Source organism: Chryseobacterium sp. BGA-UO-ETr-SB22 (assembly GCF_059567885.1).
The window spans coordinates 1-115343 of sequence record NZ_JCAQOV010000004.1 but is presented as its reverse complement, the minus strand read 5'-3'; the positions used below and the strand labels follow the sequence as shown (position 1 = coordinate 115343).

Sequence of the window (115343 nt, the reverse complement as noted above, 5' to 3'; positions counted from 1 at the left end):
TTTGCAGTCTAATATTTCCAAGACACAGAAAAATATGCAGCTGTATTCAGCAGGTGGGAGCACCATTCAGATCAAAGCGCCTGCGGACGGATATGTTATCTCCAAAAATATTTCCAAAGGAATGCCGGTAACAGCGGGAGGAGATCAGCTTTTTACCATTTCCAATCTGGATAAAGTGTGGGTAATGGCCAACGTATATGCTACCAATATGAGACACGTTTATGTAGATCAGCCGGTAATGGTGAAGACTCTTGCTTATCCGGATGACAGCTTCTCCGGAAAGATTGATAATATTTCCCAGGTTTTCAATGAAAATGAAAGAGTACTTAAAGCGAAAATCATTATGGATAATAATGGAATGAAGCTAAGACCGGGAATGTCTGCTGATGTAGTGTTAACAATTAATTCACAAAATAAAAGTGCGCTGGCTATTCCTGCCAAAGCGTTAATCTTCGATAATAATCAAAGTTATGTTGTGGTCTACAAAAAAGACTGTGAGCTTGAGATAAGACCGGTGACGGAAATAGCTTCCAACAGCCAGTATATCTATGTAGAAGGTAATTTAAAATCAGGTGAAAATATCATCGCTTCCAACGGGCTGCTGATCTATGAAAACCTGAAAAACCAATTAAATAATTCCACGAAGTAATGCGAAAATTTGTACAGAATATAGTTTCCTTCTCTTTAAAAAACTCATTGATTGTTCTTTTGGGAACTTTTCTATTGCTTGCCGGAGGAATCTATTCCTACATACATACTCCTATTGAAGCATTTCCGGATGTTACCAACACAAGAGTAAGGGTAATCACTCAATGGCCGGGAAGAAGTGCAGAAGAGATCGAAAAATTTGTCACATTACCCATTTCGAAGGAAATGAATGCCATTCCGAATAAAACATCGGTGCGTTCTATTTCCCTGTTTGGATTATCTGTGGTCACCGTGATTTTTGATGATCATGTCAATGATTTCTATGCTCAGCAATATGCATCCAATAAGTTGGGAAATGTAAATCTTCCATCAGGAGCAGAATACAGTATTGAACCTCCTTCCGGGGCTACGGGTGAAATTTACAGATATATTATTAAAAGTAAACTTCCGATCAAAGAAGTTACATCCATTCAGGATTGGGTAGTGGAAAGAGAATTACTGGCCGTTCCCGGTGTGGCGGATGTAGTAAGTTTTGGTGGAGAAGAAAAAACATATGAAATAAAAATTAATCCTACGGAATTACACAATTACGACCTTTCCCCCCTGGATGTGTATGAAGCAGTTTCGAAGAGTAATATCAATGTAGGAGGAGATGTAGTGGCAAAAGGAGATCAGGCTTATGTAGTGCGGGGGATTGGTCTTTTGGAGAAAAAAGAAGATATTGAGAATATTCAGATCGAGGTAAAAGGATCTACGCCTATTCTGGTAAAACACGTTGCTGAAGTGAAAGTTTCTGCAAAACCAAGATTAGGACAGGTAGGATACAACAAAGAAAATGATGTTGTAGAAGGAATTGTGATCATGCTTCGTGGCGAAAACCCTAGTGAAGTAATAGCAAGACTGAAAGACAGGATAGAAGAACTGAACGGAGGAGAACTGCCGGGAGATGTTCAGATTGTTCCGATCATTGACCGTACAGAACTGGTGAATACCACTGTTCATACCGTTTCCAAAAACCTTATTGAAGGAGTCATTCTTGTTTCCATTATTGTATTTATATTCCTGTACAACTGGAGAACAACCTTTATTGTAGCCTCAGTCATTCCTTTAGCATTTCTTTTTGCTATAATTATGCTGAAAATTCAGGGATTACCCGCTAATCTTATTTCTATGGGAGCGCTGGATTTCGGGCTGCTTCTGGAAGGAACACTGGTCATTGTAGAACATGTCTTTGTCGCCCTCGAACTTAAAGCCAGGAAAATAGGATTGCAGAGATTCAATAAAATCTCAAAACTGGGGATCATCAAGAAAAGTGCGGGAAGCGTAGCCAGTTATATTTTCTTTGCCCTATTGATTCTTATTGTTGCCTTGATGCCTATTTTCTCTTTCCAGAAAGTAGAAGGTAAAATGTTCTCTCCTTTGGCATTTACGCTGGGGTATGCATTATTAGGATCACTGATCTTAAGTTTGACTTATGTTCCGGCAATGTGTAAGCTTTTATTGACTAAAAATATTGAAGAGAAAGAAAACTTTATTTCAAGATTTTTCAGAGTAAATATCTATAGAATCTATGAATTTAGTAACCGTTATAAAAAAGGATTCATCATTGGATTTATTGCTTTGCTTGCTCTTTGCGGATGGAGATTCTCCAATTACGGCTCCGAATTTTTACCCAAGCTGAATGAAGGTGCCATCTATGTAAGAGCAACCCTTCCGAATAGTGTTAATCTGGATGAATCTGTAAGGCTGACCAAAGAAATGAAGGAGATTCTCATGAAATATGATGAAGTGAAATTTGTCATGACCCAGACAGGCCGCCCGAATGATGGTACCGACCCAACAGGTTTCTTTAATATCGAATTTAATATTCAGCTGAAACCGGAAAATGAATGGAAGAAAAAAATATCCAAAGATGAACTTCTCGAAGAAATGAGAGTTTCTCTTGAAAAATATCCGGGAATCAACTTCGGATTCAGTCAGCCGATACAGGATAATGTGGAAGAATATGTAGCAGGGGTAAAAGCGCCATTGGTTATTAAAATTTTTGGAAATGATCTCTTTGAGCTTGAAAATTATGCCAATAAAGTAGCCAATTCTATCAGAACAGTTCCCGGGATTTCAGACGTCAATGTTTTCAAAAATATCGGACTTCCGGAATTGAGAATACAGCTTCACGATTCTAAAATGGCAAAGTATGGCGTTTCCACAGCAGATGCACAAGCTGTGATCGAAATGACAATTGGCGGACAGGCTGCTACCAAATTTTACGAAGAAGAAAGAATGTTTGACGTAATGCTTAGGTTTGAAAAACAGTATCGTGACACGCCGGAAAAAATGGGGAATATTCTTATCCCGACTCAGGATAATAAAAAAGTGCCATTGAAAGAAATAGCCACCATAGATTATCACACCGGACCGTCATTTATTTACCGCGAAGGAAACAGCAGGTACATTGGAGTTGGATTTAATATTGAAGGGCGTGACCTTGGAAGTACCATTAAAGAAGCCAAAGCCAAGGTAGATAGAGAAGTAAAACTTCCAAAAAATCATAAAATGACATGGGCAGGAGAATTTGAGAGCAAAGAAAGAGCCGCAAAACAGCTGGCAATGGTAGTTCCGATCTCTTTAGTTCTAATTCTGATGCTGTTGTATTTCAACTTTGGGAACGTAAAGGATACGCTTATCTCTTCCATTACACTAGCATTCGCATTCATTGGAGGGTTTTTATCCCTTTGGTTTACGGGAACCATTTTTGGAATTTCAGCAGGAATCGGTTTCATCATCCTTTTCGGAGTAGCAACTATAGACGGTATCGTTCTGATTGGAGTGATGAAAGAGAATCTGCAAAACAGGTTGTCTCTTAAAGAATCCATTGCTCAGGGAGTGAAGAGTAGAATCCGTCCGGTGGTGATGATTGCTTTGATGGGGTCTATGGGACTTCTTCCGGCAGCAATGTCCAATGGAATGGGTTCCGAAATTCAGAAACCTTTAGCCATTATGATCGTTGGAGGATTAATTATCTGTATGCTGCTGTCATTTACTGTATTACCAATTATTTTCCATTATGCCTATCGTAAAAAGCATAAGGAAGCAATATAGTTTCTTTTATTTTGTTCATTATGAGCCGGGATTCTTGAGGAAGATCCCGGCTTTTTTTATGAGTTTTTTGTAGATTCTAAAATCTCAATATTCTTCACAACATCACTGCTTTCACATTTTTTAAGTTCTTTTAAAAGGGAAGGAGTGAGGATTTTTGGATTCAGTATTTGTGTAGCAACTTTTGCAGCCGCATAATCTACAATACCGATCACAGATTCTCTTAAAAAATTCGGGGTGTTGGATGCAATGACTGCAGTTGCCCAGGAAGTATCTCTTGCTTTGGAAATCGCAAAATCAAGTACAGCATTATCTTGCCCACTAGAGAGTTTGTCAATAAGATCCACGGGATAACAGATTTTGTTTAAAGAATTCTGGACGTTCTGATTAATGGAAGCAATAACAGTATTAATGTTTTCAAAATCTTTTTTCAACGGATTTATTTTCCGGTAAGGCATGATAGAAGCTGCAGAAATGCCAAGGTCGAGATTGATGTGTGCATTCATGCCCAAAAATATATGCTGTAGGATCAACAGGTTTTTATTCTTAGTGGCTTCAAAGGCGATATACCACGAATTTGTGCATTTTTCTCCTTTGCTATAACTTTCCCATGCCTGCAGATATCTCTGTGCAAAAGCAAGATCAAGTAAAGTCATTCTTAGATTATCTTCAAATTTTTTCTGTTGAATGCCTTTCAGAACCTGTGCTGTCATGATTCTGTAAGTACAGGCAAAATATCCTGCCGGACTCTTGTTTTCTTTGCACCAGATAATAATTTCATCCAGTTTTGTAAGAACTTCTTCAATAGTTTTCATGATGGTTTTTTGTTTAAAGATATCGAGAAATACATTATCACACTATAATGAACCTGTATTTTAATTAATTCCCTTATTTATGATTTATGTCATTTTAGCTTTGTACGCAAAGAATTAAGTTTGTAGACTTAAAATAAAATATGAAAAAACTAAGTTTCTTTTTTGCAAGTATTATTTTACTGCTTGCAACTTCTTGCTCTACTGAAGAGCTTGAAAATCCTAACCTAAATGAAAACTCAAAAAAAAATTCAGGGAGAAGTTTTGCTAAAAGTGCCGGGGATGGAATTTATGACGTCTTGGGATACGGTTATAATGCAACAGGAGAATATGCTAATTCTAACTCTTCAGGATATCAGGTAATTGATGTTGAAAGGTTCAAAAACGAACAGACCGGAAGATTGATTACTGATAATGTATTTTCTCAGGAATATCTTGAAGAATATGGTGAAAGTGCAGAAGCCTATTCAAAAATGGTATCTACGAAGGTAGGAGCGACAGCTGGATTCTCTTTATTTAAAAAGCTTATTTCAGTTAGTTTTAGTTCTTCGGTTAGTAACACGACTACCAATAAATTTGACGCTAAATATATTTATGGTAGCTATAATCTTTTAATTAAACAAAGAAGATTCAGGTTTAATGCTACTCCTGTCTTATTGTCTGATTATTTGACTCCGGAGTTCTCTAGCGATTTACAGTCCAATAGCCCTGCGCAGATTGTCAACGATTATGGTACCCACGTTGCAGTAGATATTTATACCGGAGCGAAGTTAGATGTTATGTTCCAATCTGAAACAACAAATCAAAGTCGGGAAAAGGCAGCCAGAATTGGTGTTAAAGTAGGGGTGAAAAGTATTTTTGATGCAAATGTTGATAATGATGTAGATACTTCGGAATCAAATAAGAACTTTTCTAGAAAATTATCCTTTAAAACCAGAGGAGGAGATCCATCTAAAGGCTTAGTGGGAGAGCTAAACCTTGATCAAACGAATCCTAAAATTAATATTTCCACCTGGCAGAACAGTTCAACACCTACTAATGCGGTATTGGTAGAATTTGGGAGTAATGGTTTGATACCACTTTATGAACTTGTTAAAGATCCTGTGAAGAAAGCTCAGTTAAAAGCTTATATAGATCAATATTTAATTGACAATCAGGTGAGGCTGGATTATACAAATACGGCAAATCTTGTGAATGGTAATTTTGTTAGAAATCCTGCTACCAACCAGATCTTTTTTATGTTTGAAAACAAACTGAGATATATCCAAAGTCCTATGACACTTTACGGATTATTTAATATTACCAGTGGTGAAATCGCGACTATTAGTCCAAGTAATTTGTCAACAGTAGAACGTGGAGCTGATTTGACACCTGATAATGATCTTAAACAGGATAATTTCACCAATAAGATATACATGAGAGAAGGTAATACTTTAAGATATATTCCAAATATTGGTATTTATAATAAATATAGATTTAATAATAATGCGGTTAAAAAAATAAATGGAACAAACGGTTATATAATCGGCAGCGATATTTTTTAATTTAAAAGTATAATTGTAAAAAAAGAGACTGTCACAAAGACAGTCTCTTTTTATTTTTATTCATTCAGATTATGGGGTAATGATAATCGGATCTGGAAAAGGTTCAAGAACCAATGGTTTGCACATTGCTGCAGGTTGGCAGGTTCCTCCCATGCATATAAAATTAGTCATCGTGGTGGTGCCGTCAGGACATCTGATCATGCCTTCACCATGGCATCCTCCTGGGCATTGTGCAGGATACAGGGTTCCTCCAAATACATCTTTTAAATTTGTTCTTGAAAGTTTTGTTAAGTTCTTTTTCATGGTTTAATTTTTTGTTTAGTAAATTAATTTATTCTTAATTCTCTTATAATTAAATAAGTAGGTTTAAAAAGATTGAACTAAAATAGTAAATTATTCTATGATGATTGAATTAATTGATGATAAATGTTACAATGAAGGTTAGATTTTTTTTAAATGCCAAGTTTAATAGAAGAATGTCAATTAGATTTGAAATCTAACAATGAATAGTATAGTAATGTGATTGCTGTTTATTTGTGCTTTATTTTTGCCTCCAGTTTAGGCAAGTCTTTTTTATATTGTTCAGCATCCCATTTCATTTGCCAATTCTTTACGTACTCTGCCAATGGAGGAAGTCCAACATCTGCGCGTCTTTTATCTACATTTTCAGGATCTTCTAATGGGGATACATAATATATTTGTGTTTCAGGATCACGTCCTATCTGGCTGCCGTAAATTTGTTTTTTACCTTGTCTCAAAGCCACCCTGTCTTCGAGAAGAGCCAGGCTGCTGCTTTGTGCTTTACCATTTTTTACAGCATCTCTCATCATAGGTAAATATTTTTCCTGTGTTACCTGATCTGCATGTTGGATAACAAGAAATAATGTAACGCTTCCCTGTCCGCCCACAACATCAGGACCCACCCAGCCATATTTATCAAGAATGGCTTTTACCTCAATAAGATTTAGTGAATCTTTTTTATTGATAAGCTGCCAGTGCTCATTCATTTCTTTTGAGTTCCCACCGTATTTTTTTTCAATATCACCGATTTGTTGTCTGTACTTTTGGTCTTCATTATAAATGTTACCAAGCTTTGCGACCAGGGGTTTATTCAAATTTGCTTCTGCTTTCTCCTGATTCTGTTTGATTTTTTCGATGAGAGGCTTCCATCGTTTATCACTATGTAAAGAGCTAAGATCTGTATCCGTAGTGATGTGGTTATAATTACTGAATTTTACTGCAATCCTGTCAAGTTGGGAAAACGCACTGTCTGGCCCTGATGCCATTGCCCAAGAGCATGCTGCGTTATACCTGTCATTTAGAGACGCTTTCCAGCCGTTAGATTTAAATGCTTCTGAATAGTTGCCCGCAGAGTTTTTGAAATCCTTGGATTGGTAAAATGATTCAGCCGCTTTTACTTTATCAGTGTATTCTTTGGGAACAGTTTGTCCGAAGAACAGTTTTGTTGATGCTAAAAACAGCATAACGAATAGTCTTATTTTCATGGTTATTATTTTTTTGAGTTTAGTGATGTCTGGTTCTGTCGGAAGAAGTATTGAAATAATTATTTTTGACCTCCTTTATTTTTTTAATTTCTTCTTTTAATAAAGTGATATATTCTTCAATATTTTCAATGTATTTTTTAAGATGATATCACGGATTTTCCTTTGTGATCTCTTCGTGATGCTTTAAATACAATGGTAAAGCTGCAGATCCATACCAAGGGAAGATCTCATAACTAAAGACTCCGGCTTGTACAGCAGGATCTGTTTTTACCCATTGTTCAGCTTCTTCCTTAGACTTGGTGTTGAAAATAAACATTCCGCGGTAGTTTTCTTTATTCTTTTCAAGGAAAGGGCCGGCTACAACTATTTTCCCTTCATCAGCCAGTTTGCCAATATTGGCCATATGACCTTTCATGAGTTCGCTCATTTTGGATTTGTCTTCAATCTTAACGGAACCTGTAGTCAGCATGACAATAGTATATGCCTTCATTCCATATTGATCAGCTCCTAATGAAGTTGCCAGTTCATGATTATATTTAGGTTTTTCTGCTTTCTTTTCCTGCGCAAAGGAGAATGCTGATATGAGAAGACATGCGGCTAGTAATGGTTTTGATTTCATCTTGTTTTATTTTGATAAATATAATAAAAACCTTAAAGATTTCTGAGTACTGAATTTCAAAAAATGATAGGATACAAAAAAACCTCGATGGTTACGAGGTTATATCTAATTGTACAGATAAGTTTATTTTAATCTTTTATTCTTAAAAATTCTTTCGCCAGTTCGATCATTTTTGGATCTCCTGTATATTTGCCATGTTCATCAGAAAGCTTTACCGTAGGAATCCATTCTTTATTAGGAGCCTGTACACCGATGAGTTTCATTACAATATTCATTGGTTTTACTCCTACATCATTAGTGAGATTGGTCCCAATTCCGAATGAAATACCAATTTTCCCTCTACAGTAATTGGTGATTTCTTCTACTTTTTCAAGATTTAAGGCATCGGAAAAAATAATATATTTAAACATAGGATTGATACCGTTGTTTTGATAGTGGGCAATTGTTTTATCCGCAAATTGTAGAGCATCTCCACTGTCATGGCGAACACCATCAAATAGTTTTGCAAATTTTTTGTCAAACTGCTGGAAGAAAACATCTGTGGTATAGGTATCAGACAAAGCCACTCCAAGATCACCCCTGTATACATCTACCCAATGTTCCAAAGCCATTTCATTGGCCATTTTGAATCCGTATTCAGCAGCGTGGAACATAAACCATTCGTGAGCGTGTGTTCCGATAGGTTTTACACCATATTTCATAGCAAAATGAACATTAGAACTTCCGATAAAAGTTGATTCTCTTTTTTGAGTCAAAGCTTCCATCACCAGATTCTGTACCTTATAAGAATGTCTTCTTCTCGTTCCAAATTCTGCAAAAGTTACTCCAAGTCTGCCTAATGAGTCTGCCTTTTCAAGGGTTTTGCTCATTACCACTTCATTAGAATCTCTTTCCATGTGGTTCATTTCATAATGCAGTTCACTGATCAGGGCCAGCAACGGAACTTCCCAAAGAATTGTTCTGTACCAAAGCCCTTCCACAGTTACGGAAAGGTCGCCTCCTTCCTGGTGTATTTTTACTTCAGACGGATCATAATGATACCCTTCTAAAAAATCCAGATAGGGAAGATCAATATAAGGACATGTTCTTGCCATGAACTTTTTCTCGTCTTTTGTAAGTTTAAGTTCAGCCATTTTATTAACGGCTTCTCTTAAAGCAGCGTCAAATCCTTCCGGAAAGTGGTGCTTCCCCCTGTTGATAAATTCATATTTTACAATAGAACTTGGGAATAGCTTTACCACTGCATTCTGCATGGTTATTTTATAAAAATCATTATCTAGGATAGAGTTCAGTCTTACGTCGTTCATAATATGTGTAATTTTAACGCAAATATAAATATAAAAAATAAAATCGCCTAAATGTAAGGCGATTTTTTTGAAATATTTTAATGCTTTTAATGGAGTTATTTCCCAAGATAAGAATTGTACATCCAAACTTCCTTCTCCTGTTCGGTAATATAATCGCTCATTTGCGAATTGGTACCTTCATCTCCTGCTTCATCTGTAATATCTAAAAGTTCCCTCTGCAGATCAATGACTACTTTGAACGAACTTAGAATTTGCTCTACGCTTTTGGTACCGTCAGTTACTTCCTTACTTTCTTTAATGGTCGCTATCTTTAAATAGTCTGAGTAATTGTGCGCAGGAATAGCTCCTAATGTCAGGATTCTTTCTGCAATTTCATCAATCTTTAAAACAAGACTGTTATACAATTCCTCAAACTTCGGATGAAGGGTAAAGAACTGTTCTCCTTTGATATTCCAGTGAGAACCTCTTGTATTCTGATAAAATACAGAATAGTTGGCTAACAGTGCATTTAATTTTTCTGAGATTTTTTTGCAATCAGCTTCTTTAAGGCCAATGATACTAGCATTTTTCATATGTATATATTTATTTTTTTAAGATCAGATACAATCACCGGGGTCAGTTAAGTATACTGTGAACCTTCATCATGGTGATTGTTGTTTATCATTTTGTATACCCCAAATTTACAAAATATCGTGCCGAAATCCCTTGATTATTAATAGATGATAACTATACGAAAGTTTTTTAAAATAGTTTGGATGTATTAAGAATGTTGATATCAAATAATGATCACATATTATTCCCGTATTGTTGAATAATTAAGGAATAGATAATAATTTGTTAATATTCTCTGTAGTTGGTTTCTCTAGCTTTGCATTCGAAATTCACATAAAAAAATAATATAAAAATTATGAAAAAACCCTTCTTGTATTTCGTTTTATCATTCCTCTTGTTTTCTTGCAGTAATAATGATACCGATGCACAGATTATAACGGATCCAAAGACTGAAAGTAAATACCAGACTAAAAATGTGATTCTCCTTGTTGTTGATGGAGCCCGTATTTCAGAAACGTGGGAAGCGGCCAATAAAGAAAATATACCCAACAGAGTAAGTTTATTGAGCCAGGGTATTTTCATCAGTAATTTTAAAAATAATGGCACTACGAATACCAATCCGGGACATAGTGCTATGTGTTCAGGAGTTTATGAGAATATTAAAAATAACGGAACAGAATTACCTGGGTTTCCATCTGTAATGCAGCAATGGCTGAAGTTTACAGGAGCGGATAAAACAAAGGCTTGGGTTGTTGCGTCTAAAGATAAACTGGAGGTTTTAAACGATTGTAAACTGGCAGACTGGAAAGGAAAATTTCAGCCGAGTGTAGATTGTGGAGTGAGTGGAAACGGATCAGGATATCGTGATGACCTTGTAACAATGACGAAGACCAAAGAAGTAATGGCAAAATACAGCCCGAATGTTATGGTGATCAATCTTAAAGATGTAGATTCTTACGGACATGCAAACAATTGGAATGAGTACATTAAAGCCATCAAAACTACAGACGCTTCTATTAAAGAAATCTGGAACTATATTCAATCACTTCCTGCTTATAAGGATAAAACAACTTTAATTGTATCCAATGACCACGGAAGACATTTGGATGCCAACGGTGGTTTTGCTGAACATGGTGATGATTGCGCCGGGTGCAGACACATTGAATTCTTTGCAATGGGGCCGGATTTTAAAAAGAATGTCACTATTAATACTGGAAATTATGAACAGATTGATATTGCCAGCACAATAGCGGAGCTTTTAAGAGTTCCTATGCAGTATACAAAAGGAAAAGTAATTAAAGATATTTTTAAATAATTTTTTCACATAATCTTCTGATTTGAAATTGATTCAATAATATATAAATGATGCGGGTTTTGGAGAGGTATAGAGAACAAATGGAAAGATTATCGAAAGAAATAATATATATAACTGCTTGTCAATTAAAAAAATATTAGTATTTTTGCACCCTAAAATAAAAAGCAATTAAATGCCTACTATTCAACAATTAGTAAGAAAAGGAAGAGCCACGCTTGCCAAGAAGAGCAAATCGGCTGCCCTTGATTCTTGTCCACAAAGACGTGGTGTATGTACGAGAGTATATACAACTACACCTAAGAAACCTAACTCTGCACTTAGAAAAGTTGCAAGGGTAAGACTTTCTAACGGTAAAGAAGTGAATGCCTATATCCCGGGCGAAGGACATAATCTACAGGAGCACTCGATAGTATTGGTTAGAGGCGGAAGGGTGAAAGACCTACCGGGAGTACGTTACCACATCGTAAGAGGTGCATTAGACACCGCTGGTGTAAATGGAAGAACTCAGAGAAGATCTAAGTACGGAGCTAAGAGACCTAAACCAGGACAAGCAGCTGCTGCTCCTGCAAAAGGAAAGAAAAAATAATCATTAAATAAGGTACAGAAGCAATGAGAAAGACAAAAGCGAAAAAAAGACCGTTGTTACCAGATCCGAAGTTTAATGATCAATTGGTAACGAGATTCGTAAACAACTTAATGCTTGACGGTAAGAAGTCAATCGCATTCAAAATTTTCTATGATGCATTAGAAATCGTAGAAACTAAAAAAGGAGAAACAGAGAAAACTGCACTTGAAATCTGGAAAGATGCACTTACAAATGTAATGCCTCACGTAGAAGTACGTTCTAGAAGAGTAGGTGGAGCTAACTTCCAAATTCCTATGCCAATCAGAGCTGATAGAAAAATTTCTATGGCAATGAAATGGTTAATTAGCTATTCTAAAAAGAGAAATGATAAGTCTATGGCTTTGAAATTAGCTAATGAAGTAGTAGCTGCTTCAAGAGAAGAAGGTGCTGCTTTCAAAAAGAAATCTGATACTCACAAAATGGCGGAAGCTAACAAAGCTTTCTCACACTTTAAATTCTAATTTAGAAATGAGTAGAGATCTTAAATTTACAAGAAATATTGGTATTGCCGCTCACATTGATGCTGGTAAAACTACCACTACAGAAAGAATCTTATTCTATACAGGAGTTAACCATAAGATTGGAGAAGTTCACGATGGTGCTTCTACAATGGACTGGATGGAGCAGGAAGCAGAAAGAGGTATTACAATTACTTCTGCTGCAACTACTTGTTCTTGGAACTTTCCAACAGACCAGGGAAAACCTCTTGCAGATACTAAGCCTTACCACTTCAACATCATTGATACACCAGGACACGTTGACTTCACTGTAGAAGTAAACAGATCTTTGAGAGTATTAGATGGATTGGTATTCCTTTTCTCTGCAGTAGATGGAGTAGAGCCTCAGTCTGAAACAAACTGGAGACTTGCTGACAACTACAAAGTAGCAAGAATGGGATTCGTAAACAAAATGGACAGACAAGGTGCTGACTTCCTTAACGTGGTAAACCAGGTTAAAGATATGTTAGGATCTAATGCAGTTCCAATCGTTTTACCAATCGGTGCTGAAGAAGATTTCAAAGGTGTTGTTGACTTAATTAAAAACAGAGCGATCATCTGGGATGAAGCTGGACAAGGTGCTACTTTCGAAGTAGTTCCAATTCCTGAAGACATGAAAGATGAAGTTCTTGAATATAGAGAGAAATTAGTAGAAGCTGTGGCTGACTACGATGATACTTTGATGGAGAAATTCTTCGAAGATCCAGATTCAATCTCTGAAGAAGAAATCAACGAAGCTCTTAGAAAAGCTACTATCGATTTATCTATTATCCCAATGACTTGTGGTTCTTCATTTAAGAATAAAGGAGTACAGTTTATGTTGGATGCGGTATGTAAATACTTGCCTTCTCCATTGGATAAAGATGATATCAAAGGTACTGACCCAAGAACTGACGCTGAAATTACAAGAAAACCAGACGTAAACGAGCCTTTCGCGGCTTTAGCATTTAAGATTGCTACTGACCCATTCGTGGGAAGATTAGCATTCTTCAGAGCATACTCTGGAAGATTAGATGCAGGTTCTTATATCTTGAACACTCGTTCAGGAGATAAAGAAAGAATCTCTAGAATCTATCAGATGCACGCTAACAAGCAAAACCCAGTAGAATATATTGAAGCTGGTGATATTGGTGCAGCGGTAGGATTCAAGTCTATCAAAACTGGTGATACTATGTGTGATGAGAAAAACCCAATCGTTCTTGAATCGATGGTTTTCCCTGATCCGGTAATTGGTATCGCTGTTGAGCCTAAAACTAAAGCTGACCAGGATAAAATGGGTAACGCTTTAGCTAAATTGGCTGAAGAAGATCCTACGTTTACGGTTAGAACTGACGAAGCTTCTGGACAAACGATTATCTCTGGTATGGGTGAGCTTCACTTAGATATCATCGTAGATCGTATGAGAAGAGAATTCAAAGTTGAAGTTAACCAAGGACAACCTCAGGTAGAATACAAAGAAAACCTTACAAGAGTTGCTCAACACAGAGAAGTTTACAAAAAACAATCTGGTGGTAAAGGTAAATTTGCTGATATTGTATTTGAATTAGGACCTGCTGACGAAGGTAAAATTGGTTTAGAATTCATCAATGAGATCAAAGGTGGTAACGTTCCTAGAGAATTTGTTCCTGCAATTGAAAAAGGCTTTAAAGCTGCAATGAAAAACGGTCCTTTGGCTGGTTTCGAAGTTGAAGGTATTAAAGTTGTTCTTAAAGACGGATCTTTCCACGCGGTGGATTCTGATGCTCTTTCATTTGAAATGGCTGCTAAATTAGGATTTAAAGAAGCGGGACGTGCTGCTAAGCCAGTAATTATGGAGCCTATTATGAAACTGGAAGTTGTAACTCCGGAAGAATATATGGGTAACATCATTGGTGACCTTAACAAAAGAAGAGGTACTATCAGTGGTCAGGAAGAGAAAAATGGAGCTGTTGTAATCAAAGGTTCTGTTCCACTTTCTGAAATGTTTGGATATGTAACTACTCTAAGAACACTTTCATCAGGAAGAGCTACTTCTTCTATGGAATTAGAGAAGTATCAAGCTACTCCACAAAACGTTGCTGAAGATATCATAGCTAAAGCAAAAGGTTAATTTTTAAATTAAAGAAATGTCACAAAGAATCAGAATAAAACTAAAATCTTACGATTACAACTTGGTAGACAAGTCTGCTGAGAAAATCGTAAAAACGGTAAAGGCTACTGGTGCTGTTGTAAACGGTCCTATTCCATTGCCAACGAATAAGAGAATCTTCACAGTGTTGAGATCTCCGCACGTAAACAAAAAAGCAAGAGAGCAGTTCCAATTATCAGCTCACAAGAGACTAATGGATATCTACTCTTCTTCTTCTAAAACTGTTGATGCTCTAATGAAATTAGAACTTCCTTCAGGAGTAGACGTTGAAATTAAAGTGTGATAACTGCATACTTTGCAATGATTATAGAAACCGTTCCTTTTTAAGGGACGGTTTTTTTGTGGAGCTATCTTTGATAAACATGAAATAAGACATAAAGAGCAAATTCATTAATGTATGAATTTGCTCTTTTTTGCATTATACTTTCAGTAATCATAAAATAGGTTTAAGGAATAACCATTAATGATAGAATACATCTGTTCAGAGATTATAATGAGTCCCTAGCAAGCATTAATGATCTGATATTAGTAGTTCTTTTTAAGGTGACATATGTCAGCGTGTTTTATTTATTTAGAATGAATAAAAATAATAATTTCGCAAAAAATTATCAGATGAATAAAATAGTATCTTTTTCTTTACTCGTTTTAGGAGCAACTATTGTAAATGCCCAGAAAGTAAAGGATACCCTGAAAAGCAGAAATATTGATGAAGTCGTAATAACGGGATCAGGATATGCGCAGAAAATTAAAGATGCTCCGGCAACTATTTCTGTGATAAGTCAGGCTGATATTAAGAAAAGAGCGTATAGAGATATTACAGATGCTTTACAGGACATTCCTGGTGTATTTATTACAGGAGGAGGAAGTACCAGTGATTTTTCAATAAGAGGTGCTGAATCTGGCCAAACACTGATATTAATAGATGGTAAAAGAATTAATACTAGAGAAACAAGACCCAACTCTGATGGACCCGGAATTGAACAGGGGTGGATGCCGCCATTAGAAACAATTGAGAGAATTGAAGTTGTAAAAGGACCTATGTCTTCATTGTATGGTTCTGATGCTATGGGGGGAGTAATCAATATTATTACTAAAAAGCTTACAGATCGCTGGAAAGGATCTGTTGGAACGAGCTTAATTCAGCAGGTTCATAAAGAATCGGGAAATACTTATCAAATTGATGGATATGCAGCGGGTTCTTTAATAAAAGACCTTCTTCAAATGAAAATTACCGGAAGCTATTCTGACAGAAATGAAGATAAGTTTGTAGGAGGGTTTACCGAAAGAGTGATTAAAGCTTTTGGAACAGAATTGAGTCTTACTCCTGATAAGAAGAATGTTTTTAAACTAAACTATGACTTTAACCGTCAGGAACGAAATCAAAATCCGGGATATTCTTTAGCTCCCAATGCAAAAAGCTCCCGTAATAATTACGAAAGAAATGTTATTTCATTAAGTCATAAAGGTGATTATTCTAACTTTCATACAAATTCTTATCTGCAATATGATAATACCAATAATCCTAACAGGGATATGAGGTATCAGACTTTCCTTGCTTATAGCCTTAATAACTTCAATATTAAAAAGCATGTAATCAGTTTTGGTGGAGAATATAGATATGAAAAACTGAATGATTTAGGAAATAAAATTAAATCGGAAGGGGAGATCATCAATGAACTGACCCGTTGGAACTGGTCTGCTTTTGCAGAAGGTAACTGGAGTTTGTTTGAAAAGCTTCATTTAGTAACAGGAGCACGTTTGGATAATGATCAAAACTATGGTTCCAATTTTACACCGAGAGGATATTTAGTATGGAATGTTAACAATAACTTTACTGTAAAAGGAGGTACTTCGTGGGGATATAAAGCGCCAGGACTGAGAGCCGTGAACCCAGGATGGGGACAAGTAACAGGAGGAGGAACTTCAGATGGTGTGATTATCGGAAATAAAGATCTTAAGCCGGAAAAAAGCTTTAACCAGGAGGTAACCGTTATGTTTGAAGATAATATGAAAGTAATTAACTTAAGTGTGACAGGTTTTAATACAGACTTTAAAAACAAACTGGTAGAAGTAAGAAAATGTAATAATACTGAAGAATGTAAGCAGTTTGAAAATATATACAATCATGTCTATGATTTTATTTCAACAAGAGAAAACTTAGGGAAAGCCAACAGTATGGGAATAGAAGCTAACCTGGGGGTAAATGTGACGAAAAGTATTGTATTAAAGACGAACTATACCTACACGGATACTAAGATTAAATCTGACGAAATTCCAGCACTTTACAACAAACCCTACGCAAGGATCCCTAAGCACATGGCTAATGTAAACCTTTCATGGAAAGCAAATGACAGCTTTGAGTTTTGGTCAAGAGGAAATTACAGAAGCGAAAGCCAGCCTGGGGTAAACAGAGGTAAAGCTCAGGAATACCCAATACCTTCATATTTCTTATGGGATTTAGGAACCGTGTACAGATTGAATAAAAATGTACGTTTCACCTTTGGAGTATATAATATTCTGGATAAAAATATACGTAATGATGTATCTGATCCGGCTAGTAATTTTGGTTTCAGGATTGACGGAATCAGATATCAGTTTGGAGCTAATTACTTCTTTTAATAATTGAAAACCATAAAATAAAATATAATGAATAGTACTTATATAAAAACTATTGTAATAGCAGTAGCAACACTATTAGTTGTTTCATGTTCCGGAGACAAAAAGAAAGGAATAGACTATAACCAGTTCAAAACTGAAGTGAAACTTACTGCTGAACAGGAAAAGAACTTTAATGAAATCACTGCGAAATATCAGCAGCTTCAGGAGCAGAACTTTCAGGCAGCAAAAGCTCAGGGAGGAAATATGGACCGCGTATCTTTAGGAATCAAAAATGAAGAACTGAGAGCACAGCAGTCTATTGAAATGGCCACTGTTTTAGACGATCTACAGATGGAAAAGTTCAATAAGTTTGTTGATGAAAATTCCAGAAAAAGACCAAGATATGACAACGCACTGTTAGAAAAAATCAAAACGGAAGCTCAGCTTTCTGATGATGAATTCAAAGTAGTGAATGCAGCTAATGATGCCTTTGAAAAAGCATTCAATGATGCACATGATGTCTATCACGGGAATAATGATCTGGCCAAAGAATACTGGGAGAAATTTGATACACAGAGAAAAGCTGCTATTCAGAAAGTACTAAGTCCTGAACACTATACGAAGTTTGAAACAATCGTAAAAGACGTTCAGTTCAAAGGAAGAAAATAACAACATTGATACAATAAGGGCTGGAAGCAGGAAGTGGAGGATGGATAGGAGATTGACTAAAAGTTCTTACTGCTTTTAAGAAAACATATTCAATTTGGTGAATGTAGATTAAAGTTAAGTGGTAATCTTTTGAACTAAGATACTTCCATCAAAAGCTTCATGCTTCCCGGCCCGAATTTGTATTAACTTTTTTTAATTTATTCATATCAATTTTAATTTTAAAACATTAAGGCGGTATTACTGTCTTAATGTTTTTGCTGTTAAACAATGAGAGTATTACTTAAAAGCCTTTACAGGAAAAGAAGAAAAAACGAATCAGTTACCAAATATCTGATGTGGATCATTCATCTATGGCTGGGACTTTTATCAGGTAGTATTGTTTTTGTAATGTGTCTTACCGGATGCCTCTATGTCTTCAAAAATCAGATTAGTGATTTTAGCAACAGGGATAAAATATATATCAACCCGGGTTCTGGAAAAGCGATGAACCCTGACCTGATCCAGTCAGAGTTATTAAAGCATAATAAAGAACTTACTTCCATAATGATTCCGGATGAGAAAGGGAAAAGCTATGTGATTGGATACCGCGAAAATAATTTGGACAAAAGTACCTACTATAATCAATATACTGGAGAAGTTCTGGGACAGCCTGATGTTGGCTCCGGCAGATTCTTTGAAACGGTTCTTGATCTTCATAGGAATCTGATGATGGGAAACGCAGGAAGGCAAATTGTTGGAGTTTCAGTTCTTATGTTTTGTATTCTGCTGATTTCAGGATTTATTCTTTGGCTTCCGAAGAAACTGAAGTTTTTGAAACAGGGGCTTACTGTCATGTTCAAAGCAAAATTTCAAAGGGTTAATTATGATCTGCACAATACACTGGGGTTTTATACTTTTCTGATGCTTTTCTTTATTGCCGTTACAGGATTGTATGTGACCTATCCGTGGATGAAGAATGCTATTATCATAAGTTTGGGAGGAACGTCAATTGATCATATTTCAAAAGAAAAAGACAATGAGGATGATGCCTTTGGCGGGCTTCTGGAAGATATGCTTCAGAAACAGGACGAAAAGAAAAATCTGAAAGACGTTACTTCCGCTTCTGTGGATAAGATTGTAAAACTTGCAGACCATCACCTTCCCTATACTGCTGTTACAAGTATAGAACTTCCCAATAAAGAAAATCCGCGATATGTTGTTATCAAAGTCAATAGACAAAACTTCCTTGGAATGATGGTTCCGGATGAAGTGACATTTGATAAAACCGGAGTTTTCAAAACGAAAGAGCTTTTTTCGGACAAACCTTTAAACAAACAGTTCACAGCTTTAGCAAAACCATTACATACAGGAGAGATTATGGGGCTGCCAAGTATTATTCTCTACTTTATCATTTCTCTTATCGGTTGTTCATTGCCGGTGACGGGGCTTTTGATATGGTGGCATAGATTCAAAAAAATGAAATAGAAACAATCCAAAGTATTTAGATACCTCATATTCTTAACCTTTTCATGATTTCAGATTAATTTTTATACATTTATTATGTAAAAAACAGAAGTTATGGGTCATAAAGGTCATCATTTTTTTGAAAAATTTTCAAACTGGGCTGTAAGATTTACGGGAAGCCCAATTGCTTTTATCGGAGCTTTTCTTATCGTCGTGATATGGGCAGTTACAGGTCCTTTTTTTGATTACTCAGAAACCTGGCAGTTGGTCATCAATACCGGAACTACCATCATTACTTTTCTGATGGTATTCCTCATTCAGAAAGCTCAGAATAAAGATTCAAAAGCAATACAGATCAAACTGAACGAAATAATAGCTGCCCACGAAAAAGCCAGCAATAGAATTGTAGATATTGAAGACCTTACCGAAGCGGAACTTGACCAGCTTCATCACTATTATGAAAAACTGGCTCAGCTTGCTAAAAAAGATGCGGATATTCATACCTCTCATTCCATTGACGCTGCACAGAGAAATCAGGATTATAAATACGAATTCTTCAAAAGAAAACATGAAGAATGGATACAGAAGCAGGAACAAAAAAATAAATGAGCTTTTGATTGAAAAAATTCTTTAAAATTTAATTATTATAATATTTTTTTAAGATTATAGTGTTGTAATTTGTGTTTTTGTGTATAATTTTAATTTTTTGTTTGTTTTTTAGTGTTTTTTTTGACAAATATTTAAATTTGTTGAACAAATATTATATATGAAAGCAAAATTATTTTGTTTGCCGGTATTGTTTTTAGCAATATCAGCAAACGCACAATGGAGCAGAGGACTGCCAGAACAAAAAGTCATCAAGAAAAGTGATCACTCGGTTTATTATAAACTCGATATTGATCAGATTAGAACTCAGCTTCTGAGAGCTCCCAAATTAGGTGAAGGTGCTCCCATTACGATCAGTATTCCTACTCTTGAAGGAAAAATTGAGAAATTTACAGTAAACAGCTTTCCGGTAATGGATGAGACTTTGGCTAACAAATATCAGCTGGGGTCGTATGTAGGGATCGGAACTGATGATCCTACCAAATATATCCGTTTCAGTATCGCTCCCAATGATTTCCAATCGATGATCATCGGTACTGATGGTAAATATGAATTTATAGAACCCGCAACTGCTGACAAATCTTATTATTCTGTACACGGAAAAACCAATAAGAGCGGCCATGCATTTGTATGTAACACGAAAGAGGATAAAGAAGCTATTGATAGAATACAGAAGCTTATGAATTCTGGAGTTGCAGCAAAATCAAGTAACAAAACATTCCATACCCTTAGACTGGCTATGTCTGTAACAGGAGAATATACTGCTTTCTTCGGTGGAGTAGCAGGTGCTCTTACACAAATAAACGCTACTTTATCAAGAGTAAATGGTGTATTTGAAAAAGAATTTAATGTGCACGTCAACGCAATCAGTGCCCCAGGTCTTATATTTACTGACGCTGCTAATGATCCTTATAGTACATCGGATCTTATGTGTAAGTGGAATTATGAGCTCATGAATACATTGCATGGAGGAACGTATGGTGTAACAGATGCAGATTTTGATATTGGGCATTTGTTTGGTGCAACGGGAGGTGGTGGAAGTGCCGGCTGTATTGGATGCATAGGAAGTAATGATATATCTACAAGTATTGACCCTAATTGTGTAAATTCACCATCTCCAGGTAATTATAAGGGTAGTGGATATACCTCTCCGGGAATTAATTATTACGTTAGTGGAACGTGGGACCAAAACAGCACAGCTCAATTACCACCAAGTGGAGACGCTTTTGATATTGACTTTGTAGCTCATGAGATGGGTCACCAGTTGGGGGATTCCCACACATATAGCTTCTACGAGAACTTTTTAAATCAGGAAGTTGAGCCAGGCTCAGGATCTACAATTATGGGGTATGCAGGAATTACCGGCCCAAGTACAGATGTTCAAAAACATTCTGATGTTTATTTTCATAGTGTGAGTATTGATCAGGTGCAGACAAATCTTGTAACAGTAACTGCTGACGTAGAAACACCTATTGTGAATAATACACCTGTTGTAACAGCAATGAATACAACATATACCATTCCCAAATCTACCGCATTTGTATTGACAGCATCAGCCACAGATCCGGATGGAGATGCTTTGACATACTGCTGGGAGCAGGTGAATCCAAGTAAATTGGGTAATGGAGTATCTAAATCCAATATCGGAAATACAACCACAGGAGCCAATTTCAGATCATGGGCACCTACTGCCAGCCCTACAAGATATTTCCCTAAGCTTGCAACTGTTTTGGGAGGAGCTGTAAAAAATACGGCGGAGTTTGAAGCAGCAAGTACGGTGGCCAGAACCACAGATTTCAGAGTGACAGTAAGAGATAACAAACCTGGAGGACAGGCACAGACTGCTCATGCCACACAAACTATTGTAGTAGGATCCGCAGCCGCATTTACTGTCAATACAACATCACTTAACCCTAATGTAAATTCTACTATTGCATGGACGGTTTCCGGAACTGCAGTTTCTCCATACAATGCAGCCAATGTTAAGATTGATTATACAGAAGATAGCGGACTAACCTGGAATAACCTTGCAGCATCAGTTCCGAATAACGGATCAGCCAGTGTATTCATTCCTGCATCATTGGCGGGTAAGACCATTCATTTGAGAGTATCAGCTATTGGAAATGTATTTTATGCAGTGAAACAAGCTATAGTATCTGGTACAATGGCTGTTTCTGAAGCAAGAAATGAGGCAAAATCAGTTAAGATCTATCCAAACCCTGTAGAAGATGTATTGAATGTTCTGAATGTCTCTTCAAACGCATCGTATGAGATTTTCAATGCTCCGGGACAGTTGATTTCAAAAGGAACTATAGGAGAAGGTAAAATTAATGTTAGTGCTCTTGTAAAAGGAATCTACTTTATTACGATTAATGATAAAGACGAAAACAGCACAACTAAGTTTGTTAAAAAATAGTTCAATAAAAGATAAAAATAAAAACCTCTGAGCGATCAGAGGTTTTTTTATGAGTGATATTATTTCATGAAATAGCTGAAATAACTACAGCTTCCCATTAAGTTTTTGGTTGTTTCAGTATCGGAATACTGAGCTTTCAACTGAGCAAAATAGGTTCTGTATTTTTGGTTTTTAAGATGGTCCATTTCCTTTTGGCGGGCATCTTCTTTTTCAGACCACTTAGGATCAGAGTAATCAAAATCTTTTGGTGCTTTTGCTTCGTACTGGTAATATTTACCCTGTTCAGCACTTGCCATCTGGAATAAGATTCTTGCTTTTTCTTCCTTACTGTTTGAAAGCTTAAGTGCTTTTTGATAATAGTTAATTGATAGATCAAAATTATCAGGTTCAATATAAGAAGTGTCCAGGAAGTTCTTATAATAATACTTGTAAGGATTCTTTCTGTCGGTATTCCAGAAGTCATATTTACCTCCATTGCTGTTGTCAATATCCATCACAAACAATTGACGGTAGTATCCTAAAATAGAAGTATTGTACAAGAGGTTTCCGATAAGCTGGTTGGCTTTTGCTGCTTTTTCACCCGTTCCGTTTCCGATCTTTTTAAGCTGAATCAGCACATCTGCCAACTCAAGTTTGTCCATGCTGGTTTTAATGAAAGGGAAATCAGCATAGCTCTCAGCTTTCATACTTTCTGCATCAGGGCTTCCGAAGCTTTCCCAAACATTATGCCCGAATACAAGATTTGAAATATTTTTGAATCCGTTGTATTCAGCAGGAGTATATTGTTTGGTTGTAATGGTCTGTCCATTCTTTTCAGTCCATTCGTAATTCTGTCTTGGAATACCGGCAAAGCTTTTTGCTTTTTCATAATAAGATTTTGCCTTTTCAAAATCGGCAAGTCTCATTGCTCTGTCGCCGTAAATGGTACTGAAGAAAGCATCAATATTGCCCACGCTGTCCATGTTTTTAGCAATGATCTGCTGTTCAAACTGGGTTTTGTTAGGTTTTCTGTAGAACTCTTCCACGCTTTTCACAAGACCAGAGTTCGGATTGTATTGAAGATCCGAAAGCTTATTATTCATCAGGAATGATTTTCCATCTTCACCCTGAAGGAAATAGCGGTTTGCCATAACATCTTTAAGGAAATCGGCGGTAGACGGCACTTCACCATAATAATCAAAATTATCTGTAGTGGCTGTATCTTTTACTACCTTTTTCTCTACGAAATATTCAGCATAATCCTTCATCAGATGATCTTCATACTCGGCATCAATTCTCGGCTGAGAAACAATGTCATTCAGAACTTTCATTCTTTTAATCTCTTCCAGATATTCAGGATTTGTTGTTTTAATATCTTTCAGGATTTCTGTACTTCCTTTGTAATCTTTTTTCAGGAATTTAAGATATGCATCTGCAATCTGCCAGTATTCATCCTTAGACTTTTCTTTCGTTTTATCAGTGAACTTTTGAAGGTCATCAAGATAGTCCTCCATCTTATCATCATATCCATAGCCCGAAGTTGTGTAGAATGGAATTCTGTTTGGATTGTCAAGTAATTCATCATCACTTTGATTGGTTTTCTTTCCATCAGCAGATTCTTTAGATTTTGAACCTCCGAACAGGTTTTTAAAGAATCTTACAATTTTTTGCCAGAAAGAAAGTTTTTCTTCTTTTACTTCAGGTGTAGCAGCAGTAGCTTTGGTATCCTTTGAAGAAGTATTGGTATCGGCATTTCCTCTTTGTATATACGGACTATTGGCAGCGTCTGAAGTGTAGTAATAAGTAGGAAGGTAACTTCTTTCCAGTTCATTGATGCTTCTTGCAGCCATTACCTTCAGGATCTCAGAGTCCGGATTGATCTCGTACATCTTTTCCATGGTAGGAATCGGATTGTTGAAGTCTTCATACCCTAAAAGGAAATAAGCCATATTCTTTTCTTCGTTCGTATTGGCTCTCTTCATGATGTTGCTGAAAGATGCCGTATCAGAAAGCTTCATAGAAACAAAAGCAGATTCCTTGCGGTCTTTGCTGTTCATGAATACCTGAAAGAAATTCCAGTTGGCATCACTGTTCATTTCCAATCCTCTTTGTGCTCCGGCCAATTGATCCAGAGACATAAAGTAAACTGTTCCCTTCAATTTGATTGGAGCAACATAGGTTTTGAAAGCCTGCATTGCAGAATCATAGTTTCTTGTATAATGATTCAGACGTACCAGCTGATATCCGTAACGCTGTTTGATTTCAGGGTTTCTTGCCGCATTGTACAAAGACGCTAAAGCAGCAATGGTTTTATTGTAATCAAGAGCCGTAGCATTTTTCCTGTTGGCATCTCTGTCGTAATAAAATGAATTCTCATTTTCAACATAATTGATGCTCATATAAGGCTCCAGATACTTGGCTTCGATTAAATAATCAAGGCCTTCCTTGTATTTTTGGTAGAACCCGGAACCCAGCTTTTGTAGAAGAGGATTTGTTGGGCTTCCATTCTTTAAAGCATTCAGATCATTCATGCTTATCTTATAGACCAGATTCTGTGTCTCAGTATAGCTAAGCTGATTGTTAAAGAACTTTTTCCAGGTTTCAATATTGTCATCAGGAATCAATGATGCATTGTATCCTCCGTAAAACCTGCTTGAATAGTTGTGCAGAAAAGGGAGGTAAGCTTTATCTTTGATAATGCTTTGCGTAAAAAGGTTGAAGTAATCATAATCAGGATCTGACCACGCGCAGGCGTCAGATTTTGTATAGAAAAGTGATACAACCGCAAGTGAAAGAATATACTTTTTCATAGGGTTCGTAGTGTTTTTTTAATTTTTATAATAGTTTATGGTTTGGTCTTGACAGGTGGTGTGCCTCTATCTCTGGGAGATTAAAATTTCCGATCTAACACAAATTTACTATCTAATTGATAATAAATAATATTAAAATGCGGTATTTTTTTCTGTAAAAAAGTGATAACCTCTTCAAGCTGTTCTTTAGAGATTTCTTCTGCCTTTATTTTGAAGCCCTTGTTTAAATAACTTCCAAAGTAGAATCCATCTTTCAAAACTTCACTTTCATGATCAGATATTTTCTTAAAATTTGGGTTTTCCAGATCCCTTTTGGATAAAGCATTGATCAGTTTGTGCTTGCCCAAATGATTGGTGACAATTCCCCAGGAATAAATAGGAAGAGCAACTTCAATTTTTTTGATGGGGTAATCTTCCATTTTTGAAAGATAGCTTTTTAGAATGCTGACATCCAGAATCGAGTTCTTGTCAGATTTTTCCAGGGGTGATGAAGTGGAGTAGCACATCAGATACACTTTTTCTACAGGGGGAATTCCGGTCTGCTTTTTATCTTTCACCTGATGAAGGCGAAGAGTGCACGTAATTTCCTTTCTGGAGATCCTTTTCAGCTCTTTCAGAAATTTAAAATAATCATTCCGGGTTCCTGCGGTCCAGTCACAGTCGATCTGAATTTCATTATTGGTTTTCAGATGATACTCTTCTGTTTTCTTCTGAATTAAAAGATGGATACTTTCCGCAAGAAATTTGATCTCTTCTGCAGAAATGCCCAGCAAAGTCTGATTCGTAATAAAAACGGTGGGAACAATCTGTTTATCTGTCTGAAAACTTTTGTCTTTTGTGATAATGGCTACCGGCTGAAATTTTCCATTCACTTTATCTACATCAAAAAACCTGGTGTACAAATAAGGAACAGTTGCCTGATCTAATGCTTTCTTTTCTTCATGATCCAGCTTCAGATTGGTTTTCCAGTAATAAAATGTGTATGGATGATTCTCTTTCCTGCTGCATGATACAACAAGGAAAAGAAGAAATAGAAATAAAATTTTAAAATGTCTCATTGATACAAATCACTCTTGAAGCCACAATTCCTTGTAGCTATATGTTTTTTCAAAAATAAAGATATTTAAGCAAAATATAAACCGTAAAATCTCGGTGATTAATTTAATGGAATGGCTTTTCACAACAAGAAAACCACTCCAGATGGAGCGGCTTTCTCTATATATTATTTTACTACTTGTAAAGTTCACTTTCGCATCTGCAGGTCTCTTTATCAATACTCTCACTGGAAGAGCAGCAGCCTTCAAGGTTTTGAACGTTGCCTTTTTCATCAGTAAGGTAGATTTTGTCTTTGTCAAATTTCACCAAATACGTCTCATCATATTCTTTGAAAACGACTTTCATGACTTTATTTGGAGCATATTTTCCGGCATTTACTTCTTCCTTTGTTTCTTTTCCGTCTGCCTGATTCACCTGAACATATCCAAAATGGACATCACCATTCTTCTTTATATCCAAATAGTAGTGAGGAGTACCGGTGCCGCTATATCCTTTCATGATATCAAAACTTCTGTGTCCTGTAAAAGGAAGCTTTGCTTGCTGAGCCCATGTAAAAACACTGATACACAGAATGAATACACTGAAAAACTTTTTCATACCTATTTTTTTTCAAAAGTAAATATATTTAACCAAAACTGACACCGTAAAAACACGGTGATTGAATAAGAGATTTTTGCAAGATTCTTATTTAGGTTTCTATAGTTTGGCGGTGTGCTTCTCCGCTTAGTAACAAAGCCACCCCAAAGGAGTGGCTTTTCTATAATGTAGTTAAAGTCAGATTAAAAAACGGTTGCCGCAAGCTGAATTCTTGCATACTTATTAGACGGATTCCACATGGCCATCATAGATACGGGAAGGCTGTAGTGATCTGTGATCTTAACGACCTTACCTGCTTTTACACCTATATTTACAATGTCGAAGCTGTTTTTTCCGTTACCATACAAAAAGGTTTTGTCATTGAGGGCAAATCCGGCTCCTACAAAAGCATCCAGGTTTACTTTCTGTCCACTGATGACAGGATAGCTTGCCTGAACGTAGGTGGAGTATCTGTTTTTCTTATAACTTCCGTCGGCTTCCAGAATGACTTCCCCTGCATTGGCTCCTCCATACAGCATAATGTCAGCTTCAATATTGATCGGGAAAGAAGGCCCGAAAGTATAATTTGTTCTTAAATCAATAATGTGAGCTGTTCTTCTCTGTGAATAGCTGAAGATATCGTCAGCGGCTACTGCAGTATTGATGTTTCTTGAGTTATAAAGATCCCATAATCCGATATAAAAACGTCCGTTAGAATACTGAACATAGTAATTGATCTCCTTATAATGAGTATTGTCTTTATCATCTGCTAATGCAGAAGCACCCCAAATTCCCACTTTCCACTTTTTCTCTGCATCCAAAGCATAGGAAAGATTTCCCATCACAACAGGTTTATCTGTAATAATAAGCCCTCTCCATAAGTGATTGTTCTGAATGTTGGCTGTAAAATCAAGTCTGCCTTCTTTGGTTTCCTTGGTTTCACCAGTTTCCTGTGAAAATAACCTTCCTGTGCCCAAAGCGAGAAGAAAGATTCCCTTAAAGATTTTTTTCATCATTTGTTTATTTTAAAAATCCATATATAACTGCTGCGATAATAGCACCTGTAATTGGGCCTACAACAGGAATCCAGGCATATCCCCAGTCACTGCTCCCTTTTACAGGTAAGATGGCATGCATGATTCTTGGGGCAAGGTCTCTGGCGGGATTGATAGCGTATCCTGTTGTTCCTCCCAACGATAAACCAATTGCCCACACCACAAAGGTCACAGGAATAGCCCCGATAGAGCCTAATCCTACTTTAGCGGTTGGATCTGCCTGTAAAGAAATGCTGGGTCCTGCAAAATAGAAAACACAGAATACCAATACAAATGTTCCGATAATCTCACTAATCAGGTTAGAGGATGTCTTTCTGATAGCCGGACCAGTACTGAAGCAGGCCAGTTTAGCTCCTTCATCTTCTGTGATGGCAAAATGATCTTTGTGGAACAGCCACACCAAAAATGCACCCAGCATTCCTCCGATCATTTGAGCAGCGATATAAGACGGAACGAGATCCCAGGAAAATTTTCCTGCAACAGCCAGTCCAATGGTTACAGCTGGATTCAGATGGGCACCACTTATTGGCCCTGCAACGGTTACTCCCACAAAAACGGCCAATGCCCATGCGGTAGTAATAACGATCCACCCGGAATTATTTCCTTTCGTATCTTTTAAGACAACATTGGCTACAACACCGTTGCCTAACAATATTAGAAGCATCGTCCCGATAACTTCTGCGATAAATGGGGTCATATAAGTTTTTTTTGATAAGTGAATTAATCTTCTATCCAGCTTTGAGAACGTGATACAGCTCTTCTCCATGAGTGTACCATTTTATCAACATGTTCTTTTTCCAACTGAGGATGGAAATCTTTGTCAACAATCCATTGAGACTGAATTTCAGCGATGTCTTTCCAGTATCCTACAGCAAGACCGGCAAGATAAGCTGCTCCTAATGCTGTTGTTTCAAGGGTTTGAGGTCTTGTTATTTTGAAACCGAAAAGATCAGACTGTATCTGCATCAGAAGATCACTTGCAGAGGCGCCACCGTCTACTCTTAATTCAAGGCTTGCTCTTCCGGAATCAGCTTCCATTGCTTTTACAATATCATAAACCTGAAATGCTATTCCTTCCAGTGTTGCTCTTGCAATATGAGCATCTGTAGTACCACGGGTGATTCCTACAATTGTTCCACGGGCGTACTGATCCCAATAAGGAGCACCAAGCCCCGTTAATGCAGGGACGAAATAAACACCGCCATTATCTTCTACAGAAGCAGCAAGTTCGTTCACCTGATCAGAAGAATGAATAAGTTTAAGGCCGTCTCTTAACCATTGAATAGCTGCACCTCCTACAAATACACTTCCTTCCAGTGCGTAGTTCACTTCTCCATTTATTTTCCAGGCTACTGTTGTAAGAAGATTGTTTTTAGAGGTAACAGCTTCCGTTCCGGTATTCATTAACAGGAAACATCCTGTTCCGTAAGTGTTTTTTACCATTCCGGGAGTAGTACACATCTGGCCAAATAAGGCAGCCTGCTGGTCTCCGGCGATTCCCGCAATCGGAATTTTGGTAGAGAATAGGGTAGTGGCAGTTTCGCCATACACCTCACTGCTTTGTTTTACTGTAGGAAGAATGGCTTTTGGAATATTGAATAACTCTAATAGATCATTATCCCATTCTAAAGTATGAATATTAAGAAGCATTGTTCTGCTGGCATTGGAAACGTCGGTGATAAACATTTTTCCACGGGTAAGTTTCCATACAAGCCATGTATCAACGGTTCCGAAACATAATTTACCTTCTTCAGCCTTTTGTCTTGCTCCTTCAACATTATCAAGAATCCATTTAAGCTTGGTTGCTGAAAAGTAAGCATCCAGAACAAGACCTGTTTTTTCTTTGATGATTTCTGCGTGTCCTTGCTCTTTCAGTTCATCACAGTATTTTGACGTTCTTCGGTCCTGCCATACAATAGCATTGTAGATGGGTTCACCGGTTTCTTTATCCCAGACAATAGTTGTTTCACGTTGATTCGTAATACCGATAGCGGCAACTTCCAGTCCGGAGATTCCTGCTTTAGCAATAATTTCTGCTGCTACGGAGATCTGTGAAGACCATATTTCATTCGGGTCGTGTTCTACCCAGCCTGGGGTAGGAAATATCTGTCTGAAGTCTTTCTGAGATACATATTTTATTTCTCCACTGTGGTCGAAGAGAATCGCTCTGGAGGAAGTTGTTCCCTGGTCTAGAGCGAGAATTAGTCTTTCATTCATGTATATAATGCTAATTTAGGTTGATAACTTTAGGTGAATAAGGAGTTAATAAATACCCTCTTGCTAATTCAATGAATTCATTTTCCTGCTGCTGAGCCCATTCTTCAGAATATCCTTTTTCTTCAGCAATAATTCTTGCTACGTTGTGAGCGCTGTCTATAGCGGCTCTTGCATCAAGAAACAATAGGCGTACTCTTCTTGCGAGAATATCCTCAATAGTTTCGGCCATCTCCGTTCTTACGGCCCATACTATTTCCGCTACTGTAAAAGGGTGCTCTGGGTGAATCTTCTGGGCATAACGAGGATTACTTTCCTGTAGCGCTTTTATAGCAGGGATATCGGATCCGTAGACATACAGGTGATTGGTTCTGTCTACCTGTTCTGGTTTCACATTTCCATGAATGGAAAGATGTTCTGTTTTAGATGGGCTATTTCCCAACCTGTGAACTTTCATAGCTTCGTCTACGGTATCTTCTGCCATTTTACGGTAGGTAGTCCATTTTCCTCCAATAATAGAAACCAGTCCTGTTTCCGAAGTGATAACTTTATGGCTTCGGGAAACTTCTTTTGTGCTTTTGCTTCCGTCTTTAGGTGCAGCAAGAGGACGAAGTCCTGCGAAAACAGATTTTACATCTTCACGGGTCGGTTTTTTGGCTAAATATTGTCTCGCAGTATTTAAAACAAAATTGATTTCCTCTTCCAAGGCACGTGGCTCGAAGCTTTCATCCTTTAAAAGAGTGTCTGTAGTTCCTACTAAAGCTCTGTCATGCCATGGAACAACAAATAAAACCCTGCCGTCTGAAGTTTTCGGAATCATGATGGCATCATCACTTTTCAGGAAGGATTTATCCAGTACCAGGTGAATTCCCTGGCTTGGTACTACCAGTTTACCATGCTTAGGATTATTCATATTAAGAATGTCATTCGTAAAGACACCGGTTGCGTTGATGACTACTTTACCATGAATCTGATATTGCTGTTTAGAAAACTGGTCTTCTGCAACAACACCAATTACTTTATCAGAAGCATCTTTTAGAAGGTTGATTACTTTTACATAATTAACAGCACTTCCGCCTTTTTCAATAATGGTCTGGGTAAGGTTAATCGCAAGTCTGGCATCGTCAAATTGTCCATCCTGGTAAACAACGCCACTCATTAAGTGATTTTGTTCAATAGTAGGAAGCTTTTCAACAGTTTTTGATTTGCTGATGTATCTTGTTTTTCCCAGACTCAGTTTTCCCGCAAGGAAGTCGTAAACGGACAGTCCTATTTTATAGTAGATTCCTCCCCACCATGTGTAGTTTGGAATAATGAAAGACTGATTTTTTACGATATGTGCGGCATTTTTTGCTAAGAGTCCTCTTTCTTTTAATGCTTCTTTTACCAATCCGACATCCCCCTGTGCGAGATATCTTACTCCGCCGTGTACCAATTTGGTACTTCTGCTGGATGTTGCTTTTGCAAAGTCATGTGATTCAATCAATAAAGTTTTGAATCCTCTGCTTACTGCGTCTAATGCTGAACCTAAACCACTGGCTCCTCCTCCTATGACAATAAAGTCCCATTCTTTTACATTGGTTAACTTACTTAGTTCTTCGTTTCGTTTCATAAATGTTTCGTTTATGTTTCGTTTTCAAATATATAAATTAAAAATGAAAGCAAAAAGAAAATAAATGAAATTTTAAGAAGTGAAAAAAAAGCGGTATTTTTGATGAAACGAATAAAATGGAAAAGCTAATACCAAGACAGGATGAAATATTGAAAGAGCTTGATGAGAAAGGACATGTTCTTGTTCAGGATCTGTGCGAAAAACTCAATGTTTCTTCAGTTACGATCCGAAAGGATCTGAACTATCTTGAAAGTCTGGGGCTTCTTTTCAGAAATCATGGAGGGGCGAGTAAGCAGGTAAGATATGCTTATGAAAAAAATGTAGTAGAAAAAGAAAGTATCAATGTAGAAGCGAAACAGGCTATTGCAAGAGCTGCTTTGTCATTGATTCAGGAAAATGACTGTATTATTTTAGCATCCGGAACTACGATGCATTATCTTGCAAGGATGCTGATGAATTTTGGTCCGCTTACTGTATTGACTTCTTCTTTAAGGGTGGCAATTGAACTTTGCAATAATCCTAATATTAATATTATACAATTAGGAGGTGAAGTACGGAAAAGTTCTACTTCTATAGTAGGTTCTATTTCCGAAGGTATTCTGAAGCAGTTTTCATGCAATAAACTTTTCCTGGGGGTTGATGGCATTGATCCTGAATTCGGAATCAGTACTTCTAATGCTGCGGAAGCTCATCTGAACCAGATTATGATGGAATGTGCAGATCAAACAGTGATTCTTGCAGATTCTTCAAAACTGAACAAAAAGGGATTCGGTAAGATTGCAGGATTAGATCAGGTGGATTATCTGATTACCGACAATGGTATTTGTCCTGAAGACAGAGCTGGATTGGAAGAAGTTGGGGTAAATGTTATTGCCCAATAATGCCTTCATCTTAATTTCTTTTTTAAAATCAAAATAAATCTTTGGAAAATTTGTTCTGAATTTTTTCAAAATCATCTAATTGATTAAAAATCAAAATATTTTACCCGAAATATTTGTCAGTTGTAAAATTATTCATACATTTGCACACTCATTTTACGGGCGTGGTATGCCTATATCAAAAGTAGAAATTACCTCAGACTCGGAAAAATGATAAGGAATAAAGGATAAATTTTATTATAATATAAACAATGTCAGGTATTATTGGAAAAAAAATCGGGATGACATCTCTGTTTGACGAGAACGGCAAAAACATGCCTTGTACCGTTATTCAAGCAGGTCCATGCTCGATTTTACAGGTCAGAACCTTGGAAAAGGACGGCTATACAGCTGTTCAATTGGGTTTCGATGACAAGAGTGAGAAGAACGTTGGTAAAGCGTTAGCTGGCCATTTTAAAAAGGCTGGTTCTGCTCCTAAAGCTAAATTGGTAGAATTCAACCACGGATTCGCTGATGTGAAAGTAGGAGAAGAAGTAAAAGTTGATTTGTTCATCGAAGGTGAATATGTTGACGTAACAGGAACTTCAAAAGGTAAAGGCTTCCAGGGTGTTGTTAAAAGACACGGATTTGGAGGTGTAATGCAGGCAACTCATGGTCAGCACAACAGACTTAGAGCTCCAGGTTCTATCGGTGCTGGTTCAGACCCTTCAAGAGTATTCAAAGGGATGAGAATGGCTGGAAGAATGGGAGGTGAGCAGGTAACTGTTCAAAACCTTCAAGTGTTAAAAGTTGATCAAGAACAAAATCTTTTAGTAGTAAAAGGTGCTGTTCCGGGAGCTAAAAATTCTTATGTAATTATCAGAAAATGGAACTAGTAGTATTAAATACATCAGGAAAGGAGACCGGAAGAAAAGTAACTCTAGACGAAACAGTATTCGGAATTGAGCCAAATCAGCACGCGGTTTACTTAGAAGTTAAACAGTACCTTGCTGCACAAAGACAAGGGACTCATAAATCAAAAGAAAGAAGCGAAATTACTGCTTCTACTAAAAAGCTTAAGAAGCAAAAAGGATCAGGATCTGCTAGATATGGTGATATTAAATCTCCAACTTTCAGAGGTGGAGGTAGAGTATTCGGACCTAAGCCAAGAGACTACAGATTCAAATTGAACAAAGCTCTTAAGAGATTAGCTAAGAAATCTGTTTTATCTCAGAAAATGAGAGACAACAGCATTAAAGTTTTAGAAGATTTGAGCTTTGGTGCTCCTAAGACTAAAGATTTTATCAATGTATTAAATGCATTGGAACTTAACGGTAAAAAATCTTTATTCGTTCTTCCTGAAGCTAACAAGAATGTGTATTTGTCTTCAAGAAACTTACCTAAAACTAAAGTAATGAACTTCAACGAGATCAGTTCTTACGATTTAGTAAATGCAGGTGAGATTATTTTCTTAGAAGGTGCAGTTGAAAAATTCCAGGAAAATTTAAAGAAATAAGTCATGTCTATTATTATTAAACCAGTTATTTCAGAAAAGGCTAACTACCTTACGGATTTAAGAGGTTCTTATTCTTTCTTAGTTAACCCTAAGGCGAATAAAATCCAGATTAAAAAAGCTGTTGAAGCAGCTTACGGTGTAAAAGTAGCAGACGTTAACACAATGATTTATGCTCCGAAGGTTTCTTCAAAGTACACTAAAAAAGGTCTTCAAGTAGGAAAGACAAACAAATTGAAAAAAGCGGTAATCAAACTTGCTGAAGGTGAGGTTATCGATATTTTTGCTGTAAATTAATTATTAATTATAAATAATAGTAATGTCTGTTAGAAAATTAAAACCTATCACCCCGGGACAGAGATTCAGAATTGTAAACAATTTTGAAGAAATTACTACCAACAAACCAGAGAAATCTCTAACAGTTGGTATTAGTAAGTCAGGTGGACGTAACCAAACTGGTAAAATGACCATGCGTTACACCGGAGGTGGACACAAAAAGAAATACAGAATTATTGACTTCAAAAGAAACAAAGCAAACGTTGAAGCAACTGTAAAAACTGTAGAGTATGATCCAAACAGAACTGCATTTATCGCTTTATTAGAATATGCTGACGGAGAGAAGAGATATATCATCGCTCCAAACGGTATCAAAGTTGATCAGAAAGTAATTTCTGGTGACAGCGTAGAGCCAAATGTAGGAAACGCAATGAAGTTGAAAAACATTCCTTTGGGTACTGTTATTTCTTGTGTTGAAATGAAGCCTGGTCAAGGTGCAATTTTAGCAAGAAGTGCTGGTTCTTCAGCTCAATTGACTTCAAGAGACGGGAAATATGCAATCATCAAGTTGCCTTCAGGAGAATCTAGAATGATCCTTACTGAATGTTATGCAATGATTGGATCTGTTTCTAACTCTGACCACCAGTTAACTGTATCAGGTAAGGCTGGTAGAAGCAGATGGTTAGGTAGAAGACCAAGAACAAGAGCTGTTGTAATGAACCCGGTTGATCACCCAATGGGAGGTGGTGAAGGTCGTTCTTCAGGAGGTCACCCAAGATCTAGAAATGGTATGCCTGCTAAAGGTTACAAAACCAGAAAGAAAAATAAAGCGTCTAACCGTCATATCATATCTAAACGTAAATAATTATGGCAAGATCACTTAAAAAAGGACCATTCATTCATCATACTTTAGATAAGAAGGTTCAGACAAATATAGAGTCTGGTAAGAAGACAGTTATCAAAACTTGGTCTAGAGCATCAATGATCTCTCCAGACTTCGTAGGACAAACTATTGCAGTACACAACGGGAAATCTTTTATCCCTGTTTATGTTACAGAAAACATGGTTGGTCACAAGCTAGGCGAATTTTCTCCAACAAGATCTTTCAGAGGTCATGGTGGTAACAAAAACAAAGGAAGCAGATAATCATGGGATCAAGAAAAAGAGAAAGTGCATTAGCACGTAAATTGACAAACCAAGATGTAGTAAAAGCAATACACAATGATTGCCCATCTTCTCCAAGAAAAATGAGATTAGTAGCTGATATCATTAGAGGAGAGCAGGTAGACAAAGCTTTATACATTCTAAAATATTCTAAAAAAGACGCATCTAACAAGTTAGAGAAAGTATTGCTTTCAGCAATGGCTAACTGGCAAACTAAAAACGAAGGTGCAGATATTGAAGAAGCAAATCTTATCGTTAAAGAAATTTTTGTAGACAGTGCAAGACAATTGAAGAGACTAAGACCAGCTCCACAAGGTAGAGGGTATAGAATCAGAAAAAGATCAAACCACATTACACTAATCTTAGGTACAAAAGAAAATTAATCAAGGTATGGGACAGAAGACAAATCCAATTGGTAATAGATTAGGTATCATCAGAGGATGGGATTCTAACTGGTTTGGTGGTAAAGATTATGGAGACAGAATCGCTGAAGACTACAAAATCAGAAGATACCTTGAGGCTAGATTATCTAAAGGTGGAATTTCAAAAATTTATATTGAAAGAACACTTAAATTAGTAACAGTTACAATCACTACTGCTAGACCGGGACTTATCATCGGTAAAGGAGGTCAGGAAGTTGATAAATTGAAAGAAGAATTGAAGAAACTTACAGGTAAGGATATTCAAATCAACATTTTCGAAATCAAAAGACCTGAATTAGATGCTGTACTAGTTGCTGATAGTATTTCTAAGCAAATTGAAAACAGAATTTCTTATAGAAGAGCTGTTAAAATGGCAATGGCAAGTACTATGAGAATGGGTGCTGAAGGTATCAAAGTTCAAATCTCTGGTAGATTGAACGGTGCTGAAATGGCAAGATCAGAATCTTTCAAAGACGGAAGAATTCCATTGTCTACTTTCAGAGCAGATATTGATTACCACTGGGCAGAAGCTCACACTACTTACGGTAGATTAGGTGTAAAAGTATGGATCATGAAAGGTGAAGTTTACGGTAAAAGAGAACTTTCTCCACTAGTGGGACAACAGAAAAAAGGAGGTCAGTCAGACAGAGGAAACAGAGGTGGAGACAGAGACAACAGAAGACCTAGAAAAAACAACAACAATAACAATAATAATTAAAATTTTAGATTAGAAATTTTGAATTTTAAATTACCGTTACTTTTTTAAAATTAAAAAAAATCTAAAATCTAAAATCTAAAATCTAAAATTTAGAAATTATGTTACAACCAAAAAGAACCAAATTCCGTAGAGTTCACAAGATGAAGATGAAGGGGAATGCCCAAAGAGGTAGTCAACTTGCTTACGGAACTTTTGGGATCAAAGCAACGGAAGGAGCTTGGATCACTGCAAGACAGATTGAAGCAGCTCGTATTGCTGCGACAAGATATATGAAGAGAGAAGGTCAACTATGGATCAAAATCTTCCCAGATAAGCCAATTACTAAGAAACCAGCGGAAGTACGTATGGGTAAAGGTAAAGGTGCTGTAGAATATTGGGTAGCTGTAGTAAAACCAGGTAAAATTATGTTCGAAATCGGAGGGGTACCTTACGATATCGCTAAGGAAGCTTTAAGACTTGCTGCACAAAAATTACCAGTAGTTACTAAATTCATCGTTGCTAACGATTTTGTTAAACCTCTATAATCTTTGAATACAATGAAAAATGCTGATATTAAAAATTTAAGCGCGGGTGATATTCAAACTCAATTAACTGAAGCAAAAGCTCAATATTCTAAATTGAAATTAGCTCATGCAATCAGCCCAATTGAAAACCCGATTCAAATCAGAGATTTGAGAAAAGCAATCGCAAGACTAAACACTGAGTTAACTAACAAACAATAATTTCATTTTACAATGGATAGAAATTTAAGAAAAGAAAGAATCGGAGTGGTTTCCAGCAATAAAATGGAAAAAACTATTGTTGTTAGTGAAACTACAAGAGTAAAGCACCCGATGTACGGTAAATTCGTTTTGAAAACGAAAAAATATACTGCACACGACGAGAACAACGAATGCACAGAAGGTGATACAGTTTTGATCCAAGAAACTAGACCTATGAGCAAGAGCAAGAGATGGAGATTAGTAAGAATCATTGAAAAAGCTAAGTAATAATGTTACAAACAGAATCAAGATTAAAAGTTGCTGATAACACAGGTGCGAAAGAAGTACTAGTTATCAGAGTTCTGGGAGGAACCAGAAGAAGATATGCTTCAGTTGGTGATAAAATCGTTGTTACTATCAAGGATTCTACACCATCAGGAAACGCTAAAAAAGGTCAGGTATCTAAAGCTGTAGTAGTAAGAACTAAAAAAGCAGTAAGAAGAAAAGATGGTTCATACATCAAATTCGACGACAATGCTTGTGTATTACTAAACGCAGCGGGAGAAATGAGAGGAACGCGTGTTTTCGGACCAGTTGCTCGTGAGTTGAGAGACAAAGAATATATGAAAATCATTTCATTAGCTCCTGAAGTACTTTAATTTTTAAAATTTTTAAAAGAAATGTCAAAGTTAAAAATAAAAAGAGGAGATAACGTAATCATTACTACTGGTAAGAAAGATATCAAAGGTAAGACTGGTGAAGTTATTGAAGTGATCAAGAAAGAAGGAAAAGACCCTAGAGTAATCGTTGCAGGACTTAACATCATTAAAAAACACGTTAAGCCTTCAGCTTCTAATCCTCAAGGAGGAATTACTGAAAAGGAAGCTTCTATTCATATCTCAAACGTAGCTTTAGTTGGTAAAGACGGAAAAGCTATCAAAATCGGTTACAAAATCGAAGGAGATAAGAAAGTGAGAGTTAACAAAAAAACGGGTGAAACTTTATAATTTGAATTAACATGGAATTTATAGCAAGACCCAAAAAAATATACAAAGAGCAAATTGTTCCTGCAATGATGGAAGAATTTGGGTACAAGTCAATCATGCAAGTACCTAGATTAGAGAAAATCGTTGTATCACAAGGTTTAGGAGATGCTACTGCAGATAAGAAAATCATTGATTATGCTGTAGAAGAATTATCAAACATTACAGGTCAGAAAGCAGTAGGTACAATCTCTAAGAAAGATGAAGCTGCATTCAAACTAAGAAAAGGAATGCCTGTAGGAGCAAAAGTAACATTGAGAGCTCACAGAATGTATGAGTTCTTAGACAGACTTACTTCTTCTGCTTTACCACGTATCAGAGATTTCTCTGGTATCAAAGCAGATGGTTTCGATGGTAGAGGTAACTACAACTTAGGTATTACTGAGCAAATTATCTTCCCTGAAATCGTAATTGACAAAGTGAAAAAAATCCAAGGGATGGACATCACTTTCGTTACAACTGCGAAGACAGATAAAGAAGCTAAAGCATTATTAACTCACTTCGGTTTACCATTTAAAAAGAACTAAGAAATGGCTAAAGAATCAATGAAAGCGCGTGAGCGCAAAAGAGAAGCACTTGTTGCTAAATACGCTGACAAAAGAAAAGCTTTAAAAGAAGCTGGTGATTATGAAGGACTTCAGAAATTACCTAAAAATGCTTCTCCTGTAAGATTACACAACAGATGTAAACTAACAGGTAGACCAAGAGGATACATGAGAACGTTTGGTATTTCCAGAGTAACTTTCAGAGAAATGGCAAACAACGGTCTTATCCCAGGTGTAAGAAAAGCTAGTTGGTAATAATTACTAATTAAAATCGAGACAATTAAGTTGTCAGGATACTAAAGAACAAAAATATCAGACCGAAGTTTTCTGAAGTCTGATATTTTTCTCTTCAAGTCTTTTCAATACTGATTGTCTTTAACCAATAATTTATAAAAGAAAAATGGTAACAGATCCAATTTCAGATTTCCTAACAAGAGTAAGGAACGCACAAAGCGCAGGCCACAAAGTGGTGGAAATTCCTGCATCGAAAATCAAAAAGGAGATTACTAAGATCCTATTTGATCAAGGGTATATCTTAAACTTCAAGTTTGAAGATAACGCTGTTCAAGGAGTGATCAAAATCGCTTTAAAGTACGATAAGCAAACTAGCAAACCTGCTATTAAGTCTATTCAAAGAGCTTCTAGACCAGGTTTGAGACAGTACAAAGGTTCTACTGAACTTCCAAGAGTACTAAACGGTTTGGGTATTTCTATCATCTCTACTTCTAAAGGAGTAATGACTGACAAGAAAGCTAGAGAAGAGAAAGTAGGCGGTGAAGTAATCTGCTATGTTTATTAATTTTTAATCAGAGGAAAATGTCAAGAATTGGTAAAGCAATTATAACAATTCCAGCTGGAGTTACAGTCACTGAAAACAACGGTGTAGTAACTGTAAAAGGAGCAAAAGGAGAACTTTCTCAAGAGCTTACAGCAGGAATTACTTTAGAACAAAAAGATGGTGAGCTTAATGTAAACAGACCATCTGATTCTAAGCAACACAAAGCGCTTCACGGTTTATACAGAGCGTTAATCAACAACATGATTGTTGGTGTAAATACAGGTTTCGAAAAGAAACTAGAACTAGTAGGGGTAGGATACAGAGCTTCACACGCAGGTCAAAAACTTGAGTTAGCTTTAGGATTCTCTCACGGTATCGTATTAGAACTTCCAGGTGAAGTAAAAGTTGATACATTGACTGAAAAAGGTAAAAACCCAATTATTACTTTAACGTCTCACGACAACCAACTTCTAGGAATGGTAGCTGCAAAGATCCGTTCTTTCAGAAAGCCTGAACCATACAAAGGAAAAGGTGTAAGATTCGTAGGAGAAATTGTTAGACGTAAAGCTGGTAAATCTGCTTAATAAATTATAAGTATTATGGCATTAAGTAAATTAGAAAAAAGAATAAGAATCAAAAGAAGAGTAAGAGGGAAAATCTCTGGATCTTCTGAATTGCCAAGATTATCTGTATACAAAAGTAATAAGGAAATTTACGCTCAGTTAATCGACGATAAAAATGGTAAAACTTTAGCATCAGCTTCTTCTAGAGAAAAAGGTGTAGACGCTAAAGGTACTAAGACTGAAATTTCTGCTGCTGTTGGTAAAGCTATCGCTGCTAAAGCTATCGCTGCAGGAATCGGAAGTATTGTATTTGACAGAAACGGTTTCGTATATCACGGTAGAGTAAAAGCTCTAGCTGATGGTGCGAGAGAAGGTGGACTTAAATTCTAATCATTAAATTTCGGAAAATATGTTAGGACTAGATAATATAGAAAGAGTAAAACCGGGAGGATTAGAATTAAAAGATCGTCTCGTAGCTGTTAACAGAGTAACAAAAGTAACTAAAGGGGGTAGAGCTTTCGGATTTTCTGCTATTGTTGTAGTAGGTAATGAAGAAGGGATCATTGGTTTCGGTTTAGGAAAATCTAAAGAGGTTGCTTCTGCAATTGCTAAAGCGGTTGAAGACGCTAAGAAAAACCTTGTTAAAGTTCCTGTAATGAACCATACTATTCCTCACCAAACTACTGCTAGATACGGTGGTGCAGATATCTTCTTAAGACCTGCTTCTCACGGTACAGGACTTATCGCCGGTGGTGCGGTAAGAGCGGTATTGGAATCTGCTGGTATTCACGATATCCTTTCAAAATCTAAAGGATCTTCTAACCCTCACAACGTAGTGAAAGCTACTTTCAAAGCGTTATTAGATATCAGAAGACCTGAAGAGATCGCTAGAATGAGAGGAGTTTCTGTAAGTAAAGTGTTTAACGGTTAATATTAAAACAATGGCAACAATTAAAGTAAAACAAGTAAGAAGCGCTATTGGTAGAACAAAAACCCAAAAGAGAACGCTTGAAGCATTAGGATTAAAAAAACTTCACCAAGTTGTAGAACATGAAGCTACTCCTTCTATCTTAGGAATGGTAGCGGCTGTAAGTCACTTACTTGAAGTTCAAAAATAATTTTATAAAAGAGAATTAAAATGAATTTAAACAATATACAACCTGCTGCAGGATCTACTTTCAACTCGAAGAGAATTGGTAGAGGTCAGGGTACAGGAAAAGGAGGTACTTCAACAAAAGGACACAAAGGTCAGAAAGCTAGAGCTGGTTATTCTCAGAAAATCGGTTTCGAAGGTGGACAGATGCCTTTACAAAGAAGATTACCTAAATTCGGATTCAAAAACGTAAATAGAAAAGAGTTTGTAGGAGTTAACCTTGATACTATCCAAACTTTAATCGAGAATAAATCCATCACTGGAGATATCACGAAAGAAGTTTTAGTAGTAAACGGGATAGTTACTAAAAACGAATTAGTGAAAATTATGGGTAGAGGAGAATTGAAATCTGCGGTTTCAATCTCTGCTGATAAATTCACTAAGTCTGCTGAAGAGCTTATTGCTAAGGCAGGTGGAAAAGCAATTACCTTATAATACTTACTAATGAAAGAATTTATACAAACACTTAAAAATATATGGAGCCTAAAGGAATTAAGAGATAAAATTCTCTTTACGTTAGGTATTATCCTTGTGTATAGATTCGCATCTTATATCTCACTTCCTGCAATTAACCTTGCAGAGGTGGGAGATCTCTTAGAGCATTATAAAAATCAAGGCGGTAACAAGCAAGGAGCAGGTCTCCTTGGCTTGCTTTCGTCGTTTACGGGGGGAGCTTTCAGCCACGCTTCCGTAATGGCGTTGGGTATCATGCCTTATATTTCTGCTTCTATTATTGTTCAGTTGATGGGAATGGCTATTCCTTATCTTCAGAAGCTTCAGAAAGATGGAGAGTCAGGTAGAAATACATTGAACCAAATTACAAGATGGTTAACAATTGGAGTTTGTCTGGTACAGGCACCTTCTTATTTAACTTCTATTACTCAATTATTCTTACCATATGCTCAGTTCCAATCTGCATATTTTGTAGAGCCAAATTCTATCATGTTCTGGTTGCCAAGTATTGTAATCTTGGTTGCTGGTTCAGTATTCGCAATGTGGTTAGGTGAAAAGATTACCGACAAAGGAATCGGAAATGGTATTTCCATCCTTATTATGGTTGGGATTCTTTCAAGATTACCTGAAGCATTCGTACAGGAGATGGCCGTGCAGAACGGAAAAGGAGGAATGGGATCTATCATGATCCTTATCGAAGTATTATTCTGGATGGTGGTTGTTCTTTTAGCCGTGATTTTATCTGTGGCTGTTAGAAAAATTCCAATTCAGTATGTAAGCAGAGCTCAAGCAAGAGGAGGTGTAAACAAAAATCTTATGCAGGGCGCAAGACAATGGATTCCGTTGAAAGTAAATGCTGCTGGTGTAATGCCGATTATCTTTGCTCAGGCATTGATGTTCGTACCAGGATTATTAACAAAATTCGACGAGTCTAACACTTTTCTTGCAGGTTTCAAGAATGTTTTTAGCTGGCAATACAATGTATTGTTTGCGCTATTAATTATTATCTTCTCGTTTTTCTATACTGCAATTACAATTCCGGTGAACCAGATGGCTGATGATTTGAAGAGAAATGGAGGTTTAGTACCGAAAGTAAGACCAGGGAAAGAGACAGCAGATTACTTAGATGATATTTTATCAAAAATTACCTTGCCAGGTGCAATTTTTTTATCTATCTTTGCAGTCCTTCCAGCAATTGTGCATGGAAGCTTTGTTCAGACAGATGCGTTTGCCCTATTTTTCGGGGGAACGTCACTATTAATTATGGTAGGTGTAATTTTAGATACCGTTCAACAGATTAATACATATCTGCTGAATCATCATTATGATGGCTTAATGCAGTCTAAACTGTCTAGAACGACTGGATATTAATTTATGGCAAAACAAAAACATATTGAACAAGACGGCGTTATAACGGAAGCACTTTCGAACGCTCAGTTCCGTGTAGAACTTGAAAATGGGCATATTCTTATCGCTCATATTTCAGGGAAAATGCGAATGCACTATATTAAACTTTTACCTGGTGATAAGGTAAAACTAGAAATGTCTCCCTATGATTTAACGAAAGGGAGGATCACATTTAGATATTAAAACAATTAGCCAAATGGAATACACTTTCCATTTGGCATTTGTAAAAAATAAATACTATCAAAATGAAAGTAAGAGCATCAATTAAAAAAAGAAGCGCTGATTGCAAAATCGTACGCAGAAAAGGTGTACTATTCGTAATCAACAAGAAGAACCCAAAATTTAAACAAAGACAAGGCTAACATTAAATTATGGCGAGAATTGCAGGTATTGATTTACCAAAAAACAAAAGAGGTGTTATCGGTTTAACTTACATCTATGGAGTCGGAAGAAATACTTCTTCTGAAATCCTTAAAGCTGCCGGTATCAGCGAAGACAAGAAAGTCAACGAATGGAATGACGATGAATTGGCTGCAATCAGAACATATATCTCCGAAAACGTTAAAGTAGAAGGAGAATTAAGATCTGAAGTGCAATTGAACATCAAGAGATTGATGGACATAGGATGCCAACGAGGAATACGTCACAGACTAGGACTACCTTTAAGAGGCCAGAGAACGAAAAACAACTCTAGAACCCGTAAAGGAAAGAGAAAAACAGTTGCTAACAAGAAAAAGGCAAGTAAATAATCGTTAGGAATTATGGCAAAACAAAGTAAAGTAGTTAAAAAAAGAAAAGTAAAAGTTGAAGCTATTGGTGAAGCACATATTCAAGCTTCTTTCAATAACATCATCATTTCTTTAACAAATAAAAGTGGAGAGGTTATCTCTTGGGCATCTGCCGGTAAAATGGGATTCAGAGGTTCTAAAAAGAACACTCCTTTTGCTGCTCAAATGGCAGCTGAAAATTGCTCTGCTGTAGCTCATGAAGCTGGATTAAGAAGAGTAAAGGTGTTTGTGAAAGGTCCTGGTGCAGGTAGAGAATCTGCTATCAGAACTATTCACAATTCAGGAATTGAAGTTAGCGAAATCATTGATGTGACTCCAATGCCACACAATGGATGTAGACCACCAAAAAGAAGAAGAGTTTAATTTTTAGAATTTACCCATTATGGCAAGATATATTGGACCTAAAACTAAGATTGCTAGAAAGTTTGGTGCTGCAATCTACGGAGATGATAAAAACTTCGAAAAAAGAAAAAACCAACCGCCAGGACAACACGGTCCTAATAAAAGAAGAGGTGCTAAAAAATCAGAATATGCAGTTCAGTTAGCTGAAAAACAAAAAGCTAAATATACTTACGGTATTTTAGAAAGACAGTTTGCTAACTTATTTGAAAAAGCACACAGAAGCAAAGGAGTAACAGGTGAAGTTCTATTACAGCTTTGTGAATCAAGATTGGATAATGTAGTGTACAGATTAGGTTTTGCTAAAACTAGATCTGGTGCAAGACAATTAGTTTCTCACAGACACATCACTGTGAACGGAGAAATTCTTAATATCCCTTCTTACTTGGTAAAAGCTGGTGATGTAATCACTGTAAGAGAAAAGTCTAAGTCTCTTGAAGTTGTTACCAATTCATTGGCTTCTAAGTCAAACTATGAGTGGTTACAATTCAACGATGAGAAGAAAGAAGGTACTTTCATTTCTGCTCCTGAAAGAATCCAAATTCCGGAGGATATCAAGGAGAACCTTATCGTGGAACTTTACTCTAAATAATTTTTTAATCAAATTTTTGCTCAACCCAATAATATGGCAATTTTACAATTCATAAAACCCGATAAAGTAATTTTACTTAACTCTGATGAATTTAAAGGTCAATTCGAATTCAGACCTTTAGAACCAGGTTTCGGGCTTACAATCGGTAATGCTTTGAGAAGAGTGTTGCTTTCTTCTCTGGAAGGATACGCTATTTCATCTATCAAAATAGAAGGTGTAGAGCACGAATTTTCAACTATTCCAGGAGTAATCGAAGATGTTACCGAAATTATTCTTAACCTTAAGCAGGTAAGATTAAAAGCTGCAGCAGAAGGCCAGGCTAACGAGCAGGTTATTGCTAAAGTTTCAGGTCAGACGGTTATTACTGCTGGTGATTTAGGAAAGTCTATCAACGGATTTGAGGTTTTAAACCCAGATTTAGTGATTTGCAACCTAAACAGTGATGTAACTTTCGAAATTACTTTCAATATTGAAAAAGGTAGAGGGTATGTGCCTTCTGAACAGAATAAGTCAAACAATGCTCCTGTAGGAACTATTGCTATCGACTCTATTTTTACGCCGATCAAGAAAGTACAATATAGCATTGAAAATTATCGTGTAGAGCAAAAAACAGACTACGAAAAACTTGTATTAGATATAGAAACTGATGGGTCTATCAGCCCTCAGAATGCTTTAACAGAAGCTTCTAAGATATTAATTTATCACTTCATGTTATTCTCTGATGAGAGAATAACCCTTGAAACGGAAGCCGTAAAAGCATCTATCCAATATGATGAAGAAACTCTTCACACAAGACAACTTCTTAAGTCTAAATTAGCAGATATGGATCTTTCTGTAAGAGCCCTTAACTGTCTAAAAGCAGCTGAAGTAGAAACTCTTGGAGAATTGGTTTCTTATAGTAAGTCTGATTTGATGAAATTCAGAAATTTTGGTAAAAAATCTTTGACAGAACTAGAAGAATTAGTGCATTCAAAAGGTCTTAACTTCGGTTTCGACGTTGCAAAATATAAGTTAGACGCTGATAAATAATTAATAATGAGACACGGTAAAAAATTCAATCACTTAGGAAGAACAGCTTCTCACAGAAGTGCTTTACTTTCTAATATGGCTTGTTCTCTAATTGAGCATAAAAGAATCAACACTACTGTAGCTAAAGCTAAGGCTTTAAGAGTATATGTTGAGCCTCTATTAACAAAAGCAAAAGAAGATACTACACATAACAGAAGAGTAGTATTCTCTTACCTTCAAAATAAATTTGCGGTTGCTGAATTATTCAGAACTGTAGCTCCTAAAATCGCTGAAAGAAACGGTGGTTATACAAGAATCATTAAGACAGGTTTCAGACCAGGTGATGCTGCTGATATGGCTCTTATCGAATTAGTAGATTTCAACGAGCTTTACAACCCTAATGCTGAAGAGAAAAAAGCTACAAGAAGAAGCAGAAGATCTACGCCAGCTAAAGCAGCAGTTGTTGCTGATGCTCCAGCAGTAGAAGAAAAAGTAGAAGAAGCTAAAGCTGATACTACTGAAGAAAAAACTGAAGAATAATATTCATTCAGATATATATAAAAACCATCCGGACTCCGGATGGTTTTTTTATTTCCTTTAATGTAATTACAAAATAAAAAATGTCCCTCAATATTGAAGGACATTTTATTTTAGATCTTTGTTCTTTTCAATTGAATAATATTATTACCCTGTTCAAGATGAAGACTATCTCCTTTTACCCTTGCGGTCATATCATCTTTCTTGTAAACCGTTTCATCACCTTTGGATTCTGTCTTAGGTAATGTAAAAGTTTTCTTGTTGCTGGTAATGGCTACTGTACTTTCTTTCGGATCATTTTTGAATACTACTTTCACCAATGTTCCGTCTGTAGCTTTATAAACAAAATCTGTTTTTTCAATTTTCTTTCCGTTTACATCTACTGTTGAAGAACTTTGTGTTACCGAATCTATTTTTCCGTTGTTGTCTGTAACTACAGTTTCTGAGCTGTCTGTTTTGATAACGCTTTTGTTTCCGCTTTCATTTTTTTTACAGCTGATTACAGTTAATGTAAGTACAGCACCTAGTGCTAAAAGACTTTTTTTCATGATTATATTATTTGATAGTTACGATGATTTTTATTATTTAAATTTTACAAAAATCATGCCTGACAATATGAGGAATTTCTGTTGATTTTGAAATACAATTCTCTTCTTTTTCTCTTTCTATAACGTGATTTCCCAACTGATAATTTTAAGAATGAAGATGGGGCTTTTCTTATAAGTAAATATTCATTCAGTATGCAATCCAAATAAATGATTTTTTCTTGGATTAAAATCTGGTTTTTAAATATTCAGTTGTCATTTATTTATCGTTTGTTTTATTATGTTGATATTAATTTAAATTAATGTTGGTTTTGGAATGAAAAATTGATTAAATTTAATAAAACTAAAAAGACTAAACCACCACGATCAACTCAAATGTCAATATTACCCAAAGGTGTAATTGATTTCAATTTGTTTTCTGTTGAAATTTGCTACAAACAAAAATAAGTCATGAGCATTTCCATCGCCATAGTAGAAGACGAAAAAAACTACAACAATGCGTTGAAGAAAGTAATCAATTACCAACAGGATATGAAGGTAATTGCTCAGTTCTTTGACGGCAATGATGCCATGCAAAATCTTCCCGCTATTTCCCCGGATGTTGTAATGATGGATATCCAGTTACAGGATATGCTCGGAATAGAAATCATAGAAAAGCTGCGAAAAGAGATGCCCGATACACAATTTATTATGTGTACCAGCTTTGATGATGAAGAAAAGATCTTTAACTCTTTAAAAGCTGGTGCGATGGGTTATCTTGTAAAAGGAGAAAGTATGGATAAAATCCTTTCTTCTATACGGGATGTATACCAGGGCGGAGCTCCTATGAGTTTTTCCATTGCCCGAAAAGTACTCAAACATTTTGAAAGAAAGCTTCCGGAAATTGAAGGTTTCGATGAACTTACAGAGCGTGAAAAGGAGATTCTTGAACTTCTTTCAGAAGGACTCCTTTACAAAGAAATTGCAGATCAAAAATGCATCAGCATTGATACGGTAAAAAAACACGTCGGAAATATCTACAGAAAACTTCACGTCAACAATAAAGTGGAGGCTATTAATAAATTTAACCAATCAAAAAACTAAGAAACAATGGAAAAAGAATTGCATGATTTTAAATGTGCTCTGGAAGCTGCCATTATTGCGATGGAAAAGGAAGGGACTATTAAAGACTTCTATGAAATGAAAGAGTTTACCGAGCGTGAACAATGGATAAAGGATTATATTACAAAGAATGGGGTAAACTTTTTTGTAACGCATCCGATAGGGGATGATGAATTTTTAAAAAACAGAGCGTTGTTTGAGCAGCGGGCTCCTGATATCAGTCAGGAATTATATATAGATTTTAATTTATTTGAAACTCTTGTCAGAGATCATTTGAATGAAGGGTATACAATAATGAAAATCTCTTTTAGAGAACTTACAAATAGTACAATTAGTGAATTTTCTAGGATGATGCCTGAAAATCAATTATCACTGAAAAGTTTAGAAGGATACTTATATGCAAGTCTTTCTTTCCACGAAGCATCAGATACAGCCAAATTGGATAAACATTATTTTGTTTTTAACCTGGATAGATATTATGAAGTAGATGCAAATCACTTGGGAAACTTTGATAGTACGAATTTAGGAAGAATTCTCACTAATGCATCAAATGACACTTATGTAGCAAACTGTATACGTTATGATTTGATTCTCGTGAAACAATATATTGATAGAATGCATATGTACCTGGAAGGTTGCCTTAAAAAAAGTATTTCCAGACTTGACTTCATACCGTGTATTGGAAGAAAAAAGACGGTAAGTTTTGGAGGAGGAAAAGAGTCAATATATCTTGCAACGATGCCTTCAGATAATAATAAACAATTACTTAGCGCAGAGTTTCCATATTATGATCAGGGAAGTTTAGAACCATAAAATGCTTATTACAGCTTACTATATAATTTCTTTTATTGTTTTAATAAAAGGCATCATAGTTTTGAGAGGAAGAAAATTATCCTCTCAAGACTATTTTTTGTTGTATTTAATTGTCAATTTTGCGGTAGATTTCTTTTCAGAAATTAATCTTATTTCAACTAAATCAATTCAGTATAATTATCTGAATCTTTTCAATAGTTTTTATTTTGTCATCTTTTATTTCCGACATATTAAAAACAAGAAGGTAGCTGTTCTATTATCTACAATTGTATTAATAGTAATAATATTGAATATTGAACTTTTTTATGTTGATAAATATAATTTGAATATTGCGATCACGTATTGTGTTATTAATATACTGCAGGTATTGTATTGGTGCAGTTATAAATTAAATAATATTAATAAATCGAAAATTACAGACGATCCCATCTTTTGGGTCTCAACATCGATACTTTTATGGAGCTGTTTTTTTCTTTTCAGAATTATTCCCATGTATCTGCTGAATGAAATTGACAAACCATTCCTAAAACTGCTGAAACAAATACTAAATATAATCAATATTGTTTGTGGTGGTCTATTTTATATTGCCTTACATAAATATAACTCAATGGAAAAAAAATGAAGTCTTTACCTTCAGAAATAAAACTTATTTTTTTAATCGCATTACTTTTAGTGGTGCTTTTGGTTGCTTTTACAATTTTTGTTGTATTAATGTACAATAGAAAGCAGCTTCTATATCTGAAAGAACAACAGCTCAAAGAAGTCGAACATCAAAACCAGCTCCTACAAAAAGAACTCGAAAAACAAAGATCAATTGAAAAAGAAAGAGAACGTATTTCCCATGACATGCATGACGATCTGGGTGCAGGAATTTCTGCATTGAAACTTCAGGCAGAATTTCTAAAGCAGAAAGCAGAAGATGATGATCTGCAGAGCGATATTGATGAACTTCTGAAAACTTCAGAAGAAATGAATATTTCCATGCGGGAAATGCTTTGGAGTCTGAACTCAGGAAATGATACGTTAGGCAGCTTCATCGATTATGCGATATCGTATACCGGAAATTTTTTAAAGAAAACAAAAATAGTATTGCATTCAGAATGTGAAGATATCACTGCCAAAACTCCCATTTCCACCGAAATGAGGCGTAATCTTTTTCTCTGTTTAAAAGAAGCCGTGAATAATGTATACAAACACAGCCATGCAGATACATTGAAACTTTCATTTTCACAGGAAAAAAATAACTTTTCTATGAAAATATCAGATAACGGAATCGGTATTCCGGATGAGCAACCAAAGGGAAATGGCCTCAGAAATATGAAAAGAAGAATGAATGAACTGTCCGGTGAATGTCATATTGTATCTGAAAACTCTGCAACCTGCCTGATTTTTAAAATAACAGTATAAAAATTACCCCTTTGTGTAATTGACTGGTGTGGTTTTTAGAAGGAAATTTGATATATAAAACTAAAAGCCATGAAAACTCTTATTAATGACAGTATTGGAGATTTGGAAGCTGCTTTAAAAAACAACAGCGATCTTCAGGAGAAGTTCAGAACAAATCCTATAGAAGCTATTAAAAATGTAGAAATAAAGAACCCGAAAGAGACAGACTATTGGATCTACAGAATTATCGTAATTATGCTTGGGCTGGCAGTAATTACCATTATAGCAGGACTTATTCTTATTGCTTACTGGAATGATGGAGAAAGTAAGAATAATCAGCTTGTAACAATCTTTGCAACTATTTCATCAGGAGCTATTGGAGCTTTGGCTGGCCTTTTATCTCCTACGCCCAGAAAATAAATAATAATAACTTAAAAAAACTAAATATCATGAAAGCTTTAAAATCATCAAAAACTTTAAAATTTGATCTTGAAGATAGTCAAGATGTGTTTTTAGAAATAACGATATCATCTACAGGTGTTTGTAGTACACTTGTTACTATTCCTGGGGTGAAAGAATTTGAATACGAAAAAAGAGAGAAAATAGGATCATTTAAGGATCTTAAGGGGAAAACTATTGAAATTAACCATGAGTTTTCTTTTGAAGGCATTCCTAAAAAGAATTTAGATAATGCAATCCAGCAAACACAGATTACCTACTCTGTTCTTAATGTTATGGGGCCTTTGCAGCCTTTTAAAAAAAGAACAAGTAAAGACTTGGACAGTGAGGATAGAATTAGCTCTGTAAAATTTATAACCATTGAACATATTACCCTATGAAAAATTATCTCTTAATACTGATTTTCTTTCCTTTGATCTTTTATGCACAGCAAAAAAAAGATATTAACATCGAATTGAAAGAGTTAGAAATTACAACAGCACCTTCAGTTGTTCTTTTAGGAGTTTCTCCATCAGAACTTGAAATTGTTAAATCGAAAAAAGCAATTGTATTAAGTCTGGTGAATTCATTTAAAAAAAGTGAGGGAATTCCAGATAGTTATGCTTTTGAAGTTACACCATTCTGGTTATTGCCATCAAGTAATATGAATTCCTCTAAATATGCTGGATATAGTACTGTGAAATTGAATGATAATGAAGTAATGCATAAATGGAATGCTTTCAGTGAAGTTAAAAAAGCTTCTTTTTCATTAGGGTTTGTTAGAGATTTGTCATTAGGTAAAGACGATGAAATGAAAAATCCTTCTTTTGCTTTCAGTGTAAGAAGTACTCTGGTAAGAGTTAGAACAAAGAAAAATAAAGATTCAATACTTGCTCATGATGCTAGACTCAGAAATGTATTAAGTAATATTAATAAGGATTGGGTACATTCAAATGAACACAAACAACTTACTGATTCATGTGATAGATTGGGTATTAAAGATGATGCAAGAGTTGAAATTTTTGAAAAAGCTAAAGTACGTTTTAAGAATAAATTTTCTGAAAAATATAAAAGCTCTAAGGAAGCTGACTATTACAGAAACCTCTTAGAAGCACCTCCTCTCATTTCTGCAGATTTTGCCGGAGGTTATAGTACTTTTTTCTCTGATAATAAATTTTCAAACAATCATTTTGGAAAATTAGGATTTTGGTTAACATTTAATACAGGATTTGATTTTTCAAAAAATGATGAACCTAATGTTGAAAAAAGACTAAATTTCTATGGAATTATTCGATATTTGGATGATGGAACTACACTCGATGCGAATCAACAGTTCCTCAGATCTAAAAATTATGATTTTGGTGGCAAAGCTGAATTCACCTATAAAAGATTTTCTATCTCGTACGAATATATTTATCGTATTAATGATATAGACAAAACATTCCGATCCAGTGGTCTTATTGCCTATAAAGTTTCTGATAGGGTATATATTAATGCTGCATTCGGTAAAAATTACGGAGAAAAGGATAACCTTATCTCATTCTTGGGACTGAATTGGGGACTAGACTCTGAAAAAAAGAGTGTTTTTGTAACCACTCCGGATGAAAAGAAAATTCAATAAATATATTATTACTTAGAATAAAAACCTTTTTGAATAGAATACTCAAAAAGGTTTTTTTATTTCTTTTAAAATTAGAATTATCATAATATAAATTAACTAAAATTTAACTTGGATTTATCTCAAAAAAATCCCTCGAAATACCCCTAAAAGTTAAATTTTGATTAAATTTGTCTAAACTAAAAAAAATAAAAAATGAGTGCAATTTCTTATATAGAAGCAAGACAGATTTTAGATTCCAGAGGTAACCCTACCATCGAAGTAGATGTATTTACAGAAAGCGGGGCAATGGGCCGTGCTGCTGTACCTTCAGGAGCGTCTACAGGAGAACACGAAGCAGTAGAATTACGCGACGGTGGTTCAGAATATCAGGGGAAAGGAGTTCTGAAAGCTGTTGAAAATGTAAAAGAAGTAATTGCAGAGAATTTAGTTGGACAGCCGGTTTTCGAACAAAACTATATCGATCAGATTATGATTGATCTTGACGGAACAGCTAACAAAGGAAATCTTGGTGCTAATGCTATTCTTGGTGTTTCTTTAGCCGTAGCAAGAGCTGCAGCTGCAGAATTGGGAATGCCACTTTATAAATATGTAGGAGGAGTGAACGCAAATACGCTTCCTGTTCCAATGATGAATGTAATTAATGGTGGATCTCATTCAGATGCTCCTATCGCATTCCAGGAATTTATGGTTATGCCAGTAAAAGCAGATTCTTTCTCTCATGCATTGAGAAAAGGAACTGAGATTTTCCACAATCTTAAATCTATTCTTCATTCAAGAGGTTTATCTACTGCGGTAGGTGACGAAGGTGGTTTTGCTCCTACTTTCAAAGGAACTGAAGATGCTTTGGATACCTTACTTCAGGCGATCGAAAAAGCAGGATACAAGCCTGGTGATGACATCATGTTGGCATTAGACTGTGCTGCTTCAGAATTCTACAAAGACGGAATTTATGATTACAGAAAATTCCAGACTCCGGATGCTGCTCAGTTTTCAAGCAGCGAGCAGGTTTCTTACCTTGCTGAATTGGCTGCTAAATATCCAATTATTTCTATCGAAGACGGTATGCAGGAAAATGACTGGGAAGGTTGGAAAATGTTAACTGATAAAATTGGTGACAGAGTACAGTTGGTAGGAGATGATTTATTTGTGACTAACGTAGACAGATTATCAAGAGGAGTAAAAGAAAACATTGCGAACTCTATCCTTGTAAAAGTAAACCAAATTGGTTCCCTTTCTGAAACAATGGCAGCAGTACAAATGGCTCAGAACAACAAATTCACTTCAGTAATGTCTCACAGATCAGGAGAAACTGAAGACTCTACCATCGCTGATTTAGCAGTAGCAATGAACTGCGGACAGATCAAAACAGGTTCAGCTTCAAGATCAGACAGAATGGCAAAATACAACCAGTTGTTGAGAATTGAAGAAGCTCTTGGTGAGACAGCAATTTTCCCAGGTTTAGAAGCATTTAAAATAAAAAGATAATTGAATTTATAAATAACGGCAAGCGATATTTTTTGTTTGCCGTATTTTATGGAAAGTAGTATATTTAAAAAAAAATAAATAATGTCAGACAACAAAGTAATATTGAATTACGACGGTAATTCATATGAATATCCTATCGTGGATAGTACTATCGGAGACAGAGGGATTGATATTTCGAAATTAAGAGACCAGACAGGTTTGATCACTCTGGATTTAGGTTACAAAAATACAGGAGCTACTATTAGCGATATCACTTACTTAGACGGAGATCAGGGAGAATTACTCTACAGAGGTTATCCAATCGAGCAGATTGCTGAAAAATCTAACTTCACTGAAGTAATGTATCTTTTATTACATGGAGAATTACCTACTCAGGATCAGTTCAGTTCATTCGACAATAATATTAAAAAATATAACTTCATCGCAGACGAAATGAAAAAAATCATTGATGTTTTTCCTCGTTCTGCTCACCCTATGGGAGTTTTATCTTCTATGACATCTGCATTGACAGCTTTCAACCCGAAAGCAGTGAATGTAAACTCTAAAGAAGAAATGGATCATGCTGCTGAGCTGATGATTGCTAAGTTCTCTCACCTTTGTGCTTGGACTTACAGAAAAACTCAAGGTTTACCATTAAACCACGGAGATAATAACCTAAGCTACGTAGAAAACTTCTACAAAATGGCATTCAGATTACCAAACGCTGATTTCGAAATGGATCCGGTAGTTGTAAATGCTTTAGATAAATTATTAATCCTTCACGCAGACCACGAACAAAACTGTTCTACTTCTACAGTAAGAATGGTAGGTTCTGCTCATACAGGTCTTTTCGCTTCTATCTCTGCTGGAGTATCTGCACTTTGGGGACCACTTCACGGTGGTGCAAACCAGGCTGTAATCGAAATGCTTGAGCTTATCGAGAAAGATGGTGGTGACGTATCTAAATATGTTGCTAAAGCAAAAGATAAAAATGATAGCTTCCGTCTAATGGGATTCGGACACAGAGTTTACAAAAACTTCGACCCAAGAGCGAAAATTATCAAGAAAGCTGCTGATGATATCCTTAAATCATTAGGAATCCAGGATAAAGCCCTTGACATTGCAATGCAGTTAGAAAGAGTAGCTCTTGAAGATGAATACTTCATCGAAAGAAAACTATATCCAAACGTAGACTTCTATTCAGGAATCATCTACAGAGCATTAGGAATTCCTACAGAAATGTTTACAGTAATGTTTGCATTAGGAAGACTTCCGGGATGGATTTCTCAGTGGAAAGAAATGAGAATGAAAGGAGACCCAATCGGAAGACCAAGACAGGTTTACCAAGGTGCTCAGGAAAGAAACTACATCGATATTGCAAGCAGATAATATTTGCTTTTATCATAATAAAAAATCCCAAAGCTTGCTTTGGGATTTTTTATTTTTAGAACCTATCCAGTAATGACTAAAGCTGTAATAAGATTGTCCTCCATTCTGAAATAAAAGTTCAGGAGTGATTTCAGTTATTGCTGCATTGGGAAAATGGGGAGATGACCACGAAGAACACCTACGGACACTGATCCTGACAGATCTCAAACCGAGATAGAATAGGCTTCATTATCAAATTTTGATATTTTACAGATATTTTGCAGAATCGAATATAATAATTTGATTAAATTTACTACTGTAAAAAATTAATACCCAATGACTTTCGGAGAACAGATGTTATTTTTCTTCAGCGCAGTAGGAGCATTCAACGGTCTTCTACTGGGAATTTATCTGCTGTTTGTTAAAAAACTGAAATATCCTCCGGATTTTTTCCTTGGAATTCTTCTCTTAATGCTAAGCTCAAGAGTAGCGATTTCTGTATGTTTTTATTTTTATCCCGATTTACCCAGAATTATTGCGCATTTAGGACTGTCAGCCTTATTTTTTGCCGGGCCGGCATTATATTATTATGTGAAATCTTCCTTCCAGCAGGATCAGTTTGATTGGAAGAACTGTCAGAAATGGTTCGGGATATTAACCCTTATTTTAGGAGTTGTCGGTGTATTATATCTGGTGTTTCCTATTACATGGGATAACTATTTTGCTACGTTTATCTATGGCGTTTGGTCTGTATTCATCTTCCTTACCGTCTATCAGTATTATATTCTGCTTAAGCAGAACGATAAAAATCCAAACAACTTTGTACTTCCGATTCTGGCCAGCAATGTGATTATATTTTTGAGCTATCAGCTGCTTTCGACAGGATGGGTACAAATCTATTGCGCAGGAGGAAGCCTTGTGTTTTCGTTCGTACTGTATGCCAACTTTTTGATTTTATTTAATAAAAAATATCAACAGCTTCCGGTAAAAGAAACCGAAAAATATTCCAATAAAAAGATTTCAGGAGAACAGGCAGATAGTTTTGTATCAAGATTAGAAAGACTGATGGATACAGAAGAGCTCTATAAAAATCCCAATCTAAAATTGAGTGATCTTGCCTCAAGAATGAACATGCCCTCTCATCAGCTTTCCCAGCTTCTGAATGATAATTTGGGTAAAAGTTTTGCGACCTGTATCAATGAATACAGGATCAATGAAGCCTGTGAGAAAATTGAAAATGGTTCCTATCTGAAAATTGAAGAGATTGGGTATGAAGTAGGATTCAATTCTAAATCAACTTTCTTTTCAACATTCAAAAAAATTAAAAATACAACACCTCTTTTGTATAAACAGACTCAAACGCTCACAGAGCCTAGGTTTCAGAGTTCAAATTTATAATTCAGTACTGCGGAATTTCAATTTCAAAACCGCTTTTTTAGAACAAGCCGATACTTTTGATGTCATAAAATTTAAAATCTATGATCATCAAATTACGGCTTTTCCTATTCCTGCTATTTGTCTCTTTTTTTGGAAAAGCACAGCAAATTGTAACAGGAAAAGTATCAGATTCTCTGACCCAGGCAACATCTTCCACCACGGCTATTTCAGAAGTCATTCTTCAGTCAGCTCCGCGAAAAATGAAATTAAATGACGGAAACATGGTCATGTCTGTTGCCGGAAACAAAGACTTTAAAACCTCTACCCATCTTCTTGATGTTTTAAGAAAAACACCAGGCGTTACAGTAGATCAGGAAGACGGAATTTTTATTGGAGGAAGAATTGCTCCAGCCATTTTTATTGACGGAAAACCTGTTGTCATGAGTAATCAGGAACTGCAGGCCTATTTGCGGTCTTTATCTCCGGATATGGTAGAATCTGTAGAAGTGAATGCCAATCCGTCTTCAAAATATGATGCCGAATTTAAAGGGATTATTGATATTAAACTAAAAAAGAATACCAGCCTCGGTTGGAAAGCAAGCTATAATGGCAATGTGTATATTAATAAATTCAACTACAGGGAAAACGCATTCAATACGTCTTACCATACGGGAAAAGTGACGTATAACCTTCAGGCAGGTTATAATGAAGGTATCTCGACCTATCGTTATCAGGCTTTGCAGCGGTTGGCAAATACCAATATCATGCGTACTCATACCTATCAGGAAGATTTTTGGAAGGTGTATAATATTCAGACAGGAGCAGATTTCAGGCTGAATGATAAAAACAGACTGGGAATCAGTCTGAGAGGTAATTTCAGAACTAATGACCGTACACGAAGCGGATCACTTTTTACTACCAATAAAAGTGAAACCCAAACGGTACTGAATACCGCCAGTGAAAGTCCCACAGATTATTTACAGAATAATTATGGGATTACCACCGATTATTCTTTTCAAAACAAAGGATTTAAACTCAGTTTTTTAGGAAACTATCTTTCAGTTAAAAATAAACAGAATGATGATTTTATCAATAAAGATCAGACGACAGCAAATCTTCTGTCTTACTGGAAATCTGATTTGATTAATAAAATTAATATTTATACTGCTCAGATAGATGTTTCGCAGAAAATTGATAATGCAGATCTTGAAGCAGGAATTAAATACAGCAGTTCAGACACCCAGAACAATATCAGATATGATACATTATCAGCCGGAAATCAGTTTGTTTTCGATCCTGCGAGAAGTAATGTGTTTTCATATAAAGAAAAAATTTGGGCAGGTTATCTGGCATACAGGCAGAAGTTTGGAAACTTACAGATCAATGCAGGATTAAGATTTGAAAATACAAACAGTATTTCCAATGCAATTACCGTAGATTCCATTGTTTCAATAAATTATCCGAAATGGCTGCCATCTTTAAGTGCAAATTATACTTTTAATAAATCCAGTGAACTTTCCCTTTCTTATAGCAGAAAAATAACGAGACCGGTTTTCTCTCAACTTAATCCTTTCCGGTTTTATTTCAGTCCGCTAAATTACTGGATAGGTAATCCTTACCTGCTTCCATCCTTTACAAGCCAGATTAAAGCAACCTACCGCTATAAAAACTGGATGACAAGCTTTACAGTTGGAAAAGAAGAAGACGTTATGACCCGTTATCCGCTTTACAATCCGGAAACGAACGTATTGGAATATCTGGGAACCAATCTTCCGTATCGGAACTTTGCTGTTCTCGAAACCAGCTTTCCAATCAGAATTACAAAATGGTGGAATGTTACCAGCCAGTTTACAGGATATTATAATTACGAATTCAGACCCTATCTGGATGAGGTTTTTGCATTGAAGATCTACAACTATGAAGTGAGGCTAAACCAGGTGTTTTCCCTTCCAAAAGGATTTACTGTAAATGTATTTGCCAATTATGAATCAAAAACGGGGAACAGTCTTTATATTATTAAACCAAGATATACCGTAGATGTATCAGTTCAGAAGTCATGGTTTGATAATAAACTGAACGCTAAAATAGGTTTTAATAATCTCCTGGATTCCTACGAGCAACGATTAGAATTTCGGCACAAACAGATTATGGATAACCGTTTTACCCATTGGTGGGATAGCAGCCGGTTGGTTTTTTCACTCGTTTATAGTATAGGAAGTTCAAAATATCAGGTAAAAGAAAACCAGAGAACAGAAGAAGAAAACAGAGCGAGATAAGAAAACCTGCTTTTTCAAGCAGGTTTTCGTTTTATTATGGGCATTGGCATCTGTCGCATGTCCAGATATAGCATTTTCCTGTGTCATCCCATTCACAACATCTTCTGGCTGTTGAAATTGGAGCTCCTCCTAATAGAGATTTTTGTTGTTCTCTTCCTAATTTTTGTGCGTTTTTCAGCACTGAATTGTTTTTGTTCATGACTTTGATTTTTGGTGTTAATAGTTAAGTTTTTTGATATATAATTTCGCGAAAATTATATCACTAATATAGGAAATTAAATAATATAATTATCTGTTTTTTTGTTCTTATGTAGATGGAAAATAGTAAGTTGTAGATGTTTTTGGAGCTATTCACTACAGTTAGCTAAACATACAAGGAAATTTTGTTGAAGGGTGGTGATTTTGGAAATCAAATTTAATACATAAAATAATCCAAAAGTTTTATAGGTAGAGACCTTTACTTATATTTGTAGTATTGCATAAATCTTTATGAGACTAAACATTAAAAACGAAACGGGCAGGCTGAAGTCAGTAGTTCTAGGCCAGCCTAATTCACTGGGAGCAGTTCCCACACTAGAGGAAAGTTATGACGCAAAGTCATATTACTCAATCGAACACAACATGTATCCTAAAGAAGAGGATATTATCAATGAAATGAACGCTTTTGAAGCAGTTTTAAAAAAGTATGACGTTGAAGTACTGCGTCCAAGTATCATCCAGGACTACAATCAGGTTTTTTCAAGAGATGTAGCCTTTGTAATTGATGACAAGATGATCATTTCCAATGTGATCGCGGACAGAGCGGACGAGCAGGGGGCATACAAAAGCGTTTTTGAGAAAGTAGCATGGAGAAAGATCATTAACCTTCCGGAAACAGCACATATTGAAGGGGGAGATGTTATTGTATGGAATGATTTCATTTTCATTGGAACCTGCTTCAGCGAAGATTACAGAAACTATAAGACGGCGAGAACCAATGAATACGCCATCGAAATTTTAAAAGAATATTTTCCAAAGAAAAGAATCATTGATCTTGAACTGAAGAAAAACGATAAAGTTCCTTTTGAAGGGATTCTGCATTTGGACTGTACATTCAACCCGGTGGGTGAAGACAAATGTATCATTTATAAAAACGGATTCGTAGATGAAAGTGACTACCGTTTGATCATTGACATTTTTGGAGAAGAAAACTGTTTCCATATCAATGACGAAGAAATGTTTGATATGTTCCCGAATATTTTCTCCATTTCTCCGGATGTAGTAGTTTCAGACAAAGCATTCACAAGAATGAATGACCATTTGAGAAACGAATGGGGAATGACCGTTGAAGAAATCCCTTACAGAGAAATTTCTAAAATGGGTGGTTTGTTGAGATGCTCTACAATGCCGCTTGTGAGAGAATAATTGAGTAAGAGTGTTTTAGGGTTTGAGATTGAAAAAGTTGTAGTCTTTCAATCTTCAATCTTTTAATTTTTAAATCAAAAAAAATGCAGACAACAGATACAGTATTAATGATAGAGCCGATTGCATTCGGTTACAACGCTGAAACAGCGAAAAACAATTACTTTCAGGTAGAACAGACGGGTTCTGACATCCAGTCAAAAGCTTTGGCTGAGTTCAATACCTTTGTCGGAAAGCTGAGAGGAAAAGGAATTAATGTGATCACAATAAAAGATACACTAGATCCTCATACCCCGGATTCTATTTTCCCGAATAACTGGGTGAGTTTCCATAAAGATGGGAAAGTGGTTTTATATCCGATGTTCGCTTCCAACAGAAGAGTAGAAAGAAGAGACGATATTATAGAAAGCATCAAAGATCAGGGCTTCGAAGTTGCTGAAATTGATGACTGGTCTTTTCCTGAAACTCAGGGGCATTTCCTGGAAGGAACGGGAAGTATGATTTTCGATCACGATAATAAAATTGCTTACGGTTCTGTTTCTTTGAGACTGGATGAAAAACTGTTCAGAGATTTCTGTGCAAAATTCGGATTCACTCCGGTTGTTTTCCATTCATTTCAGACAGTAGGAACAGAAAGACTTCCTATCTATCATACCAACGTAATGATGTGTGTGGCAGATCAATTTGTAGTAATCTGTCTTGATTGTATTGACGATGAGCTGGAAAGAGAAAAAGTAGTTGAAACTATTAAAGGTTCCGGAAAAGAAATCATCGAAATTTCAGAAGAGCAGATGCAGCAGTTTGCAGGAAACATGCTTCAGGTTCAGAATAAAGATGGTGAAAAATTTCTGGTAATGAGCCAGACAGCTTACCAGTCTCTAACTACAGAACAGGTGGCAGCTATTGAAAAATACTGCGAAATTATTTATTCAGACCTGAATACCATTGAAGTAAATGGAGGAGGAAGTGCAAGATGTATGCTTGCTGAGGTTTTTCTTCCAAAAAAATAATATATTTACGAAAAAATTAATTGAACCCATTATCAAGTAAAGGTTTACATATTCTTCTGACTTTGGAAACAGAGTCAGAAGATTTGTTATTAGACAGTAAAAGTTTTCTGGAGTTTACAGAAGAAATTCTGAAAACCAAAGAGGTAGAAATTGTAGGAGTGACCAATCATATTTTTGAGAATGACAGCTTTACTTCCGCAGTGATCCTTAAAGAGTCTCACCTTTGTATCCACACGTGGCCGGAATTTAAACAGCTTACTTTTGACGTTTTCCTTTGTAATTATACACAGGACAATACCACAAAAGTAGAGAAGATTGCAGATGAAGTGGTTCAGTATTTTAAAGCTAATACCATTCAAAAACACAAAATTTACAGATAAAAATGCACTATGTCTGCCCAGCATGCGAATCAGAAAATAAAATAGATCTCACTTTTCCTGTTGAAGAATATGTTTGTAATACCTGTTCCCATCTCATTGATGTAGCCGGAAACAAACAGATCAAACATTTGAAAGTCCCCACGGAAAACGTTGTTTTAGAGGTCGGACAAAAAGGAAAAATCGGAGGTGAAGAATATACCGTTGCTGCTATTATTGTCAAAAGATACGGCACTAATATTTTCTGGCGCGAATACTATTTAAAAGACAGCAAAGGAGGTGATGCTTTCCTGAGTGAAAGTGATGGCCATTGGGTTTTCCTGGTGACCATCCATCCCGATGATTTTAAAGGTAAAAGTTCTACCGTAAGAACTTATCAAGGAAGAAATTACCGCTGGTATGAAAACTCTCCCTGCAGTATTTACGCTGCTGCCGGATTTTTTGATGAACATCTGGATTTCAATCTTGCTACTTACAAAGAATATGTCAACGGAACCCGTATGATCTCACAGGAGACGGTGGGTAAAAAAAATCAATACTTCTACGGAGTTCACATTTCAAAATATGAGGTCAAAAGAGCTTTTAAAATAGCTCATATGCCCTATTATACAGGAGTAGGAATCGTACAGCCGTATTATTTTGATATCAGGCAGACGGTAAACATTTTTTGTATAGCAGCATTATTGATATGCCTGTTCCAACTATATGTTTACACATCACGAACGAACGAAACTGTTTTTGCGCAGACCATCAATTTTACAGATGTACGGGACAAAGAAATGGTGAGCAGCAGTTTTACCCTTTCAGGAGGCTCAGCACCATTAAAGGTGAATGCATTTTCAGGAGTTGATAATTCCTGGGCGAATATCCAGCTGAGTCTTGTGAATGAAAAAACCAATGAAGTTATCTATACTTCCAAGGATATCGAGCAGTATCATGGTTACGAAGATGGAGAAAGCTGGTCAGAAGGAAGTCAGTCTGAAGATTTTAATCTTTGTGGAGTAAGTTCCGGGCAGTATCACTTTCTTATTTCTGCAGAGAAAGATGGCGCTTTACCTACCTTTTCCAACCTTCAGTCTCCGGATTCAAAGGTGATAATATCGCGGGATAAATCAGGAGCTGTCGAAATTAATGATATGCTTAAGGGGCAGACCACAATCTTTACAGATGGAAAGGCACTGGAAAAAGATACATCAGAAGTTGCTAGACTTACTAAAGCATCTTTCGGAACTCAAAAGCTGGATTCTCTGATTAATGCTGAAGCACCTCACCTCACCACAGATCCTATTTCAAGCAATACCTATGTGCAGCTCAAAGCAACCTGGCTTCCCGTTTCATTCTGGAACTTCGGATTTATTATATTCATAATGGTCGCTCTGTTTTTAGCTATGTGGATAGGAAAGCATTTCTTTAATGTGAATAAATGGAAAAATAGTTCAAACACCCCATATCCCACATCATAATGACTACTATTTTAAACTATATAAGACAAAACTGGATACTCTGTTTGCTTGGAGGATTTTTCCTGACATGGTTTGTATATCTTACCTACGGAGGAAATCAGGTCTGCGACTGCGCTAAGACGGAAACATACCGTGACGGAACTACAAGAAGTCATTCCAGAGTAGGATTTTACAGATACTATCACAAATAAAAATATAAAACTATGGACAACATCAATCTATTACCAATATTCAATTCGGTTCTTTACTCATTTTTAGGAATCGCGATTCTTTTAGTATGCTATTTCATCATTGAAAAGCTTACTCCAGAAAAAACATGGCATGAGATTGCTCAGAACAAAAATATAGCGCTGGCTATTGTCTTCGGAGCATTTATCATCGGAATTTCAATGATTATAAGTGCCGCAATTCATGGATAAGAAGAGGATTCCTCTTGAGCTGCTTTTATTGTTTTCAGTATTCGTCATTGCTACATGTGGATTGATTTATGAATTGGTGGCCGGAGCCCTGGCGAGCTATCTTTTAGGAGACTCTGTAAAGCAGTTTTCTTTCATTATCGGGGTTTATTTATTTTCAATGGGAGTAGGTTCCTATTTTGCGAAATTCATCAAAGGAAATCTGATCGATAAATTTATTGAGATTGAGATCCTGGTGGGAATTGTAGGCGGAATCAGCTCTGTTGTGCTCTTTACTTTGTTTAATACACTCGCACATTTTGAAAGTGTTCTCTACCTTTTTGTCTTTTTCACAGGATGCCTCGTTGGAGTGGAAATTCCACTTTTAATGAACATTCTGAAAGATAGAGTACAATTTAAAGATTTAGTTTCAAATGTCTTTGCATTCGATTATATCGGGGCTTTGCTGGCATCTATTCTATTTCCACTGGTTTTAATTCCGAAGCTGGGAATTGTAAAAACACCTCTGTTTTTCGGACTTATTAATATTTCGATCGCTATATTCTTATGCTATTACCTTAAAAGAGAATTGTCAAAACCATTTTCATTAAAAGTAAAATCTATTGCAGCATTTATTGTATTAGTAGGACTTTTTATTTTTTCTGATACTATTTTGTCTTATTCTGAGGAAAAACTATATGGTGAAAATGTAGTCTATACCAAAAGTTCTCCTTACCAAAGAATTGTTCTCACCAGAAATACCCACGAATTCCGTTTGTATTTGAATAACAACCTGCAGTTTTCTTCTACCGACGAATACCGTTATCATGAAGCTTTAGTACATCCGGCGATGTCTATGGCAAAAAACATTGATAACGTTCTGATTCTGGGAGGAGGTGATGGTTTCGCTGCAAGAGAAGTATTAAAATACAAAGACGTTAAAAAGATAACGCTTGTAGATCTTGATGGGGAAATGACCCAGTTTTTTAAGACCAATGAAACCATGCGCAGGCTGAACCAGGGCTCTTTCTCCAATCCTAAAGTGGAAGTGATTAATAAAGACGCTTACATTTGGGTAAAAGAGAACAAAAAAAAGTTTGATGTCATCATCATAGACTTTCCGGACCCTTCCAATTACAGCTTAGGAAAACTCTATTCCCTGCAGTTTTATAAAGAATTGGAAAGACTGACTACTCTTGATACCAAAATTGTGGTTCAGACCACTTCTCCGTATTTTGCGCCGAAATCGTTCTGGTGTATAGAAAAAACGATCAATCAGATTTTTCCTTTTACAGCAGCATACCATACCTATGTGCCGTCTTTTGGAGAATGGGGATTTTCTATGGCTTCATTTGAGCCCATCAACAACAGGATTTACAGAAAGCTTCCCGGTTTGAAATACTATGATTATAATTTTTCACAGATGTCTTATTTTAATAAAGATATGAAGGTGAAAGAAGTAGAAGTTAACCGTCTGGACAACCAGATACTAGTTCGTTATTTTGATGAAGAGTGGGGGAAAGTACAGTAGAAAGGATTTTCTTAAAACTATATTTTTAGGTAGCCTTATGCTTCCCTTTTTGCAGTATTGCGGAAAGAAAGTAAAATCATTGCTGCTGAAGATTACCGGGACGAATCACATTCTTGGGCATCGGCTGTGGGCAAAAGATTTTCCACAGTTTTCAGAAGTTATCCACACTCAATATCTTATTGTGGGTGGCGGGATTTCCGGACTTTCAGCATGCAGATTCTTCAGTCAGCATCATGAGCAGGACTATCTTCTCCTTGAAATGGAAAACCATCTGGGAGGAAACTCTTCCAACGGACAGAATGCATTTTCAAAATTCCCTTTAGGAGCCCATTATTTACCGTTGCCGAATAAAGAAAATACAGAAATCATCGAGTTTCTGAAAGAATGTGGAATCTGTTTAGGAACTGAAAATAATGGAGAACCCATTCTGGATGAATACCAAATGACTTTTCCACAGCAGGAAAGACTGTTCTATAAAAACTCATGGCAGAACGATATTGTTCCGCAGAGAGGAATTTCAGCAGAAACCCAGCAAGAGCTCAGCCGCTTTTTTAAGTTGATGGATGAATTTCGTGTAAAGAAAGATGCAGAGGGAAAATATTGGTTTGCCATTCCTGTACATGATTCCAGCAAAGATGATGAGGTTTTGAATCTCGAAAAAATCATTTTTAAAGACTGGCTCAAAGAAAATAACTATCACTCCGAAGAACTCCTTTGGTTGCTGGATTATTCCTGCAGAGATGATTTCGGATTAGGGATAGACTATGTTTCTGCATGGGCAGGAATTCATTATTTTGCAGGAAGAAAGAACAACTGGAGTACGAAATATAAAGACCAGGTCTTCACATGGCCGGAAGGTAATGCCAGACTTGCAAAACATTTCTCAAAATATACAGATGGAAAGCATATGTCCGGAAATCTGGTTTTTGATGTGAAAATAAATGATAAAGTTGAGATTTTAAGTTTTGATAATACCGAGAAAAAAACAAAAAAAATCATTGCTGATAAGGTACTGTTTGCATCACCGCAGTTTGTAAACGAAAGGATTTTTAATCAAAAAAGAGCATCATCATTTAATTATGTTCCCTGGCTTTTAACAACCATTACCCTGAAGAATGAATTCGGAGGAGATGAAGAGCTGGCCTGGGACAATGTGATCTATGGATCTTCAGGATTGGGTTATATCTTTGATCAACATCAGAATCTGAACCAGATTATGGGTGAAAAAGTGATTACCCATTACAAGAGCTTTTCAACCGGAGACTGTAGAAAAGCAAGGAAAAAACTGTACGCGATGAAAGATGCAGAACTGAAAACTTTAGTTTTAGATGATCTGAAGAAAGCACACCCTTTGATAGAGGATTTTATTATTGAAATGCAGTTTCATAAAATAGGGCATGCCATGATTGCTCCGGTTCCTGATCAGATTTTTGGAGAAAAAACCAAAATAACGAAAGAACCTATTGAAGATAAAATTTTCTTTGCCCATTCCGATCTTTCAGGAATATCTATTTTTGAAGAAGCCTTTTATCAGGGAATCCGGACTGCAGAAAAAATGATATAAGATGGCTATATGAAACAACCTTGGATACATAATGCAAAAACAGACTGGTGGTTTATTTTATCACCTCCTTTCCTGGTATTGCTCATTATTTTTCTCTTTCAGAAACAGATTCAGGGACTGGAAAATCATTATTCCTTTTATACATGGCTTTTCCTGATTGTTTTTGTAGATGTAGCTCACGTGTATTCTACCTTGTTCAAAACCTATTTTGTAAAAGGAGAAGTACAGAAAAATAAGCTGCTTTATCTCGGTATTCCTGCTGTAAGCTGGATTTTGGGAATTGCCCTGTTTCAATTTGGAAGTCTGACATTCTGGTCAGTACTGGCTTTGGTTGCCGTTTTTCATTTTATACGACAACAGTACGGGTTTATGAGAATCTATGCCCGTTTTGAACCGAATAACTGGAGCAAAAAAATAGATGAAGTGGCTGTTTATTCCGCAACAATCTATCCCATGTTATACTGGTTCAGTACACCACGAGCCTTTACCTGGTTTGTGAATAATGAGTTTGACTGGCTTAAAAATCTTCCGGATTACGTCCCTTTGATTACCGTAATCTATTTTGCAATTCTGATTATTTGGATTATTAAAACTATAATTGAAGCTTTTAAAACCAAAAGAACTAATATTCCCAAAATAGCACTGATCACAGGAACTTTCCTTTCCTGGTATTTTGGAATCGTGTACTTCAACAATGATCTTCTCTTTACTTTTCTGAATGTGGTTTCCCATGGGATTCCTTATATCGCACTGATTTATATCCGGGAAATACATCAAAAAGAAAACAATCAGCTTAACAGAATGCAGGTTTTTAAATCTTTTTCCGGAATATTTTTATTTGTTGGCATTCTTTTAGGATTTGCCTTTGTAGAAGAATTTTTGTGGGAAACGCTGGTTTGGAACGAGCATTTTTCCCTGAATGTGATGCTCTCAGAAAAATGGTTTCAGTTTCTGGTTCCGTTACTAGTCGTGCCTCAGCTTACTCATTATCTGCTGGATGGCTTTATTTGGAGAAAACCAAAAAAAGTTAGCTAACTTTGCGGTAATCTTTAAAATCTAAAAATGAGACAATACTTTCTGTTATTAGCAGTTTTTCTAGGAATCATTGCAGGAGCACAGCAGAAGACTTTCTGTAATCCCATCAATATTGATTATGGTTATACTCCTTTTGAAGTTTTTTCAAAGCAGGGAAAACATCGTGCTACAGCAGATCCGGTGATTGTTAATTTTAAGAATAAACTGTTTCTTTTTTCAACCAATCAGGAAGGATATTGGTACAGTGATGATATGCTGGACTGGAAATTTGTCAAAAGGAAATTTCTAAGAGACAACAAATACACCCATGACCTTAATGCTCCAGCAGTTTGGGCAATGAAAGATACTTTGTATGTTTATGGTTCTACCTGGGAGCAGGATTTCCCGATCTGGAAAAGTACAAATCCTACCAAAGATGACTGGAAAATTGCCGTAGATACTTTGAAAGTAGGAGCGTGGGATCCGGCATTCCATTATGATGAAGATAAAAATAAACTATATCTGTACTGGGGCTCAAGTAATGAATGGCCATTGCTGGGAACAGAAGTGAAAGTGAAAAATCTTCAGTCCGAAGGTTTCGTAAAACCAATTATTAAATTAAAACCAGAAGACCACGGTTGGGAACGTTTCGGGGAATACAATGATAATGTTTTTCTTCAGCCTTTTGTAGAAGGGGCGTGGATGACAAAACATAACGGAAAATATTATATGCAGTACGGTGCTCCGGCAACAGAATTCAGTGGATATTCTGATGGAGTCTACGTCAGTAAAAATCCTTTGGAAGGTTTCGAATACCAACAGCATAATCCATTTTCCTATAAACCTGGAGGTTTTGCCAGAGGAGCGGGTCACGGAGCTACTTTTGAGGACAATTACAAAAACTGGTGGCACATTTCAACGATCTTTATTTCTACTAAAAATAATTTTGAAAGAAGGCTGGGAATCTGGCCGGCAGGTTTTGATAAAGATGATGTGATGTTCTGTAATACAGCTTATGGCGATTATCCTACCTACCTTCCGCAATATGCGCAGGGAAAAGATTTTACAAAAGGTCTTTTTGCCGGATGGATGCTGCTGAATTATAATAAACCGGTTCAGGTTTCATCTACTTTAGGTGGATATCAGCCTAATTATGCTGTAGATGAAGATATCAAAACGTATTGGAGTGCTAAAACAGGAAATTCCGGTGAATGGTTCCAGACAGATCTCGGGGAGGTTTCTACCATCAATGCTATTCAGATCAATTATGCTGATCAGGATGCGGAGTTTATGGGGAAAACCTTTGGTAAAATGCACCAATACAAAATCTACGGATCCAATGATGGGAAAAAATGGAATGTGATTGTGGATAAAAGCAAAAATACGAAAGACGTTCCTCACGATTATGTAGAACTGGAGCAGCCTGCAAAAGCCCGTTTCCTTAAAATGGAAAACCTTAAAATGCCTACAGGAAAATTTGCACTGAGCGGTTTCAGGGTATTTGGAAAAGGAGCTGGAAAACAGCCTGCCAAAGTGGAAGGTTTTGTACCTTTAAGAGCTGATCCTAAGAAGTACGGTGAAAGAAGAAGTATCTGGATGAAATGGCAGCAGAATCCTGAAGCAGACGGATATGTAATCTATTTTGGAAAGTCTCCGGATAAATTGTACGGAAGCATTATGGTATACGGAAAGAATGAATATTTCTTTACAGGAGCAGACAGAACAGATGCTTACTATTTCCAGATTGAGGCTTTCAATGCCAATGGCGTTTCTGAAAGGACAGCTGTTGCAAAATCTGAATAGATATGATTTAAATATAAAAGAATAACACGTTTTGAAATATCAGAACGTGTTATTTTTTGTCATTTTTTTTAAGAAAGTTCTCAATTTTATTGATAAGTAACTTGTCATTGGGTTGTTTATCCCAATCCAGATGTCCGCCATTGAATTGATAAGACTCATGGATAACATGATTTTTATTTAAAACTGAATCTAAGATTTTTTCCTGGGTAGAAGGTATAACATGATCCGAATTCCCATAATAAGATAAAGTAGGAGGGGAGTTTTCTCTTATCCATTTTACAGGACTTGCGAAATCTATTAGTGATGTTCCCGGTTTTGGTACACGGGGATCTACAAGTCTTTTTTCCACAAAAGAATATTCCTGATAATTTTTGAAACCCGGATCTGAGAGATCTGCAGGACCAACAATATTAATCACTGCTTTTACTTTTTTATCAGCATCAGATTGATAAGCATATAGCATAGACAAATGTCCGCCGGCGCTGTTTCCTAATAAAATAAGGTTGGGATTGTAGCCCAGTCTGTTCTTTAATAGTTTAGTTACTTTTTTAATATCATCAGTTTGGTTTGGAAGTCCAAATTGAGTGGCTGATGTCAGTCTATAGTTCATATTGACGAAAATATGATCAGGAAACTTCTGCATCATAGAAAGCGTGAAAAAAGTCAGTTGTGACTTATTTCCACTTCTCCAGCCTCCACCATGAATAATGATAAAGACCTCTTTTTCTCCATTTGTTTTTTTATTGGGAATATAGAGATCCATGACCTGGTGATCATTATTCCCGTAATGAATATTTTCTTCTTTATCAAAGCTGATATCTTTTCCCAGTCTTACTTTTTTTTCTGTACAGCTCATCCATAGAAAAAGAAGACTAAGGCAAATCAAAATAATTTTCACCTCTTTTTTCATAGCAATTAAATATAAAAAAATCCGCTGAAAAGAATCAGCGGATACTGTAAGAATAATTAATTGAATATGAAGAATGATAATCTTTTATCTTGTTCTGCTTTTGATAGCATCTGATGCACCTTCGATGTCTCTTACTTTTTTCACTTTCTGGTTTCCGAAATTATAGGTAAGGCTTACCATTACGTTTCTGTTGTAACGGTTTTGGTGGATGTAATTATAATTGCCGTTCTCCTGGAAGTCCTCAATTTTAACGATGTTGGTATTAAGGATGTCATTCACATTTGCTGCAAAAGTCCAGTCGTTCCACACTTTCTTGATGCTGAGGTCTAAGCTCATTAAGTTTTTCAATGAACCGAGCTCAATCTGCTGCTTATCTACAAAGAAGTAATTAAGTCCGAAGAACCATGTTTTCTTTTTATCAAGACGGATCGTGTTGTTAGTCTGGATCAGAAGACTGGTAGAGCTGATATTGTTGGTATAGGTAATAAAATTTCCGTTTGGTCCTTTGTCATCTTTAAAACGGTCTCCTGTAGTAGGATCGGTATCAAGACTTCCATTATTGATGTTATGTTGAACTCCGATATTGAAATTGGTGGTCCAGTATTGCTTGAAGAACGACTTCTGAATACCTACCATGGCAGACATTTCCTGTTTATTTCCAAAATTGGTTCTTATATATCTAAGAACAGGATTTTCTCCTACTTTACCTTCAGGTGATACAGGATATCCCTGCAGTGGAACCTGGGTTATGGCATCCTGAATATAAGAATGATTTAAAATCAGGAAGTATGAGTTTTTGTACATATAAGTCAGCTCCTGATTGTAAGTGGATGAAGCCTTTACAAATGGATTATTCTGAGTATAATTATCATCTGTAAGAATGTTTCTTACCGGATTGATTTCCCAGAAGCTCGGTCTTCTCATCCTGCTTGAAAAGGAATAAGAAATATTGTTTTTATCATTGATTGCGTAGTTGAAACTCAGATAGGGAAGGATATTGCTGTAATTTCTTTCAATTCTTTTAAGCTCGTCTGTAGGAGCATTGTCAGAAGTTCCAAGACTGTTGGTGATCTCATATCTTGCGCCTACTTTTCCGGAAATTTTATCCGAGATCTTCTTCTCTACCGTCACATACATACCATAGATATTTTCATCATAGATAAAATGGTTGGGTCTTGAATCCGGAGCTTCTATGGGATTAAAAGAATATGTTATGTTTTTAGAATCGTTGTCTGTTTTGGTTTTGTTATAATTTCCTCCTACAGAAACAGTCAGATCATTTTTAAACTTTTGATTATAATCTACCATTCCGGAGAAGTTATTAATGATCTGGGGAAGGTCCTGAATGACCTGTCTTGTTCTTCCTCCTACAACTCTGTCAATATCCGAAGCGAAGGTTTTGTTATCTGTGTACTGAAATCTTCTGTAGTTAAGATAAGCTGCATTTACATTCAGTTTGCTGCCTAATGAGTCTGTTTTTAATTCATAATTTAAATTCACAGAATTATTATAAGATCTTGCATCTTCTTTGTTTTTAGACCAGGTATATTCCGGTTTTTCTGCGCTTTCTTTTTTTATGGTATTAAATAAATCTACGGTTGAATTATAACTTTTATTGGCCCAGGTATTCCATGATAGAGCCAGATTGCTTTTGTCATTCAGCTGATAATCAATATTCAGATAACCTCCGATGTTTTTATTCGGATCATTAATATCTCCTGTGGATTCGTTAGATGTTTTGGCAGTTCCGTTTCTTAACGTGTACGTTTGTGCCTCTATATTTTCACCACCGCTAAGATTGGCGCTTACTCCCAGTTTACCTTTTCGGTAGTTGGCAGAGAAGCTCGCCTGGCTTCCGTTGTATTTACTGGTGGTGTTGGACATTCTCATATTTCCGTTGAGACCGTCACTCATTTTTTTCTTTAAAACGATATTGATGATCCCATCTGATGATTCAACCTGGAATTCACTTCCCGGAACCGTAATCACTTCAATTTTCTGGATGTTTTCTGCCGGAGTATTTTTCAGGAACTGTGCCAGGGACTCAGAATCCATATTGCTTTTTCTTCCGTTGATATAGATCAGGGCATTATTTTTCCCGGCAATCTTCAATGTTTTATCATCTGTAGAAGATAATAGAGGAGTTTGCTTCAGAAGATCAAAAGTCGTATTTCCTTTAGCTACAGGAGATGCTGCTACATCATATACAAAACGGTCACTTTGTTTTTTGAAAACCTGTTTTGTAATCGTAACTCCTTCTATATTTTTTGTTTTTGCTGTATCAGATTTCTTCTCCTGGGCAAATGCACAAGTACCGAATACGATGGCCATTGACAAAATTATACGTTTCATGTTGTTTTTATTTGAGAGTGGTTGAGTGATATAAGTTTTTATAGATTAGGTTCTTGATTTTACAGCATCATTGGCTGATTTCATTTCCCTTGCCTTTTTCAGTTTCTGATTCCCGAAGTTGTAAGTAACTCCGATGCTCATTAGTCTTGGATAGTTGAAGTTGGTGATATTATTATACTTTCCGTTGGGCTGTACTCCTCTCACGCTGTAGAAGCTTTGGTTAAATAAATCGCTTACTTCCGCTACAATGGTCCAGTCGCCTGCAATTTTTTTAAGACTGAGATCGAAGCTTTGTCTTGCTCCTATCATACCTCCTTCCGTAGCGGTCTGGCTTGCAAAGAAGTAATTAACTCCTAAAAACCAGTCTTTTTTAGATGAAAGTCTGATAGTGTTATTGATGGTTGCAGACATATTGTAGTTTTTTACATCAATGATATAAGGATCCAGTGACTCGGATTCGTACTGACCTAGTTGAGAAGTTGGATCTTCCCATACTCCGCCTTTGTAGGTAACATAACCCAAATTGACAGAATAGTTGGTTGTCCATATGTCTTTGAACCATGATTTGTTCATTCCCAGCGTAAGAGCAAGTTCTCTGTTTTTACCGTAATTGGTTCTTATATATCTTAGGAATCTAGTTGTTCGCATGATCATATTTCCGCCTGGACCATAGACTATATTTCCATTTTTATCCCTTTCTGGAGTTGTTAAAGTTCCCTGTAACGGAAGCATGTCAGAAGCAGATGCGTCTTCCACCATATTAAAGCTAAGATTGGCGTAGAATGCATTTTTGTACATATAGTTCAGCTCCTGATTATAAAATTTTGAAGCAAGAACAAATGGATTATTCTGTGTATAATTCGTAGGAGTGAAATACGTTCTGGACGGGTTGAGTTCCCAGAATCTTGGTCTTCGGATTCTGCTGGAGAAAGTATAGCTCAGATTGTGATCAGAATTGATGGCATAATTTAAATTCAGATAAGGTAAAAGATTATTGTAATTTCTTTCGAACCCTGTTTTTTCCAGAATTTCTCCGGTACTTCTGGTCATTTCATATCGGGCTCCTATTTTTCCGGATATTTTCTCAGTCAGTTTACGCTCATAGTTCAGATAAATTCCAAGTATATTTTCTTTATAAATGAAGTGATTGGTTTGTTTAGGATCTATCACAAAATCACCACCTATTAGTTTGTCTTGTTTGGTATCATTATCAGTGTTCGTATGATTGTAGCTGATTCCCATTAACCATGTTGCGCCTTTTGCTGTTTTTTTCAGATAGTCGATATTTGCCGCATAGTTGTTAATAATTTGAGGTACTGATTGATGAAGTGCTGAATATTTGTTGATGGTATCATTAGTTAAAGGAAAACTTTCATTAAAACTTACTTTATCTCTGTTGAACCATAGATAAGAAGCATTTGCTGTAAGTTTGCTTCCCAGAGAATCGGTTTTCATCTCATAATTTAAATTGAATGAATGATTTCTGGTTTGTGCATCTTCATTATTGACTGTTCTGTTATTTAAAACCCCATTTTGCCAGTTGGTAATATCCAGTACAGAATTGAAACTTTTATTATATCTCATGTTGTAGGAGAAACCAAGACTATGCTTTTTATTGATCTCATAATCAACATTGAAGCCTCCACCAAAATTTTTGTTAGGATCATCATTAAACCCGAATGATTCATTTTTGAAAGTAGAATCTCCGTTAGAGAGTGTATATCTTTGTCTGTCTGTCCAGCTTCCCGTTCTGAAGTTTGAATTACCAGACCACTTACCTTGTCTGAAGTTAAAAGAAGCTCCTGCATTAGGGTTGTTGTAATATCCTTGCTCATTCTGCATTTTCAACGTTCCGTTGTAACCGTTGTTCTTGCTTTTTTTCATTACAATATTAATTACGCCTTCTTTAGATTCAACCTGGAATTCACTTCCTGGAACTGTAATGACTTCAATTTTCTGGATATCCTCTGATGGTGTGGATTTCAGCATTTCAATCAATGCTTCAGAATCCATATTTGTTTTCTTATTGTTGATGTAGATCACTGCATCATTTTTTCCCAAAATCTTCAATGTCTTTCCATCTATACTGGAAATCATCGGAGTTTGTTTCAAGAGATTAAAGGTGTTGGTTCCTTTAGCAATTGATGAAGAAGCTACATCGTACACCAATCTGTCCCCTTGTTTTTTGAAAACCTGCTTCTTGATATTCACTGCATCAATAGCATTTACTTTCAAACTGTCTTTTTTCTGCTGGGCAGTTACAAGTCCACCGAAAAATAGTGCTGCAATAAGAATTTGAGTTTTCATGATATTATTTTTTAATTAATAGCTTGTATGGTTTGTTATTTTACATTGCAAAGATATGTAATAAATTTAGTATCATGCAATGCAAAGTACTTAAAATGTTTTTAATTATTATTTAAACAATTGATTTTCAGTGACTAAAATTTCACATCAATTTTTCAATTTAAATAACTTTGCTACTTAATTAGACAATTTAAAGTTGATTTTTGTTACATGATAGAATGAAATTGATAAAAATTTTTAAAAATATTTGATAAGAAATAGGAAAAGAGAGTAATGATTGTTTTTTATTATTAATTTAGTGAAAACTAAAAATTAATGCCATATGAGAAAATTTTACCTGTTATTATTGTTGTTTGCTTTAATGTTTTCATGTAAAAATGAAACTTTCTCAGAAACAGATGACAATCCAACAAATCCTCCATCCAATTACAATTTTGGGAATACTGCACAAAAGAACTTCCAGGGTGTAGTTCTTGATACGAACGGACTTCCCGTTTCAGGAGCAACGGTTACCATTGGAACAAGTACGGTTACAACCAATCTTAAAGGTTTCTTCACATTTAAAAATGCTTCAGTAAAAGAAAATTTTGCCCATATTAAAGTGACAAAATCCGGCTATGTGAATGCATCACGTGTTTTAGTGCCTACCAACGGTATAAATAGGGTGAACATGATGATGATCCCTATAACAACGACATCTACAATCTCCACTGGTTCTACATCTACCGTTTCATTACCCAACGGAACAAAAGTAAAATTTGACGGAAGTTTCAAAGATGCGAACGGAAATGCTTATTCAGGAAATGTGAGTGTTGGAGTTTTTCACTTGGCACCATCTAACCAATACCTTAATGAATTAATGCCAGGTTCATTTTTGGCAACCAATTCAGGAGGTAATGCAAGAATAATGGAAACTTTTGGAATGCTGCATGTACAGTTGACGGGAAGTGCGGGACAAAACCTTCAGATTGCAAACGGCCATTCCGCAGAAATCACTGTTCCTGTAGATGCTGCACAAACTTCCAGTTCACCAGCCACAATACCGCTATGGTCATATAATGAAGACACAGGAATGTGGAAAGAAGAAGGTTCTGCCACAAAGATTGGAAATACCTATGTAGGAACCGTAAGCCATTTTTCCTGGTGGAATTATGATGCACAGTTTGAGCAGGCAACAATGAAAGTAACCGTAAAAAATGCGGCAGGGCAGGTTTTACCTAATGTTAAAGTAACTTTAAGGAGAATCTCTCAAACCTATGAAACTTCTGGAATAACAGACAACGCAGGTATAGTGAGTGGAATTGTTCCGGCAGGTGAGGTTCTTGTTTTAAAAGTGTATGATATTTGTAATAATGTAATGTATACATCTAATGTGGGACCTTTTCCGGTTGGAATGATAACAACTATAGCAGATATTACAGTAAATCCACCTACATCTACCAGTTATACCATCCAGGGAATCCTGAAAACTTGCGCCAATGCTAATGTGAGTGACGGTTATGTAGTCCTAAAACCAGTAGGGGCTACAAGCTATTTCCAGTATATGTCAGTTCCGGTAGACAATAACGGAAGTTTTACCTTCAACACCTATTCATGTACAGTAAATCCACAGTTTACTTATGAAGGATTTGATACCACTAATTTTCAGACAACCAATGAAATTACTTTCACTGCAATCTCTAATACTATAAATCTAGGGAATATCATGGCTTGTAATTCTTTAAATGAATTTATAAGCTATAAAATTGATAATCAGTCAGTTGTTTATGTGTTGGGATTGATCAATGTACAATGGACAGGTCTTATACCTGCATCACCTAATATGCAACCTAAACAATTGAGAATAAATTCAATGAATCCTGCAGGGCCATTTTTTTCTATGACTCAGAATAATATGTTGGGAGTTGCTGCAAGTTTTACTTCAAATTATGGATTTGAATTTTCAGGAGGTGCTATTACAACAAATAATGGAAACCTCGTTGTAAATATAACTTCTTTTGGAGCTGTAGGAGACTATATTGATTTTACAGTCAATGGAACTTTTACCAATAGTTCAGGAAACCATACCTTCACCGCAACAGGGCATGTAAAACGAGATATGTAATCATCGTAAAAATAAAAAGGACCGAAAAGGTCCTTTTTTTATGCGGTATATTTATTATTTATTCTCTGTCAAAACGGGCTAGTTTTTTGTCTACCCAAACTGTTGCAAAAGGAAAGAAGGCAGATAATAAGGCAAAAACAAAATCTTCATCATCCCAATGATAAATTTTTCTTGCAGGAAGGCAGAGTAAAAGGTAAAGCGTAAAAAATAATCCGTGTAAACTGCCAATAACGCTGATGAAGATAATAGAATATAAATTTTCATCATATCGGATCCAAATCATTGCAACACAGTACAGTAAAAGACATGAAAAGGCTTCTGCAAGACAAACCTGTTTAAACCATTTAATGATTTTTTCCTGAGAATATTTTGAGAAAAATTTTTCGATGAAATCCATTCCTTTAATTATGAGTTGAGAGTTAATAGTAAAGAGTCTTTCTCTAACTTCTCATTTCTGATTTGCAAAATTACTTATAAAAACTGCTACCATCCAAATATTCAAAAACTTCAGGTGGCAACATAGGTCTTACATTTTTTCCGTCTTTAATCATAGTACGGATTTCAGTAGCAGAAAGTTCTATAACCGGAGCCTTTATGAGAGAAATATTTTCATGCTGTAAATAATCAGCATCAGCCTTTTCTCCTTCAAATACTCTTGGATAAACTATGATATGATGATTTTTGATCAGAACATCAGAATTTTTCCACTTGTGAAGACTCTTCAGATTATCTTCTCCCATGATCAGGCTGAAAGAATATTCAGGATATTTCTCATGGAGATAGGTAAGTGTATCAATAGTATAGCTTGGCATCGGAAGAGAAAATTCTACATTAGAAGCTCTCATATTCGGATAATGCTTTACCGCAAGCTGTACCATATCAAGTCTGTTATGATCTTTCAGTAAAGATTTTTTGTCTTTAAACGGATTTTGTGGGCTCACTACAAACCAAAGCTCATCCATATCAGAATTTTCCAGAATATAATTCGCCAGAATAAGATGTCCGATATGAATAGGATTGAATGACCCGAAAAATAAACCGATTTTTTTCATTTTTGTAACGGATAGCGGGTGAGAGTATTTAGAATATAAATATTAGACTCAGGATTCTTTTTTAAGGTGAATGGGCTTTGATATTGTTCTTATTTCTATCCTCTGTAACCTAATCCTGCATCTTTCATCAATCCCTAAACTTCACATCCTTAATATTTAGATAATGAGTAACATTGCCTTTCCAGTGATTTTCTTCAAGGGTAAAAGCAAGGTCGAAATTTTTATTTTTAAAATCTTCAACAAATGGTCCTAGCTTGAATCCTACACATTCGATATTTCGTCCTGTAGATTCCTGCTTGATATAAAACTTCAGGTGGTTGTTATCTTTCCCCATTGTTTTCACATAGCCAGACAGTTTCTGATCTGTCAATGTAAAAATAGGTTTCATATTGTGAGGTCCAAATGGAGCCAGTTTTCTGTGGAAATTGATAAACTCTCTGTTAATTTCATCCACTGTAATTTCAGTATCAATGGCAATAGAAGGCTCTTTCTGATGCTCTTTGATTTTTTCAGAAACAATTTTTTCAAACCTTTCCTTGAAAGCGTCAAACTTGTCTTTCTCCATAGAAAGTCCGGCAGCCGCATGATGCCCTCCAAACTTAAGGAAGTATTCGGAACACATATCAAGAGCTTCATGCACATCAAAATCGGAAACAGATCTTGCGGAAGCTACCATTTCCCCGTTATTACCATCGGTAAATACCAGAGTGGGTTTATAGTAGGTTTCAATAAGGCGGGAAGCTACAATACCAATCACTCCTTTATTCCATTCAGGATGATAAACGATTGTTGTATGCTTGGTTTCTTGTTGAGATTCTATAATTTGGTTCAATGCTGAAAGGGTAGAATTCATATCCAGTTCTCTTCTTTCATCGTTGAGGTCCATGATGTCACTTACAATCTGATTTGCATGTTTCAGATTGTCGGAAACCATAAGTTCCACAGCTGCTTTACCTTGAGATATTCTTCCAGCAGCATTAATTTTAGGAGCTATTTCAAAAACAATATTGGAAATTTCAAAATGAGAAAGTTTGTCCTCAGGAATTAATAGTCTTAATCCTAGATTTCTGGTCTTTCTAAGGGTTTTTAATCCCATTTTTGCCAATACTCTGTTTTCTCCGGTCATGGAAACAATATCTGCCGCAATAGAAATGGCAAGAAGATCAGTCAGTTCAAATAATTCAGCTTCCGGTAATTTATAAATTGTATTTAATCCCTGGCAAAGCTTAAAGCCAACACCACATCCTGAAAGTTCTTTGAAAGGATATCGGCAGTCATTTCTTTTAGGATCAAGTACAGCTGCTGCATCTGGAATTTCTTCACCCGGAAGGTGATGGTCGCAGATAATAAAATCGATATCCAGATTACTGGCATAGCTGATCATGTCAAGGGCCTTTATTCCACAATCCAGAGCAATGATTAATGAAAATCCGTTTGCTTTGGCAAAATCAATTCCTTCAGTAGAAATTCCGTAGCCTTCAGAATTTCTGTCCGGAATATAGTAGTCTAAGTATTTTTTCTCAACAATCTTGCTGAGATAAAGATACATTAAAGCAACTGCTGTGGTTCCGTCTACATCATAGTCACCATATACCAATATTTTTTCACCATTTTCAATGGCCGTTGCAATACGCTCTACAGCTTTTTGCATATCTGCCATTAAAAAAGGATTATGTATATCGGTAAGGTTTGGTTTGAAGAATTCTCTGGCCTTTTGATAGTTGTCAATCCCTCTTAAAACGAGGATTTTAGATTCAAAAGTACCAAAACCAAGTGACGAACTTAGTCTGTCCACAACTTCCTCATCGGGTTCAGGCTTGTAAATCCATTTTTGACTCATTTCACAAAAATAAGGAAAAAAGTTCTAAAAGCCTCTTTAAAAATCAGCAAATTAGATTTAAAAAAATAACAGAAATAAGTCTAATAAAACTCGTACTTATTTGTGAAAATAACGGTTGAATCTATTTTTCCATTCTTTTCTACAGTCATCTTTACAGGAATATTATACTTGTCTAGATCATATTTTTCAAGTGTCTTTTCATTGTTATCCTGAGTAAAGCTATCATCAAAAATCAGTGTTTTGCCAAAGTATTTTCTTTTCTGGTCAAATTTATATTCAGTATTAACCGTTTCGATAACAGTAAATTTATTCTCAGGATATTCCGTTGTGGTTTGTTTTAAATTCTTTTCCTCATCATATTCTTTTGTGATCTTTTTATCATCTTTATAATCAATGAAATAAGAATTGTCATAATAGATTTTACCTTGATCTAAAACAGTCTTTGACATTAATTGGTTTGAATCACTAAATTGATACACAATATGGAAATCATGATTTGACGGCAGATCCTTAGAGAATGCTTTCACTAGTTTTTTATTAAAATCATATTCAAAAACATAAGAACTTTTATTCTTTTTATTATTAAGCTTCAGAATATTTTTATCCTTGTCAAAATCTTCGGTTTTTAATAAGCCTTCAATATATCTCCAGGAATTTTCATTGCCCCCGATTATTGGAATTCCTGTGTTATTGACAAGGATTATATTTCCTAAAGCATCATAATGATATTCATTTAAACTTGCGCCAACATTAGAGTGAAGAATGAGGGTTTTGACTGGCTGGTTTTTATCATTGTAAATATTTCTTTCAATAATGGTCAGATATTTTCCGCTCCAGTTTTCACTTACATATTGTCGATAATATTTATAAATCAAATTTCCATTTTTATCATACTCTAAAATATTAAGATACTCTCCATTGCTTTTCTGTTCAAGTCTTTTTAAGTTTTGGAGGTAAGTTGATGATGTGAAGTTGACGTTAAAGGGTAGATTGTAAGTATTGGAGGTCATCATTACATCTTCATAATCGGGCATGTTGTATTTTATTTTTTCCTGCCCTGTGAATAGAGAAAAGAAGAATAGAGTAAACAGGTAAATGGCTTTCATTTTTTCCTTTAAAATTAAAAAAATAGAGTTTATTTTTTTAGCTTTATTATTGTTGAAAAATGGTTATCTTCGTCCTCCAAATTTAAATGACTATGAAAAAAATTACACTATGCCTTACGCTATTGGGGGCTATGTATTCGATCAATGCACAAAAAATTAACCTCGGGAAAGCTGCCGGAATGGTTTCAAATGGAGCAAAAGCACTAACATTTACGAACGAAGACGCGGTTAAATTATCCAAAGAATCAGTAGACTGGATGGATAAAAATAATGCCGTAGCAGGACCTAAAGATCCGTACACTGTGAGACTGAACAAACTGTTTGGAAAACACAAATCTCAGGACGGTCTGAATTTGAATTATAAAGTTTATAAAGTAAAAGATATCAATGCGTTTGCTTGTGCAGACGGAAGTGTACGTGTGTTCTCTTCTCTGATGGATATCATGACAGACAATGAATTGCTTGCTGTTATTGGACATGAAATCGGCCACGTGAAAAATCAGGATACAAAAGATGCAATGAAATCTGCTTATCTAAAGGCAGCGGCACTAGATGCCGCATCATCAGCTTCTTCTGCTGTCGCTACTCTGAATGAAACTCAGGTAGGAAAGATGGCTAATGCATTTTTAGATGCTTCACATAGCAAAAAACAGGAATCTGAAGCAGATACCTATTCATACGACTTTATGAAAGCTAATAAATATGATGTTGTGGGAGCTTATACAGCTTTCAAAAAATTAGCTTTACTTTCAGAAGGGAGTACACAGACTAACTTTGAAAAAATGTTCAATTCTCACCCTGACAGTAATAAAAGGGCAGAGTCTATTAAAAAGAAAGCAGAAAAAGATGGGATGTGGAAAGATCCGGGAGCTGTCTCTTTACCCACTGCGAAACTAACGAAATAATTATTTAATTTATTTTTCAATAAAAACCCCTCAAAGCAATACTTTGAGGGGTTTTATATACATTATAATGCTGTGTAGATTAAGAATACATTTTTTCTCTTAATTCTTTAATTTTTTTATCAGCAAGATATTCGTCATAAGTCATTTCTCTGTCGATGATTCCGTTAGGAGTCAGTTCAATGATTCTGTTACAGACTGTTGAAAGCATCTCGTGGTCATGAGAAGATAATAAAAGATTTCCTTTAAAGTTAGACAGTGAGTTGTTCAATGTCGTGATACTTTCAAGGTCTAAGTGGTTGGTAGGTTCATCTAATAAAAGAACGTTTGCTTTCTGAAGCATCATTCTACTGAACATACATCTCATTTTTTCACCTCCTGAAAGTACTTTACAAGATTTTAACGCTTCGTCACCTGAGAAAAGCATTCTTCCAAGGAATCCTCTTACAAATTCTTCGTGACGCTCTTCGTCATTTTTTGTAAACTGTCTCAACCAATCAACCAGGCTGATATCTTCCTGGAAGAATTTAGTGTTGTCTAAAGGCATTTGAGATTGGTTTGTTGTAACTCCCCAAGCAACAGTTCCTTTGTCTGCTTCAATATTTCCAGCTAAAATTTCGAAAAATTCTGTGATAGCTAAAGAGTTTTTTGAAAGAACAGCAACTTTATCACCTTTTTTAAGGTTTAAATCGATGTTTGAGAATAATAATTCTCCGTCTTTTGTTTTTTCAAGACCTTTTACATCTAAAATCTGATCTCCCACTTCTCTTTCCATTTCGAAAATAATTGCTGGATATCTTCTTGAAGAAGGCTTAATGTCGTCGATATTCAATTTATCGATCATTTTCTTTCTTGCAGTTGCCTGTTTAGCTTTTGCAACGTTTGAACTAAATCTTGCGATGAAATCCTGAAGTTCTTTTTTCTTCTCCTCAGCTTTTTTGTTAGCCTGAGCTCTTTGTCTCGTTGCTAATTGAGAAGCTTGGTACCAGAAAGAGTAGTTACCTGTGTAAAGGTTAAGTTTAGCATAATCCAAGTCACCGATGTGTGTACAAACCGTATCTAAGAAGTGACGGTCGTGAGATACAACGATTACTGTATTTTCATAATCTGCAAGGAAATCTTCCAACCAGGAGATAGTATCAATGTCAAGGTCGTTGGTAGGTTCATCCAGAATCAATACATCAGGATTTCCGAAAAGCGCCTGAGCCAAAAGAACCTTTACTTTGTCTTTATTCTCAAGTTCGCTCATCATTTGCCAGTGCATGTCATCTTTAACTCCAACGTTTGAAAGCATGGTCTGTGCATCTGATTCTGCAGTCCAACCTCCCATTTCATCATAGATTACACCTAGTTCACCGGCTTTAATTCCGTCTTCGTCAGAGAAATCTTCTTTTGCGTATAACGCATCCATTTCCTCTTTTATCTCAAATAATTTCTTGTTACCTCTTAAAACTGCTTCAAGAACAGTATACTGATCAAAAGCAAAGTGATCCTGCTCCAAAACTGACATTCTTTTCCCTGGTTCCAGAGATACATGTCCTGTTGTAGGATCTTGCTTTCCTGTTAATATTTTAAGGAATGTAGACTTTCCCGCACCGTTTGCTCCGATGATTCCGTAGCAGTTTCCTTTGGTAAACATAATATTTACCTCGTCAAAAAGAACTCTTTTCCCGAATTGTAAAGATAAGTTAGATACTGTTAACATATAGTTTTGTAAATTTGGCGCAAAAATACGAAAAGAATTTGGGTATTTTGTAATAATATAATAGTCAAGTTTTTAATTGTATGGTATTTTTTATATATTTCAATAACGAAATTTAAAATGATGAAGATTGAGAAAACAGTTAGTATATTAAATAGAAGAGCCCGCTTTGAATATGAAATTCTTGAAGAATATGAAGCAGGAATGGTTTTGACGGGTACCGAAATAAAATCTTTACGTTCATCCAAAGCATCTATCACAGAATCGTTCTGTCAGTTTATTGATGGGGAATTATACATCATTAACATGATGATTGATGAGTATAAATTGGGCACTTTTTACAATCATAAAACAAAAAGGGAACGGAAATTGCTCTTGCACAAAAAAGAATTACAAAAACTTGAAAAAAAGTTAAAGGATGCTGGGAACACCATAATACCTTTAAAATTATATATCACTGACCGAGGTAAAGCAAAGGTGCTGATAGCGCTGGGTAGAGGTAAAAAGCTTTTCGATAAAAGAGAGGCGATAAAAGATAGAGAAAATAAACGGAACCTGGACAGAATATTAAAGAAAAGTTAAAAATCATTTGAAAAACTTTGTATATAAAGAAAAATTATATTTATTTTGCATTATCAATTATTTAATCATTTAATTCTATGAAAAATCTAAAATTAGGAATTTCAGCATTGGCGCTTACTGTTGCCTCTACTGTTTTCGCACAGACTACCAACAATCCGTGGTTAATCGGAGTTGGTGCTCATGCAGAAAACCACGTAGCAGCACGTACTAGCTTCGGTAATACGTTCTCTGCTAACAATTTGACAAAAAGTATGTTCAATGTGAACAACTTTTCTATTACACCTCCATTATCTAAGTTAACAGTTGCTAGAAATGTTGGTAAAGGTTTAGTAATTGACTGGCAGACTTCTGTTGGGAATGTTGAAAACAAAAGATTCAACATGGGGAAAGAATTTTTCCTAATGACAGGTCTTGGTTTCCAGGCTCACGCTGCAGGTCTTTTATGGAACGAAGAATCTTGGTTTGATCCATATTTAAGAGTTGGTGCTAACTACTTAAGACACGATTATACAGCTCTTACTTTCCCTAGAACATCTGTTGACGCTAACGGTAATCCTATCGAAAACGTAACTAACGGTAAAGATGGTAACGAGAATGGTAAAGCTAATCACTTTACTGTAGCTACAGGTGCTGGTGCTAACTTCTGGGTAACTAAGAACTTCGGTCTTGGTGTTCAGGGAGATTATGTATCAACTCCAGGTGATAAATCTACAGCTGCTAACTTCTGGCAAGCTTCTGCTTCTATCTTATTCAGATTTGGAAACAGAGATAGAGATAAGGATGGTATCCTAGATAAAGATGACCTTTGTCCAGATACTCCAGGTTTACCAGAATTCCAAGGATGTCCTGATACTGACGGTGATGGAGTTCCAGATAAAGACGATCAATGTCCAGAAGTGGCTGGTCCAGTTGAAAACAACGGATGCCCTTGGCCAGATACTGACGGTGATGGTGTAATCGACAAAGATGACGCTTGTCCTACAGTAGCAGGTCCTGCTGAAAACAACGGTTGTCCTTGGCCAGATACAGACGGTGATGGTATCTTAGATAAAGATGATGCTTGTCCTACTGTTCCAGGTCTTCCTGAATACAATGGATGTCCTAAACCAAAAGAAGTAACAGCTACTGACGTTGAAAAGAATCTTAAGAGTGTATACTTTGATTTCAACAAAGCTACAATCAAACCTGAATCTAAAGGAGCTTTAGATACTGCTTCTGAAATCATTAAGAAGGATGGAGGTAGATTCTTATTAGTTGGAGAAACTGATAAAAAAGGTAGCGATGCTTACAACTTGAAATTATCTAAAGAAAGAGCTGCTTCTGTAGTTGCTGCTTTAGATGCGAGAGGTGTAGATATCAACGCATTGAAATCAGTAGGTATTGGTGAGCAAAATGCTAAAGTTGCAGAATCTGCATCTGATGCTGAAAGACAAGCTGATAGAAAAGTAACTGTTAGATACATTGGTGATGACAGCGAATGGAACAAATATCAAAAATCTGATGTTGTTGCTCCAGTGAAAAAAGCTACTAAAAAAGCTACTAAAAAAGCTCCAGCTAAGAAAAAAGGTGTTGCTAAAAAGAAAAAATAATTAATTTTTCTAAATAATGAATACCTCCAATTTTTTTTGGAGGTATTTTTTTTTTGTTGACTTTTGAGTAATTTTGTTGGAAATTTAAAAATTAAAATGGGAAGAGCATTTGAATATAGAAAAGCTTCTAAAATGGCCAGATGGGATAAAATGGCTAAAACATTCTCCAAAATAGGTAAAGACATTGCACTGGCTGTAAAAGCGGGTGGAACAGATCCGGAAGCCAATCCGGCGCTGAGAAGATGTATACAGAATGCAAAAGGGGCAAACATGCCTAAGGACAACGTAGAACGTGCCATCAAGAAAGCAAGTGGTGCTGATGCAGAGAACTATGAAGAAATCACTTATGAAGGTTACGGACAAGGTGGTGTTGCTTTTTTTGTAGAATGTACTACAAACAACACGACAAGAACTGTAGCGAACGTAAGAGCTGTTTTCAACAAGTTTGACGGTAACCTTGGTAAGAATGGTGAATTAGCATTTATCTTCGATAGAAAAGGAATTTTTACTCTTGATTTGACTCAGATCAAAATGGATTGGGATGATTTCGAAATGGAAATGATTGATGGCGGTGCAGAAGATGTAGAAAAAGATGAAGATGAAGTAATGATCACAACAGCTTTTGAAGATTTCGGATCTTTATCTCACAAATTGGATGATCTTGGAATTGAAGCAAAAAGTGCAGAACTTCAAAGAATTCCAAATAATACAAAAGAAGTAAATGCTGAACAGTTCAAAGCTAATATGAAAATGCTTGAACGTTTCGAAGAGGATGATGATGTTCAGAACGTTTACCACAATATGGAAATCACAGAAGAGCTGATGGACTCTTTATAAAAAATAATATAGCATTCATATACAGTTAACTTTCAATTAGTTTCTTTGTACAAAACTATGAAAAGAAACGTTGAATTAGTTGTTATATCGGATGTTCATCTGGGAACTTATGGATGTAAGGCTAAAGAATTGTTGAGATATCTCAATTCTATCCAACCCAAAACTTTAGTTTTGAACGGTGATATTATTGATATCTGGCAGTTTAAAAAGTCTTACTTCCCTAAACCTCATTTGAAAGTAATCAGAAAGATTCTTTCATTGGCTACCAAGAACACAGATGTCTATTACATCACAGGCAATCATGACGAAATGTTCCGAAAGTTCACAGATTTTGAATTGGGAAAACTTAAAGTCTGTAATAAAATCTGCCTGAATATTGATCAGAAAAAAACCTGGATATTTCATGGTGATGTTTTCGATGCATCCGTCCAGCACTCAAAATGGATCGCCAAACTAGGCGGAAAAGGGTATGATCTCCTAATTGTTATCAATAATGTTGTAAATTGGTTCTTAGAAAAAATGGGTAAAGAGAAATACTCATTTTCAAAAAAGATCAAAAACAATGTGAAAAAAGCAGTAAAATATATCGGGGATTTTGAACTTACGGCTTCAGAGCTGGCTATTGACAATAATTATGATTATGTAGTTTGCGGACATATCCACCAGCCACAGATCCGTGAGGTAGTCAATAAAAAAGGATCTTGTACTTATCTGAATTCGGGAGATTGGATTGAAAATCTCTCTGCCTTAGAATACAATAATAAAGAATGGACAATTTTTTATTATGATGAGCATAAGCATTTGCTGAAAGATGATGAAGTGGAAGAAATTCCGGAAATGGATAACTCTGCTCTTTTAAAAATCGTAACCAACTTTTCCTAAATGAAAATTTTGTACGCATTCCAGGGTACTGGAAACGGTCACATGGCCAGAGCGCAGGAAATTATTCCTCTTCTCAAAAAATATGCATCCGTTGATACATTAATCAGTGGGCATCAATCGCAATTAAAGGCTGATTTTGACATCAATTTCCAATACAGGGGCATTTCCCTTCTTTATAACAAAACAGGCGGTTTATCCTACCGAAAAACGTTTACTGAAAATAAATTCATTGAAGCGGCCAAAACAATCAGAGAATTGGAGCTCTCACAATATGACTTAATCATTAATGATTATGAACCTCTGACGGGATGGGCAGCCAAACTGAAGAAACTTCCGATGATAGAACTTAGCCACCAGGCCTCCATGAGTTTTGCGGAAACCCCCAAACCAAAGAATAAAGACTTTTTGGGAGAAATGATTTTAAAATACTATGTTCCCAGTGAAAGGAAAATAGGATTCCATTTTGAAAATTACCATCCCCAGATCAAAAAGCCAGTGATCAGAAAGAAAATCAGAAATCTTAATCCTTACAAACAGGGATATTACCTTGTGTATCTTCCGAGTTTTGCTGATGAAAATATCATTAAGGTTTTAAGAAAAATTCCTGTTGAATGGAAAGTGTTTTCAAAATACAGCAAAGTACAGGTTAAAGTAAAAAATGTGGAAGTATTTCCTATTGATGAAAGCCAGTATCTGAAATACTTTGAAGGTTGTGACGGAATTTTATGCAATGCAGGTTTTGAATCTCCTGCAGAAGCACTGTTTATGGATAAAAAATTATTCGTGATTCCTATCCATAATCAATATGAACAGGGATGTAATGCATGCGCCCTTGACAAAATGGGAATACCCAATTCTAAGGTTTTAAATCTTCAGGAAATTATGGAATGGGTTGCTTCTGACCATCATCTCAAAGTAGATTACCCGGATGATATTGAAGATATTCTATTGAATGAAGTTTTAATTCTTTAAAAATATATCTTCTACATCACTCATTCTCATCATCACAGATCTTGCATAAGAACAGTGCGGATATACTTTCCAATTGTTTTCTCTTGCAAATTTAATGGCTTCTTCCACTAAAAATTTCCCCATTCCTCTTCCTTCAAATTCGGGATGTACCAATACAAAAGAGATAATGAATTTATGATCTTCAGGGAAAATGGTATAGGTAAGCCTGCCTACTTCTTTTATTTCGTTATTTAGGGTAAGAACTCCACCGTTTCCGGATTTATTGTTTTCAAATTTCATGATTCTACACTTTAATATTAAACATACAAAAATTGCACCGACCTTTGCATAAGCAATAAGCAATAAGCAATAAGCAATAAGCAATAAGCAATAAGCAATAAGCAATAAGCAATAATTAATTTACGATACTGTCAATTCACTTGCGAAGCAAAATTGACCATTGATATTACTAATTGTCTTTTCCCGTATAGTAGTTGTAATCTTTAATAACAACATTGATAAACTGTCTTTCTGTCATTTTAGTGGCATCAATTTCCAGTTTCAGAATACTTTTAATTTTCTCAGACAACTTACTAATGATCTGGCGGTCGTCTACTTTCAACGCTTTGGTGTAATTGTCTTTGATGATTCTCATATCATTATCGCTCAACGCAATAACCTGAGGAAAAGAAGGAATATAATCTTCGTGGATATTCTCCAGAATGGTGTGAGAAATGTTGATGTTGTTTTTTAAAGAAATGACCGCAGTTCCTGAAGCAATGTCACCTAAACGCTGGTTATTTTTAGAAATAATCATAGAGATAAGTCCTACCACCCCGGCAAATGATACATCAACAATTCTGAAAACCCAGCGGATCATATAATCCGCAAAACTGGCCTGGTAACCGTCAATCTTTACCACTTTGATTTTCATCAGCTTTTTACCGGGTGTCTGGCCTTCCATTAGGCTTTCCAAAACAAGTGGATAAATATAAATAGGAAAAGTAAGGATAAGATATACAGCTCTTATAGACCATTCATCGAGGCCATCTAATAAATATCCCAAGTCGAAAATATTGAAGAACAAATACAGGATAATCACCACATAGGCTATCCTGATCAGAAGATCAATAATGAAGGCAAGCATCCTTTCTCCTACGCCTGCAATATTAAAATTAATATTTACATTTTGTGAGGTATTTATCGCAATTTGAGACATATTTTTTATTATTTTAGCCTTAACAATTATGAGAGAAGTTTATTTCATTAAACAAAATAAAGAAAAATGGTTGGGAATAGAACAGGTTATTCAAGGGAAAATTAAAAAAAATCCTGATGACCTGTCTTCGTTGTATATTAACCTGATCAATGATCTTTCTTTTGCCCAGACTTATTATCCCAAAAGTAACACCACAGTTTACCTGAACCATCTGTCTGCCCAGATTTTTCAGAAGATCTATAAAACAAAAAGGGTAGAGGAGAACAGGCTGGTTTATTTTTTCAAAACTGAAGTTCCATTGCTGATGTATCAGTACAGGAGATATCTGATGTATGCTTTTCTCTTTTTCATTTTGTTTACTTCAATAGGAGTGCTTTCTGCCATTTATGATAAAGACTTTGTTAATATTATTCTGGGTGAGGGCTATGTGAATGAAACAATGGAAAATATTAAAAATAATAATGCTGTAGGAGTTTATCAGAGTGGCAGCACATGGGGAAGTACAATTGGGATTATTTTTAATAATATTCAGGTAGGAGCGAAATTGTATATTTACGGAATTGCCGGAGGAGTGGGAACATTATTCGCATTGCTTTCCAACAGTGTGATGTTAGGAGCTTTCCAATATTTTTTTTATGATTACGGAGCACTGAAAGACAGTGCAAGAGGAATATGGCTTCACGGAGTTTTTGAGATTTTTGCCATGGTGGTGGAAGCGATGTGCGGACTGATCCTGGGAGCTTCTATTTTATTTCCGAGAACGTTTTCAAGATTTAATTCTTTTAAAAAAGGATTTAAAGATTCATTTAAAATATTTCTAAGTACAATACCTTTCACTGTTTGTGCAGGGATTATAGAAGGTTATGTTACAAGACACGCTTTGAAGATGCCTTTGTTTCTGAACCTGGTCATTATTTTTGGCTCACTGGCAATTATAGGATTTTACTATTTTGTATATCCGTCTGTTGTCTACAAAAAAACTAATAAACTGATCAATGATACAATTTTATAAAAAAAGAGATTTTGGAACCTTTATCAGCGATAGTTTTAATTTCTTCAAATTATATGGGAAGAATTATTTTAAAAACTATATTCTAATCAATGGGCTGCTATTGATCCTGATGGTTACTGTTTTGATTTTCGGATATAAAGAACTTTTTTCTCAGATATTCGGATCTAATCTTGGCGGAGAAACGTATTATTTTGAGCAGTACTTTTCGGATAATGCTGGAATGCTGATTACAGTAGGATTATTGACTTTCCTACTTTTCATGATTTTGATGATTGTTAATTACCTGTACCCTGTTTTTTATTTAAAAAGAATTGCAGAAGGGGCAGAAAAGATAAAGGCTGATGAAATTCTGAATGATTTTAAAAGAAATGCAGGTAGAATTGCTAAGCTGTGTCTTGGAATGATCTTTATCGTCACACCAGCAGTTTTGTTTGTGGTAGGATTTTCTTATATCCTCATTTTTATTGTTATTGGATTGTTCCTGATACTGCTTCTTTATCCAACGATATTTAATTTTACTACCTTTCTGATGTATGATTATTTTAATTCGGACAGAGGTTTCTGGGGAAGTTTGAGTTATGCTTTACGTTCACAGTTTTCATATCCGAACGGTAGTGAAAAATCCCCGTACTGGAAATATTGGGGATCGGCATTTGTGATGTTTATTATTATTTATATGGTAACATCTATATTCACATTTATTCCGATGATATTTTTTTATGGATCGCTTCTTACGTCTACACCGAACGGAAATTTTGAACAGAACCCTTTTACCGGAACTGTAGGAATTCTGTTTTTTGTATTCTATGGAATTTCAATGCTGATTTCATTTTTTCTGTCAAACCTGATGTATGTGAATGCCGGATTGATGTATTACGACAGCAGAACAGATCTTCACCAGAAAGTAGAACTTGCAGAAATAGACACTATCGGAATCAATGAATAAACTATTCCTTTTCATACTGCTTTTTCTCTCCCTTGGGCTGGTTCAGGCTCAGGATGATAATTCTGCTGATGAATATCTGGGAGATTCTCTGTATACAACCGGACATTACAAAAATATGCTGCGTGCAGATTCTGTGTTGATGAAAAATCCGGTATCGGAGAACGAGGTTTATCCTAAAACATTCAAAGAAAATATTCCATCAAGATATAAAGGAAACGAATTTGACTATTCCGTATCAAAACCAAGAGAATCTTTCTTTCAAAAGCTGATGCGGAAACTCAATCAGATTATACAGAGCCTTTTTGGGGAAACAACATTGAGTAAGTCAGGAGAATTTACAACAATTCTTATCCGTCTGTTTGCGATTATTCTTGTCGGTTTTCTGCTGTATTTTATCATTAAATATGTCATGGGAAAAGACGGGAACTTTCTTTTTGGCAAAAAGAATAAAAAGCTGGATCTCAACGTGCAGGAACTTCATGAGAATATCCATGAAATCAATTTTCCTGAAAGTATTGCAAAATTTGAACATGCGGGAGATTACCGTTCGGCAGTTCGTTATCAGTTCCTGTTTATTCTTAAAAAACTGAGCGATAAAAAACTGATCAACTGGAATCCGGAAAAGACGAATAAAGATTATGCCGCAGAGCTGAAAGCTCCTCATCTGAAAAGTGAATTCTCCAATTTGTCTTATATTTTTGACTATGTCTGGTATGGAGAGTTCAGTATTGAAGAACATAACTATCAGAAATTTAAAAATCAGTATCAGGCATTTAAACCATAACAATAGTAACCATGAATAAAACTTTCAAAACATATGCTGTAATTTTCATCATTGTGATGATTATTCTGGCATTGCTTGAAGTTAACAAAAAAGAAACTACAGACTGGCGTAAGAATTTTGATATCAATGAAAAGTCTCCGTTCGGTTTGTTTGTTTTTAATAATGAAGCTAAAAATCTTTTTAAAAATAATCTGAAGAAGATTGAGCAGGTTCCCTATGAATATTATAGCCAGCATAAAAAGAACCCTCACAATATTGTCGTTATTGAAAATAATCTTGACAATGAGTCCTGGAATAAAATCCTGACTGAGGTTTCTAATGGTTCAGATGCATTTTTGATGGTGGTCCATATGCCGAAAGAAATTTCAGACAGTATTGGATATTATGATTCCGAAATTTCTTTTGAAGAGGAAAATGTGCTGAAGCTTACCGATAAAAAATATCAGAATGATTTTATCAAATTAGATAAATTTCCGTCAGGAAGAGGATTTTCATTTATTAAACCTAAAGTTGAGGTCCTTGGAAAAACGGTGGAAAAAAAGAATACTGATCAGGCCAACTTTATCAAGGTGAAGTTTGGGAAAGGATATATCTATGCTCATACTGAACCTCTTTTTCTGACCAATTATTATCTTCTGAAACCTGGGAACGTAAAATATGCACAAGATGTATTTTCATATCTTCCAGATAGAGAAACTCTTTGGTTTGTATCAAACAAAAGTTCAACATCACGCTTTTTCATGAGATTTATATTATCAAATCCGGCTTTAAAGTATGCATGGTGGGTGTTTTTGGGTGGACTTGTCCTTTTTATTTTCTTTAATGCCAAAAGAAAACAGAGAATAGTACCGGTAACAGAGCCACTAAGGAATACTTCCCTGGATTTTGTGAAAAGTATTGGAAATCTGTATCTTCAGGAAGGTGATTTTCATGATATGATGGCAAAGAAAGCCCAGTATTTTCTTAACAAAGTGAGAATGGATCTTTTGATAGACACCCAGAATTTAGATGAAGAATTTGCAAAAAAATTACAGCTGAAAACCGGGAAAACCATGGAGATGATCAATGAAGCGATAACGCTTGTCAAAAAAGCTCAGGATCCTTATGCCAGTGTAATGAAGGAAGATCTTACGAGGATTAATAAGCTTCTTGATGAAATATTTAAATAATACAACAATATAATAATACAACAATGTAACAGGTTACCAATGCTGATAACGACTTTTCCCAGGAAGAGATATGATTATTAGATAGTCACCCATTGTTAGATTGATAAATTAAAATTTATTATGGAAAACTTTGATAACCCAAATATAGAAAACCAAAGCTCTATAAATCTTAATAAACAGGAAGAGCAGTTTCAGTCGAGAATAGATATGATTGAGCTTCGGGCAAGCTTAGAGAAAGTAAAATCTGAGATCGGAAAAGTAATTGTAGGGCAGGAGAAAATGATTGAACATCTTTTGGCTGCATTACTTTCAAACGGGCACGTCCTGATTGAAGGAGTTCCCGGAGTAGCCAAAACAATTACTGCAAAATTGCTGGCCAAGACAATTGACGTAGGGTTCAGCAGAATTCAGTTTACACCAGATCTGATGCCTTCCGATATTTTGGGAACATCCATATTCAATGTGAAAAATTCAGAATTTGAATTTAAAAAAGGACCTATTTTCTCCAACTTCATCCTGATTGATGAGATCAACAGATCGCCGGCAAAGACACAGTCTGCATTATTTGAAGTCATGGAAGAAAGACAGATTACCATGGATGGGACGCGTTATATTTTGGAAGAACCTTTCCTTGTTATTGCTACACAAAACCCCATAGAACATGAAGGAACGTACAGGCTTCCGGAGGCTCAGCTGGACCGTTTCTTATTCAAAATCAATGTAGGATATCCTAATCTTGAGCAGGAAATCGCGATTATTAAAAATCAGCACGAAAGTAAAAAAGAAGATAAAACGGAAGGAGTAAATCGTGTTATCACAGCTGAACAATTGAAGAACTATCAGCATCTTGTAAAAGAAATCATTGTGGAAGCCCAGTTGATGGAATATATTGCTAAAATTATCATCAATACAAGAGAAAACCAATTCTTATATCTGGGCGCTTCACCAAGAGCTTCATTGGCACTTCTTACAGCTTCAAAGGCATTTGCGGCTCTAAGAGGAAGAGATTTTGTGACTCCTGAAGATATTAAAGAAGCAAGTTATGCTGTCTTAAGACACAGAGTCATTGTATCTCCCGAAAGAGAAATGGAAGGTCTTACCGCAGATGAAATTATCCGTCAGATTTTAGAAGGAATAGAGATTCCAAGATAGGTAGTAGTTAATAGGTGGCAGGTGATAGTGGGTGAATGTTTAAATAGTTACAAAATTATATATGGCAAATTTTAAAGAACTTTTAGTTTGGCAGAAATCTATTGATTTTGTTACTGAAATTTATAGGATTACTGAAGTTTTTCCCAAAACCGAAATCTACGGATTAGTATCACAAATGAGAAGAGCCGCCGTTTCTATGCCATCCGATATTGCCGAGGGAAATTCAAGAAGAAGCAAACCTGATTATCTGCAATTTTTAAAAATATCTAGAGGGAGTTGTGCAGAAGTAGAAACTCAATTAATAATTTCCAAAAATCTTAATTTTTAAATGAAGATGATTATTCGAAATTAAATCAAGAAATTATAGAAATATCCAAAATGTTAAACGGATTAATTAATTCCCTGCAATAGTAATGATTGTGAAAAAACTAATAAACGCCCACATAAACTAAAACCTAGAGTCTGCAACCTGCAACCTAAATAATGAAAAACTTATACATCAATACACGTTTCTTTTTTGCGCTCATCGGAGTGGGGATTCTGTATGTTCTAGCATTTTTCTTTCCGGTGCTGATGTGGGTAGCCCATATTGCACTGTTGATCTGTTTTCTGACTGCAATGGTAGATTTTCTGTTGATTTTTAACCAAAAGAATGCGTTACAGGTTCAGCGAATTTTACCGGAAAAATTGTCCAATGGAGATGAGAATTTTGTGAAAATTGATATCAAGAATAATTACAGCTTTAGCATCATCACTAAGATTATTGATGAAATTCCGTTCCAGTTTCAGAAAAGAGATTTTCTGATTGAAAAACAGATTGCTTCAGGAGCAAATACATTCTTCCAATATTCATTAGAGCCTAAAGAAAGAGGTGAGTATCATTTCGGAGGACTTAATATTTATGCCTCTTCACCACTGGGATTGATCTCAAAGAGGTTCACTTTCCAGAAAGATGCTATGCTGCCTTCTTATCCGTCCTTTATCCATCTCAGAAAATATGAACTGATGGCGATTCAGAGTGAATTTTTATTGGGAGGAATCAAAAGAGTAAGAAAGCTGGGACACACCATGGAGTTTGAGCAGATCAAAGAATATGTACCTGGAGATGATATCAGAACGATCAACTGGAAAGCGACATCGAAGACAAACCGTTTGATGGTAAACCAGTTTCAGGATGAAAAGTCACAACGTATCTTTATGCTGATTGATAAAGGGAGAACCATGAAAATGCCTTTCAACGGATTAAGTCTGCTGGATTACTCGATCAATGCAACAATGGCGCTGTCTCATATTATTTTGAGAAAAGGAGACAGGGCCGGTATGATGACTTTTTCTAAAAAAGCTGAAAATAAAATTGCTGCCGATAACAAATCCGGTCAGCTAAAAAAAATATCTGAAGCACTTTATAATATTAAAACAGATTTCTTCGAAAGCGACTTCAACCGTTTGTATCAGGATGTAAAATATTCCATCAACCAAAGAAGTTTAATTCTGCTTTTCACAAACTTTGAAACACTGGACGGACTCAACCGACAGCTAAAATATCTTCGTGGTATTGCTAAAAATCATTTGCTGGTCGTTGTATTTTTTAAAAATTCAGAGCTGCAGACACTGATCAATAAAAATCCTGAAAATATGCAGGAAATATATGACGAGATCATTGCTGAAAAATTTGAATTTGAAAAGAAACTGATCATTCAGGAACTCCGCAAATATGGAATCTATACTGTATATACGCTTCCGGAAAATTTGAATATTGATGTTATCAATAAATATCTGGAGATAAAAGCGAGAGGAATTTTATAACTTTGTAGAAGCAATAAGCAATAAATAATGAAAATTACACTTAACAGAATAAACGACGATTTTTTATTTGAATGTACCAATGCACAGGGGAATTCTATTCTTTTGGATAATACTTCGCAGCCAGAAGCAAAAGGAGTTTCTCCAATGGAAAGTGTACTGATGGCAGTCGCTGGTTGCAGCGGAATTGATGTGGTTTCGATTTTAAAGAAGCAGCGTCAGAATATTTCAGGCTTTCAGGCAGAGGTTGAAGGAGAAAGAGTACAGGTAGATGATGCAAAACCTTTTAAATCTATTAACGTTAAGTTCCTTTTGGAGGGAGAAATTGATCCTAAAAAAGCACAGAAAGCAGCAGAACTTTCTTTTGAAAAATATTGTTCTGTATCAAAGACCTTAGAACCGAATGTAGAAATCGGATACGAAGTCTATGTGAACGGAGTAAAAATTTAATCTCTTATTTTAAAAATAGAAAAAGCCGGATGATTCATCCGGCTTTTTTTTATTATCCATTACCTATTACTCATTAAAAGGTAAGCCTTGGTTTTATCAGTTTCGCCACAGTAGCAGTCCATCCTGTCTGATGGGAAGCTCCTACACCGCGGCCGTTATCTCCATGGAAATATTCAAAGAACGTAATATAATCTCTGAAATGCTCATCATAATTAAATTTTGGATTACCTCCATTGAAAGCCCGCTGCCCATGTTCATCCTTTAAAAATAGAGAACAAAGTCTTTTGCTGATATTTTGAGCTACTTCATCAAGGTTTCTTTTATCACCGCTTCCCGTTGGAAGTTCTACTTTCAGGCTATTTCCATAATAATAATGAAAACGCTGCAGGCTTTCCACAATCAGGAAGTTGATAGGAAACCAGATCGGTCCGCGCCAGTTGCTGTTTCCGCCAAACATCCGACTGTCACTTTCTGCAGGCGTATAATAGACCATATTTTCATTACCATGGACAGAAAATACAAAAGGATTTTCCTCATATACTTTAGACATTGCCCGGATTCCGTAAGAACTTAGAAACTCATTTTCATCAAGCATTCTGGACAAAACCTTTGTCAGTCTGTTTTTGCGGAGAATACTCATCAGATGTTTTCTTCCGTGTCCTTCCTCATCCCAGTGAGAGACAAGTTTTGTTAGTTCCGGCTTATTTTTTAAGATCCATTCCATTCTGCTTCTGAAATTCGGCATCTTTTCCAGTAAACGATGGTCTACGATCTCCACAGCAAACATAGGAATCAAACCTACAATACTTCTTAATCTTAAAGAAACACTGTCTCCGTTTCCAAGCTGCAATACATCATAAAAGAAACCGTCTTCTTCATTCCACAATCCTTTCGTTCCTTCACCCAGGTTTTCCATAGCCTCGGCGATATAAAGATAATGTTCAAAAAATTTGATCGCCATATCTTCATACACCTGATAATATTGGGCAAGTTCCATGGCGATACGCATCATATTCAACGCATACATCGCCATCCAGCTTGTTCCGTCTGCCTGTTCAAGATGCTGGCCGTCCTTTAAAACCATATTCCGGTCAAAAGCTCCGATGTTATCGAGACCCAGGAAGCCGCCTCCGAAAATATTTTTACCGTTTTTATCCTTTCTATTTACCCACCATGTAAAATTCAGCAACAATTTTTGAAATACTTTTTCCAGAAATAATAAATCCGGTTTTCCGTTATTTTTTTCATCAATTTTAAAAACACGAAAACAGGACCATGCGTGTACAGGAGGATTCACATCACTCATATTCCACTCATAAGCAGGAAGCTGTCCGTTAGGATGCATATACCATTCTTTGGTAAGTAATAAAAGCTGTCCTTTGGCAAATTCTGCATCGATAATAGAAAAAGGAACACAGTGAAATGCCAGATCCCAGGTAGCATACCATGGATACTCCCATTTATCAGGCATAGAAATAATATCCTTATTGTGAAGATGATTCCATTCCGTATTTCTTACATACTCGTTGAAATTTCTTGGAGCTTCAAAATTGGGATCACCTTTCAGCCATTTTCCGATATTGTAATGATAGAACTGTTTATTCCAGAGAAGTCCCGCAAAAGCCTGTCGCTGAACATTTCTCTCATCTTCATTGACCGTATCATTCTGAATATCATTATAAAACTCTTCAGCTTCCGCTTGTCGTGTACTGAAAATAGTATCAAAATTTTCAAAAGGTTCATCCGTCTCATCAGGACACAATCTGAATTCGAAAATTTTACAGTCACCTGCACCTACAACTTCATCAATCAGAAAAGAAGCTTTTGTTCCTCTTTTTTCCGGGTTTACAGTATCTCCCTGATGAATAATAAAACTATTGATGCCATCTTTGAAATAGGTATTCTCCGTTTTAGGAGCCCCATAAAGTCTGGATGTATTGGTTTCATTATCACAAAATACACTTTGTGCATTTGAATTTCGGGAATAGAATTTTTTGATCGAAATGCTGTCATGCCCAATATTGATACTTCCGTCATGAGAAGCATTCATTTCTGCTTTATAGGTATTGTAACCCCATTTCCAGTTGTTTCTGAACCAGGCAGTAGGCGCCACTACAATGGGAGCATCATGCTGACTTCGGTTGCAGACCGTTACTCTGGCCAGAATATCGTTGTGATCAGCTTTACAGTATTCAATGAAAATATCAAAATACTCATCATTATCAAAAATTCCGGTATCGAAAATCTCATATTCCGGTTCCTTTTTACTGCGTCTTCCATTTTCAGCAAGAAGTTCATCATAAGGAAACTCGTTGATCGGATATTTATACACCATTTTCATATAGCTGTGAGTAGGTGTATTATCCAGATAATAAAAGATTTCTTTGATGTCTTCACCATGATTCCCCTGTGGGTTACTCAATCCGAAGAATCGTTCTTTTACCATTTTATCCTTCTTGTTCCAGAATGAAAAAGCAAAGCAGAACAACTGTTTTACATCAGAAATTCCGGCGATGCCTTCCTCGCCCCAACGGTAAGCATAGCTTTCGGCGTTATTATGATTGGTAAAATCCCAGGCATTCCCGTTTGAGCTGTAATCCTCACGTACATTTCCCCACTGCCGGTTGCTTACATATGGGCCCCAGTTTTTCCATTTGGTATCTTGTAATCTTTCTTTTTCGGCGGTCATATCTCATCATTTTTCCATACGAAGTTAGTTTTTTTGAAAAATAATTCCAATTTTTTTCATCTGAATAATTATTAATATGGCCTTGAAACACTTGTATTTAATGGCTTTTTTAAATATTAAAATAATTTTTTTTTGAAATTAAAAGAAAAGGACTACCTTTGCACCATTCGTTCATTTAAATATTGAAAATGTTATCAAGAAAGGTTGAGGGATTAGACCCTATGAAACCTTAGCAACCCTTTGCGCAAGCAAAGAAGGTGCTACGTTCTACCAAAGTATTTTGGACAGATAACTTACTGAAGTTCTTTTCAGCCATTTCCTGTGGCATTTTCAATTGTATTTGTATAAAAATATAATAGAATTGAAAACAGAACTAAACTATATTAATCTTTCGTATCAAACCAATTCCCACAAGGAATACAATATCCCGTTAAGCTATCAGCTTTTTGGGAAAGATCTGTTTACAGCACCCATCATTTTAATCAATCATGCACTTACCGGAAACTCAGAGGTATCCGGAGAAAAAGGCTGGTGGAAACAATTGGTGGGAGAAAATCAGATTGTTGATATCGATCAATACACAGTTCTGTGTTTTAATATACCCGGAAACGGTTATGACGATTTTTTAATTGAAGACTATGAAGACTTCACGCCTTCAGATATCGCAGCGATATTTCTGAAAGGACTTGAAGCTTTACATATCAAAAATATATATGCCATTATTGGAGGCTCTCTTGGAGGGGGAATTGCATGGGAAATGCTTGCCAAGCAGCCGGATCTTGCAGAAATATTTATCCCCATAGCCTGTGATTACAGAACACACGACTGGCTTCATGCTCAGTGTCTGGTTCAAAAATTTTTATTGAATGATAAAGATGAACCATTACAGAAAGCGAGAATTCATGCGATGCTGTGTTATAGAACTCCACAATCACTCAACGATAGATTTCAAAACCAATATAATCAGGAGAAACAACGCCTGGAATCAGAAGACTGGTTGGTTTATCATGGCAATGCTTTAAACGAAAGGTTTAGTTTAAAAGCATACAGACTGATGAATCATCTCCTGATGAATATTAATACTGATGAAACAGTATTGGAGAACATACAGGCACGAATGCACATGATCTCCGTAGATACAGACTTATTCTTTCCGGCTTCTGAAATCCGAATGTGTTTTGAAAACTTAAAAGAGAAAAATAAGAATGTTTCTTATCACGAGATCCAATCTATACACGGGCATGATGCCTTCCTAATGGAATATCAACAATTAAATAATATCATTAAAAACATTTTACAGAAGTAATGAAAAATGCTAACGAAATAAAATTTTTGAAGAACAGATCAATCGTCAAATTTGAAGGAGAAGATTTCCTGGGAGAAATTGGGATTGACGGACGAATTTTTAAAGCGCTTACTTTAGCGCGCATCAGTGTAGGGGTAATCTCTCAACAGGCAATAGAAAACGGAATTTCTATCCTGGTTCAGGAAAATGATGCTGAAAAAGCAGTCGCTTGTCTTATCGATGAGTTTGAAGAAGAAAGAAAGTCTGGAAAAGTATCCCAGATCTACAGTATCAATAATGTTTCTGTGATTGGTTTTGTAGCAGAAGATTTCAATAAAGTCTTTGCTGAACTGGCAAGAAACAATGTTTTCCCATTATTGCTGAATCAGGTTGCTGGAGAGAACAGAGTAAACATAGTAGTAACTTCTTCGCAGGATGAAAAGACAAAAAATATTATAGAATCTGAAATTTTCAAGAAGCCAAAGACCGTTCATCTGGCGATCATTGGACACGGAAATGTAGGAAAGACCTTGATACAACAGGTGCTGGAATCTTCTGAAGAGATTAAAAGACGTAAAAAAATAGATCTTAAAGTCGTAGCAGTAGCTAATTCAAAAAAAATTGCCTTCAACAAAAAAGGATTTGATGCGAATTGGAGTGATGAGGTTTTGACAGCTGAGCATCCTTCGAGTGTTCAGGAACTTATTAATTTCTCTAACGAAAACCAGTTGGAAAACCTTATCGTTGTGGATAATACGGCAAGTAAGGATTTTGTAAAGAATTACCATGCTTTGGCAGAAAACGGATTCGATCTGGTTTCTTCAAACAAGATTTTTAATACCCTTCCAATTGAAGAGTACAGAAAACTAAGATATACGTTGAGCAAAAATAACAGACGTTATCTGTATGAAACCAATGTAGGAGCGGGGTTGCCATTAATTGATACTATCAAATTATTACACCTTTCAGGAGAAAATATTACAAGAATTAAAGGAGTATTCTCCGGAACATTAAGCTATGTGTTCAACAATTTTTCTTTAAGAGACGATAAATTTTCAACCATCATCAACGAAGCTTTGGAGAAAGGATATACAGAACCGGATCCAAGAGAAGACCTATCCGGAAATGATGTTGCAAGAAAATTATTGATTTTGGCCAGAGAATTAGACCTAATCAACGAATTCGGAGATATCAAGATTCAAAATCTGGTTCCTGAAAGCTTACTTGAGGTTTCAAAATCAGAATTCCTTTCAAGACTTGAGGAGCTTAACGAAGAATATCAGAAAATTAAAGAAAATCAGGAACCTGGGCATGTATTGAGATATGTGGGTGATCTGCACGGTGACCTACAGCAGGACAAAGGAGAATTGGATGTGAAATTGATTTCAGTTCCGGCAACTTCAGCATTAGGACAATTAAAAGGTTCAGATTCAATCTTTGAGATCTACACAGAAAGCTATGGTGAAAATCCTATCGTTATCATGGGAGCCGGAGCCGGAGCACAGGTAACAGCCAGAGGTGTATTCGGAGATATTTTAAGAGTAAGTGAAACTAAATAATATTTAATGTAACAATCTACCAATTTCACAGTGTAACCATAACGACAATTGTCATTCTGAGCATAGCGAAGAATCTGATGGTTACACTGTGAAATTGACCAATTAAAACTATATGGAAAATTTTGAAACATCAGCAATAAGAACCCAGACTGAAAGAAGTCAGTTTGACGAGCATTCCACCCCATTATATCTTACCTCCAGCTTTATATTTCAGGATGCAGAAGATATGAGAGCTAGTTTTGCAGAAGAAAAACCTAAAAATTTATACAGCCGTTTCTCTAATCCCAATGTGACAGAGTTTACTGACAAAATTGCAAAGATGGAAGGTGCAGAAGCCGGATATGCTTTTGCAACAGGGATGGCTGCCATCTATTCTACATTTGCAGCTTTATTGAATGCCGGAGATCATATTGTAAGCTGTCAGTCTGTATTCGGATCTACCCATACACTGTTTACCAAATATTTCCCGAAATGGAATATTGAAACCTCTTATTTTAAAGCAGGTGATGCAGAAAATGTAGAACAATACATTAAGCCCAATACAAAGATCTTATATCTTGAAACACCTACCAACCCGGCTATTGAAATTCTGGATCTGGAGTTTTTCGGACAGATTGCAAAAAAACATAATCTTATTTTTATTGTAGATAATTGTTTTGCAACACCTTATCTTCAGCAGCCTATCAAATATGGTGCAGATATTGTTGTACATTCAGCAACGAAATTGATTGACGGACAGGGAAGAGTTTTAGGAGGAATAGCAGTAGGAAAAGAAGACCTGATCAGAGAAATTTATCTTTTCGCAAGAAATACAGGTCCGGCATTGTCTCCTTTTAATGCATGGGTATTATCAAAAAGCCTTGAAACATTAGCTATTCGTGTAGAAAAGCATTGCGAGAATGCATTGAAGGTAGCCGAGTTTTTGGAAAACCATCCGAATGTAGACCTGGTAAAATATCCATTCCTGAAATCCCACCCAAGCTATGAAGTAGCCAAAAAGCAGATGAAGCTTGGAGGAAATATCGTGGCATTTGAAATCAAAGGAGGAATAGAAGGGGGTAGAAACTTCTTAGATAAGATACAAATGTGTTCACTTTCTGCTAATCTAGGTGATACAAGAACGATCGTTACCCACCCGGCATCCACTACACACTCTAAACTGTCAGATGAAGAAAGAAATGAAGTAGGGATTACTGCAGGGCTTGTTCGTTGTTCAGTAGGTTTGGAAAATGTGGAAGATATTATTGCAGATCTTAAACAGGCTCTAGATTAATTCAATAAGAACGGCTAAAGCCCGTTCAGAAGACCAAAATATCCAACGGCTTTAGCCAAAACATATCAAAATGAATAATTCAGAACAATTATATAAAGCTCTATCCGAAAGAATTTTAATTCTTGACGGTGCTATGGGAACGATGCTTCAGAGATACAAATTTGAAGAAGAAGATTACCGTGGTGAGCGTTTTAAAGACTGGGAGCATCCTGTGAAAGGGAATAATGATCTGTTATCTCTCACCCAGCCTCAAGCCATTGAAGAGGTTCACAAGAAATACCTGGAAGCAGGAGCAGACATCATTGAAACCAATACGTTTTCAGGGACTACAATAGCGATGGCAGATTATCATATGGAAGACCTGGTATATGACCTGAACTATGAATCTGCGAAGATTGCAAGAAAAGCCTGTGATGAGTACACAGCAAAAAATCCGGATAAACCGAGATTTGTAGCAGGATCTATCGGGCCAACGAACAGAACGGCAAGTTTAAGTCCGGATGTTAATGATCCCGGATACAGAGCCATTACTTTTGAAGAATTGAGGGTGGCTTACAAACAGCAGTGTGAAGCTTTGCTGGATGGAGGTTCAGATATCCTTTTGGTAGAAACCATATTTGATACCCTGAATGCGAAAGCCGCTTTGTTTGCCATTGATGAACTGCAGGATGAAAGAGGAATCAAAATTCCGATCATGGTTTCAGGAACTATTACCGATGCTTCGGGAAGAACTTTGAGCGGACAGACGGCAGAAGCTTTTCTGATCTCTGTTTCCCATCTGAATTTATTAAGTGTAGGTTTCAACTGTGCATTAGGCGCAGATCAGCTGACTCCTTATCTTGAAACACTGGCTCATAATTCAGAATTCTTTGTTTCAGCTTACCCGAATGCCGGTTTACCCAATGCTTTTGGAAAATATGATGAAACTCCTGAAGATATGGCAAGACAGATCAAGGAATATGTTGAAAAAGGATTGATCAATATTATCGGAGGATGTTGTGGAACAACTCCTGAGCATATAAAGGCGATTGCAGATTTGGTAGAAAAATATCCGCCCAGAAAATTGAGAGAATTTGTCTGATTTGATAGATTTTTTTAATTAAAATCAATAATGAAGGCTGAATTATAAGTATTAACTTTAGATAAACCACAAAGCTTAATATAATGGAAAAGCCGATTTACTTAAAAGATTCAGAGGACATCAGGTTATTTAACGAGCTGAGAAAGAAAGTGAACCAAAGGGTAGGAGCCATTCCTGAAAACAGGGATATCTATATTCAGATCAAAGCGGTTATTCTGCCGCTGGTCTACGTGGGATTATATTTTGGGGCTCTTTTTAATGCCGAAAAGCAGTGGGTCTATATTCTGAGTTATGTTTTAATGGGGATTTCTTTGGTTTTAATTTATTTAAACCTAATCCATGAAGCTGCCCACAACAACATCTATAAAAGTAAAAGGCTGAATAGCTTAGTTCTGCACATTTTTGATTTTATAGGAGCCAACTCCTATATCTGGAAGAAAAGACATATCGCAAGCCATCATGCCTATCCGAATGTGGATGGATGGGACACGGATATCGAACAGAGCGGACTGCTTTTAATCGTACCGTGGGTGAAGGCAAGAGGAGTACAGAAATATCAGGATAAGTTTTTCTTTTTAGTATATCCGTTGTATTTGTTCAACTGGATGTTTATAAGAGACTTTAGGGATTTCTTTGATAAAGAAAGGGTGATTTTAAAAACTCAGGGACAAATACCTGTTAAAGAAAAAGTAAAAATGATAAGTTATAAACTGTTCTACTTTTTTTATCAGATTGTGATCCCTGTTGTGTTCTTTAAAGTATCAATAGGGTTGGCTTTGGGAGCGTGGTTTTTACAGGTGATTTCAGCAAGCATTTTTGCATTGTTTGTTTTACTGCCTTTACATCCGCTTCCTGATAATGCTTTTCCAAAATTAAATAAAGAGAATGGTCTTCCATTCAGCTGGCTTCGTCACCAGTTTGAAGTGACGAACGATTTAAAAGAAAATAACTGGTTGGTAAGAAATATGCTGGGAAATTTCAATTTTCATGTGGCCCATCACCTATTTCCAAATTACAGTTATATGTATTACAATGAGATCACAGAGGAGATTGAAAAATTTGCCAGAGAATATCATCTTGCCTATAAAAGATTTCCACTGTTGACTGCTTTAAGCAAGCATAGAGATTTATTGAGGCAGAATGCAAATAATGCCTACTATATTTTAGAAGAATAAAATCGATGAAGTATTTAAGATTATCAGGCCTTGAGCCTCTTATCATAACCCCGGAGAGTAATTTCATCAATGTTGGTGAAAGGACTAATGTTGCCGGTTCCAAAAAATTTTTAAGACTGATCAAAGAGGAAAAGTTCTCTGAAGCATTGGATATTGCCCGCCATCAGGTAGAAGGAGGTGCCCAGATTCTGGATGTTAACTTTGATGATGGACTGATTGATGGAAAAGCATCCATGATCAAATTCCTGAACTTAATTGCCTCCGAACCGGATATTGCAAGAATCCCAATCATGGTAGATTCTTCCAAATGGGAAATCCTGGAAGCAGGTCTTCAGGTGGCTCAGGGAAAATGTGTAGTGAATTCTATCAGTTTGAAAGAAGGTGAGGAAGAATTTATTAAACATGCCAAGGCCATTAAAAGATATGGAGCTGCAGTTATTGTAATGGCATTTGATGAGGTAGGGCAGGCTGATAGTTTTGACCGAAGAATTGAAATTTCAAAACGGTCTTATGATATTTTAGTTAACCAGCTTGGCTTTCCGGCAGAAGATATCATTTTCGACTTAAATATCTTTCCGGTGGCAACGGGAATGGATGAGCACAGAAGAAATGCCATCGACTTTATTGAAGCAACGCGCTGGGTAAGACAAAATCTTCCGTATGCATCCGTGAGTGGAGGAGTGAGCAACGTTTCCTTCTCTTTCCGTGGAAATGATACCGTGAGAGAAGCAATGCACTCTGTCTTCCTTTATCACGCCATTCAGGCAGGAATGAATATTGGTATTGTAAACCCTGCAATGCTGGAGGTTTATGATGAAATCAATAAAGAACTTCTGGGGCTGGTAGAAGACGTAATACTTGATAAAAGAGAAGATGCTACAGAAAGACTTCTCGATTATTCGGAAAAACATAAATCGGTTAAAAAAGAAAAGACCGAAGACTTAGAGTGGAGAAACAATCCATTACAGGAAAGAATTACCTATGCATTGGTAAAAGGTATTGACCGCTTTATTGAAGAAGATGTAGAAGAAGCAAGACAATCAGCGGCGAGACCACTTCATGTCATCGAAATTAACCTGATGACAGGGATGGGAGTTGTGGGAGATTTATTTGGAAGCGGAAAAATGTTCCTGCCTCAGGTAGTAAAGTCTGCAAGGGTAATGAAAAAAGCGGTGGCTTATTTACAGCCTTTCATTGAAGCAGAAAAAGACGGGGCAAGACCTGCTAATGGGAAAATCTTAATGGCGACAGTAAAAGGAGATGTTCATGATATTGGTAAAAATATTGTGAGTGTCGTTTTGGGCTGTAACAATTATGAAATTGTTGACCTTGGGGTGATGGTGCCTGCTGAAAAGATCATCCAGACTGCTATTGCAGAAAAAGTAGATGTTATAGGACTGAGTGGATTGATAACACCAAGTTTGGATGAAATGGTGTATATCGCTTCAGAATTAGAAAGACAAAACTTAGATTTTCCTCTATTGATAGGTGGTGCTACAACTTCAAAGGCACATACCGCAGTGAAAATAGATTTAAAATATAAAAACGCTGTAGTTCACGTAAACGATGCCTCACGAGCTGTAAACGTCGTAAGTTCATTATTGGGCGACAGAAATAAAGAATATGTTTCGGATTTAAAGAATGACTATTCCGATTTCAGAGAAAAGTTTCTGAACAGACAGGTAGATAAAGATTATGTATCTATTGAAGAGGCAAGAGAAAATCATTTTAAAATCGATTGGGAAAACGAAGAGATCTTCACTCCGAATACGATAGGAATAAAAGTCATCGAAAATCAGGACCTGAATGAACTTCTTCCTTTCATCGACTGGTCACCATTTTTCAGAAGCTGGGATCTTCACGGAAAATATCCGAATATCTTAGAAGATGAGGTGGTAGGGGCTCAGGCTAAAGAATTATTCAAAGATGCTCAGGTTATTCTAAAGAGAATTCTGGATGAGAAACTGTTGACAGCAAAAGCTATCTTCGGAATCTTTAAAGCCAATTCCAATGAATCTGATGATATCTTAATTTTTGATGAAAATAATAAGGAACAGGCGAAGTTTTTAACCTTAAGACAGCAGGCTCAAAGATCAAAAGGAAAAGAATATCTGGCTCTAAGTGATTTCATTGCTCCTCAAAGCTCAGGAAAAACCGATTATATGGGAGCTTTCTGTGTAACAACAGGATTTGGTACTGATGAGTTGTCCAATGAATATGAAACGGCTAATGATGATTACAATGCCATCATGGTGAAAGCCTTGGCAGACCGTTTTGCAGAAGCCTATGCCGAATTCTTACACAAAAAAGTCAGAACAGAATATTGGGGCTACGCCAATCAGGAAAGTTTAAGCAATGAAGAACTTATTGCTGAAAAATACAAAGGAGTCCGTCCGGCACCAGGTTATCCGGCTTGCCCTGACCATTTGGAAAAGAAAACAATTTGGGATCTTTTAAAAGTAGAAGAAAATACTGGCGTTTTCCTTACAGAAAGCCTTGCCATGTTCCCAACAGCATCTGTTTCCGGATATTATTTCGGAAGCCCGCATGCCAAATATTTCGGATTAGGAAAAATTACAGAAGACCAGCTTAAAGATTATGCAGCAAGAAGAGGTTGTAGCATCCAGGAAGCGAGAAAATGGTTGTCACCAAATTTAGCAGATTAAAATTGACATGAAGATAACAGAACACATTAAAAATGCAAATGGAAAAACTTTATTCTCCTTAGAAGTTGTTCCACCACAAAAAGGAATCGGGATTGAAGACCTGTATACGAATATAGATCCGTTGATGGAATTCAAGCCACCTTTTATTGATGTTACAACATCCCGAGAAGAATACATCTATCTGGATAAAGGAAATGGATTGATGGAACGGCGCATTACAAGAATGCGTCCTGGAACTTTAGGGATTTGTGCTGCTATTCAACATAAATATAATGTAGATACTGTTCCACACCTTCTTTGCGGTGGTTTCACCAAAGAAGAAACAGAATATCTTTTGGTAGACTGTATGTACCTCGGGATCGATAATGTAATGGCGCTAAGAGGAGATGCTATGAAAGGTCATCAGTATTTTGAGCCTACTCAGGGAGGACATGCAAGTGCTATGGATCTTGTAAACCAGATCAATAATTTGGGAAGAGGAAAATATCTTCACAATGAGGAGCAGGTTTGTGATGAGCTTAATAAGTTCTGCATTGGTGTTGCCGGATATCCGGAAAAACATATGGAAGCTCCTTCCATGAATTATGACCTGAAGTGGCTGAAACAAAAAGTAGATGCCGGAGCAGATTATATTGTTACCCAAATGTTTTATGACAATAAAAAGTACATAGAATTCGTTCAGAAAGCAAGAGAAATGGGAATTACAGTTCCTATTATTCCTGGGATTAAGCCAATTGCTACAAAGAAACATTTGAAAATACTGCCACAAGTATTCAAAATAGATCTTCCCGAAGAATTGATCAATGAAGTGGAAAATGCAAAGAATAATGAAGCTGTGAAGCAGATCGGAGTAGAATGGGCAATTGCTCAATGCAAAGAACTGCTGGATTTTGGAGTTCCTGTTCTGCATTTTTACTCAATGGGGAAGAGTGACAACATAAAAAAAATAGCGGGTGAGCTATTCTAATAAAAGTACCAAAAATGAAGGAACCCCTGCTTTAAAAGGCAGGGGTTTATTTTTATTGATTTAAGAACTTAACCAGTTTGATGAGATCTTGTTCTTTATTGATTTTAATATTATTCGATTTCACGAACTTTTCAATATCATCTTTTTTCGCCGGGAAAGCTTCCGCTATCTCTTTTACTTTCCTTGGGTTCTTAATATATCCTGACTCTGTTTTAATATAATAAACAGGATCCAATGTTTTAAAAGATGCAGGTCTATCAGTCGCATAAGAGTTTGCTGCGGGAACGGCATCAATAAATTTTGTTTTAATTTTTTTATATAATCCAGTTTTATCGCTTACTAATTCAAAGAAATATCCACTTAAATCATCTTGAGTGTCTAAGCGTACTAAAGTCGTTTTAGGAGAGAATATTTCAATTCTGGAGAATTTTTCTTCATTAGGAAGTGCTAAAGTAGTTCCGTCTTTTTGAAACTCTATTTCATCTTTAAATGTATTATATCTAACAGGTGCTTTTTCATAATCATTAGCAACTTTGGCCATACTAAAACTTTTATTTAGATAAGGTGAACCAATAATTTCGTCATAATTTAAAGCTCTTCCCGCTCCTTCTGATTTAATTTTAAAGAAAACCTCTCGTGTTCCTCCTGCTGAATTTAATCCTATTGTGTTTGCTTGACTAAATAGTAAGGAGGATATCCCCAATAATGCAATTAGTGTAATCTTTTTCATGAGTTATTAATATGTTTTTAATTAAGTTACCAAAAGTACAAATATTATTGTATCTGGCTACAAAAATAATTTATAAAATAGAATGGCTTTCAAACTCTTTATCTCTATCAAACAAATACCGGTAAGTAGCCAGCTTTCGTGTTACTGCAGTATCCAAAGTTTCTGCAATCTTGATCATTTTTGGATTAAAATCACCAATCCACTGCAGCTCTGTAATTTTAAAATCTGTATGTTTTCTCAAATGCTGGGTTCCTTCCCAGATCATATATCCATCAATTCCTTTCTTCTGCCATTCCGGAACCACACCGAAAACAAGCCCTACCATTTTCTCATTCTTCTTAAATCGTTTTAAAAACAAGAACTTGAGTTTTTCAAAAGCTCCAAATTTTCCATTCAAATATTTAAACCACTGGTTGAGGTCCGGAATGTTGATCCACATGGCAATCGGTTGTTCATTTTCGTATACAAACCAGGAGATATGCTCATTGATGATAGGTTTCATCGTATTGAACATTTTCAGAACTTTGGCTTCTTCCAGATGTTTTCCTTCCCCATGGCAAGCCCATGCTTTATTGTAAACCTCAGTAAAATCCTTTGCGAACTTGGCCAGATTGTTCTTTTTCATGGGTTGCGCAGAAATTGCAGGATTTCTTCTGTTCTTCTCATGAGCAATCGTGAAAATCCTTGAAACTTCCGCAAAAACAGGTCTGGTAAAACAAAGCTGTTCAAAATAAATCTGAAACCCATAATTTTCAAAAAGATCTTTGTAATAAGGAAAGTTGTAATTCATTCCAAATAAAGGCTCAATAAAACCTTCAATTAGAAGTCCCCAGAATTTATCCCTTTCTCCAAAATTGATTGGGCCGTCCATCGCTTCCATTCCTTTTTCCTGAAGCCAGTTTTTACAATGGTCAAAAATAAAATTGGCAGTTTCCTGATCATTAATACAATCGAAAAAACCAATTCCTCCGGTCGGTTGTTTTTGTTCATAACAATCGTTGATAAAAACAGCTACTTTACCAACCGTTTTGTCATTCTTTTTAAACAGAAATCTTTTACACTCTCCGTTTTTAAAAAATTTATTCTTTTCAGGATCAAAAATCTCTTCAATATGCTTATCTAAAGGGCGGATGTAATTTTTGTCGCGTTGATAAAGCTTTGTCGGGAATTCAAGAAATTCCCTTTTATGGAGTTGGTTTTGTACTTCTTCGACAATAATCATAGGCTTTTTAATCAGAAATGGCTATAAAAGATAATGTTTTTCATCTTATTTGAAATAGAGAAATAGATATTATCCGTATTTTTGCTGCAAATTAAATAAAAATGGTTGATTTTACTGATAACGACGATGATATTTTCACTGGAAAAGAACATACGCCTATAAGGAAAGATGCTTTTGATAAATCGCCACAGGAAAAAATAGAAAAAATTACTGAGCTTTTTGGCGAAATTATGGAAACACTGGGAATGGACATGACTGATGATTCTCTGAAAGATTCTCCTAAACGTGTTGCCAAAATGTATGTGAACGAGATCTTCGGTGGACTTCTTCCTGAAAACAAACCAGGAATCTCTACTTTCTCTAATAAATACAAATACCGCCAGATGCTCGTAGAAAAGGATATCACAGTATATTCTTTCTGTGAACACCACTTCTTACCCATCATAGGAAGAGCCCATGTTGCTTATATTTCTAATGGGGAAGTGATAGGTCTTTCAAAAATTAACAGGATTGTAGATTACTACGCGAAAAGACCACAGGTTCAGGAAAGACTTACAATGCAGATTGTGGATGCTTTGAAAGAAGCTTTGGGAACAAAAGATGTAGCCTGTATTATTGATGCAAAACACCTTTGTGTAAACTGCAGAGGAATAAAAGATACAGCAAGTTCTACCATTACTGCAGAATTAAGCGGTATTTTCAGAACAAACCCTATTACAAGACAGGAATTCCTGCATTACGTAGGCAGCCACGCAAAACTGGATTACTAAACAATGAATTACCAAATCCTTAAAAATATTATTGATGCCGAGCTTCAGAGATTTCAAAATATCCCTGAAGAAGAATGGTCATACAGAAGCGCTCCGGAAAAATGGTCTAAAAAAGAAATTATAGGACATCTTTGTGACAGTGCTTTTACAAATATTCGTAGATTTGTTGTCACTCAGTATAAAGAGAACGAGAATATCGTATATGATCAGAATATCTGGGTAAAAGCTCAGAACTATCAGAATGTTCCTACTTCGGATCTTATTGATCTGTGGAAGTCTTTGAACTATCAGATTGTTCATGTAGTGGAAAATATCCCTGATGAAGCATTACAGAGAACCTGCGATACAACCAAAACGGAACCTCAGGTTTTTACATTGGAGTTTATTATCAATGATTATGTAGATCATTTACAGCATCATTTAAAAGCGATTTAATTATGATAAAATTTAAAAAAGTTTCAGATAAGATTTTTATCACAACAATTATATGTTGTGACAGAATTATTTTTTAACTAATTTTTGAATCTTTAAAACTATTAAATCTTTTAACTTAAAAATAAATGCAATTAAAAATATATAACTCCCTTACAGCGGAAAAAGAAATATTCAAACCTATTTTAGATGGAAATGTCGGCATGTATGTCTGCGGACCTACGGTGTACAGTAATGTGCATTTAGGAAACGTAAGAACTTTCCTTTCCTTCGATTTTATCTACCGTACTCTAACGCATTTAGGGTATAAAGTAAGATATGTAAGAAATATTACAGACGCAGGTCACCTTACAGATGATGGGAATGTAGATAATGACAGATTCGTAAAGCAAACCAGACTTGAAAAACTGGAGCCTATGGAAATTGTACAGAAATATACAGTAGATTTCCACAAAGTATTGGAGATGTTCAATCTTTTGCCACCCAATATTGAACCTACAGCTACAGGTCATATTGTAGAACAGATCGAATTAACTCAAAAACTTATTGAAAGAGGCTTTGCTTACGAAAGCAACGGTTCAGTTTACTTCGATGTATTAGAATACAACAAAAGAGGATTGAACTATGGCGAACTTTCAAAACGTAACATAGAAGAACTTTTCGCCAATACCAGAGACCTTGACGGACAGGGAGAAAAGAAAAATCCACAGGATTTTGCATTGTGGAAAAAAGCTTCTCCAGCTCACATCATGAGATGGAATTCTCCTTGGGGAGAAGGATTCCCGGGATGGCATCTTGAATGTACTGCAATGAGTACGAAATATTTAGGGGAAACATTTGATATTCATGGAGGAGGAATGGATCTTAAATTCCCTCATCACGAATGTGAAATTGCACAAGGGAAAGCTTGCAATGATGCAGCACCGGTAAATTACTGGATGCACGCCAATATGTTGACGATGAATTCTCAGCGTATGAGCAAATCTACAGGAAATTATATCCTTCCAATGCAGCTGGTTACTGGTGATAATGACTTCTTTGAAAAACCTTTCCATCCTTCAATTGTACGTTTCTGCTTCCTGCAGGCACATTACAGAAGTGTTCTGGATATTTCAAACGATGCCATGATGGCCAGTGAAAAAGGATTCATCAGATTGATGGAAGCCGTAAAAGTGTTGAACTCAATCACTCCTGATGATACCAGACAATCCGGTTTCAGTCTGAAAGAATGGAAAGATAAAGCATATGAAGCTTTAACAGATGATTTCAATTCTCCAATCCTGATTGCGCACCTATTTGAGGCCGTGAAATATATCTTCGCTTTAAACGATGAGAAAGAAACAATCTCAACAGAAGATCTTGAAGATTTGAAATCAACCTTGAATGCGTTTATCTTTGACGTTCTGGGATTACAGACTGTAGAAGAAAATAATAATGAAAAGCTTGACCAAACTTTAAAAGTTTTGATCGAATTGAGAAATCAGGCAAGAAAATCCAAGAATTTCGACCTTTCAGATCAGATCAGAGACAAACTGCTTGCAGAAGGAATCGAATTAAAAGACGGAAGAGACGGAACATCATACGTTCTGAACTAGAAAATATAACTTCGTTTTATACCCATTCCGTAGGAGTCCCATACTTAGGATTCTTACGGAATGTTTTTTTGCCCACCTTTGAAAACATACCTTCATATATATAGTATATACACGAATCTTTTTAAGGAGCTTATTCCTGCTATCCATTCCTACTCCTCACGCCCAGCTTTCCCTGGCTCGAACCCCCAGCTCTTCCAGGCAAGTTGCGGGGTAACCATTTCTATCAGGGCTAGGAGAGGAGACGAATTATAAATTAAAAGTTATGAATTATGAGTTGTGGAATCGAGGCTCGAGGTTCGAGTTTCGTGTTCTGAGGTTTAGATTACAAATACCGCGCTTATCCTATTCACTAGGAATGGTCTTTAACCCGTTTCCGTCAAAAATAGTTTCCCCTTCTATATATACATCATCATCTGCGAAAATCTGCGCCATCTGCGGTTCATAATAGAAACTCCTTCACCAGGAACGGGCTATAGTCCTGAGCTTAGCCGAAGGGAGCCCGTTTTTAATCAAAGAACCTCTTTTTCCTCCAGCTTTAGCCAAAACTTACATCTTTATTATATACACTAGATTATGATCACCCCGAAATCCCTCACCTTGGCTCGCACCCGCACCCCGCATCTCTTTCCACCCAAAACCCAGCTCCAATCCTCGAACTCTGTCACTCCCCAGCTCTAAGCATCATTCCCCAAACAAATGTTT

General features: G+C 36.1%; 115 protein-coding genes and 1 riboswitch (1 of these 116 running past the window's edge). Of the genes, 87 read left to right on the top strand and 28 right to left on the bottom strand.

Annotated features, from left to right (window positions below):
* Both AC57AW_RS04290 and AC57AW_RS04285 read left to right on the top strand, forming a co-directional pair.
* A protein-coding gene (locus tag AC57AW_RS04290) for an efflux RND transporter periplasmic adaptor subunit (RefSeq protein WP_496350931.1) crosses the window boundary here: on the top strand, positions 1-649 show its 3' portion. The gene continues 467 nt to the left of window position 1, outside the view; the window shows 649 of its 1116 coding nt (coding positions 468-1116); the start codon falls outside the window, past its left edge; the stop codon is at positions 647-649.
* Positions 649-3747, top strand: coding sequence for an efflux RND transporter permease subunit (locus AC57AW_RS04285; RefSeq protein ID WP_496350930.1), 3099 nt, complete (start codon positions 649-651; stop codon positions 3745-3747). Before AC57AW_RS04290 ends, AC57AW_RS04285 begins: the two co-directional genes overlap by 1 nt.
* 56 nt (positions 3748-3803) lie before the next feature.
* On the opposite strand, the gene AC57AW_RS04280 is transcribed toward AC57AW_RS04285, so the two are convergent.
* Positions 3804-4559 (bottom strand): DUF5995 family protein, encoded by a 756-nt coding sequence (locus AC57AW_RS04280; protein ID WP_496350929.1) that lies wholly within the window; start codon positions 4557-4559, stop codon positions 3804-3806.
* Positions 4560-4699: 140 nt separating this feature from the next.
* Between AC57AW_RS04280 and AC57AW_RS04275 the strand changes: the two genes are divergently transcribed.
* The gene (locus tag AC57AW_RS04275; protein ID WP_318847254.1) at positions 4700-6100 is read left to right on the top strand and encodes an MAC/perforin domain-containing protein; all 1401 of its coding nucleotides are present in this window, start codon (positions 4700-4702) and stop codon (positions 6098-6100) included.
* A gap of 69 nt (positions 6101-6169) precedes the next feature.
* Here AC57AW_RS04275 and AC57AW_RS04270 read toward each other — a convergent pair whose 3' ends face one another.
* The 5 genes from AC57AW_RS04270 to AC57AW_RS04250 form a co-directional block, all read right to left on the bottom strand.
* A complete protein-coding gene (locus tag AC57AW_RS04270) occupies positions 6170-6403 on the bottom strand; it encodes a hypothetical protein (protein ID WP_318847253.1) in 234 nt (77 codons plus the stop codon).
* 227 nt (positions 6404-6630) lie between these two features.
* Positions 6631-7605 carry a DUF6624 domain-containing protein gene (locus AC57AW_RS04265; RefSeq protein ID WP_496350928.1) on the bottom strand — a complete coding sequence of 325 codons (975 nt, stop codon included), beginning with the start codon at positions 7603-7605 and terminating at the stop codon, positions 6631-6633.
* 148 nt (positions 7606-7753) lie between these two features.
* Complete coding sequence (locus AC57AW_RS04260; RefSeq protein ID WP_496350927.1) at positions 7754-8224, bottom strand: YciI family protein; 471 nt, start codon at positions 8222-8224, stop codon at positions 7754-7756.
* Between the two features lie 128 nt (positions 8225-8352).
* Complete coding sequence (pncB, locus tag AC57AW_RS04255) at positions 8353-9531, bottom strand: nicotinate phosphoribosyltransferase (protein WP_496350926.1); 1179 nt, start codon at positions 9529-9531, stop codon at positions 8353-8355.
* 95 nt (positions 9532-9626) lie between these two features.
* Positions 9627-10103, bottom strand: a complete 477-nt coding sequence (locus AC57AW_RS04250; RefSeq protein WP_318847248.1) for a Dps family protein — start codon at positions 10101-10103, stop codon at positions 9627-9629.
* A 335-nt stretch (positions 10104-10438) separates the two neighbouring features.
* Here AC57AW_RS04250 and AC57AW_RS04245 point away from each other — a divergent pair, with 335 nt between their 5' ends.
* From AC57AW_RS04245 to AC57AW_RS04200, 10 genes are all read left to right on the top strand, one after another.
* The gene (locus AC57AW_RS04245; protein WP_496350925.1) at positions 10439-11398 is read left to right on the top strand and encodes an alkaline phosphatase family protein; all 960 of its coding nucleotides are present in this window, start codon (positions 10439-10441) and stop codon (positions 11396-11398) included.
* Between the two features lie 172 nt (positions 11399-11570).
* Positions 11571-11984, top strand: a complete 414-nt coding sequence (gene rpsL / locus AC57AW_RS04240) for a 30S ribosomal protein S12 (protein ID WP_002983146.1) — start codon at positions 11571-11573, stop codon at positions 11982-11984.
* A gap of 23 nt (positions 11985-12007) precedes the next feature.
* Positions 12008-12484 carry a 30S ribosomal protein S7 gene (gene rpsG, locus AC57AW_RS04235; protein ID WP_089734635.1) on the top strand — a complete coding sequence of 159 codons (477 nt, stop codon included), beginning with the start codon at positions 12008-12010 and terminating at the stop codon, positions 12482-12484.
* 7 nt (positions 12485-12491) lie between these two features.
* Positions 12492-14609 (top strand): elongation factor G, encoded by a 2118-nt coding sequence (fusA, locus tag AC57AW_RS04230; RefSeq protein ID WP_124532212.1) that lies wholly within the window; start codon positions 12492-12494, stop codon positions 14607-14609.
* Between the two features lie 16 nt (positions 14610-14625).
* A complete protein-coding gene (gene rpsJ, locus AC57AW_RS04225; RefSeq protein WP_002661363.1) occupies positions 14626-14931 on the top strand; it encodes a 30S ribosomal protein S10 in 306 nt (101 codons plus the stop codon).
* A gap of 329 nt (positions 14932-15260) precedes the next feature.
* Positions 15261-17267, top strand: a complete 2007-nt coding sequence (locus AC57AW_RS04220) for a TonB-dependent receptor domain-containing protein (protein WP_496350924.1) — start codon at positions 15261-15263, stop codon at positions 17265-17267.
* Between the two features lie 27 nt (positions 17268-17294).
* Positions 17295-17915 carry a hypothetical protein gene (locus AC57AW_RS04215; protein ID WP_496350923.1) on the top strand — a complete coding sequence of 207 codons (621 nt, stop codon included), beginning with the start codon at positions 17295-17297 and terminating at the stop codon, positions 17913-17915.
* Between the two features lie 267 nt (positions 17916-18182).
* Positions 18183-19379, top strand: a complete 1197-nt coding sequence (locus tag AC57AW_RS04210; protein WP_496350922.1) for a PepSY-associated TM helix domain-containing protein — start codon at positions 18183-18185, stop codon at positions 19377-19379.
* A gap of 93 nt (positions 19380-19472) precedes the next feature.
* Complete coding sequence (locus AC57AW_RS04205) at positions 19473-19967, top strand: low affinity iron permease family protein (RefSeq protein ID WP_318847243.1); 495 nt, start codon at positions 19473-19475, stop codon at positions 19965-19967.
* Positions 19968-20124: 157 nt separating this feature from the next.
* A complete protein-coding gene (locus AC57AW_RS04200) occupies positions 20125-22380 on the top strand; it encodes a zinc-dependent metalloprotease (protein WP_496350921.1) in 2256 nt (751 codons plus the stop codon).
* Between the two features lie 59 nt (positions 22381-22439).
* Here the strand turns inward: AC57AW_RS04200 and AC57AW_RS04195 are convergent, their stop codons facing one another.
* From AC57AW_RS04195 to AC57AW_RS04165, 7 genes are all read right to left on the bottom strand, one after another.
* The gene (locus AC57AW_RS04195; RefSeq protein ID WP_496350920.1) at positions 22440-25169 is read right to left on the bottom strand and encodes a hypothetical protein; all 2730 of its coding nucleotides are present in this window, start codon (positions 25167-25169) and stop codon (positions 22440-22442) included.
* Positions 25170-25249: 80 nt separating this feature from the next.
* Positions 25250-26227, bottom strand: coding sequence for a hypothetical protein (locus AC57AW_RS04190; RefSeq protein ID WP_496350919.1), 978 nt, complete (start codon positions 26225-26227; stop codon positions 25250-25252).
* A 172-nt stretch (positions 26228-26399) separates the two neighbouring features.
* The gene (locus tag AC57AW_RS04185; protein WP_318847239.1) at positions 26400-26822 is read right to left on the bottom strand and encodes a hypothetical protein; all 423 of its coding nucleotides are present in this window, start codon (positions 26820-26822) and stop codon (positions 26400-26402) included.
* A gap of 182 nt (positions 26823-27004) precedes the next feature.
* Positions 27005-27817: a hypothetical protein gene (locus AC57AW_RS04180; RefSeq protein WP_496350918.1), complete on the bottom strand. Its 813-nt coding sequence runs from the start codon at positions 27815-27817 to the stop codon at positions 27005-27007.
* Positions 27818-27821: 4 nt separating this feature from the next.
* On the bottom strand, positions 27822-28622 hold the full coding sequence (locus AC57AW_RS04175; protein ID WP_496350917.1) for an MIP/aquaporin family protein: 801 nt from the start codon (positions 28620-28622) through the stop codon (positions 27822-27824).
* Positions 28577-30073 (bottom strand): glycerol kinase GlpK, encoded by a 1497-nt coding sequence (gene glpK, locus AC57AW_RS04170; protein ID WP_318847237.1) that lies wholly within the window; start codon positions 30071-30073, stop codon positions 28577-28579. Before glpK ends, AC57AW_RS04175 begins: the two co-directional genes overlap by 46 nt.
* Positions 30074-30083: 10 nt before the next feature.
* Complete coding sequence (locus tag AC57AW_RS04165; protein ID WP_496350916.1) at positions 30084-31682, bottom strand: glycerol-3-phosphate dehydrogenase/oxidase; 1599 nt, start codon at positions 31680-31682, stop codon at positions 30084-30086.
* Between the two features lie 116 nt (positions 31683-31798).
* On the opposite strand from AC57AW_RS04165, the gene AC57AW_RS04160 reads away from it, so the two are divergent.
* The 29 genes from AC57AW_RS04160 (at position 31799) to rplQ (ending at position 46602) form a co-directional block, all read left to right on the top strand.
* Positions 31799-32563: a DeoR/GlpR family DNA-binding transcription regulator gene (locus tag AC57AW_RS04160; protein WP_496350915.1), complete on the top strand. Its 765-nt coding sequence runs from the start codon at positions 31799-31801 to the stop codon at positions 32561-32563.
* Between the two features lie 248 nt (positions 32564-32811).
* On the top strand, positions 32812-33435 hold the full coding sequence (gene rplC, locus AC57AW_RS04155; protein WP_109621624.1) for a 50S ribosomal protein L3: 624 nt from the start codon (positions 32812-32814) through the stop codon (positions 33433-33435).
* On the top strand, positions 33426-34055 hold the full coding sequence (rplD, locus tag AC57AW_RS04150) for a 50S ribosomal protein L4 (RefSeq protein ID WP_318847234.1): 630 nt from the start codon (positions 33426-33428) through the stop codon (positions 34053-34055). Before rplC ends, rplD begins: the two co-directional genes overlap by 10 nt.
* A gap of 3 nt (positions 34056-34058) precedes the next feature.
* Positions 34059-34349: a 50S ribosomal protein L23 gene (gene rplW / locus AC57AW_RS04145; protein WP_103289180.1), complete on the top strand. Its 291-nt coding sequence runs from the start codon at positions 34059-34061 to the stop codon at positions 34347-34349.
* Positions 34350-34371: 22 nt separating this feature from the next.
* On the top strand, positions 34372-35193 hold the full coding sequence (gene rplB, locus AC57AW_RS04140) for a 50S ribosomal protein L2 (protein ID WP_103289181.1): 822 nt from the start codon (positions 34372-34374) through the stop codon (positions 35191-35193).
* 2 nt (positions 35194-35195) lie between these two features.
* Positions 35196-35474: a 30S ribosomal protein S19 gene (rpsS, locus tag AC57AW_RS04135; protein WP_034702850.1), complete on the top strand. Its 279-nt coding sequence runs from the start codon at positions 35196-35198 to the stop codon at positions 35472-35474.
* Positions 35475-35476: 2 nt separating this feature from the next.
* Entirely contained in the window at positions 35477-35875 is a 399-nt protein-coding gene (gene rplV / locus AC57AW_RS04130; RefSeq protein ID WP_318847233.1) for a 50S ribosomal protein L22, read from the top strand.
* A gap of 7 nt (positions 35876-35882) precedes the next feature.
* Positions 35883-36632, top strand: coding sequence for a 30S ribosomal protein S3 (gene rpsC, locus AC57AW_RS04125; RefSeq protein WP_077413595.1), 750 nt, complete (start codon positions 35883-35885; stop codon positions 36630-36632).
* Positions 36633-36730: 98 nt separating this feature from the next.
* Positions 36731-37156, top strand: a complete 426-nt coding sequence (gene rplP, locus AC57AW_RS04120) for a 50S ribosomal protein L16 (protein WP_029297776.1) — start codon at positions 36731-36733, stop codon at positions 37154-37156.
* 12 nt (positions 37157-37168) lie between these two features.
* Positions 37169-37354: a 50S ribosomal protein L29 gene (rpmC, locus tag AC57AW_RS04115; RefSeq protein ID WP_318847232.1), complete on the top strand. Its 186-nt coding sequence runs from the start codon at positions 37169-37171 to the stop codon at positions 37352-37354.
* Positions 37355-37366: 12 nt separating this feature from the next.
* Complete coding sequence (rpsQ, locus tag AC57AW_RS04110) at positions 37367-37621, top strand: 30S ribosomal protein S17 (protein ID WP_027387210.1); 255 nt, start codon at positions 37367-37369, stop codon at positions 37619-37621.
* A 2-nt stretch (positions 37622-37623) separates the two neighbouring features.
* Positions 37624-37992, top strand: coding sequence for a 50S ribosomal protein L14 (gene rplN / locus AC57AW_RS04105; RefSeq protein WP_002983226.1), 369 nt, complete (start codon positions 37624-37626; stop codon positions 37990-37992).
* 21 nt (positions 37993-38013) lie between these two features.
* Positions 38014-38340: a 50S ribosomal protein L24 gene (rplX, locus tag AC57AW_RS04100; protein WP_318847231.1), complete on the top strand. Its 327-nt coding sequence runs from the start codon at positions 38014-38016 to the stop codon at positions 38338-38340.
* An 11-nt stretch (positions 38341-38351) separates the two neighbouring features.
* On the top strand, positions 38352-38903 hold the full coding sequence (gene rplE, locus AC57AW_RS04095) for a 50S ribosomal protein L5 (protein ID WP_496350914.1): 552 nt from the start codon (positions 38352-38354) through the stop codon (positions 38901-38903).
* 3 nt (positions 38904-38906) lie between these two features.
* A complete protein-coding gene (rpsN, locus tag AC57AW_RS04090) occupies positions 38907-39176 on the top strand; it encodes a 30S ribosomal protein S14 (RefSeq protein ID WP_047376574.1) in 270 nt (89 codons plus the stop codon).
* A gap of 145 nt (positions 39177-39321) precedes the next feature.
* Positions 39322-39720: a 30S ribosomal protein S8 gene (gene rpsH / locus AC57AW_RS04085; RefSeq protein ID WP_103231550.1), complete on the top strand. Its 399-nt coding sequence runs from the start codon at positions 39322-39324 to the stop codon at positions 39718-39720.
* 17 nt (positions 39721-39737) lie between these two features.
* A complete protein-coding gene (gene rplF / locus AC57AW_RS04080) occupies positions 39738-40283 on the top strand; it encodes a 50S ribosomal protein L6 (RefSeq protein ID WP_318847230.1) in 546 nt (181 codons plus the stop codon).
* Positions 40284-40298: 15 nt separating this feature from the next.
* Positions 40299-40652: a 50S ribosomal protein L18 gene (rplR, locus tag AC57AW_RS04075; protein ID WP_103231548.1), complete on the top strand. Its 354-nt coding sequence runs from the start codon at positions 40299-40301 to the stop codon at positions 40650-40652.
* 19 nt (positions 40653-40671) lie between these two features.
* The gene (gene rpsE / locus AC57AW_RS04070) at positions 40672-41193 is read left to right on the top strand and encodes a 30S ribosomal protein S5 (RefSeq protein ID WP_496350913.1); all 522 of its coding nucleotides are present in this window, start codon (positions 40672-40674) and stop codon (positions 41191-41193) included.
* A gap of 10 nt (positions 41194-41203) precedes the next feature.
* The gene (rpmD, locus tag AC57AW_RS04065; protein ID WP_047376578.1) at positions 41204-41380 is read left to right on the top strand and encodes a 50S ribosomal protein L30; all 177 of its coding nucleotides are present in this window, start codon (positions 41204-41206) and stop codon (positions 41378-41380) included.
* Positions 41381-41400: 20 nt separating this feature from the next.
* Positions 41401-41850, top strand: coding sequence for a 50S ribosomal protein L15 (gene rplO, locus AC57AW_RS04060; protein ID WP_496350912.1), 450 nt, complete (start codon positions 41401-41403; stop codon positions 41848-41850).
* A 9-nt stretch (positions 41851-41859) separates the two neighbouring features.
* Entirely contained in the window at positions 41860-43239 is a 1380-nt protein-coding gene (secY, locus tag AC57AW_RS04055) for a preprotein translocase subunit SecY (protein ID WP_047376580.1), read from the top strand.
* A gap of 3 nt (positions 43240-43242) precedes the next feature.
* Positions 43243-43458 (top strand): translation initiation factor IF-1, encoded by a 216-nt coding sequence (infA, locus tag AC57AW_RS04050; protein ID WP_034684855.1) that lies wholly within the window; start codon positions 43243-43245, stop codon positions 43456-43458.
* A gap of 62 nt (positions 43459-43520) precedes the next feature.
* Complete coding sequence (gene rpmJ / locus AC57AW_RS04045) at positions 43521-43637, top strand: 50S ribosomal protein L36 (RefSeq protein ID WP_007839480.1); 117 nt, start codon at positions 43521-43523, stop codon at positions 43635-43637.
* Positions 43638-43646: 9 nt separating this feature from the next.
* Positions 43647-44024 (top strand): 30S ribosomal protein S13, encoded by a 378-nt coding sequence (gene rpsM, locus AC57AW_RS04040; RefSeq protein WP_034738759.1) that lies wholly within the window; start codon positions 43647-43649, stop codon positions 44022-44024.
* A 12-nt stretch (positions 44025-44036) separates the two neighbouring features.
* A complete protein-coding gene (gene rpsK / locus AC57AW_RS04035; protein WP_318847228.1) occupies positions 44037-44426 on the top strand; it encodes a 30S ribosomal protein S11 in 390 nt (129 codons plus the stop codon).
* Positions 44427-44445: 19 nt separating this feature from the next.
* The gene (rpsD, locus tag AC57AW_RS04030; RefSeq protein ID WP_103231545.1) at positions 44446-45054 is read left to right on the top strand and encodes a 30S ribosomal protein S4; all 609 of its coding nucleotides are present in this window, start codon (positions 44446-44448) and stop codon (positions 45052-45054) included.
* Positions 45055-45087: 33 nt separating this feature from the next.
* A complete protein-coding gene (locus tag AC57AW_RS04025) occupies positions 45088-46083 on the top strand; it encodes a DNA-directed RNA polymerase subunit alpha (RefSeq protein WP_255813661.1) in 996 nt (331 codons plus the stop codon).
* A 6-nt stretch (positions 46084-46089) separates the two neighbouring features.
* Complete coding sequence (gene rplQ / locus AC57AW_RS04020; protein ID WP_318847227.1) at positions 46090-46602, top strand: 50S ribosomal protein L17; 513 nt, start codon at positions 46090-46092, stop codon at positions 46600-46602.
* Between the two features lie 110 nt (positions 46603-46712).
* Here rplQ and AC57AW_RS04015 read toward each other — a convergent pair whose 3' ends face one another.
* On the bottom strand, positions 46713-47147 hold the full coding sequence (locus AC57AW_RS04015; RefSeq protein ID WP_496350911.1) for a hypothetical protein: 435 nt from the start codon (positions 47145-47147) through the stop codon (positions 46713-46715).
* Positions 47148-47594: 447 nt separating this feature from the next.
* Between AC57AW_RS04015 and AC57AW_RS04010 the strand changes: the two genes are divergently transcribed.
* The 10 genes from AC57AW_RS04010 (at position 47595) to AC57AW_RS03965 (ending at position 58988) form a co-directional block, all read left to right on the top strand.
* Positions 47595-48227, top strand: coding sequence for a response regulator (locus tag AC57AW_RS04010; RefSeq protein ID WP_496350910.1), 633 nt, complete (start codon positions 47595-47597; stop codon positions 48225-48227).
* Positions 48228-48233: 6 nt separating this feature from the next.
* Complete coding sequence (locus AC57AW_RS04005; protein WP_496350909.1) at positions 48234-49058, top strand: hypothetical protein; 825 nt, start codon at positions 48234-48236, stop codon at positions 49056-49058.
* A gap of 618 nt (positions 49059-49676) precedes the next feature.
* Positions 49677-50465, top strand: a complete 789-nt coding sequence (locus AC57AW_RS04000; protein ID WP_496350908.1) for a sensor histidine kinase — start codon at positions 49677-49679, stop codon at positions 50463-50465.
* Between the two features lie 69 nt (positions 50466-50534).
* Positions 50535-50864, top strand: a complete 330-nt coding sequence (locus tag AC57AW_RS03995) for a hypothetical protein (protein ID WP_318847222.1) — start codon at positions 50535-50537, stop codon at positions 50862-50864.
* A 29-nt stretch (positions 50865-50893) separates the two neighbouring features.
* Positions 50894-51283, top strand: coding sequence for a hypothetical protein (locus tag AC57AW_RS03990; RefSeq protein ID WP_496350907.1), 390 nt, complete (start codon positions 50894-50896; stop codon positions 51281-51283).
* The gene (locus AC57AW_RS03985; RefSeq protein ID WP_496350906.1) at positions 51280-52503 is read left to right on the top strand and encodes a hypothetical protein; all 1224 of its coding nucleotides are present in this window, start codon (positions 51280-51282) and stop codon (positions 52501-52503) included. Before AC57AW_RS03990 ends, AC57AW_RS03985 begins: the two co-directional genes overlap by 4 nt.
* Before the next feature lie 192 nt (positions 52504-52695).
* Positions 52696-53988, top strand: a complete 1293-nt coding sequence (gene eno, locus AC57AW_RS03980) for a phosphopyruvate hydratase (protein ID WP_496350905.1) — start codon at positions 52696-52698, stop codon at positions 53986-53988.
* An 81-nt stretch (positions 53989-54069) separates the two neighbouring features.
* The gene (locus AC57AW_RS03975; protein WP_318847218.1) at positions 54070-55356 is read left to right on the top strand and encodes a citrate synthase; all 1287 of its coding nucleotides are present in this window, start codon (positions 54070-54072) and stop codon (positions 55354-55356) included.
* A gap of 315 nt (positions 55357-55671) precedes the next feature.
* Complete coding sequence (locus AC57AW_RS03970; protein WP_496350904.1) at positions 55672-56733, top strand: helix-turn-helix domain-containing protein; 1062 nt, start codon at positions 55672-55674, stop codon at positions 56731-56733.
* A gap of 80 nt (positions 56734-56813) precedes the next feature.
* The gene (locus AC57AW_RS03965; protein WP_496350903.1) at positions 56814-58988 is read left to right on the top strand and encodes a TonB-dependent receptor domain-containing protein; all 2175 of its coding nucleotides are present in this window, start codon (positions 56814-56816) and stop codon (positions 58986-58988) included.
* A 34-nt stretch (positions 58989-59022) separates the two neighbouring features.
* On the opposite strand, the gene AC57AW_RS03960 is transcribed toward AC57AW_RS03965, so the two are convergent.
* Positions 59023-59187 (bottom strand): hypothetical protein, encoded by a 165-nt coding sequence (locus tag AC57AW_RS03960; protein WP_318847215.1) that lies wholly within the window; start codon positions 59185-59187, stop codon positions 59023-59025.
* A gap of 290 nt (positions 59188-59477) precedes the next feature.
* Between AC57AW_RS03960 and AC57AW_RS03955 the strand changes: the two genes are divergently transcribed.
* From AC57AW_RS03955 to AC57AW_RS03910, 10 genes are all read left to right on the top strand, one after another.
* Complete coding sequence (locus tag AC57AW_RS03955) at positions 59478-60392, top strand: dimethylarginine dimethylaminohydrolase family protein (protein WP_496350902.1); 915 nt, start codon at positions 59478-59480, stop codon at positions 60390-60392.
* 83 nt (positions 60393-60475) lie between these two features.
* A complete protein-coding gene (ctlX, locus tag AC57AW_RS03950; protein WP_496350901.1) occupies positions 60476-61399 on the top strand; it encodes a citrulline utilization hydrolase CtlX in 924 nt (307 codons plus the stop codon).
* Positions 61400-61419: 20 nt separating this feature from the next.
* Positions 61420-61779, top strand: a complete 360-nt coding sequence (locus tag AC57AW_RS03945; protein ID WP_318847211.1) for an S-adenosylmethionine decarboxylase family protein — start codon at positions 61420-61422, stop codon at positions 61777-61779.
* 2 nt (positions 61780-61781) lie between these two features.
* Complete coding sequence (locus tag AC57AW_RS03940; protein ID WP_496350900.1) at positions 61782-63239, top strand: DUF4178 domain-containing protein; 1458 nt, start codon at positions 61782-61784, stop codon at positions 63237-63239.
* Positions 63239-63430 carry a hypothetical protein gene (locus AC57AW_RS03935; RefSeq protein WP_318847209.1) on the top strand — a complete coding sequence of 64 codons (192 nt, stop codon included), beginning with the start codon at positions 63239-63241 and terminating at the stop codon, positions 63428-63430. Before AC57AW_RS03940 ends, AC57AW_RS03935 begins: the two co-directional genes overlap by 1 nt.
* Before the next feature lie 12 nt (positions 63431-63442).
* On the top strand, positions 63443-63658 hold the full coding sequence (locus tag AC57AW_RS03930) for a DUF350 domain-containing protein (protein ID WP_077413617.1): 216 nt from the start codon (positions 63443-63445) through the stop codon (positions 63656-63658).
* A complete protein-coding gene (locus AC57AW_RS03925; RefSeq protein WP_496350899.1) occupies positions 63651-65165 on the top strand; it encodes a polyamine aminopropyltransferase in 1515 nt (504 codons plus the stop codon). The genes AC57AW_RS03930 and AC57AW_RS03925 overlap by 8 nt, the downstream gene beginning before the upstream one ends.
* 37 nt (positions 65166-65202) lie before the next feature.
* Positions 65203-66729, top strand: a complete 1527-nt coding sequence (locus tag AC57AW_RS03920; protein WP_496350898.1) for an NAD(P)-binding protein — start codon at positions 65203-65205, stop codon at positions 66727-66729.
* Between the two features lie 9 nt (positions 66730-66738).
* On the top strand, positions 66739-67764 hold the full coding sequence (locus tag AC57AW_RS03915) for a hypothetical protein (protein WP_496350897.1): 1026 nt from the start codon (positions 66739-66741) through the stop codon (positions 67762-67764).
* 27 nt (positions 67765-67791) lie between these two features.
* Complete coding sequence (locus AC57AW_RS03910) at positions 67792-69546, top strand: discoidin domain-containing protein (protein ID WP_496350896.1); 1755 nt, start codon at positions 67792-67794, stop codon at positions 69544-69546.
* Between the two features lie 49 nt (positions 69547-69595).
* Here AC57AW_RS03910 and AC57AW_RS03905 read toward each other — a convergent pair whose 3' ends face one another.
* The 3 genes from AC57AW_RS03905 to AC57AW_RS03895 all read right to left on the bottom strand — a co-directional run bounded on the left by AC57AW_RS03905 (position 69596) and on the right by AC57AW_RS03895 (position 75115).
* Positions 69596-70456 carry an alpha/beta hydrolase fold domain-containing protein gene (locus AC57AW_RS03905; protein ID WP_496350895.1) on the bottom strand — a complete coding sequence of 287 codons (861 nt, stop codon included), beginning with the start codon at positions 70454-70456 and terminating at the stop codon, positions 69596-69598.
* Between the two features lie 84 nt (positions 70457-70540).
* Positions 70541-72808 carry a TonB-dependent receptor domain-containing protein gene (locus AC57AW_RS03900; protein ID WP_496350894.1) on the bottom strand — a complete coding sequence of 756 codons (2268 nt, stop codon included), beginning with the start codon at positions 72806-72808 and terminating at the stop codon, positions 70541-70543.
* 45 nt (positions 72809-72853) lie between these two features.
* Positions 72854-75115 (bottom strand): TonB-dependent receptor domain-containing protein, encoded by a 2262-nt coding sequence (locus AC57AW_RS03895; RefSeq protein ID WP_496350893.1) that lies wholly within the window; start codon positions 75113-75115, stop codon positions 72854-72856.
* Between the two features lie 322 nt (positions 75116-75437).
* On the opposite strand from AC57AW_RS03895, the gene AC57AW_RS03890 reads away from it, so the two are divergent.
* A complete protein-coding gene (locus AC57AW_RS03890; protein ID WP_496350892.1) occupies positions 75438-77219 on the top strand; it encodes a carboxypeptidase-like regulatory domain-containing protein in 1782 nt (593 codons plus the stop codon).
* Positions 77220-77277: 58 nt separating this feature from the next.
* On the opposite strand, the gene AC57AW_RS03885 is transcribed toward AC57AW_RS03890, so the two are convergent.
* The 4 genes from AC57AW_RS03885 to AC57AW_RS03870 all read right to left on the bottom strand — a co-directional run bounded on the left by AC57AW_RS03885 (position 77278) and on the right by AC57AW_RS03870 (position 81217).
* Positions 77278-77616 (bottom strand): DUF3817 domain-containing protein, encoded by a 339-nt coding sequence (locus tag AC57AW_RS03885; protein WP_318847201.1) that lies wholly within the window; start codon positions 77614-77616, stop codon positions 77278-77280.
* Positions 77617-77686: 70 nt separating this feature from the next.
* Complete coding sequence (gene nadD, locus AC57AW_RS03880) at positions 77687-78271, bottom strand: nicotinate (nicotinamide) nucleotide adenylyltransferase (protein ID WP_318847200.1); 585 nt, start codon at positions 78269-78271, stop codon at positions 77687-77689.
* Positions 78272-78398: 127 nt separating this feature from the next.
* Positions 78399-80111, bottom strand: coding sequence for a single-stranded-DNA-specific exonuclease RecJ (recJ, locus tag AC57AW_RS03875; RefSeq protein ID WP_318847199.1), 1713 nt, complete (start codon positions 80109-80111; stop codon positions 78399-78401).
* A gap of 80 nt (positions 80112-80191) precedes the next feature.
* On the bottom strand, positions 80192-81217 hold the full coding sequence (locus AC57AW_RS03870; RefSeq protein WP_496350891.1) for a hypothetical protein: 1026 nt from the start codon (positions 81215-81217) through the stop codon (positions 80192-80194).
* Between the two features lie 92 nt (positions 81218-81309).
* Between AC57AW_RS03870 and AC57AW_RS03865 the strand changes: the two genes are divergently transcribed.
* Positions 81310-82122, top strand: a complete 813-nt coding sequence (locus AC57AW_RS03865; RefSeq protein ID WP_496350890.1) for a M48 family metalloprotease — start codon at positions 81310-81312, stop codon at positions 82120-82122.
* A gap of 79 nt (positions 82123-82201) precedes the next feature.
* On the opposite strand, the gene AC57AW_RS03860 is transcribed toward AC57AW_RS03865, so the two are convergent.
* On the bottom strand, positions 82202-83824 hold the full coding sequence (locus tag AC57AW_RS03860; protein WP_318847196.1) for an ABC-F family ATP-binding cassette domain-containing protein: 1623 nt from the start codon (positions 83822-83824) through the stop codon (positions 82202-82204).
* A gap of 120 nt (positions 83825-83944) precedes the next feature.
* Here AC57AW_RS03860 and smpB point away from each other — a divergent pair, with 120 nt between their 5' ends.
* From smpB to AC57AW_RS03835, 5 genes are all read left to right on the top strand, one after another.
* Positions 83945-84403, top strand: coding sequence for an SsrA-binding protein SmpB (gene smpB / locus AC57AW_RS03855; RefSeq protein WP_045501613.1), 459 nt, complete (start codon positions 83945-83947; stop codon positions 84401-84403).
* Between the two features lie 77 nt (positions 84404-84480).
* Positions 84481-85992, top strand: a complete 1512-nt coding sequence (locus AC57AW_RS03850) for an OmpA family protein (RefSeq protein WP_496350889.1) — start codon at positions 84481-84483, stop codon at positions 85990-85992.
* A gap of 96 nt (positions 85993-86088) precedes the next feature.
* Complete coding sequence (locus AC57AW_RS03845) at positions 86089-86829, top strand: YebC/PmpR family DNA-binding transcriptional regulator (RefSeq protein WP_318847194.1); 741 nt, start codon at positions 86089-86091, stop codon at positions 86827-86829.
* A 57-nt stretch (positions 86830-86886) separates the two neighbouring features.
* The gene (locus AC57AW_RS03840; RefSeq protein ID WP_318847193.1) at positions 86887-87711 is read left to right on the top strand and encodes a UDP-2,3-diacylglucosamine diphosphatase; all 825 of its coding nucleotides are present in this window, start codon (positions 86887-86889) and stop codon (positions 87709-87711) included.
* Complete coding sequence (locus tag AC57AW_RS03835) at positions 87712-88683, top strand: glycosyltransferase family protein (RefSeq protein WP_496350888.1); 972 nt, start codon at positions 87712-87714, stop codon at positions 88681-88683. It abuts the gene before it with no gap.
* Here AC57AW_RS03835 and AC57AW_RS03830 read toward each other — a convergent pair.
* The gene (locus AC57AW_RS03830) at positions 88672-88962 is read right to left on the bottom strand and encodes a GNAT family N-acetyltransferase (protein WP_496350887.1); all 291 of its coding nucleotides are present in this window, start codon (positions 88960-88962) and stop codon (positions 88672-88674) included. The genes AC57AW_RS03835 and AC57AW_RS03830 overlap by 12 nt on opposite strands.
* Positions 88963-89131: 169 nt before the next feature.
* Positions 89132-89881, bottom strand: coding sequence for an RDD family protein (locus tag AC57AW_RS03825; RefSeq protein ID WP_318847190.1), 750 nt, complete (start codon positions 89879-89881; stop codon positions 89132-89134).
* Positions 89882-89909: 28 nt separating this feature from the next.
* Between AC57AW_RS03825 and AC57AW_RS03820 the strand changes: the two genes are divergently transcribed.
* The 8 genes from AC57AW_RS03820 (at position 89910) to AC57AW_RS03785 (ending at position 97197) form a co-directional block, all read left to right on the top strand.
* Positions 89910-90893: a stage II sporulation protein M gene (locus AC57AW_RS03820; protein ID WP_496350886.1), complete on the top strand. Its 984-nt coding sequence runs from the start codon at positions 89910-89912 to the stop codon at positions 90891-90893.
* A complete protein-coding gene (locus AC57AW_RS03815; protein WP_496350885.1) occupies positions 90877-91839 on the top strand; it encodes a DUF4013 domain-containing protein in 963 nt (320 codons plus the stop codon). Before AC57AW_RS03820 ends, AC57AW_RS03815 begins: the two co-directional genes overlap by 17 nt.
* Complete coding sequence (locus AC57AW_RS03810) at positions 91832-92623, top strand: DUF4129 domain-containing protein (protein WP_496350884.1); 792 nt, start codon at positions 91832-91834, stop codon at positions 92621-92623. The genes AC57AW_RS03815 and AC57AW_RS03810 overlap by 8 nt, the downstream gene beginning before the upstream one ends.
* 11 nt (positions 92624-92634) lie before the next feature.
* Positions 92635-93792, top strand: coding sequence for a DUF4350 family protein (locus AC57AW_RS03805; protein ID WP_496350883.1), 1158 nt, complete (start codon positions 92635-92637; stop codon positions 93790-93792).
* A gap of 120 nt (positions 93793-93912) precedes the next feature.
* Positions 93913-94944 carry an AAA family ATPase gene (locus tag AC57AW_RS03800; RefSeq protein WP_496350882.1) on the top strand — a complete coding sequence of 344 codons (1032 nt, stop codon included), beginning with the start codon at positions 93913-93915 and terminating at the stop codon, positions 94942-94944.
* Positions 94945-95005: 61 nt separating this feature from the next.
* Complete coding sequence (locus AC57AW_RS03795; RefSeq protein WP_496350881.1) at positions 95006-95272, top strand: four helix bundle protein; 267 nt, start codon at positions 95006-95008, stop codon at positions 95270-95272.
* 155 nt (positions 95273-95427) lie between these two features.
* Positions 95428-96750, top strand: coding sequence for a DUF58 domain-containing protein (locus tag AC57AW_RS03790; protein WP_318847183.1), 1323 nt, complete (start codon positions 95428-95430; stop codon positions 96748-96750).
* Positions 96751-96777: 27 nt separating this feature from the next.
* Positions 96778-97197 (top strand): OsmC family protein, encoded by a 420-nt coding sequence (locus tag AC57AW_RS03785; protein ID WP_496350880.1) that lies wholly within the window; start codon positions 96778-96780, stop codon positions 97195-97197.
* 73 nt (positions 97198-97270) lie between these two features.
* Here AC57AW_RS03785 and AC57AW_RS03780 read toward each other — a convergent pair whose 3' ends face one another.
* Positions 97271-99886, bottom strand: a complete 2616-nt coding sequence (locus AC57AW_RS03780; protein ID WP_496350879.1) for an MGH1-like glycoside hydrolase domain-containing protein — start codon at positions 99884-99886, stop codon at positions 97271-97273.
* Positions 99887-100074: 188 nt separating this feature from the next.
* Positions 100075-100181: riboswitch (SAM riboswitch) on the top strand.
* A gap of 66 nt (positions 100182-100247) precedes the next feature.
* Here AC57AW_RS03780 and AC57AW_RS03775 point away from each other — a divergent pair.
* From AC57AW_RS03775 to metF, 7 genes are all read left to right on the top strand, one after another.
* The gene (locus AC57AW_RS03775; RefSeq protein WP_496350878.1) at positions 100248-101192 is read left to right on the top strand and encodes an alpha/beta fold hydrolase; all 945 of its coding nucleotides are present in this window, start codon (positions 100248-100250) and stop codon (positions 101190-101192) included.
* Positions 101192-102730, top strand: coding sequence for an ACT domain-containing protein (locus AC57AW_RS03770; protein ID WP_496350877.1), 1539 nt, complete (start codon positions 101192-101194; stop codon positions 102728-102730). The genes AC57AW_RS03775 and AC57AW_RS03770 overlap by 1 nt, the downstream gene beginning before the upstream one ends.
* Positions 102731-102842: 112 nt before the next feature.
* Positions 102843-104003, top strand: a complete 1161-nt coding sequence (locus AC57AW_RS03765; RefSeq protein ID WP_318847179.1) for an O-succinylhomoserine sulfhydrylase — start codon at positions 102843-102845, stop codon at positions 104001-104003.
* Positions 104004-104073: 70 nt separating this feature from the next.
* The gene (locus AC57AW_RS03760) at positions 104074-105084 is read left to right on the top strand and encodes a homocysteine S-methyltransferase family protein (RefSeq protein WP_496350876.1); all 1011 of its coding nucleotides are present in this window, start codon (positions 104074-104076) and stop codon (positions 105082-105084) included.
* An 83-nt stretch (positions 105085-105167) separates the two neighbouring features.
* Positions 105168-106259, top strand: a complete 1092-nt coding sequence (locus AC57AW_RS03755; protein WP_496350875.1) for a fatty acid desaturase family protein — start codon at positions 105168-105170, stop codon at positions 106257-106259.
* Between the two features lie 5 nt (positions 106260-106264).
* Positions 106265-108925: a methionine synthase gene (gene metH / locus AC57AW_RS03750; protein ID WP_496350874.1), complete on the top strand. Its 2661-nt coding sequence runs from the start codon at positions 106265-106267 to the stop codon at positions 108923-108925.
* Between the two features lie 7 nt (positions 108926-108932).
* A complete protein-coding gene (metF, locus tag AC57AW_RS03745; protein WP_496350873.1) occupies positions 108933-109892 on the top strand; it encodes a methylenetetrahydrofolate reductase [NAD(P)H] in 960 nt (319 codons plus the stop codon).
* 52 nt (positions 109893-109944) lie between these two features.
* Here the strand turns inward: metF and AC57AW_RS03740 are convergent, their stop codons facing one another.
* On the bottom strand, positions 109945-110622 hold the full coding sequence (locus tag AC57AW_RS03740; RefSeq protein WP_496350872.1) for a hypothetical protein: 678 nt from the start codon (positions 110620-110622) through the stop codon (positions 109945-109947).
* A gap of 70 nt (positions 110623-110692) precedes the next feature.
* A complete protein-coding gene (locus AC57AW_RS03735) occupies positions 110693-111844 on the bottom strand; it encodes a hypothetical protein (protein ID WP_496350871.1) in 1152 nt (383 codons plus the stop codon).
* Between the two features lie 101 nt (positions 111845-111945).
* Between AC57AW_RS03735 and folE the strand changes: the two genes are divergently transcribed.
* From folE to cysS, 3 genes are all read left to right on the top strand, one after another.
* Positions 111946-112614 carry a GTP cyclohydrolase I FolE gene (gene folE / locus AC57AW_RS03730; RefSeq protein WP_034725871.1) on the top strand — a complete coding sequence of 223 codons (669 nt, stop codon included), beginning with the start codon at positions 111946-111948 and terminating at the stop codon, positions 112612-112614.
* Between the two features lie 3 nt (positions 112615-112617).
* Positions 112618-113049, top strand: a complete 432-nt coding sequence (locus AC57AW_RS03725; RefSeq protein ID WP_149833861.1) for a DinB family protein — start codon at positions 112618-112620, stop codon at positions 113047-113049.
* Positions 113050-113174: 125 nt separating this feature from the next.
* Positions 113175-114641 (top strand): cysteine--tRNA ligase, encoded by a 1467-nt coding sequence (cysS, locus tag AC57AW_RS03720; protein ID WP_496350870.1) that lies wholly within the window; start codon positions 113175-113177, stop codon positions 114639-114641.
* The last annotated feature ends 702 nt before the right edge of the window (positions 114642-115343 follow it).

Bases quoted from the DNA above. Each gene is read 5' to 3' on its own strand.
- rpsE (WP_496350913.1), top strand. From the start codon at position 40,672: ATGTTAGGACTAGATAATATAGAAAGAGTAAAACCGGGAGGATTAGAA.
- rpsH (WP_103231550.1), top strand. From the start codon at position 39,322: ATGGTAACAGATCCAATTTCAGATTTCCTAACAAGAGTAAGGAACGCA.
- AC57AW_RS03960 (WP_318847215.1), bottom strand. From the start codon at position 59,187: ATGAACAAAAACAATTCAGTGCTGAAAAACGCACAAAAATTAGGAAGA.
- AC57AW_RS03860 (WP_318847196.1), bottom strand. From the start codon at position 83,824: ATGTTAACAGTATCTAACTTATCTTTACAATTCGGGAAAAGAGTTCTT.
- AC57AW_RS03765 (WP_318847179.1), top strand. From the start codon at position 102,843: ATGGAAAATTTTGAAACATCAGCAATAAGAACCCAGACTGAAAGAAGT.
- AC57AW_RS03930 (WP_077413617.1), top strand. From the start codon at position 63,443: ATGGACAACATCAATCTATTACCAATATTCAATTCGGTTCTTTACTCA.
- rpsD (WP_103231545.1), top strand. From the start codon at position 44,446: ATGGCAAGATATATTGGACCTAAAACTAAGATTGCTAGAAAGTTTGGT.
- rplR (WP_103231548.1), top strand. From the start codon at position 40,299: ATGGCATTAAGTAAATTAGAAAAAAGAATAAGAATCAAAAGAAGAGTA.
- AC57AW_RS04195 (WP_496350920.1), bottom strand. From the start codon at position 25,169: ATGAAAAAGTATATTCTTTCACTTGCGGTTGTATCACTTTTCTATACA.
- AC57AW_RS04025 (WP_255813661.1), top strand. From the start codon at position 45,088: ATGGCAATTTTACAATTCATAAAACCCGATAAAGTAATTTTACTTAAC.
- AC57AW_RS03920 (WP_496350898.1), top strand. From the start codon at position 65,203: ATGCTTCCCTTTTTGCAGTATTGCGGAAAGAAAGTAAAATCATTGCTG.
- rpsL (WP_002983146.1), top strand. From the start codon at position 11,571: ATGCCTACTATTCAACAATTAGTAAGAAAAGGAAGAGCCACGCTTGCC.
- AC57AW_RS03840 (WP_318847193.1), top strand. From the start codon at position 86,887: ATGAAAAGAAACGTTGAATTAGTTGTTATATCGGATGTTCATCTGGGA.
- rplQ (WP_318847227.1), top strand. From the start codon at position 46,090: ATGAGACACGGTAAAAAATTCAATCACTTAGGAAGAACAGCTTCTCAC.
- AC57AW_RS04015 (WP_496350911.1), bottom strand. From the start codon at position 47,147: ATGAAAAAAAGTCTTTTAGCACTAGGTGCTGTACTTACATTAACTGTA.
- AC57AW_RS03780 (WP_496350879.1), bottom strand. From the start codon at position 99,886: ATGACCGCCGAAAAAGAAAGATTACAAGATACCAAATGGAAAAACTGG.
- rplO (WP_496350912.1), top strand. From the start codon at position 41,401: ATGAATTTAAACAATATACAACCTGCTGCAGGATCTACTTTCAACTCG.
- rplF (WP_318847230.1), top strand. From the start codon at position 39,738: ATGTCAAGAATTGGTAAAGCAATTATAACAATTCCAGCTGGAGTTACA.
- AC57AW_RS03990 (WP_496350907.1), top strand. From the start codon at position 50,894: ATGAAAGCTTTAAAATCATCAAAAACTTTAAAATTTGATCTTGAAGAT.
- AC57AW_RS03905 (WP_496350895.1), bottom strand. From the start codon at position 70,456: ATGAAAAAAGAGGTGAAAATTATTTTGATTTGCCTTAGTCTTCTTTTT.
- AC57AW_RS03800 (WP_496350882.1), top strand. From the start codon at position 93,913: ATGGAAAACTTTGATAACCCAAATATAGAAAACCAAAGCTCTATAAAT.
- AC57AW_RS03850 (WP_496350889.1), top strand. From the start codon at position 84,481: ATGAAAAATCTAAAATTAGGAATTTCAGCATTGGCGCTTACTGTTGCC.
- eno (WP_496350905.1), top strand. From the start codon at position 52,696: ATGAGTGCAATTTCTTATATAGAAGCAAGACAGATTTTAGATTCCAGA.
- AC57AW_RS03985 (WP_496350906.1), top strand. From the start codon at position 51,280: ATGAAAAATTATCTCTTAATACTGATTTTCTTTCCTTTGATCTTTTAT.
- AC57AW_RS03995 (WP_318847222.1), top strand. From the start codon at position 50,535: ATGAAAACTCTTATTAATGACAGTATTGGAGATTTGGAAGCTGCTTTA.
- rpsM (WP_034738759.1), top strand. From the start codon at position 43,647: ATGGCGAGAATTGCAGGTATTGATTTACCAAAAAACAAAAGAGGTGTT.
- AC57AW_RS03900 (WP_496350894.1), bottom strand. From the start codon at position 72,808: ATGAAACGTATAATTTTGTCAATGGCCATCGTATTCGGTACTTGTGCA.
- AC57AW_RS03935 (WP_318847209.1), top strand. From the start codon at position 63,239: ATGACTACTATTTTAAACTATATAAGACAAAACTGGATACTCTGTTTG.
- cysS (WP_496350870.1), top strand. From the start codon at position 113,175: ATGCAATTAAAAATATATAACTCCCTTACAGCGGAAAAAGAAATATTC.
- AC57AW_RS03885 (WP_318847201.1), bottom strand. From the start codon at position 77,616: ATGGATTTCATCGAAAAATTTTTCTCAAAATATTCTCAGGAAAAAATC.
- AC57AW_RS04260 (WP_496350927.1), bottom strand. From the start codon at position 8,224: ATGAAATCAAAACCATTACTAGCCGCATGTCTTCTCATATCAGCATTC.
- AC57AW_RS04205 (WP_318847243.1), top strand. From the start codon at position 19,473: ATGGGTCATAAAGGTCATCATTTTTTTGAAAAATTTTCAAACTGGGCT.
- AC57AW_RS03870 (WP_496350891.1), bottom strand. From the start codon at position 81,217: ATGAAAGCCATTTACCTGTTTACTCTATTCTTCTTTTCTCTATTCACA.
- rplN (WP_002983226.1), top strand. From the start codon at position 37,624: ATGTTACAAACAGAATCAAGATTAAAAGTTGCTGATAACACAGGTGCG.
- AC57AW_RS03755 (WP_496350875.1), top strand. From the start codon at position 105,168: ATGGAAAAGCCGATTTACTTAAAAGATTCAGAGGACATCAGGTTATTT.
- AC57AW_RS03965 (WP_496350903.1), top strand. From the start codon at position 56,814: ATGATCATCAAATTACGGCTTTTCCTATTCCTGCTATTTGTCTCTTTT.
- AC57AW_RS04000 (WP_496350908.1), top strand. From the start codon at position 49,677: ATGAAGTCTTTACCTTCAGAAATAAAACTTATTTTTTTAATCGCATTA.
- AC57AW_RS03890 (WP_496350892.1), top strand. From the start codon at position 75,438: ATGAGAAAATTTTACCTGTTATTATTGTTGTTTGCTTTAATGTTTTCA.
- AC57AW_RS03815 (WP_496350885.1), top strand. From the start codon at position 90,877: ATGATACAATTTTATAAAAAAAGAGATTTTGGAACCTTTATCAGCGAT.
- AC57AW_RS03795 (WP_496350881.1), top strand. From the start codon at position 95,006: ATGGCAAATTTTAAAGAACTTTTAGTTTGGCAGAAATCTATTGATTTT.
- AC57AW_RS04250 (WP_318847248.1), bottom strand. From the start codon at position 10,103: ATGAAAAATGCTAGTATCATTGGCCTTAAAGAAGCTGATTGCAAAAAA.
- rplV (WP_318847233.1), top strand. From the start codon at position 35,477: ATGGGATCAAGAAAAAGAGAAAGTGCATTAGCACGTAAATTGACAAAC.
- rpmJ (WP_007839480.1), top strand. From the start codon at position 43,521: ATGAAAGTAAGAGCATCAATTAAAAAAAGAAGCGCTGATTGCAAAATC.
- glpK (WP_318847237.1), bottom strand. From the start codon at position 30,073: ATGAATGAAAGACTAATTCTCGCTCTAGACCAGGGAACAACTTCCTCC.
- folE (WP_034725871.1), top strand. From the start codon at position 111,946: ATGGTTGATTTTACTGATAACGACGATGATATTTTCACTGGAAAAGAA.
- rplW (WP_103289180.1), top strand. From the start codon at position 34,059: ATGTCTATTATTATTAAACCAGTTATTTCAGAAAAGGCTAACTACCTT.
- smpB (WP_045501613.1), top strand. From the start codon at position 83,945: ATGAAGATTGAGAAAACAGTTAGTATATTAAATAGAAGAGCCCGCTTT.
- AC57AW_RS04215 (WP_496350923.1), top strand. From the start codon at position 17,295: ATGAATAGTACTTATATAAAAACTATTGTAATAGCAGTAGCAACACTA.
- AC57AW_RS03830 (WP_496350887.1), bottom strand. From the start codon at position 88,962: ATGAAATTTGAAAACAATAAATCCGGAAACGGTGGAGTTCTTACCCTA.
- rplP (WP_029297776.1), top strand. From the start codon at position 36,731: ATGTTACAACCAAAAAGAACCAAATTCCGTAGAGTTCACAAGATGAAG.
- AC57AW_RS03760 (WP_496350876.1), top strand. From the start codon at position 104,074: ATGAATAATTCAGAACAATTATATAAAGCTCTATCCGAAAGAATTTTA.
- AC57AW_RS03810 (WP_496350884.1), top strand. From the start codon at position 91,832: ATGAATAAACTATTCCTTTTCATACTGCTTTTTCTCTCCCTTGGGCTG.
- nadD (WP_318847200.1), bottom strand. From the start codon at position 78,271: ATGAAAAAAATCGGTTTATTTTTCGGGTCATTCAATCCTATTCATATC.
- rplD (WP_318847234.1), top strand. From the start codon at position 33,426: ATGGAACTAGTAGTATTAAATACATCAGGAAAGGAGACCGGAAGAAAA.
- pncB (WP_496350926.1), bottom strand. From the start codon at position 9,531: ATGAACGACGTAAGACTGAACTCTATCCTAGATAATGATTTTTATAAA.
- AC57AW_RS03845 (WP_318847194.1), top strand. From the start codon at position 86,089: ATGGGAAGAGCATTTGAATATAGAAAAGCTTCTAAAATGGCCAGATGG.
- AC57AW_RS03955 (WP_496350902.1), top strand. From the start codon at position 59,478: ATGAGACTAAACATTAAAAACGAAACGGGCAGGCTGAAGTCAGTAGTT.
- AC57AW_RS03725 (WP_149833861.1), top strand. From the start codon at position 112,618: ATGAATTACCAAATCCTTAAAAATATTATTGATGCCGAGCTTCAGAGA.
- AC57AW_RS04160 (WP_496350915.1), top strand. From the start codon at position 31,799: ATGGAAAAGCTAATACCAAGACAGGATGAAATATTGAAAGAGCTTGAT.
- AC57AW_RS03865 (WP_496350890.1), top strand. From the start codon at position 81,310: ATGAAAAAAATTACACTATGCCTTACGCTATTGGGGGCTATGTATTCG.
- AC57AW_RS03925 (WP_496350899.1), top strand. From the start codon at position 63,651: ATGGATAAGAAGAGGATTCCTCTTGAGCTGCTTTTATTGTTTTCAGTA.
- metH (WP_496350874.1), top strand. From the start codon at position 106,265: ATGAAGTATTTAAGATTATCAGGCCTTGAGCCTCTTATCATAACCCCG.
- AC57AW_RS04165 (WP_496350916.1), bottom strand. From the start codon at position 31,682: ATGAAACGAAACGAAGAACTAAGTAAGTTAACCAATGTAAAAGAATGG.
- rpmD (WP_047376578.1), top strand. From the start codon at position 41,204: ATGGCAACAATTAAAGTAAAACAAGTAAGAAGCGCTATTGGTAGAACA.
- AC57AW_RS03910 (WP_496350896.1), top strand. From the start codon at position 67,792: ATGAGACAATACTTTCTGTTATTAGCAGTTTTTCTAGGAATCATTGCA.
- AC57AW_RS04270 (WP_318847253.1), bottom strand. From the start codon at position 6,403: ATGAAAAAGAACTTAACAAAACTTTCAAGAACAAATTTAAAAGATGTA.
- AC57AW_RS04185 (WP_318847239.1), bottom strand. From the start codon at position 26,822: ATGAAAAAGTTTTTCAGTGTATTCATTCTGTGTATCAGTGTTTTTACA.
- rpsC (WP_077413595.1), top strand. From the start codon at position 35,883: ATGGGACAGAAGACAAATCCAATTGGTAATAGATTAGGTATCATCAGA.
- rpsQ (WP_027387210.1), top strand. From the start codon at position 37,367: ATGGATAGAAATTTAAGAAAAGAAAGAATCGGAGTGGTTTCCAGCAAT.
- AC57AW_RS04200 (WP_496350921.1), top strand. From the start codon at position 20,125: ATGAAAGCAAAATTATTTTGTTTGCCGGTATTGTTTTTAGCAATATCA.
- rpsJ (WP_002661363.1), top strand. From the start codon at position 14,626: ATGTCACAAAGAATCAGAATAAAACTAAAATCTTACGATTACAACTTG.
- AC57AW_RS03915 (WP_496350897.1), top strand. From the start codon at position 66,739: ATGAAACAACCTTGGATACATAATGCAAAAACAGACTGGTGGTTTATT.
- AC57AW_RS04210 (WP_496350922.1), top strand. From the start codon at position 18,183: ATGAGAGTATTACTTAAAAGCCTTTACAGGAAAAGAAGAAAAAACGAA.
- rpsS (WP_034702850.1), top strand. From the start codon at position 35,196: ATGGCAAGATCACTTAAAAAAGGACCATTCATTCATCATACTTTAGAT.
- AC57AW_RS03805 (WP_496350883.1), top strand. From the start codon at position 92,635: ATGAATAAAACTTTCAAAACATATGCTGTAATTTTCATCATTGTGATG.
- AC57AW_RS03770 (WP_496350877.1), top strand. From the start codon at position 101,192: ATGAAAAATGCTAACGAAATAAAATTTTTGAAGAACAGATCAATCGTC.
- AC57AW_RS03790 (WP_318847183.1), top strand. From the start codon at position 95,428: ATGAAAAACTTATACATCAATACACGTTTCTTTTTTGCGCTCATCGGA.
- AC57AW_RS04245 (WP_496350925.1), top strand. From the start codon at position 10,439: ATGAAAAAACCCTTCTTGTATTTCGTTTTATCATTCCTCTTGTTTTCT.
- rpmC (WP_318847232.1), top strand. From the start codon at position 37,169: ATGAAAAATGCTGATATTAAAAATTTAAGCGCGGGTGATATTCAAACT.
- infA (WP_034684855.1), top strand. From the start codon at position 43,243: ATGGCAAAACAAAAACATATTGAACAAGACGGCGTTATAACGGAAGCA.
- AC57AW_RS04275 (WP_318847254.1), top strand. From the start codon at position 4,700: ATGAAAAAACTAAGTTTCTTTTTTGCAAGTATTATTTTACTGCTTGCA.
- AC57AW_RS04220 (WP_496350924.1), top strand. From the start codon at position 15,261: ATGAATAAAATAGTATCTTTTTCTTTACTCGTTTTAGGAGCAACTATT.
- AC57AW_RS03835 (WP_496350888.1), top strand. From the start codon at position 87,712: ATGAAAATTTTGTACGCATTCCAGGGTACTGGAAACGGTCACATGGCC.
- AC57AW_RS03895 (WP_496350893.1), bottom strand. From the start codon at position 75,115: ATGAAAACTCAAATTCTTATTGCAGCACTATTTTTCGGTGGACTTGTA.
- AC57AW_RS03785 (WP_496350880.1), top strand. From the start codon at position 96,778: ATGAAAATTACACTTAACAGAATAAACGACGATTTTTTATTTGAATGT.
- AC57AW_RS03970 (WP_496350904.1), top strand. From the start codon at position 55,672: ATGACTTTCGGAGAACAGATGTTATTTTTCTTCAGCGCAGTAGGAGCA.
- rplE (WP_496350914.1), top strand. From the start codon at position 38,352: ATGGAATTTATAGCAAGACCCAAAAAAATATACAAAGAGCAAATTGTT.
- rplX (WP_318847231.1), top strand. From the start codon at position 38,014: ATGTCAAAGTTAAAAATAAAAAGAGGAGATAACGTAATCATTACTACT.
- AC57AW_RS03975 (WP_318847218.1), top strand. From the start codon at position 54,070: ATGTCAGACAACAAAGTAATATTGAATTACGACGGTAATTCATATGAA.
- rpsG (WP_089734635.1), top strand. From the start codon at position 12,008: ATGAGAAAGACAAAAGCGAAAAAAAGACCGTTGTTACCAGATCCGAAG.
- AC57AW_RS04175 (WP_496350917.1), bottom strand. From the start codon at position 28,622: ATGGAGAAGAGCTGTATCACGTTCTCAAAGCTGGATAGAAGATTAATT.
- AC57AW_RS04180 (WP_496350918.1), bottom strand. From the start codon at position 27,817: ATGATGAAAAAAATCTTTAAGGGAATCTTTCTTCTCGCTTTGGGCACA.
- ctlX (WP_496350901.1), top strand. From the start codon at position 60,476: ATGCAGACAACAGATACAGTATTAATGATAGAGCCGATTGCATTCGGT.
- AC57AW_RS04010 (WP_496350910.1), top strand. From the start codon at position 47,595: ATGAGCATTTCCATCGCCATAGTAGAAGACGAAAAAAACTACAACAAT.
- fusA (WP_124532212.1), top strand. From the start codon at position 12,492: ATGAGTAGAGATCTTAAATTTACAAGAAATATTGGTATTGCCGCTCAC.
- AC57AW_RS03735 (WP_496350871.1), bottom strand. From the start codon at position 111,844: ATGATTATTGTCGAAGAAGTACAAAACCAACTCCATAAAAGGGAATTT.
- rpsN (WP_047376574.1), top strand. From the start codon at position 38,907: ATGGCTAAAGAATCAATGAAAGCGCGTGAGCGCAAAAGAGAAGCACTT.
- AC57AW_RS03820 (WP_496350886.1), top strand. From the start codon at position 89,910: ATGAGAGAAGTTTATTTCATTAAACAAAATAAAGAAAAATGGTTGGGA.
- AC57AW_RS03740 (WP_496350872.1), bottom strand. From the start codon at position 110,622: ATGAAAAAGATTACACTAATTGCATTATTGGGGATATCCTCCTTACTA.
- rplC (WP_109621624.1), top strand. From the start codon at position 32,812: ATGTCAGGTATTATTGGAAAAAAAATCGGGATGACATCTCTGTTTGAC.
- AC57AW_RS04280 (WP_496350929.1), bottom strand. From the start codon at position 4,559: ATGAAAACTATTGAAGAAGTTCTTACAAAACTGGATGAAATTATTATC.
- rplB (WP_103289181.1), top strand. From the start codon at position 34,372: ATGTCTGTTAGAAAATTAAAACCTATCACCCCGGGACAGAGATTCAGA.
- rpsK (WP_318847228.1), top strand. From the start codon at position 44,037: ATGGCAAAACAAAGTAAAGTAGTTAAAAAAAGAAAAGTAAAAGTTGAA.
- AC57AW_RS03825 (WP_318847190.1), bottom strand. From the start codon at position 89,881: ATGTCTCAAATTGCGATAAATACCTCACAAAATGTAAATATTAATTTT.
- AC57AW_RS04265 (WP_496350928.1), bottom strand. From the start codon at position 7,605: ATGAAAATAAGACTATTCGTTATGCTGTTTTTAGCATCAACAAAACTG.
- AC57AW_RS03940 (WP_496350900.1), top strand. From the start codon at position 61,782: ATGCACTATGTCTGCCCAGCATGCGAATCAGAAAATAAAATAGATCTC.
- secY (WP_047376580.1), top strand. From the start codon at position 41,860: ATGAAAGAATTTATACAAACACTTAAAAATATATGGAGCCTAAAGGAA.
- AC57AW_RS04190 (WP_496350919.1), bottom strand. From the start codon at position 26,227: ATGAGACATTTTAAAATTTTATTTCTATTTCTTCTTTTCCTTGTTGTA.
- metF (WP_496350873.1), top strand. From the start codon at position 108,933: ATGAAGATAACAGAACACATTAAAAATGCAAATGGAAAAACTTTATTC.
- AC57AW_RS04285 (WP_496350930.1), top strand. From the start codon at position 649: ATGCGAAAATTTGTACAGAATATAGTTTCCTTCTCTTTAAAAAACTCA.
- AC57AW_RS04005 (WP_496350909.1), top strand. From the start codon at position 48,234: ATGGAAAAAGAATTGCATGATTTTAAATGTGCTCTGGAAGCTGCCATT.
- recJ (WP_318847199.1), bottom strand. From the start codon at position 80,111: ATGAGTCAAAAATGGATTTACAAGCCTGAACCCGATGAGGAAGTTGTG.